Source organism: Mycobacterium sp. NGS22 (genome assembly GCF_059813095.1).
On record NZ_JCALDY010000011.1, the window covers coordinates 56,764 to 171,852 of the forward strand.

At 65.7% G+C, this 115,089-nt stretch carries 103 protein-coding genes, 3 tRNA genes and 2 pseudogenes (2 of these 108 cut by a window edge); 71 read left to right on the forward strand and 37 right to left on the reverse strand.

The window, feature by feature from the left end; all coding sequences use genetic code 11:
• From AC5Y47_RS12505 to AC5Y47_RS12545, 9 genes are all read left to right on the forward strand, one after another.
• On the forward strand, window positions 1–13 hold the 3' end of the coding sequence (locus AC5Y47_RS12505; RefSeq protein ID WP_499944314.1) for a DUF7255 family protein. Its footprint begins 614 nt before the window's first position; 13 of the gene's 627 nt are visible here — the last part of the coding sequence; its start codon lies off the left edge, out of view; its stop codon occupies window positions 11–13.
• An 88-nt stretch (window positions 14–101) separates the two neighbouring features.
• Window positions 102–2,078 (forward strand): type I restriction-modification system subunit M, encoded by a 1,977-nt coding sequence (locus tag AC5Y47_RS12510; RefSeq protein ID WP_499944315.1) that lies wholly within the window; start codon window positions 102–104, stop codon window positions 2,076–2,078.
• 35 nt (window positions 2,079–2,113) lie between these two features.
• Window positions 2,114–3,409 (forward strand): restriction endonuclease subunit S, encoded by a 1,296-nt coding sequence (locus AC5Y47_RS12515; protein WP_499944316.1) that lies wholly within the window; start codon window positions 2,114–2,116, stop codon window positions 3,407–3,409.
• Between the two features lie 2 nt (window positions 3,410–3,411).
• Window positions 3,412–6,537, forward strand: coding sequence for a type I restriction endonuclease subunit R (locus tag AC5Y47_RS12520; protein WP_499944317.1), 3,126 nt, complete (start codon window positions 3,412–3,414; stop codon window positions 6,535–6,537).
• Window positions 6,534–7,268 (forward strand): hypothetical protein, encoded by a 735-nt coding sequence (locus AC5Y47_RS12525; RefSeq protein ID WP_499944318.1) that lies wholly within the window; start codon window positions 6,534–6,536, stop codon window positions 7,266–7,268. Before AC5Y47_RS12520 ends, AC5Y47_RS12525 begins: the two co-directional genes overlap by 4 nt.
• Entirely contained in the window at window positions 7,268–8,092 is an 825-nt protein-coding gene (locus AC5Y47_RS12530) for a GIY-YIG nuclease family protein (RefSeq protein WP_499944319.1), read from the forward strand. Before AC5Y47_RS12525 ends, AC5Y47_RS12530 begins: the two co-directional genes overlap by 1 nt.
• 4 nt (window positions 8,093–8,096) lie before the next feature.
• Window positions 8,097–8,627 (forward strand): SHOCT domain-containing protein, encoded by a 531-nt coding sequence (locus AC5Y47_RS12535; protein ID WP_499944320.1) that lies wholly within the window; start codon window positions 8,097–8,099, stop codon window positions 8,625–8,627.
• A 93-nt stretch (window positions 8,628–8,720) separates the two neighbouring features.
• Window positions 8,721–9,134 (forward strand): hypothetical protein, encoded by a 414-nt coding sequence (locus AC5Y47_RS12540; RefSeq protein ID WP_499944322.1) that lies wholly within the window; start codon window positions 8,721–8,723, stop codon window positions 9,132–9,134.
• A gap of 156 nt (window positions 9,135–9,290) precedes the next feature.
• Window positions 9,291–9,494: a zinc-ribbon domain-containing protein gene (locus AC5Y47_RS12545; RefSeq protein ID WP_499944323.1), complete on the forward strand. Its 204-nt coding sequence runs from the start codon at window positions 9,291–9,293 to the stop codon at window positions 9,492–9,494.
• Window positions 9,495–9,502: 8 nt separating this feature from the next.
• Here AC5Y47_RS12545 and AC5Y47_RS12550 read toward each other — a convergent pair whose 3' ends face one another.
• The 6 genes from AC5Y47_RS12550 to AC5Y47_RS12575 form a co-directional block, all read right to left on the reverse strand.
• Window positions 9,503–10,288 carry an emopamil-binding protein gene (locus AC5Y47_RS12550; protein WP_499944324.1) on the reverse strand — a complete coding sequence of 262 codons (786 nt, stop codon included), beginning with the start codon at window positions 10,286–10,288 and terminating at the stop codon, window positions 9,503–9,505.
• A gap of 91 nt (window positions 10,289–10,379) precedes the next feature.
• A complete protein-coding gene (locus AC5Y47_RS12555; RefSeq protein WP_499944325.1) occupies window positions 10,380–10,658 on the reverse strand; it encodes a hypothetical protein in 279 nt (92 codons plus the stop codon).
• A 16-nt stretch (window positions 10,659–10,674) separates the two neighbouring features.
• Complete coding sequence (locus AC5Y47_RS12560) at window positions 10,675–11,244, reverse strand: isomerase (protein ID WP_499944327.1); 570 nt, start codon at window positions 11,242–11,244, stop codon at window positions 10,675–10,677.
• A 23-nt stretch (window positions 11,245–11,267) separates the two neighbouring features.
• Entirely contained in the window at window positions 11,268–12,245 is a 978-nt protein-coding gene (locus AC5Y47_RS12565) for a YihY/virulence factor BrkB family protein (protein ID WP_499944329.1), read from the reverse strand.
• A gap of 258 nt (window positions 12,246–12,503) precedes the next feature.
• Window positions 12,504–13,307, reverse strand: coding sequence for a mycofactocin-coupled SDR family oxidoreductase (locus tag AC5Y47_RS12570; protein ID WP_499944330.1), 804 nt, complete (start codon window positions 13,305–13,307; stop codon window positions 12,504–12,506).
• A 50-nt stretch (window positions 13,308–13,357) separates the two neighbouring features.
• Window positions 13,358–13,624 (reverse strand): hypothetical protein, encoded by a 267-nt coding sequence (locus AC5Y47_RS12575; protein ID WP_499944331.1) that lies wholly within the window; start codon window positions 13,622–13,624, stop codon window positions 13,358–13,360.
• A gap of 134 nt (window positions 13,625–13,758) precedes the next feature.
• Between AC5Y47_RS12575 and ligD the strand changes: the two genes are divergently transcribed.
• Both ligD and AC5Y47_RS12585 read left to right on the forward strand, forming a co-directional pair.
• The gene (ligD, locus tag AC5Y47_RS12580) at window positions 13,759–14,718 is read left to right on the forward strand and encodes a non-homologous end-joining DNA ligase (RefSeq protein ID WP_499944332.1); all 960 of its coding nucleotides are present in this window, start codon (window positions 13,759–13,761) and stop codon (window positions 14,716–14,718) included.
• Between the two features lie 13 nt (window positions 14,719–14,731).
• The gene (locus tag AC5Y47_RS12585; protein ID WP_499944333.1) at window positions 14,732–15,001 is read left to right on the forward strand and encodes a hypothetical protein; all 270 of its coding nucleotides are present in this window, start codon (window positions 14,732–14,734) and stop codon (window positions 14,999–15,001) included.
• A gap of 6 nt (window positions 15,002–15,007) precedes the next feature.
• Here AC5Y47_RS12585 and AC5Y47_RS12590 read toward each other — a convergent pair whose 3' ends face one another.
• Complete coding sequence (locus tag AC5Y47_RS12590; RefSeq protein WP_499944334.1) at window positions 15,008–16,366, reverse strand: hypothetical protein; 1,359 nt, start codon at window positions 16,364–16,366, stop codon at window positions 15,008–15,010.
• Between the two features lie 168 nt (window positions 16,367–16,534).
• Between AC5Y47_RS12590 and AC5Y47_RS12595 the strand changes: the two genes are divergently transcribed.
• Window positions 16,535–17,977 (forward strand): amidase, encoded by a 1,443-nt coding sequence (locus tag AC5Y47_RS12595; protein ID WP_499944335.1) that lies wholly within the window; start codon window positions 16,535–16,537, stop codon window positions 17,975–17,977.
• 29 nt (window positions 17,978–18,006) lie between these two features.
• Here AC5Y47_RS12595 and AC5Y47_RS12600 read toward each other — a convergent pair whose 3' ends face one another.
• On the reverse strand, window positions 18,007–19,239 hold the full coding sequence (locus AC5Y47_RS12600; protein WP_499944336.1) for a cytochrome P450: 1,233 nt from the start codon (window positions 19,237–19,239) through the stop codon (window positions 18,007–18,009).
• Window positions 19,240–19,511: 272 nt separating this feature from the next.
• On the opposite strand from AC5Y47_RS12600, the gene AC5Y47_RS12605 reads away from it, so the two are divergent.
• The 8 genes from AC5Y47_RS12605 (at window position 19,512) to AC5Y47_RS12640 (ending at window position 27,407) form a co-directional block, all read left to right on the forward strand.
• Entirely contained in the window at window positions 19,512–20,690 is a 1,179-nt protein-coding gene (locus AC5Y47_RS12605) for an acyl-CoA dehydrogenase family protein (RefSeq protein ID WP_499944337.1), read from the forward strand.
• Between the two features lie 4 nt (window positions 20,691–20,694).
• A complete protein-coding gene (locus tag AC5Y47_RS12610; protein ID WP_499944338.1) occupies window positions 20,695–21,828 on the forward strand; it encodes an acyl-CoA dehydrogenase family protein in 1,134 nt (377 codons plus the stop codon).
• Complete coding sequence (locus AC5Y47_RS12615; protein ID WP_499944339.1) at window positions 21,821–22,321, forward strand: MaoC family dehydratase; 501 nt, start codon at window positions 21,821–21,823, stop codon at window positions 22,319–22,321. The genes AC5Y47_RS12610 and AC5Y47_RS12615 overlap by 8 nt, the downstream gene beginning before the upstream one ends.
• Complete coding sequence (locus AC5Y47_RS12620) at window positions 22,318–22,743, forward strand: MaoC/PaaZ C-terminal domain-containing protein (protein ID WP_499944340.1); 426 nt, start codon at window positions 22,318–22,320, stop codon at window positions 22,741–22,743. Before AC5Y47_RS12615 ends, AC5Y47_RS12620 begins: the two co-directional genes overlap by 4 nt.
• Complete coding sequence (locus AC5Y47_RS12625) at window positions 22,740–23,942, forward strand: thiolase family protein (protein ID WP_499944341.1); 1,203 nt, start codon at window positions 22,740–22,742, stop codon at window positions 23,940–23,942. Before AC5Y47_RS12620 ends, AC5Y47_RS12625 begins: the two co-directional genes overlap by 4 nt.
• Window position 23,943: 1 nt before the next feature.
• Entirely contained in the window at window positions 23,944–24,351 is a 408-nt protein-coding gene (locus tag AC5Y47_RS12630) for a Zn-ribbon domain-containing OB-fold protein (protein ID WP_499944342.1), read from the forward strand.
• The gene (gene fadD1, locus AC5Y47_RS12635) at window positions 24,344–25,915 is read left to right on the forward strand and encodes a fatty-acid--CoA ligase FadD1 (RefSeq protein ID WP_499944343.1); all 1,572 of its coding nucleotides are present in this window, start codon (window positions 24,344–24,346) and stop codon (window positions 25,913–25,915) included. Before AC5Y47_RS12630 ends, fadD1 begins: the two co-directional genes overlap by 8 nt.
• A gap of 121 nt (window positions 25,916–26,036) precedes the next feature.
• Window positions 26,037–27,407 carry an HNH endonuclease signature motif containing protein gene (locus AC5Y47_RS12640; RefSeq protein WP_499944344.1) on the forward strand — a complete coding sequence of 457 codons (1,371 nt, stop codon included), beginning with the start codon at window positions 26,037–26,039 and terminating at the stop codon, window positions 27,405–27,407.
• Window positions 27,408–27,422: 15 nt separating this feature from the next.
• Here the strand turns inward: AC5Y47_RS12640 and AC5Y47_RS12645 are convergent, their stop codons facing one another.
• The gene (locus AC5Y47_RS12645; RefSeq protein WP_499944345.1) at window positions 27,423–28,667 is read right to left on the reverse strand and encodes a cytochrome P450; all 1,245 of its coding nucleotides are present in this window, start codon (window positions 28,665–28,667) and stop codon (window positions 27,423–27,425) included.
• Between the two features lie 119 nt (window positions 28,668–28,786).
• On the opposite strand from AC5Y47_RS12645, the gene AC5Y47_RS12650 reads away from it, so the two are divergent.
• The gene (locus AC5Y47_RS12650; RefSeq protein WP_499944347.1) at window positions 28,787–29,095 is read left to right on the forward strand and encodes a hypothetical protein; all 309 of its coding nucleotides are present in this window, start codon (window positions 28,787–28,789) and stop codon (window positions 29,093–29,095) included.
• Window positions 29,096–29,099: 4 nt separating this feature from the next.
• On the opposite strand, the gene AC5Y47_RS12655 is transcribed toward AC5Y47_RS12650, so the two are convergent.
• The 3 genes from AC5Y47_RS12655 to AC5Y47_RS12665 all read right to left on the reverse strand — a co-directional run bounded on the left by AC5Y47_RS12655 (window position 29,100) and on the right by AC5Y47_RS12665 (window position 34,266).
• On the reverse strand, window positions 29,100–31,244 hold the full coding sequence (locus AC5Y47_RS12655; RefSeq protein ID WP_499944348.1) for an FUSC family protein: 2,145 nt from the start codon (window positions 31,242–31,244) through the stop codon (window positions 29,100–29,102).
• Window positions 31,245–31,276: 32 nt separating this feature from the next.
• Window positions 31,277–31,762 carry a hypothetical protein gene (locus AC5Y47_RS12660; RefSeq protein ID WP_499944349.1) on the reverse strand — a complete coding sequence of 162 codons (486 nt, stop codon included), beginning with the start codon at window positions 31,760–31,762 and terminating at the stop codon, window positions 31,277–31,279.
• A gap of 128 nt (window positions 31,763–31,890) precedes the next feature.
• Window positions 31,891–34,266, reverse strand: coding sequence for a lysylphosphatidylglycerol synthase transmembrane domain-containing protein (locus AC5Y47_RS12665; RefSeq protein WP_499944350.1), 2,376 nt, complete (start codon window positions 34,264–34,266; stop codon window positions 31,891–31,893).
• A gap of 181 nt (window positions 34,267–34,447) precedes the next feature.
• Between AC5Y47_RS12665 and AC5Y47_RS12670 the strand changes: the two genes are divergently transcribed.
• Genes AC5Y47_RS12670 through AC5Y47_RS12680 form a run of 3 tightly spaced genes read left to right on the forward strand, consistent with a single transcriptional unit; the run spans window position 34,448 to window position 37,550 of the window.
• The gene (locus tag AC5Y47_RS12670) at window positions 34,448–35,392 is read left to right on the forward strand and encodes a class I SAM-dependent methyltransferase (RefSeq protein ID WP_499944351.1); all 945 of its coding nucleotides are present in this window, start codon (window positions 34,448–34,450) and stop codon (window positions 35,390–35,392) included.
• The gene (galT, locus tag AC5Y47_RS12675) at window positions 35,389–36,465 is read left to right on the forward strand and encodes a galactose-1-phosphate uridylyltransferase (protein ID WP_499944352.1); all 1,077 of its coding nucleotides are present in this window, start codon (window positions 35,389–35,391) and stop codon (window positions 36,463–36,465) included. The genes AC5Y47_RS12670 and galT overlap by 4 nt, the downstream gene beginning before the upstream one ends.
• A complete protein-coding gene (locus AC5Y47_RS12680) occupies window positions 36,462–37,550 on the forward strand; it encodes a galactokinase (RefSeq protein ID WP_499944353.1) in 1,089 nt (362 codons plus the stop codon). The genes galT and AC5Y47_RS12680 overlap by 4 nt, the downstream gene beginning before the upstream one ends.
• 22 nt (window positions 37,551–37,572) lie before the next feature.
• On the opposite strand, the gene AC5Y47_RS12685 is transcribed toward AC5Y47_RS12680, so the two are convergent.
• Window positions 37,573–38,661: a DUF8808 domain-containing protein gene (locus AC5Y47_RS12685; protein WP_499944354.1), complete on the reverse strand. Its 1,089-nt coding sequence runs from the start codon at window positions 38,659–38,661 to the stop codon at window positions 37,573–37,575.
• A 218-nt stretch (window positions 38,662–38,879) separates the two neighbouring features.
• Here AC5Y47_RS12685 and AC5Y47_RS12690 point away from each other — a divergent pair, with 218 nt between their 5' ends.
• Entirely contained in the window at window positions 38,880–39,845 is a 966-nt protein-coding gene (locus AC5Y47_RS12690; protein ID WP_499944355.1) for a hypothetical protein, read from the forward strand.
• A gap of 92 nt (window positions 39,846–39,937) precedes the next feature.
• On the opposite strand, the gene recD is transcribed toward AC5Y47_RS12690, so the two are convergent.
• From recD to recC, 3 genes are read right to left on the reverse strand one after another with little or no spacing between them, the layout of a single operon-like run.
• Window positions 39,938–41,698, reverse strand: coding sequence for an exodeoxyribonuclease V subunit alpha (recD, locus tag AC5Y47_RS12695; protein WP_499944356.1), 1,761 nt, complete (start codon window positions 41,696–41,698; stop codon window positions 39,938–39,940).
• Window positions 41,695–45,045 (reverse strand): exodeoxyribonuclease V subunit beta, encoded by a 3,351-nt coding sequence (recB, locus tag AC5Y47_RS12700; protein ID WP_499944357.1) that lies wholly within the window; start codon window positions 45,043–45,045, stop codon window positions 41,695–41,697. Before recB ends, recD begins: the two co-directional genes overlap by 4 nt.
• Complete coding sequence (gene recC / locus AC5Y47_RS12705; protein ID WP_499944358.1) at window positions 45,045–48,329, reverse strand: exodeoxyribonuclease V subunit gamma; 3,285 nt, start codon at window positions 48,327–48,329, stop codon at window positions 45,045–45,047. Before recC ends, recB begins: the two co-directional genes overlap by 1 nt.
• Before the next feature lie 123 nt (window positions 48,330–48,452).
• Here recC and cynS point away from each other — a divergent pair, with 123 nt between their 5' ends.
• A complete protein-coding gene (gene cynS, locus AC5Y47_RS12710) occupies window positions 48,453–48,911 on the forward strand; it encodes a cyanase (RefSeq protein WP_499944359.1) in 459 nt (152 codons plus the stop codon).
• A gap of 19 nt (window positions 48,912–48,930) precedes the next feature.
• Entirely contained in the window at window positions 48,931–49,965 is a 1,035-nt protein-coding gene (locus AC5Y47_RS12715; protein ID WP_499944360.1) for a patatin-like phospholipase family protein, read from the forward strand.
• 11 nt (window positions 49,966–49,976) lie between these two features.
• Here AC5Y47_RS12715 and AC5Y47_RS12720 read toward each other — a convergent pair whose 3' ends face one another.
• The 5 genes from AC5Y47_RS12720 to AC5Y47_RS12740 all read right to left on the reverse strand — a co-directional run bounded on the left by AC5Y47_RS12720 (window position 49,977) and on the right by AC5Y47_RS12740 (window position 55,242).
• A complete protein-coding gene (locus tag AC5Y47_RS12720; protein ID WP_499944361.1) occupies window positions 49,977–50,456 on the reverse strand; it encodes a hypothetical protein in 480 nt (159 codons plus the stop codon).
• Complete coding sequence (locus AC5Y47_RS12725) at window positions 50,453–52,789, reverse strand: molybdopterin oxidoreductase family protein (RefSeq protein ID WP_499944362.1); 2,337 nt, start codon at window positions 52,787–52,789, stop codon at window positions 50,453–50,455. Before AC5Y47_RS12725 ends, AC5Y47_RS12720 begins: the two co-directional genes overlap by 4 nt.
• A 54-nt stretch (window positions 52,790–52,843) precedes the next feature.
• Entirely contained in the window at window positions 52,844–53,539 is a 696-nt protein-coding gene (locus tag AC5Y47_RS12730) for a crotonase/enoyl-CoA hydratase family protein (RefSeq protein ID WP_499944363.1), read from the reverse strand.
• Between the two features lie 36 nt (window positions 53,540–53,575).
• Complete coding sequence (locus AC5Y47_RS12735; protein ID WP_499944364.1) at window positions 53,576–54,409, reverse strand: DUF8453 domain-containing protein; 834 nt, start codon at window positions 54,407–54,409, stop codon at window positions 53,576–53,578.
• 116 nt (window positions 54,410–54,525) lie between these two features.
• On the reverse strand, window positions 54,526–55,242 hold the full coding sequence (locus tag AC5Y47_RS12740; protein WP_499944365.1) for an MBL fold metallo-hydrolase: 717 nt from the start codon (window positions 55,240–55,242) through the stop codon (window positions 54,526–54,528).
• Between the two features lie 87 nt (window positions 55,243–55,329).
• On the opposite strand from AC5Y47_RS12740, the gene AC5Y47_RS12745 reads away from it, so the two are divergent.
• The 12 genes from AC5Y47_RS12745 (at window position 55,330) to rplA (ending at window position 60,306) form a co-directional block, all read left to right on the forward strand.
• Window positions 55,330–55,545, forward strand: a complete 216-nt coding sequence (locus AC5Y47_RS12745) for a type II toxin-antitoxin system VapB family antitoxin (RefSeq protein WP_499944366.1) — start codon at window positions 55,330–55,332, stop codon at window positions 55,543–55,545.
• Window positions 55,546–55,644: 99 nt separating this feature from the next.
• Window positions 55,645–55,717, forward strand: a tRNA-Thr gene (locus AC5Y47_RS12750).
• A gap of 37 nt (window positions 55,718–55,754) precedes the next feature.
• Window positions 55,755–55,828: transfer RNA gene (locus tag AC5Y47_RS12755), tRNA-Met, on the forward strand.
• A gap of 45 nt (window positions 55,829–55,873) precedes the next feature.
• Window positions 55,874–56,041, forward strand: coding sequence for a 50S ribosomal protein L33 (gene rpmG / locus AC5Y47_RS12760; protein ID WP_036352522.1), 168 nt, complete (start codon window positions 55,874–55,876; stop codon window positions 56,039–56,041).
• A 42-nt stretch (window positions 56,042–56,083) separates the two neighbouring features.
• A complete protein-coding gene (gene hadA, locus AC5Y47_RS12765; protein ID WP_499944367.1) occupies window positions 56,084–56,560 on the forward strand; it encodes a (3R)-hydroxyacyl-ACP dehydratase subunit HadA in 477 nt (158 codons plus the stop codon).
• Entirely contained in the window at window positions 56,547–56,975 is a 429-nt protein-coding gene (gene hadB, locus AC5Y47_RS12770) for a (3R)-hydroxyacyl-ACP dehydratase subunit HadB (protein ID WP_499944368.1), read from the forward strand. Before hadA ends, hadB begins: the two co-directional genes overlap by 14 nt.
• Window positions 56,976–56,978: 3 nt before the next feature.
• On the forward strand, window positions 56,979–57,479 hold the full coding sequence (gene hadC, locus AC5Y47_RS12775) for a (3R)-hydroxyacyl-ACP dehydratase subunit HadC (protein ID WP_499944369.1): 501 nt from the start codon (window positions 56,979–56,981) through the stop codon (window positions 57,477–57,479).
• Between the two features lie 117 nt (window positions 57,480–57,596).
• Window positions 57,597–57,669 (forward strand) — tRNA-Trp (locus AC5Y47_RS12780).
• Window positions 57,670–57,816: 147 nt separating this feature from the next.
• Window positions 57,817–58,302, forward strand: coding sequence for a preprotein translocase subunit SecE (secE, locus tag AC5Y47_RS12785; protein WP_499944370.1), 486 nt, complete (start codon window positions 57,817–57,819; stop codon window positions 58,300–58,302).
• A gap of 31 nt (window positions 58,303–58,333) precedes the next feature.
• Complete coding sequence (nusG, locus tag AC5Y47_RS12790) at window positions 58,334–59,044, forward strand: transcription termination/antitermination protein NusG (protein WP_499944371.1); 711 nt, start codon at window positions 58,334–58,336, stop codon at window positions 59,042–59,044.
• A 41-nt stretch (window positions 59,045–59,085) separates the two neighbouring features.
• Window positions 59,086–59,517, forward strand: a complete 432-nt coding sequence (gene rplK / locus AC5Y47_RS12795) for a 50S ribosomal protein L11 (protein WP_463825760.1) — start codon at window positions 59,086–59,088, stop codon at window positions 59,515–59,517.
• Window positions 59,518–59,595: 78 nt separating this feature from the next.
• Window positions 59,596–60,306, forward strand: coding sequence for a 50S ribosomal protein L1 (rplA, locus tag AC5Y47_RS12800; protein ID WP_499944372.1), 711 nt, complete (start codon window positions 59,596–59,598; stop codon window positions 60,304–60,306).
• 74 nt (window positions 60,307–60,380) lie between these two features.
• Here rplA and mmaA4 read toward each other — a convergent pair whose 3' ends face one another.
• On the reverse strand, window positions 60,381–61,280 hold the full coding sequence (mmaA4, locus tag AC5Y47_RS12805) for a hydroxymycolate synthase MmaA4 (RefSeq protein WP_499944373.1): 900 nt from the start codon (window positions 61,278–61,280) through the stop codon (window positions 60,381–60,383).
• A 129-nt stretch (window positions 61,281–61,409) separates the two neighbouring features.
• A complete protein-coding gene (locus AC5Y47_RS12810; protein ID WP_499944374.1) occupies window positions 61,410–62,291 on the reverse strand; it encodes a cyclopropane mycolic acid synthase family methyltransferase in 882 nt (293 codons plus the stop codon).
• Between the two features lie 214 nt (window positions 62,292–62,505).
• Here AC5Y47_RS12810 and AC5Y47_RS12815 point away from each other — a divergent pair, with 214 nt between their 5' ends.
• Entirely contained in the window at window positions 62,506–63,789 is a 1,284-nt protein-coding gene (locus AC5Y47_RS12815) for a hypothetical protein (RefSeq protein WP_499944375.1), read from the forward strand.
• 95 nt (window positions 63,790–63,884) lie between these two features.
• On the opposite strand, the gene AC5Y47_RS12820 is transcribed toward AC5Y47_RS12815, so the two are convergent.
• The 6 genes from AC5Y47_RS12820 to AC5Y47_RS12845 all read right to left on the reverse strand — a co-directional run bounded on the left by AC5Y47_RS12820 (window position 63,885) and on the right by AC5Y47_RS12845 (window position 69,414).
• Window positions 63,885–64,748: a cyclopropane mycolic acid synthase family methyltransferase gene (locus tag AC5Y47_RS12820; protein WP_499944376.1), complete on the reverse strand. Its 864-nt coding sequence runs from the start codon at window positions 64,746–64,748 to the stop codon at window positions 63,885–63,887.
• A 184-nt stretch (window positions 64,749–64,932) separates the two neighbouring features.
• Window positions 64,933–65,793: a cyclopropane mycolic acid synthase family methyltransferase gene (locus AC5Y47_RS12825; protein ID WP_499944377.1), complete on the reverse strand. Its 861-nt coding sequence runs from the start codon at window positions 65,791–65,793 to the stop codon at window positions 64,933–64,935.
• A 68-nt stretch (window positions 65,794–65,861) separates the two neighbouring features.
• A complete protein-coding gene (locus AC5Y47_RS12830) occupies window positions 65,862–66,782 on the reverse strand; it encodes an alpha/beta fold hydrolase (protein WP_499944378.1) in 921 nt (306 codons plus the stop codon).
• Window positions 66,783–66,786: 4 nt separating this feature from the next.
• Window positions 66,787–68,133, reverse strand: coding sequence for an ABC1 kinase family protein (locus AC5Y47_RS12835; protein WP_499944379.1), 1,347 nt, complete (start codon window positions 68,131–68,133; stop codon window positions 66,787–66,789).
• 147 nt (window positions 68,134–68,280) lie between these two features.
• Window positions 68,281–68,853, reverse strand: coding sequence for a DinB family protein (locus AC5Y47_RS12840; RefSeq protein WP_499944434.1), 573 nt, complete (start codon window positions 68,851–68,853; stop codon window positions 68,281–68,283).
• Window positions 68,854–68,877: 24 nt separating this feature from the next.
• Window positions 68,878–69,414 carry a DinB family protein gene (locus AC5Y47_RS12845; protein ID WP_499944380.1) on the reverse strand — a complete coding sequence of 179 codons (537 nt, stop codon included), beginning with the start codon at window positions 69,412–69,414 and terminating at the stop codon, window positions 68,878–68,880.
• 114 nt (window positions 69,415–69,528) lie between these two features.
• On the opposite strand from AC5Y47_RS12845, the gene AC5Y47_RS12850 reads away from it, so the two are divergent.
• The 5 genes from AC5Y47_RS12850 to rplL all read left to right on the forward strand — a co-directional run bounded on the left by AC5Y47_RS12850 (window position 69,529) and on the right by rplL (window position 76,573).
• Window positions 69,529–73,692, forward strand: coding sequence for a glycoside hydrolase family 38 N-terminal domain-containing protein (locus tag AC5Y47_RS12850; RefSeq protein WP_499944381.1), 4,164 nt, complete (start codon window positions 69,529–69,531; stop codon window positions 73,690–73,692).
• A complete protein-coding gene (locus AC5Y47_RS12855) occupies window positions 73,689–74,306 on the forward strand; it encodes a DUF7158 domain-containing protein (RefSeq protein WP_499944382.1) in 618 nt (205 codons plus the stop codon). The genes AC5Y47_RS12850 and AC5Y47_RS12855 overlap by 4 nt, the downstream gene beginning before the upstream one ends.
• The gene (locus tag AC5Y47_RS12860; protein WP_499944383.1) at window positions 74,306–75,217 is read left to right on the forward strand and encodes an ROK family protein; all 912 of its coding nucleotides are present in this window, start codon (window positions 74,306–74,308) and stop codon (window positions 75,215–75,217) included. Before AC5Y47_RS12855 ends, AC5Y47_RS12860 begins: the two co-directional genes overlap by 1 nt.
• A gap of 360 nt (window positions 75,218–75,577) precedes the next feature.
• Window positions 75,578–76,132, forward strand: coding sequence for a 50S ribosomal protein L10 (gene rplJ, locus AC5Y47_RS12865; protein WP_499944384.1), 555 nt, complete (start codon window positions 75,578–75,580; stop codon window positions 76,130–76,132).
• 48 nt (window positions 76,133–76,180) lie between these two features.
• Entirely contained in the window at window positions 76,181–76,573 is a 393-nt protein-coding gene (gene rplL / locus AC5Y47_RS12870) for a 50S ribosomal protein L7/L12 (RefSeq protein ID WP_499944435.1), read from the forward strand.
• Window positions 76,574–76,621: 48 nt separating this feature from the next.
• On the opposite strand, the pseudogene AC5Y47_RS12875 reads toward rplL, so the two are convergent.
• Window positions 76,622–77,312 (reverse strand): annotated as a pseudogene (locus AC5Y47_RS12875) (TetR/AcrR family transcriptional regulator); the annotation flags it as partial.
• A gap of 82 nt (window positions 77,313–77,394) precedes the next feature.
• Here AC5Y47_RS12875 and AC5Y47_RS12880 point away from each other — a divergent pair.
• The 5 genes and pseudogenes from AC5Y47_RS12880 (at window position 77,395) to AC5Y47_RS12900 (ending at window position 89,117) form a co-directional block, all read left to right on the forward strand.
• Window positions 77,395–78,897: a carotenoid oxygenase family protein gene (locus AC5Y47_RS12880; RefSeq protein ID WP_499944385.1), complete on the forward strand. Its 1,503-nt coding sequence runs from the start codon at window positions 77,395–77,397 to the stop codon at window positions 78,895–78,897.
• Window positions 78,898–79,014: 117 nt separating this feature from the next.
• Window positions 79,015–80,019 carry an ABC transporter ATP-binding protein gene (locus AC5Y47_RS12885; protein ID WP_499944386.1) on the forward strand — a complete coding sequence of 335 codons (1,005 nt, stop codon included), beginning with the start codon at window positions 79,015–79,017 and terminating at the stop codon, window positions 80,017–80,019.
• Between the two features lie 516 nt (window positions 80,020–80,535).
• The gene (rpoB, locus tag AC5Y47_RS12890; RefSeq protein ID WP_499944387.1) at window positions 80,536–84,027 is read left to right on the forward strand and encodes a DNA-directed RNA polymerase subunit beta; all 3,492 of its coding nucleotides are present in this window, start codon (window positions 80,536–80,538) and stop codon (window positions 84,025–84,027) included.
• Window positions 84,028–84,066: 39 nt separating this feature from the next.
• Window positions 84,067–88,017 carry a DNA-directed RNA polymerase subunit beta' gene (locus AC5Y47_RS12895; protein WP_499944388.1) on the forward strand — a complete coding sequence of 1,317 codons (3,951 nt, stop codon included), beginning with the start codon at window positions 84,067–84,069 and terminating at the stop codon, window positions 88,015–88,017.
• Window positions 88,018–88,190: 173 nt separating this feature from the next.
• Window positions 88,191–89,117, forward strand: a pseudogene (locus AC5Y47_RS12900) (type IV toxin-antitoxin system AbiEi family antitoxin).
• An 18-nt stretch (window positions 89,118–89,135) separates the two neighbouring features.
• On the opposite strand, the gene AC5Y47_RS12905 reads toward AC5Y47_RS12900, so the two are convergent.
• Window positions 89,136–91,040 (reverse strand): neutral ceramidase, encoded by a 1,905-nt coding sequence (locus AC5Y47_RS12905; RefSeq protein ID WP_499944436.1) that lies wholly within the window; start codon window positions 91,038–91,040, stop codon window positions 89,136–89,138.
• A 79-nt stretch (window positions 91,041–91,119) separates the two neighbouring features.
• On the opposite strand from AC5Y47_RS12905, the gene AC5Y47_RS12910 reads away from it, so the two are divergent.
• From AC5Y47_RS12910 to AC5Y47_RS12930, 5 genes are all read left to right on the forward strand, one after another.
• Window positions 91,120–91,875 (forward strand): deoxyribonuclease IV, encoded by a 756-nt coding sequence (locus AC5Y47_RS12910; protein WP_499944389.1) that lies wholly within the window; start codon window positions 91,120–91,122, stop codon window positions 91,873–91,875.
• A 65-nt stretch (window positions 91,876–91,940) separates the two neighbouring features.
• The gene (locus AC5Y47_RS12915; RefSeq protein WP_499944390.1) at window positions 91,941–93,569 is read left to right on the forward strand and encodes an acyl-CoA dehydrogenase family protein; all 1,629 of its coding nucleotides are present in this window, start codon (window positions 91,941–91,943) and stop codon (window positions 93,567–93,569) included.
• Window positions 93,566–94,504, forward strand: coding sequence for a crotonase/enoyl-CoA hydratase family protein (locus tag AC5Y47_RS12920; protein ID WP_499944391.1), 939 nt, complete (start codon window positions 93,566–93,568; stop codon window positions 94,502–94,504). The genes AC5Y47_RS12915 and AC5Y47_RS12920 overlap by 4 nt, the downstream gene beginning before the upstream one ends.
• A 17-nt stretch (window positions 94,505–94,521) precedes the next feature.
• Window positions 94,522–95,250, forward strand: coding sequence for a PaaX family transcriptional regulator C-terminal domain-containing protein (locus tag AC5Y47_RS12925; protein WP_499944437.1), 729 nt, complete (start codon window positions 94,522–94,524; stop codon window positions 95,248–95,250).
• Complete coding sequence (locus tag AC5Y47_RS12930; protein WP_499944392.1) at window positions 95,247–96,029, forward strand: crotonase/enoyl-CoA hydratase family protein; 783 nt, start codon at window positions 95,247–95,249, stop codon at window positions 96,027–96,029. The genes AC5Y47_RS12925 and AC5Y47_RS12930 overlap by 4 nt, the downstream gene beginning before the upstream one ends.
• A gap of 3 nt (window positions 96,030–96,032) precedes the next feature.
• Here AC5Y47_RS12930 and AC5Y47_RS12935 read toward each other — a convergent pair whose 3' ends face one another.
• The gene (locus tag AC5Y47_RS12935) at window positions 96,033–96,326 is read right to left on the reverse strand and encodes a DUF3060 domain-containing protein (protein ID WP_499944393.1); all 294 of its coding nucleotides are present in this window, start codon (window positions 96,324–96,326) and stop codon (window positions 96,033–96,035) included.
• A 1-nt stretch (window position 96,327) separates the two neighbouring features.
• Between AC5Y47_RS12935 and AC5Y47_RS12940 the strand changes: the two genes are divergently transcribed.
• Window positions 96,328–96,519 carry a hypothetical protein gene (locus AC5Y47_RS12940; RefSeq protein WP_499944394.1) on the forward strand — a complete coding sequence of 64 codons (192 nt, stop codon included), beginning with the start codon at window positions 96,328–96,330 and terminating at the stop codon, window positions 96,517–96,519.
• A 52-nt stretch (window positions 96,520–96,571) separates the two neighbouring features.
• On the opposite strand, the gene AC5Y47_RS12945 is transcribed toward AC5Y47_RS12940, so the two are convergent.
• Entirely contained in the window at window positions 96,572–96,934 is a 363-nt protein-coding gene (locus AC5Y47_RS12945; protein WP_499944395.1) for a DUF3060 domain-containing protein, read from the reverse strand.
• A gap of 138 nt (window positions 96,935–97,072) precedes the next feature.
• Here AC5Y47_RS12945 and AC5Y47_RS12950 point away from each other — a divergent pair, with 138 nt between their 5' ends.
• From AC5Y47_RS12950 to AC5Y47_RS12985, 8 genes are all read left to right on the forward strand, one after another.
• Window positions 97,073–97,702, forward strand: a complete 630-nt coding sequence (locus AC5Y47_RS12950; RefSeq protein ID WP_499944396.1) for a TetR/AcrR family transcriptional regulator — start codon at window positions 97,073–97,075, stop codon at window positions 97,700–97,702.
• Between the two features lie 261 nt (window positions 97,703–97,963).
• Window positions 97,964–98,338, forward strand: coding sequence for a 30S ribosomal protein S12 (gene rpsL / locus AC5Y47_RS12955; protein WP_007167812.1), 375 nt, complete (start codon window positions 97,964–97,966; stop codon window positions 98,336–98,338).
• A complete protein-coding gene (gene rpsG, locus AC5Y47_RS12960; protein ID WP_416892010.1) occupies window positions 98,338–98,808 on the forward strand; it encodes a 30S ribosomal protein S7 in 471 nt (156 codons plus the stop codon). Before rpsL ends, rpsG begins: the two co-directional genes overlap by 1 nt.
• A gap of 62 nt (window positions 98,809–98,870) precedes the next feature.
• Window positions 98,871–100,976 (forward strand): elongation factor G, encoded by a 2,106-nt coding sequence (fusA, locus tag AC5Y47_RS12965; protein ID WP_499944397.1) that lies wholly within the window; start codon window positions 98,871–98,873, stop codon window positions 100,974–100,976.
• An 81-nt stretch (window positions 100,977–101,057) separates the two neighbouring features.
• Window positions 101,058–102,248, forward strand: coding sequence for an elongation factor Tu (gene tuf, locus AC5Y47_RS12970; protein ID WP_499944398.1), 1,191 nt, complete (start codon window positions 101,058–101,060; stop codon window positions 102,246–102,248).
• A 147-nt stretch (window positions 102,249–102,395) separates the two neighbouring features.
• Window positions 102,396–103,214: an SHOCT domain-containing protein gene (locus AC5Y47_RS12975; protein ID WP_499944399.1), complete on the forward strand. Its 819-nt coding sequence runs from the start codon at window positions 102,396–102,398 to the stop codon at window positions 103,212–103,214.
• 147 nt (window positions 103,215–103,361) lie between these two features.
• Window positions 103,362–104,177, forward strand: coding sequence for a mycofactocin-coupled SDR family oxidoreductase (locus AC5Y47_RS12980; RefSeq protein WP_499944400.1), 816 nt, complete (start codon window positions 103,362–103,364; stop codon window positions 104,175–104,177).
• 25 nt (window positions 104,178–104,202) lie between these two features.
• Window positions 104,203–105,375, forward strand: a complete 1,173-nt coding sequence (locus AC5Y47_RS12985; RefSeq protein WP_499944401.1) for an NAD(P)/FAD-dependent oxidoreductase — start codon at window positions 104,203–104,205, stop codon at window positions 105,373–105,375.
• Between the two features lie 67 nt (window positions 105,376–105,442).
• Here the strand turns inward: AC5Y47_RS12985 and AC5Y47_RS12990 are convergent, their stop codons facing one another.
• The 3 genes from AC5Y47_RS12990 to mftR form a co-directional block, all read right to left on the reverse strand.
• The gene (locus tag AC5Y47_RS12990) at window positions 105,443–106,678 is read right to left on the reverse strand and encodes a VOC family protein (RefSeq protein ID WP_499944402.1); all 1,236 of its coding nucleotides are present in this window, start codon (window positions 106,676–106,678) and stop codon (window positions 105,443–105,445) included.
• Window positions 106,675–107,184 carry an RNA polymerase sigma factor gene (locus AC5Y47_RS12995; RefSeq protein WP_499944403.1) on the reverse strand — a complete coding sequence of 170 codons (510 nt, stop codon included), beginning with the start codon at window positions 107,182–107,184 and terminating at the stop codon, window positions 106,675–106,677. The genes AC5Y47_RS12990 and AC5Y47_RS12995 overlap by 4 nt, the downstream gene beginning before the upstream one ends.
• 155 nt (window positions 107,185–107,339) lie before the next feature.
• A complete protein-coding gene (gene mftR / locus AC5Y47_RS13000) occupies window positions 107,340–107,933 on the reverse strand; it encodes a mycofactocin system transcriptional regulator MftR (RefSeq protein ID WP_499944404.1) in 594 nt (197 codons plus the stop codon).
• An 89-nt stretch (window positions 107,934–108,022) separates the two neighbouring features.
• Between mftR and mftA the strand changes: the two genes are divergently transcribed.
• From mftA to mftG, 7 genes are all read left to right on the forward strand, one after another.
• Window positions 108,023–108,112, forward strand: a complete 90-nt coding sequence (gene mftA / locus AC5Y47_RS13005) for a mycofactocin precursor MftA (RefSeq protein ID WP_036352637.1) — start codon at window positions 108,023–108,025, stop codon at window positions 108,110–108,112.
• Window positions 108,097–108,426: a mycofactocin biosynthesis chaperone MftB gene (gene mftB, locus AC5Y47_RS13010; protein ID WP_499944405.1), complete on the forward strand. Its 330-nt coding sequence runs from the start codon at window positions 108,097–108,099 to the stop codon at window positions 108,424–108,426. The genes mftA and mftB overlap by 16 nt, the downstream gene beginning before the upstream one ends.
• Window positions 108,423–109,604 carry a mycofactocin radical SAM maturase gene (gene mftC, locus AC5Y47_RS13015; RefSeq protein ID WP_499944406.1) on the forward strand — a complete coding sequence of 394 codons (1,182 nt, stop codon included), beginning with the start codon at window positions 108,423–108,425 and terminating at the stop codon, window positions 109,602–109,604. Before mftB ends, mftC begins: the two co-directional genes overlap by 4 nt.
• A 2-nt stretch (window positions 109,605–109,606) precedes the next feature.
• Window positions 109,607–110,782, forward strand: a complete 1,176-nt coding sequence (gene mftD / locus AC5Y47_RS13020; RefSeq protein ID WP_499944407.1) for a pre-mycofactocin synthase MftD — start codon at window positions 109,607–109,609, stop codon at window positions 110,780–110,782.
• Between the two features lie 217 nt (window positions 110,783–110,999).
• Complete coding sequence (gene mftE, locus AC5Y47_RS13025) at window positions 111,000–111,698, forward strand: mycofactocin biosynthesis peptidyl-dipeptidase MftE (protein WP_499944438.1); 699 nt, start codon at window positions 111,000–111,002, stop codon at window positions 111,696–111,698.
• Window positions 111,695–113,107 carry a mycofactocin biosynthesis glycosyltransferase MftF gene (gene mftF / locus AC5Y47_RS13030; protein WP_499944408.1) on the forward strand — a complete coding sequence of 471 codons (1,413 nt, stop codon included), beginning with the start codon at window positions 111,695–111,697 and terminating at the stop codon, window positions 113,105–113,107. The genes mftE and mftF overlap by 4 nt, the downstream gene beginning before the upstream one ends.
• Window positions 113,108–113,115: 8 nt before the next feature.
• Window positions 113,116–114,555, forward strand: coding sequence for a mycofactocin dehydrogenase MftG (mftG, locus tag AC5Y47_RS13035; protein ID WP_499944409.1), 1,440 nt, complete (start codon window positions 113,116–113,118; stop codon window positions 114,553–114,555).
• Window positions 114,556–114,557: 2 nt separating this feature from the next.
• Here mftG and AC5Y47_RS13040 read toward each other — a convergent pair whose 3' ends face one another.
• Window positions 114,558–115,089, reverse strand: partial view of a PE family protein gene (locus tag AC5Y47_RS13040; RefSeq protein ID WP_499944410.1) — the 3' portion only. 137 nt of this gene lie beyond the right edge of the window; only the last 532 of its 669 coding nucleotides appear in the window; its start codon lies off the right edge, out of view; the stop codon is at window positions 114,558–114,560.

Here is a 115,089-nt window from a genome sequence, read left to right on the forward strand (position 1 = left end):
CATATCCGGCTGATTTAAAAGCACGTGGAACGGCTGACGCTACTTTCTGTCGCCTATAGGTTGTAATTTTCACCTGTCTCTGCGGGGGAGTGAATCGACATATGGCCCAGACGAATGCCAACCTGATCTGGAAGATCGCCGACCTGTTACGTGGGCCGTATCAGCCCAATCAGTACGGCGACGTGATCTTGCCATTCACGATCCTGCGTCGCCTGGACTGCGTCTTGGAGCCGACCAAGGACGAGGTGCTCGCCGAGTACAAGAAGATCCGAGCGACCAAGGTCGATCCTGGGGTGTTCTTGAAGGCCAAGTTCAAGCTGCCGTTCTTCAACACCTCGAAGTGGAGTTTCGCCTCTTTGATCGGCGATCCGGAGGGTGTGGCGGACAACCTGATCGACTACATCGAGCACTTCTCCCCGAACGTGGGCGACGTGTTCGACGGGTACAAGATGCTCGACGAGATAGCCAACCTGGCCAAATCTGACCGGCTCTACCTGATTGTAAAGGCTTTTGCTGCAGTCGATCTGCATCCAAAGGTCGTCACCCAACACGATATGGGCTACATCTTCGAGGAACTGATCCGCAAGTTCGCCGAATCCAACTCCACCCAGGCTGGCGACCACTTCACACCCCGCGAAGTAATCGCTCTGATGGTCGACATCCTGTTCACCACCCACGACGATGTGCTCACCAAACCTGGTGTTGTTAGAACGATCTACGACCCTGCGGCAGGCACTGGCGGGATGCTCTCCACCGCCTTTGACCACCTTGTCGAGATGAATCCCAAAGCGCGTCCGGTGCTGTACGGGCAGGACATCAATCCCCGCTCCTACGCACTGTGCAAATCCGACATGATCATCAAGGGTCAGGATGTTGACAACATCTACCTCGGTGACACGCTCACCGACGACGGCTTTCGCACAGACCATTTCGACTTCCTGCTGTCCAACCCGCCGTTCGGGGTGGCTTGGAACACTCAACAGAAGAAAGTCACCGACGAACACGAACAACGTGGATTCGCAGGACGTTTCGGCCCCGGCCTGCCCCGCGTCTCCGACGGCTCCCTGTTGTTCCTGATGCACCTGATCTCTAAGATGCGGCCGGTCAAGAATGGCGTGGGTGGCAGCCGGCTCGCCATCGTCCTCAACGGATCACCGCTATTCACTGGCGGCGCCGGTTCCGGGGAGTCCAACATCCGACAGTGGATTATCGAGAACGATCTACTGGACGCAATCATCGCGTTGCCGACCGACATGTTCTACAACACCGGCATCGCCACCTACATCTGGATCTTGGACAACAACAAGATTGCAAAACGCAAAGGCAAAATCCAGCTTATCAATGCCGTCGACATGTACGGCAAGATGAAGAAGTCTCTTGGCTCCAAACGAAAAGAACTGCGGCAGAAGGACATCGAGCGGATATGCCGGCTGTATGAAAGCTTCCGCAACGAACACGGCTCCGACGAACACGAAGCCCACTCGAAAGTGTTCAAGGGTGAGGAGTTCGGCTACTCCACCATCACCGTCGAACGCCCCTTGCAACTGCGGTTCAACCCGACCGAGGACAAGATCGAAGCAGTCTTTGCGCAGAAGAGCATCGACAAGCTCAAGGACGGCGACAAAGCGGCATTGCGAAAAGCGCTCAGTTCGCTGACCAGGTGGGAATGGAAGGACCGCGACGAGTTCGTCGCCGAACTCAAAGATGCGCTGCGCAAGGCCGGACTGACGAAACCGCCTGCGCCGCTTGTCAAGGCAATCTGGACGACCCTCGGTGAGCACGACGACGACGCCATAATTGTCACCGACTCCAAGGGCAACCCTGAATGCGACCCTGCACTTCGCGACACCGAGAATGTTCCGCTGACCGAAGACATCGAGGCGTACTTTGCACGCGAAGTCATGCCCCACGTCCCGGACGCCTGGATCGACCACGACAAGACCAAAATCGGTTACGAAATTCCGTTCACGCGCCACTTTTACCGCTACATCCCGCCTCGCCCACTCGAAGAAATCCAAAAAGACCTCCGGGTCCTCGTTACCGAGATTCAGGCCATGCTCGCGGAGGTCGGAGCGTGACCTGGCCCTGCTACGCCCGCTACGAGAATTCGGGTGTGGACTGGCTGGGTGACATACCCTCTGGCTGGAAGGTAGCCCCTCTCAAGTTCGCGGCGACGGTGTTTCCGAGCAACGTAGACAAGCACACTCGTGACGGTGAGATACCAGTACGGTTATGCAACTACACCGACGTATACCGCAACGACAGCATCACCAAAGCGCTGGACTTCATGGAAGCCACTGCAACCAAAGAGGAGATTAACCGGTTTACCCTAAGACGCGGCGACACGATCATTACCAAAGACTCCGAGACTGCCGACGATATTGGATTGAGTGCTTATGTTGCAGAGTCTCTTCCGGGAGTCCTGTGTGGCTATCACCTTTCGGTCGTAAGGCCTTCCGCAGTGCTCAATGGGCGATTCGCAAAGCGTTTGTTCGATAGCTATTATTTGAAGGCGGCCATGGAAGTGAGAGCAAACGGTCTCACCCGCGTAGGATTGGGCCAGTACGCACTGGGCAATCTTGACGTACCGCTCCCACCGATCCAAGAGCAAGAACAAATCGTCGAATTCCTCGACTGCGAGACCGCAAAGATTGATGCTCTAATCGCAAAACAAGAGCAGCTCATCGCTGCCCTACAGGATCGCCGATCTGCGACGGTGGACCACGTACTCAATCACTACGGATTTGCAGCGCCGCGGTCGCTGGGCGATCTCGAATTAGCTATACCGCCAGCGGGATGGCACATCATTCGCCTAGGCACGATACTACGTCAACTTACTAACGGGTTCGTCGGACCAACACGCGACATTTTGGTGGACGACGGAGTGCCCTATATACAGAGCACACATATAAAGCGAGGCCGGATCGAATTTGACCGCCGTCCCTTCTACGTTCGCCGAGAATGGCACGACGAGCGCCCACGGATCCACCTTCGTGAAGGCGACGTGTTGATAGTTCAGACGGGCGACATCGGCAAAGTGGCAGTTGTACCGCCCGACTTCGGGGAAGCTAGTTGTCATGCGCTGCAAATAGCCAGGGTTAGACCTGAGTTATTAACTGGCAGTTATCTCGGCGCGTTCCTTAGCTCCTGGATTGGCTACAACTACCTGTGTTCGTTAGCGACAGGTGCACTACACCCTCATCTAGAGGCCGGAATCCGCGCCGTCCCTGTTGTCGTTCCCCCGCTTGATGTCCAAAACATGATCGTTCGCCAAGTGCGCGAGCAGACCGCGAAGATCGACATTCTGGTCGCGAAGTCGATCGAGGTGATTGAAACTCTACGGGAGTACCGGTCGGCATTGATCACGGACGCTGTGACAGGGAAGATCGACGTGCGAGGGGCAGCGTAGCGATGTCCCAGCAGCATCATGAGTCGTCATTCGAGACCGAGATCTGCGAATACCTCGCCGAACACGGCTGGCTGTACTCGCCAACCGATGCGGGTTACGACCGTGAGCTGGCGTTGTTTCCGGAAGACGTGTTCGGTTGGCTGGCAGACACCGAACCGGAACAGTTGGCCAAGCGGGTCAAGCCGGGACTATCCGGAGCAGCCTTGGACAAGGCGAGGGCCGGAGTGTTGGCGACTCTGGTGAAGCAGCTGGGCGCTGATCCAAAGGTGAACGGCGGGACATTGTCGGTGTTGCGGCGTGGGTTCAAGGACCTCAACGCACAGTTTGCGATGTGTCAGTTCCGGCCCAACACCACTCTGAATGAAACTACCGAGAAGCATTACGGCGCAGTCCGTTTGCGGGTCATGCGCCAAGTTCACTACTCGATGCAGCACGCCAACAGCATCGACCTGGTGTTCTTCGTCAACGGCATCCCAGTTGCCACCGCCGAACTGAAGACTGACCTCAGCGTCCAGAACGTCACTGACGCCGTGCTGCAATACAAGCATCACCGGCTACCCAAGGGGGAACCGTTGTTGCAGTTTGGTTCTCGCGCATTGGTGCACTTCGCGGTCTCGAACTCCGAAGTGCAGATGACCACCAAGCTCGCCGGCAAGGACACCGTCTTTCTACCGTTCAACCGAGGCGATCACGGTCGTGCCGGAAACCCGGCCAACCCGCACGGCTCGTCAACGGCCTATCTGTGGCAGCAGATCCTGGACCGTAACACCTGGCTCGACATCCTCGGACGGTTCCTGCACCTGCAGATCGACGAGAAAATCGACCCGATCACCAACAAGAAGGTCCGCTCTCAAAAGATGCTGTTCCCCCGCTACCACCAGTGGGACGTCGTTACCCGACTGGTCACCGATGCGCGCGTTAAGGGGCCGGGGCAGCGCTACCTGATACAGCACTCCGCCGGCTCGGGAAAGACCAACTCTATTTCGTGGCTGGCGCATCGACTTTCGGTGCTGCACGACGACACCAACAAACCGGTATTCAACTCCGTCATCGTGATTACCGACCGAAACGTCCTCGACTCCCAGCTGCAGGAAGCGATCCGTCAGATCGACCGCACCCCAGGCGTAGTCGCCCATATCGCCGGGTTGGGCGGGCCGAAATCTCAGGAGCTGGCTGAGGCGCTGACCGGCGGGACGAAGATCATCATCGTCACCATCCAGACCTTCCCCTACGCCCTGCAACTGATTCAGGAGCAAGCCGACCTCAAAGACAAGAGCTTCGCGATCATTGCCGACGAAGCCCACTCCTCCCAGGCGGGCGACGCCTCTAAACGGCTCAAGGCTGCGCTCTCGGCAAGCGAACTCGAAGACCTGGAAGACGGTGGAACCGTCGACGCTGAAGATGTGCTGGCCGATGAGATGGCCGCCCGCGCCGAATCAAAGAACCTGTCGTTCTTCGCCTTTACTGCCACCCCCAAGGCCAAAACCTTGGAGTTGTTCGGCCACAAATCGAGCATCGACAGCAAACCGCACCCCTTTCACCTGTACTCAATGCAGCAGGCCATCGACGAGGGCTTCATCCTCGACGTACTGCGCAACTACACGCCCTACAAGACGGCATTTCGGCTCACCCACCACGGGCAGACTTTCGAGACTGAAGACACCGCCGCATCAGGCACCCTTCAGGTCTCGGGTGAATCCACCGGCGAATTGGTGGACAAGAGTGCGGCGATCAAGTCGGTGATGAACTGGGTCAAGCTGCACCCAACCAACATCAGTCAGAAGGTCGCGATCATCGTCGAGCACTTCCGCGACAACGTAGCGTGGCGGCTCGACGGGAAGGCCAAGGCCATGGTGGTCACCTCCTCGCGCAAGGCGGCAGTGCGCTACAAGCTGGCCTTCGACAAATACATTGCCGAGCGCAACTACACCAATATTGCGGCGTTGGTGGCCTTCTCCGGGGAGGTCACTGATCTCGATTCGGGGCTGGAGAAGGTCACCGAGACCAGCATGAATCCGGGACTCAAGGGTCGCGATCTGCGCGATGCGTTCGCCACCGACGAGTACCAGGTGATGTTGGTGGCCAACAAGTTTCAGACCGGCTTCGATCAACCGCTGCTGGTCGCGATGTACGTCGACAAACGCTTAGCAGGGGTGGCGGCGGTCCAGACCTTGTCGAGATTGAACCGGACTGCACCGGGGAAGGATCAGACCTTCGTCCTGGACTTCGCGAACACCGCCGAGGATATTGTGGAGGCATTCGAGCCCTACTACGCCGCTACCACCCTGGCCGATGTTACCGACCCCAATATCGTGCACCAGACGGTAAACAAGCTTGATGCTGCAGGGATTTACAAAGAGTCGGAGGTCAACGGTCTGGTCGCAGATTACCTCAAGTACGCCCAGCAGCCCGGTAAAGGCCATGAGGCACTGAACAAGTGGGTCCAGCCGGCGCGAGACGTGTTCCGGGACCGGGAACGCCGAGCTCGCGATGACGGTGACAGCCTGGCTTTGGAAAAGTTGGACATCTTTCGCAAGGACATCGGTACGTTCCTGCGCCAGTACGACTTCCTCTCTCAGATCGTCAACTACGAAGACCCCTCGATCGAGAAGCTCTCGATCTACCTACGGCACCTCGCGCCCGTGATCGCCAGCGAGCAGCTTCATCACGAGATCGACCTGTCCGGCGTCGACTTCGATTACCTAGCCCAGCACCCCGGGGGTTCCACCGACGGAAAGCTTTCCGGTGGTGTGACGCTCGAACCGGCGAAAGCCGGGGGGACCGGGATGGCCCACGATCCCGAACTAGTCGCTCTGGAGCAGGTCATCGCCCAGATCAATGACCTGTTCTCCGGAGACCACCCCGACTCCAGCGTCCGCAACGTCGTTACTCACATCAAGGACCGGCTCGAAGAAAGCGAAATCCTGCAACAGCAGGCCCAGAACAACACGCTGGCCCAGTTTTCGGTCAGCCCGGACCTGAAGAACGAGTTCGTCAGCGCCGTGATAGGCGCGATGGCCTCCTCCGAGGACTTGTCCACGCAGATCCTGGGCAATCCCGAGCTGTCGTCGAAGCTGCTCGGCGAACTTGTGCCCATCATCTATCAGGGGTTGAAGCCGACGGCATGACAGACTCCTCACCCGCAGCCTTGTTGCTGCGCAGTAGTTCTCAGTGGAGTGTGGCGATCCAGAATTTGAGCGACCTCAACCGTGCTCATGGTGCGGAAGCCCAAACAAAGGTGCTTGACTTCGTCACGAAGTATGAGAACGCGCGAGGCGCAATGATTGTCGACGTCGTTGCGTCGAGGCAACGTCGGTATACGACGCGGGTACACGACATCGTGGCAGACTGGAAAGCGCATAACGCCGAGCACACCATCGCGTGGCTAGCCGCCCACCCTCTGCAACGAGACAAGTACGGTCTTTCCGAGGACGAAGTTACGACGATTCACGAAGTGGCAAACAGGCTGTGCGCCTTTGCCTCCCAGGAGGGGCTGACTACCGCAGACCAAGAAGGCCAACTATGTCGGGTTTGGGCTGAGCGTTACGGAGCATTCGAGCATGCGCCCAAGCTCGACCCCGTAGTCGGTTCGGTCAAGGGTATCGGCGTCGCGCTCTTCGCCTATGCCCGGATGCGTTCAGGTGCCGATGCCATCAAGCCCGACACGCGCGTCGTGAAAGCACTGCGCTCACTTGGATTCTCGGTACCCGAAGATCCGCACGCGGTGCTCCTGGTGGCCCGAGCTGCTGCCGACGACATAGATGTATCACGACTTGTTCTCGACCAACTGTTGTGGTGGCAAGACAACGAGGACGTCCCAGTCTTTTCCCGACAAACCGTCACGGAAGGTCATAAATGATGGCTGCGATCCCGCTGAGGAGCTTGATCGGCGACCTTGAACCAACCGAGTGCAAATTGCACTGCGCGGTGTGGAACGGTGAAGACCACCCCATTGACGTGTTGACCCGCTCATGGGACGAGTGGGTCAATTGGAGCCAATGGCGGCCAGCTCGCGACGAGTTCAACCGGCGATACATCTTCGCGATGGCCCGAAGCCGAAATGACCCATCGCACTGGCTTTTTGGCGGTGTCTTCGAGGTACTGAACCGTCGCAACACTCCAAATGCCTATTCGTACGAGATCGCTCTTCGCGAGGATCTATTGAGTCCATTCATCAAGCGTCTATGGGTGCAGTTCCGCCCACCAGGGCGTGCCATCCGACTGAACCTGGAGACTCACCTGGACAACATCGAAGTAGTATCCATTCTCCGCCTTCCATACGCAGGGGAGCCATTTCCAGGCCATGACAGGATCAACCATTCGCTCGGAATATTGGAAACCGCAGTCACCCAAGATTGGAATGACTGGCGCGGTGCGCTTCAGTACATGAAGGGCGTGTACGTCATCCATGACCAGGAGACCGGCCAGGCTTACGTCGGCTCTGCCTGCGCCGACACCGGGATTTGGTCGCGGCTGCGTCAGTATGTCGATAGCCTGCACGGCAACAATGCCGCGCTTCGCGAGTTGGTCGGTCAGAAAGGGCCCGACTATGCGCGCAAGAATCTTCACTTCGCTCTTCTCGAGTTTTGGTCGATGCGAACCGACGACAATGAGGTGCTGGCCCGGGAGAGATATTGGAAAGACGTCCTGCTGTCGCGCAAGTTCGGCTTCAATAGGAACTAACGTCGTGCTGCAATGCCAGGTGTCCGATATTGGTGGTGTTTCTCGCGCGCTGATTAAGAACGAGGAAGGACTGAGTGCCGTGGCAGGCAAGCCAATCTCACATGGGCTGGGGTTCGGGAACGGAGGCTTGATTGAGCACCCTGACGGGACGGTCGAGTATCGGCAGACGGGGAAGCTGTTGCCTGCCTTCAGAGTGCGGGTGCGTGATGTGGCGGGATTCTCGGTTCGAAGGGTGACTCGGGACGATAAGAAGCGCCTGAAAGCGTCGAGTTTGCAGGAGGTGCTGACCGTGCAGGGATCTGGAACCACCCTCGCGGAGGTCGCGATCAACTATGGAACGGCTCAGAAAATCGAGGACTGGTTCCGTGCCCACCCAGATTTCGGACCCGCTCTGCAACCGCACGAGTCACGGCTTCCACCGCAGCAGGCGCCAACATCCGTCGCTGACGAGCTGATGAAACTTGTTCAGCTCAAGGATGCTGGCGTGCTCACACTGCAGGAATTTGAAGCGCAGAAAGCAAAGCTTCTTGGTTGAACGGGATGATCACGGAAACCGTTCGGATACAGTCTGTTCCGGTCCCGGACAAGGATCGTGGCGACTCGGAACAGATTTTGGACAGGTGGCACCGTGGCTGAGAACGAGGACCGCCTCGCAGCGCTTCGGATGCTGCCGATGTTGGCCAAGTCGCAGCGCTTCGCATCGGAGCGTGCGCAGACGCAGGATCGGGCCGAGTTCGCTGTGGTTTGCCTTCCCACCGACCGGTACTGGGACGTTGTCGAGAAGACCCGCCGCTACCCCGGCTGGGTGATCGTTTTTGTGGTGACGCTGCCTCCGGGCGGCAGTGGCGAGGCGAACGTCGATATTCGTGAGTTCTTCCCGAGGCAGTCGCAGCCGGGTGATATCGCCGCTGCAATGGATCTGACTATTGGGCAAGCGATGGCGATGTTTGCGCAGGCAGAGGCGGCGGGGATCGACCTACTCGAGCGGGACAGCCCGGTTGCCGGCTCATTCGCGCGGCAGCGTCCCGCGGCGCGTGTGTAGACGACTATTTGGCGCCTCTGGATAGTCGCGTTTACCACTTCAGACGTATTCGCATCTCAAGCACTGTTCGGCAATTCCGTCGCGAAGTTCGAACCTGTACCTGCCACCACGGCACCGTCCGCGCGTGACGCCACCGAACACCCCTACGCTGGTGTCGTGTTGCTCTTCTTCGGCTACGGCATCAAGCAGAAGTACGTTGGCGCTGGCCAAGTCCGGGACTGCCCGCGCTGCCACAACACCACGCAGTGGTCGCGGATACGGGAGTACAAGCAGATCAGTCTGTTCTTCATACCGGTCGCGCGCTGGAACCGTCAGGAGTTCGAGCTCTGCGGCATCTGCGGTGCCGCGGTCGCCGGCTGAGCGAAAAGTCACACCCGTGACGTGAGGACCCCCGCCCGCCGGGTCAGATAGTCGATCTGCCGATGGATTGAGTACAGCACCAGCGGGGGCAGCACGATGAACGGAATGTTCTCGGCGATGAACTTGAACCCCAGGCCCCACGCGCCCTGGCCGATGTGGCTGAAACCGGCGCCGACTTCGGCCAGGAAGTAGACGGCGGTGCTGCTCATCAGCACCGCGCACCCGGCGAAGGCGACCCACAGGCAGCGGATCCGCGACTCGTCCGGCAGGTTGGATCGGATCAGGCGGGTCCACATGACGAACACGGTGGTCCCGGTGATGACCCCGACCACCTCCAGGGCGAAGATCCACGGATTCCCGCTGACATAGCGGGTGTCGGCCAGCCCGTACTGCCACCACAACCACTTCCAGCCGGGATCGGTAGTGGGTGCCCAGAGTCCGAACGGATGCCCGAGCAGGAACACCAGTTCGTAGCCGATCTGGCTGCCCGCGGTGTAGGGCAGATAGAACAGGGTCAGCTCGGTCGCCTTGCCCAGCCCGGACCGATTCTCTCCCGGCGCGGTCCACAACAACACCAGCGGCAGTAGCAGCACCGGCACGCCGAAGATCAAGTTCACGACGACATCCACGGTGAAGCTGGGCGGGATGACTCCGGTGCCGACACCAACGGTCACCAACAGGAACACGGCGAAGGTGAAAAAGGCTGTGGCTTTGTAGATTCGGAGTCGATGAGGAGCCCACGGCTGGGCGAAGTCGGGTTCGCGTTGGTCGACCGTCGTCACGTCACTGTGCACGCTGCGTCCTCCGTCGCCGGTAAGTATCAACTACTTGTGATAGCGCGGAGCATACCCGTGGCGCGGTTGAGTTCGGAAGATGCGCGCTCAGTTATCGAAGGTCTCGATCCGCACGCAACTGCGAACGGACGGCCTTGACAGTGAGCACTATCCCGACCAGTGCAATCGCGGCGAACAGGAAACAGAGCGCCATGTTCGTCGCTTCTCCTTGCAGGCACGTGCCTCCGCGACTGCCGCTGCCGCAGGCGTAGGCGCGGTTGGCCTCGTCGTGCGCCAGCCACTTGTAGCCGAAGAAGGCGGCCATCGCGACGAATGCGGCGATCCCCAACGTGGCAAGCACCGCGTTCAGCCACAGTCCGGCTCTGGTCATGGCTCACGCTAACCCGTCAGCGGCGAAACCGTTTGCCGACCAGCTTGGCGAACTCCACCGCCGAACGGCGAACCGACGCGAATTCCAGCGACACTAACAACGTGTCCACCATCGCGAACGGCAACGTCGTGACGACGGCTCCTCGGCCGTATTCGATGTGCCACGAGCCGGGGTGGATCGTGAGGCCCCGGGCATGGCCTTTTTCCAGGCAGGTGTGCTCGCCCGGAAGCAACGTCATAGCAGCCGTGTCGTCGGACTCCACGTCGTAGGAGTCGATCCGGCCGGCGATCAGGAACTTGTGGACCTGCACTCGCTTGTAGCGACCCGAAAAGCCTTGCGTACCAGTGGGACTGCCGAAGATGACAATGTACTCGCGGGGACTGAAGTACAGGAATCGGACCTTGCCCAGGATGCCGCCCGCCTTGCTGGCCACCCACCGCCCGGGGGCGGGGTCGACGAGGTCGGGGTATTCGTCGGCCAATAGCCGGATCGCCTGGGCGATCAGTTCGTCGCCCTCCAATCGCAGGCCGACGACCTGCTTGGCGACCTTGCCCAACACGTCCGGATCGATCCGGTAGGAGGTCATCAGCGAACTCTAGCCGCCACTTCTCACGGCACCTGGTTCGGCTTGTGGGTGAGGTCGTCGAACTTGACGCTGACGCGCTGAAAGCCTTTGACGCGTTCGGCTTTCGCCTTCCTGGTGTAGGTCTTGCGGTCGGCTGTCGTCAGCTCGGCGTCGTCGGTGAACGGGGTGAGCAAGGCACGTGGATGCAGTTTCTCGACCAGTACGACGTTGAGCTCGGCGCACAACACCAACGTCGAGGACACCAGGAACAGGAAGGCCAGCATCCCGAGGACCAGCGCGAAGACGCTGTTGGTCGCACTCGATGTCTTGACGACGTGCCCGATGTATCCCGCGCCGAACCATTGCAGGATCTGCCAAATGAACGCCGCCGCAACAGCTCCCGGCCACACCTGCCGGTAGGTGAGTTCTCGCGCGGTGGTCAGCCGGAACGCCACCAAGCAGATCCCCGCGTTGACGGCCACCGCGGCGACGACCACCCCGAACTTTCCCACGATCCCCAACGAGTCGGTCAAGTGGCCGATCCCGGAGAGGACGGTGGTGGCAATCACCGCCGAACCCAGCACCAACAACAGCATCAGGCTGTGACTGCGGGAGCGGAACGCGTCGCGACGCTGGTGCCGGGGTACCGCCCACACCGAGTCCATCGCGTTCTGCACGGCCTGGCCTACGCCCAGACCGCCGTACAGTGCGCCCACGACGCCGATGATCACCGCGGCCGGTCCGCCGCTGAGTCCTTCAGGTTGCTGCAGCTGACTGCCGATGACCGGGAACTGGCTCAGGGTGCTCTGCAGGACATGAGCCTGTAGGTCAGGTCTGCCCCGGAGCAGCACACCGAGTCCGGTGGTCAACAGCAGCAGCATCGGGAACAGCGATACGAACGCGTAATAGGTGATCAGCGCGGCCAGGTAGCTGCCCTGATCGTCGACATACTTGTAGACGACGGCGACGGCCAAACCCACGCCGCGGTTACGTCGCTGCAGCCTGTCCAGCCAGCCGACCATCGCCGCTCACTTCTGTCCCCGTCGTCGTCCCCATCCCAGGGCTGCCCGGGTAAATACCCCGAATAGGCGGTCGCCAACCGAGCCGGCCTCGCTAGGGACTCCGCCAGACGAAGGCGTCGACGGGATGCTCGCGGCCCCGGGTTTCCGATCGCGGCAACGGTTTCACCCGAGATAGCAACCACGCCGACGATCACGCGCGGCCGGCGGGTGGCACATGGGGCGATTGCCTCAAGAAAGGCAACGGTTTTCGTAGATCCGTCAGTGGATGCGGGCGCTGCCGCCCAGGCCGACCTCCAGCACGCTGCCCGTCACGACCCCGCGGTCGGTGACCAGATAGAGCACCCCGTGGCTGACATCCTCGGCTTCGATCCAGGGCTGCGGTATCGGGTTGGCCTTCATCATGCGGCGCACCAATTCGTCGGGAACGCTTTCATCACCTTCGGGCTGCACCATCGGCGTGCGGGTCGTGGTCGGACAGATGACGTTGACCGTGATGCCGTCCTTGGCCACCTCGAGCGCCACCGATTTGGCGAGCCCGATGATGCCCCACTTGGTGGCGTTGTAGGCCGCCAAATCCGGGATGCCCATCCGGCCGCCCATCGACGAGGTCACCACGATCCTGCCGAATTGCTGGCGGCGCATCACTGGGATCGCCGCCCGCAGCGTGTGGAAGACGCCGGTCAGGTTGGTGTCGACCAGCTGCTGCCAGATGAGATCGCTGACCTGGTCCAACGGCCCGGTACTGACCACCCCGGCATTGGCCACGACGATGTCCAGGCTGCCCAGGTCGGTGACGGTCTGCGCGATGGCCGCCTCGACCTGCGCCGGGTCACGCACGTCGACGGTCAACGGCAGACAGCGCCCGCCCAGCTCCTCAACCAGCTTGGCCGTCACCCGCAGGTCGTCCTCGGTCCCAAGGGGGTAGGTCAGGTCCTGCATCGGCGCGGGCGCGTCGGCCGCGACGATGTCGGCGCCTTCGGCGGCCAGTGCCAGCGCGTGTGCGCGCCCCTGACCGCGAGCTCCTCCGGTGATCAGCGCGACGCGTCCGTCCAAGGCACCCATGGACGACGACGTTAACCGTTGCCCTCGAACCGGTTGCGGCGGGGCGTAGTTCAGCGTGGGGGCTTGGCCTTGGGCGGGTTGGGCTTGGGGATGCACACGCCTCGGACGCACCCCAGGACACCGCGGGGGCGTTGCGGTGCTGCCGCCGGTGGCTGCGGGGCGCATCCTTGGTCGCTGCAAGGCAATTCGTCGGGATCGTTGCCCACAAAGTGCATCTGGCTCAGGGCCGACGGCGCGGCTTGGACCGTTGGGGCGTCCCCCAGCGTCACCGCACCCGCCAACAGCACGCCTGCCGTCAGCATCTTCACAGCGGTCATCTTCATCGGTCCCCGACCCGTGTTACGTCCGGGTTACGACGCTACTCCGCGGCGCCCGCTTCGGGAACGTTCGGATGCGGCGCGAATTTAAGTCGCCAGGGTCCCAGCGCCGCGCCCGGGCTTAGGCTGAACGGATGGGTTCCGGGGAGCAGCGCGCCGGAGTCGATCTGAGCAATCTGGACCAGCCGCTGAGTCCCGACGCCGGCGCCACCAAGCGCGACCTGGTGGACTATCTGGACGCCGTAGCCGATCGGATGTTGCCCGGTCTCGTCGACCGCCCGCTCACCGTGCTGAGGGTGCTGCGCGGGCGGGCGCCGTTCATGCAGAAGAACGTCCCCAAGTACACCCCGGACTGGGTGCGGACGGTAGGCATCTGGGCGGAGGCTTCGCACCGCGAGGTGCGCTATCCGGTTTGCGACGACCGGCGCACCCTGCTGTGGCTGGCCAATCAGCGCGCCGTCGAGTATCACCCGGCCCTGGGGTTGGCCGACGACATCTACCGGCCCACCCACCTGGTGCTCGATCTCGACCCGCCCGAATCGGGAGGCTTCGCCGCAGTGGTTCAGGTCGCCCACCTGGTGCGCCGGGCCCTCGCCGACTGCGGCCTGGCCGGGTCGGTCAAGACCAGTGGCGCCAAGGGCTTACACGTCTTCGTACCCATCGACGACCACGCACCCGTCGACGACGTCGCGGCGGCGACCCGCGCGCTGGCCGCTCGTGCGGAGGCGCTCGATCCCGACACGGCGACAACGGCTTTCATCGTGGAGGACCGTGCCGGCAAGGTGTTCGTCGACGCGACCCGCGCCGGCGGAGCCACCGTCGCGGCCGCCTACAGCCCACGGCTACGACCCGGTACGCCGGTGTCGTTTCCGTTGGACTGGTCGGAACTGGATCGGGTGAGCCCCGCCGACTTCACCCTTCACACAGCTGTCGATGCCCTGTCCGGGCGCGCCTCGTGGGCCGAGTCGATGCCCGCGCCGCAGCGCCTGCCCAGTGATTTGATCGAGCAGGGCCGCACAATTCCAGTGGCACGCGTGGCCGCCATGCATGAAGGAAAGCGACGCGCCCGGGCACGACGAGCCCACGAGAACTGAGGAGCAGCGCGAGTTGTCTACGTTCAAGCGGTACCTGGTGATTCAGGGAATGATGTTCGTCTTCGGCATCGTCGGACCGATCTTTCTGCTCATGTTCTTCGCCTCGCCACCGGATCCGGCGCTGCGGTGGGCGTTCTGGTTCGGGCTGGTCATCACCTACGCCGACATCATCATCGCGCTGGCGCTGACCAAGGGAACCGTCGCCGGTGACAAGATGCTCAAGCGCGTTCAAAGCAAGCGCGATCGGGGCATCAGCCTCGACAAGTCCGCGTCGTCTGACTGACCGTCGTCAGAACCAGGGGCCCGGATAGCGGCCGTCGGCGTCGCGCACCAGCAGAATCTCGCGGCACTCACCGCTGGGCGGCGCGACGGTTTCGCCCTGGCACACCAGCGTCCAGCCGACTATGCGGCCGAACGGCCGGCCCGACCACGTGGACGCCACCGGATCGGTACCGGGCAACGCGAACACCGCATAGGTGTTTCCGGCGTTGGTCACGTACAGGTGGTCGCCGAAGAAAGCCAGTTTGGAAATCGGCGGCGTCCTGGCTTCGTCCCGGCTCTTCAGCCAATCCCAATGCTGGGTACGCAGATTCCACACGCCGTACCCGAATGACGAAGTGTCCGAACCTCGGCCGTCGACGAACAGTTTGCCGTCGGACAGCGTCGCGGTCAGTCCGGCACCGGGCAGGCGGTCGGTGTCGCCGATTTTAATGGGCGACCTGGAAGTGAGGTCGAAGAACATGGTCGACTGGACCGGCGGACTGTGCGAATCCCAGCGGGTGAGCTGTACGAGTTTGTCTGTGCCGTCGGACAATTCGCTGTCGACGCTGGCGATGTCGTTGTCCTGGAAGATGGGTTCCCCGGTGGGCAGCCGCAATTCGAAGCCCGTCGTGCTGCCGGGCACAGTGCTGCGCGGGAAGGCCAGGACGTCCTGCCAGACACGACCGGGCTGCGGGTCGTCCCACAACGTCGACAGATCGGTATTCGACAGGATCACGGTTCTCGGTGGTGACGCAGCACCGCGCGCGTCGGCGAAAGCGTTGACCCACGCCACACCCGGAGTGGTTGGCGCCAAACGCCATTCCTTGGCCGACGCCAGTTTGAGCGCCGGGTTCGGCGGTTGCAGTTCCTTGGTCGCCAACGGCTGGCTCGACTTCAGGTCGAACACATAGCCGGTGGTCTTGGCGACTTCGGGTTGGGTGCCGTTGGCGGGTTTGACGGTCGCGACGACGTAGACGACTTTCATGTCGCTCTCGATGTTCGACAGCGCGCACATTGCGCCGGTGACGGTTTCGCCCGCGGCGACGGTCGGCACCGCCGGCATTATCAATTCGGCGGTCTTGGTATCGAGGACTTTCGGCCGGATGTCCTCGAGAGCGGATTTGCTGAGCGTGAATTCGGTGGGGCAACCGAAATAAACCGTGCCGCCATAGGTCTTCCAGTCCTTGGCGAGCGGACTGATATGCGGCGGGGGCGGCGCGACGGTGTTCGCGGCCGCCTTCGAGGTCGGTGCGGTGGTGGTCGCGGACTGGGTCGCCGGTGGTGACACGGTCGCTGAAGTGGAGCAAGATGCGGTGGCCAGGCAGGCAATGGCCGCGACCAACGCACGTATGCGCTCGGACGCGAACAACCTGTTCGGCACCTTCATCAGCGTTCCCCCCGTTGAGTGCTGGGTTCTTTGAGCCTAGGGCCGTCGGCGGTGCGGGGCGAATCGGACCATTTGCGGTGCACGGCTTGCGGTCTTACGAGTTTGCACGGATGTTTTGCTGTGATAGCGCACGCCTGATGCAAGGGCGGACCTGGTAGACCAACAGTCATGACTGGTCTTGCCGAAGAGACGCGCTGGATGGACGCCACGGACCAGGCGGCGCTGGTCGCCGCCGGCGAGGTGACGCCGCGCGAGCTGCTGGACGCGGCAATCGAACGGATCGAGCTGTCCAACCCTGCGCTGAACGCGGTGGTGATCGAGTGGTTCGAGCATGCCCGGTCGGTGGCGGCCGAACCGTCGCTGCCCGACGGTCCGTTTCGCGGGGTGCCGTTTCTGCTCAAAGACCTCTACACCAGCTTTGCGGGTCAGAGGTTGTCCAACGGCAATGTGGCGCTGAAAGAGGCGGGCAAGCTCGACACCGCCGACACCACATTGGTCTCCCGGTTCAAGGCGGCCGGACTGGTGATCGCCGGGCGGACGAACAGTCCCGAGATGGGGAGCCTGCCCACCACCCAGCCGCTGGCATGGGGCCCGACCCGCAATCCGTGGGCGCTGGATCGCACCCCGGGCGGGTCGAGTGGCGGTGCCACGGCGGCGGTGGCGGCGGGGATGGTCCCGTTCGCCAACGCATCCGACGGCGGCGGCAGCATCCGCATTCCGGCGTCGTGCTGCGGACTGGTGGGGCTCAAGCCGAGTCAGGGGCGGATCACGGTCGGCCCGCGGCGGGCCGAGGTGGGCCTGGGGGTGGAACTGGGTGTCAGCCGTACGGTGCGTGACACGGCGGGTTTGCTCGATGCGGTGTGCGGTCCCGGAGTCGGTGACAGCGTGATCGCACCCGCACCGCAGCGGCCCTACGTCGAGGAGCTGGGCGCCGACCCGGGCAGCTTGCGGATCGGGTTGCTCGATGTTCATCCGCGCGGTGGGTTCCTGCACCCGGATTGTGTTGCGGCGGTGCGCACTTCGGCGTCGTTGCTGGAGGAGTTGGGGCACATTGTCGAACCGGCGTGGCCGTCGTGTCTTGCCGACAGCACGTTGCAACAGAAGTTCATGGCACTCTGGGCGACGCAGATGGCCATGGCGGCGCGCGGGTTCGCCGCGACGCTGGGCCGGGAGGTCACCGCTGCGGATATCGAGCCGGTGAACTGGGTCCTGATCGAACGGGCGCAGCAGGTGACCGCCGTCGACTACGCGGTTGCGCAGGATGCGGTGTACGCGTTTCGGCGCGCGTTGCAGCAGTGGTGGGCCGACGGCTGGGATCTGTTGCTCACTCCTACGGTGGCCGAGCCGCCTCCGGCGCTGACAGAATTCGACAACGACCCGGCCCACCCGACGGCTCCGATGCGCCGCGGGGGTGAATTCGCCGCATTCACCCCGCCGTTCAACATGAGCGGGCAGCCGGCGATCAGCCTCCCGCTGTACCGCAACGCCGACGGGCTGCCGATCGGTGTCCAACTTGCCGCGGCCTACGGGCGGGAGGATGTGCTGATTCGCGTTGCCGCGCAACTGGAGTCGGCTCATCCCTGGTCTTCGCACCGGCCCGCCGTGCCGTGACGCAAAGGACGCGCGGCCAGGGTCGGTAACTACCGGCTTTCGAACGAGATCGGCAGACTGACGGGCCCGCTCAGGCTCACCATCGGCTTCCACGGTGCGGGGCCGGTGATGCGCGGATTCTTGATGCGACGAGTGAGCACGGTGAGCGCTTCGGCGAGTTCGCGCCGGGCCAAGTTCGCGCCCAAGCAGTAGTGGATGCCGCCACCGAAGGTCAGGATGGCCGGAGCACCGTCCCGGGTGATGTCGACATGCTCCGGATTTTCATAGACCGCCGGGTCGCGGTTGGCCGCAGCGGTATTCACCAGGATCATGGTGCCGGCGGGGAACCGGTAGCCGTCGATCTCGGCATCCTGCGTCACGAGGCGAAGGGTTCCGCAGGCGATCGGGGAGTGACGCATTGTCTCCTCGACGGCATGCATGGCCAGTTCGGGACGTTCGGTCAGCAAGTCCCACTGTTCCGGATGCGCACAGAGCACCTGGACGCAGGCGGCCAGTTGATTGCGGGTGGTGTCGGTACCGGCCAGCAACAGACCCCCGGCCAGCATGCGCAGCTCGGCGGACGCGAGGCGGTCCCCGTCGTCCTCGGCGCGGATCAGGTCGGAAAGCAGGTCGTCGGTCAGGCTGTGTCGGCGACGGGCCACCATCTCGTCGACGTACCGGTCGAGTTCGGCCCATGCGCGCATCACGGCCGGTTCGATTTCGCGGACACCCGCTATGAAGCTGAATGCCTTGAAGATCTCATCGGCCCAGAACGAAAATTGTTGCCAGTCTTCGCGGGGCGCGCCCAGCAGAGCGCAGATGACCGGCACGGGATACGGCCGCGCGAGGTCGGTGACCACGTCACTGCTGCCCCGCTGCACCACCCGATCGACCAGGCTGTCCATCGTCGACACCATCGTGTCGTGCAGGCGCGAAGTCGCTCTCGGCGTGAACGCCTTCGACGTCAGGCTGCGCAGCCGATGGTGTGCAGCGCCATCCAGGCACAACAAGCTGTTGGTCACCTTGTCCCACAGCGGCCCCGAAGTGATGCCTTGCACAACGAGATTCAGGCCGGGTGGGATCTGAAATCGCGGATCGCGCAGCACCGAGCGGACCAGGTGATAGGAGAGCACCTCGGGACCGAAAGGGCCCAGCGCAATCGGCGCCTGGCGCTGCGCGGTCCGGATGCGCGGGTAGACATCGGCGGGGATCTCGGTGGCCTCGTAGGCCAGGGTCGGCAGATCGGCCTCGAAAACGCTTGGCGCAGCGGTGCCCACGGTCATAGCGGTCTCCTCGAGTTCGAACTGCAGGTGCCCGCCGACTGAACGCGAATCCGCCGGCACACCGCCGCGCGGACAACATCTCCAACAAGGTATGGCCGATAGTGGGCACTGTCAACGACATCATGGCGGGTGGCTGGCCCGATCGTCCGCGCGGCATACAGAATGTGAACAACGTATGGTCTAGAACCGGTCGAGGGTATTGACCGGGTCGAAGCGCGCCGTCGTGGGCCTGTCCGGCCAGGTGTAACCGGGGTGGGACTAGTGTCGCCGGTGTGGACTTCGAGCTCGACGACGAGCAGCGCGCCTGGCTGGCCGAGGTGCGTGAGTTCCTTCGGCAGAACGTCACTGCGGCGTTGCGCGCCGAGCTGGCCGAGCATGACCTCGAGTTTCGCGGCGGCGAGTTGTCGGCATTCCGTCGCAAGATCGGCGAGCGCGGCTGGTTCGGCCTGAACTGGCCGCGCGAGTACGGCGGACTCGGGCTCACCGCCATGCATCAGCACCTGTTGATGAGCGAATTCGAATACTGGGGCGTGCCGGGGCCCGACCTGACCGTCACCTCGGTCGCACCGATGATCATGCGCCACGGCACCGAACAGAACAAGACCGAGTTCCTGCCGCCGATCGCACGGGGCGAGATCATCTGCGCCGTCGGCTATTCCGAGCCCAACGCCGGCACCGACCTCGCCGCTCTGAAAACCCGCGCGGTACGCGTCGGCGACGAATGGGTGATCAACGGATCCAAGATCTGGAACAGCGGGGCTCAACGCTGCACCCACGAATGGTTGTGCGTGCGAACCGATCCCGATGCACCGCGACATCGCGGCATCTCGGTGATCATGGTGCCCATCGACGCGGCCGGCATCGAAATCCACCCGCTGTACGCATGGTCGGGCTACCGCACCAACGAGACGTTCTTCCACGACGTGCGAGTGCCGGTCACCAACCTGATCGGTGAGGTCGACAAGGGTTGGACCTACATCACCGGGGCATTGGACTTGGAGCGCGGGGCGCTGACCAATGCCGGAGATCTGCGCCGCGCCCTCGACGACTTGATCACGCTGGCGGTGCGACCACTTCGCGACGGGACGGTGCCCGCCCACGACCCGGCCTTCCGTCGCCGTCTCGCTGCGGCGGAGGCCGATGTCGAAGTTGCCAAGCTGATGGGCTACGAGGCGGCCTCGCTGCTCGACTCCGGTGCCATCCCCACCGTCGAGGTCAGCGTCGAGAAGATCTTCACCAGCGAATTGCGCCAGCGCATAGCGGATTTGGCGATCGACCTACTGGGACCCGACGGGCTGCTCGCGCATCGCAGTACCGCCGCACCGCTCGACGGCTTCTTCGAGCGTCTGTACCGGGTGTCGCCGCTGATGCGGTTCGGTGGCGGCACCAACGAGGTGTTGCGCGATGTGATCGCCCAGTGGGGATACCGCCTGCCCTCCTACGGCCGGTGATCGCATGCGGCTGATACCCGATCAGGACGAACGTGATCTTGCGGCGATGTGCCGCAAGATGCTGGCCGCCGAGTGTCCGGCGACACCGGCTCGCGGGTTGCAGCCACCGGACGGGGACCGCGTCACGCCATCGCTGTGGAAGGCGCTGGGCGAGTCCGGCGTGCTGGGGCTCGCGGTCGAGGAAGCGCTCGGAGGTGCCGGCGGCGGACTCGGTGAACTCGGCGTGTTCAGCGTGGAGGCCGGGCGTGCGTTGTGCCCGATGATCGTGCACAGCAGCATCCATGCCGCGCTCGCCATCGACTGGTTGGGCGGAGGTGACGCCCGGAAAGCGTGGCTGCCGGCGCTGGCGTCCGGCAGCGCCCGCGGGACGGTTGCGTTGTGCAATCCGCGCGACGCGGCCGACCTCACGCCGTCATTACAGGCACGCCGCGACGCCGACGGCCGCTACCGTCTGGACGGCACGGTGGATTTCGTCGCCGACGCCGACCTGGCCGACTTGATTGTCGTCACTGCCGACACCGGCGGCGCCGCACAGGGACTCGTGGTCGACACCTCGTCGTCCGGAATCTCGGCGGAACCCTTGAAAGTGATGGGGGCGCACCCCGTTTTCGCGTTGCGCTTCGAGGACGTGCTGATCGACGACCCCCGCCGAATTCTCGCCGGCGCTGCGGGTCTGACCCAGTCGGACCTGCGCCGGGTGGTCAACGCCACCCTGGCGCTGCTCTGCCTGGATCTGACCGGGGTGGCCGAAGGGGTGCTGCAGCGCACGGTCGACCACACCAAGATGCGTGAGCAGTTCGGGCGTCCCATCGCGTCGTTCCAGGCCGCTCAGCACCTGGTGGCCGACATGCACATCGCGCTGACGGCTGCCCGGCTGGCCGCCCACTCGGCGGTGTGCTGGATCGGCCGCGGCCGCACCGGCACCCGGGAGACAGCGATCGCGCGGATGCACGCAAGTCGGGTCAAGCAGATCACGCTGGATGCCCACCAGTTGCACGGCGGCATGGGTTATGTCGTCGACACCGACCTGCACCTGTTCTCCGAGCGTGCCCGAGTGCTCGCGACCCTGGGAGGCGGCGCCGATATTGCCGCGAGATGGCTTGAGGACGAGATGAATTGGGATGCAACCAGTGACTGACAGTCTCATCGATCCGGAAACCGCCGCGAGCGTCGGCACCGTCGTCGCCACCGCCAGCGGCGAAGTGAACCAGCGGGACTGGCAACGTTGGGCCGCCGCGGTCGATGATCGCAACCCGCTGTGGTTCGACGCCGACCACGCACGCGCGCACGGCTACCGCGACGTGATTTGTCCGCCGTTGTTTCTGCAGTACGCGGTCCTCGGTGTGGCCACACTGGACAACCTGCGCCCAGACGGATCTTCGGGCGCCGTCACCGGCAGCCTGGCCTTCCCGCGGGCGCCAAGGCGGATGGCTGGCGGTGAGAGCACCACGTTCCATCTGCCCGCCTATCATCGGGATCAGGTCGAACTGGTGCGTACCGTCGACGCCATCACCGAAAAGGAGGGCAGGTCAGGCAGGTTCGTGCTGGTGACCTGGCGCAGCGAATACCGCAATCAGCGCGGTGACCTGCTCGCCGAGGCGACCACCTCGATGATCGCGAGGCCCGCATGACCGGACAGCTGTACTACGAGGACATCGAAATCGGTTCTTCGGTAACGCCGTTGACAGTCACGGTGACCGAGACGCAGATGTTCTTCTTCAGCGCCGCGACCTACAACGGGCACCGCATCCACTACGACAAGGCGTGGGCCCGCGACGTCGAAGGTTACGACGACGTACTGGTCCAGGGACCACTGCAGGCGGCGCTGTTGTCGCGTGCCCTGACCGACTGGATCGGTGGTGCCGGGCGGTTGCTGCGTTTCTCGGTGCAGAATCGCGCGATCGCCTACCCCGGGCAGGAGTTGACCTTCGGAGGTGTCGTGACGGGGAAGGGGGAGGGCATCGTGGACCTGGACATCTCCTGTCGACGCGGCGACGAGGTGTTGATGCCCGGCACAGCCAGCGTCTTGTTGCCCCGCAGGAACATTCGGTGAGCGGCCTGCGCGGCGAGGCCGCCATCATAGGCATCGCAGAACTACCGGCGGAGCGGCGCCAGACCCGCCCGGCGTCCTTCACGTTGGATCAGTATGCGTTGCTCGCCAAGCTGGTGATCGAGGATGCCGGCGTGGAACCCACTGTGGTGAACGGACTGTCGTGCCATGGCATCGCCGAGTCGGACATGTTCGCACCGGCGACGCTGTCGGAGTATCTCGGGATCCCGCTGGATTTCGGTGACCGGGTGGACCTGGGCGGTGCGACGGCCGCCGGGATGGTGTGGCGCGCCGCAGCGGCGGTCGAACTGGGCGTGTGCGATGCGGTGCTCGCGGTGGTGCCGGGATCCCTGGAGATCCCCCGCTCGGAGCAACGACCCGGCCGCACGCTGGGCTGGTACGGCGCGTCGAGCAACAACTACGGCTCGCCGCAGGCTGAATTCGAGATCCCGTACGGCAACGTCGGCCAGAACGCCCCGTACGCGCAGATCGCCCAACGCTACGCCGCCGAATACGGTTACGATGCAGCCGCTTTGGCCAGGATCGCGGTGCAGCAACGGACCAATGCCTGCGCCCACCCCGGCGCGGTGTTCCACGGCAAACCGCTCACCGTCGACGACGTCTTGACCAGTCCGGTCATCGCCGACCCAATCCACATGCTGGAGACCGTGATGCGGGTTCAGGGCGGGGCCGGCGTGCTGGTGGCCAACGCCGAGATAGCGCGCCGCGCCCGCCACCGGCCGGTCTGGATCAAAGGCTTCGGCGAACACATCCGGTTCAAGACCCCCACTTACGCCGACGATCTCATGCGCACGCCGATCGCCCGTGCCGCCGAAAAAGCCTTCGCAATGGCGGGACTGGACCGTGCCGACGTCGACGTCGCCTCGATCTACGACTGCTACACCATCACGGTGCTGATGACCCTCGAGGACGCCGGCTTCTGCGGCAAAGGCGAAGGCATGCAATGGTTGACCGAGCACGACCTGACCTTCCGCGGCGACTTTCCGGTCAACACGGCCGGGGGCCAATTGTCGTTCGGGCAGGCCGGCATGGCCGGCGGCATGCATCACGTGGTCGACGGGGCGCGGCAAGTGATGGGCCGCTCCGGCGATGCTCAGGTGCGCGACTGCGACACCGCGTTCGTGACCGGCAACGGCGGCATCATGAGCGAGCAGGTGGCCCTGGTGCTAGGAGGTGACTGACATGAGCCGACCGTTGCCTGAGCCGACACCGGTATCCCAACCGTTCTGGGATGCGTTGCGCGAGCACAAGATACTGATCCAGTACTCGCCGTCGTCGCGCCGGTACGTGTTCTATCCGCGCACACTGGCACCAGGCACCCTGGCCGACGACCTGGAATGGCGCGAGATCGACGGCGCGGGAACGCTGTACACCTACACCGTTGCGCGGCGCCCGACGGGGCCGCCATGGGCTGAGCAGCTGCCGCAGCTGCTCGCCGTCGTGCAATGGGATGCCGGACCGCGGGTCAGCGCCGAGTTGGTGGATGTCGACCCGCAGGACATCCGTATCGGCATGCGGGTTGCGCCCGTCTTCTGTGACGTCCCAGGCCATGAGATCACGCTGTTGCGATACCGGCCGGCCGATGTTTGAGACGGTGCAGCAATTGCTGCGATCGCGGATGGACGACGACACCGTCGCGGTGCGGGACGGGGATCGGACGTGGACCTGGCGCGAGCACCTCGGCGAAGCTGCGGCCGAGGCGTCGGTGCTGCTGGAGCGGCTCGATCCGGCGCGGCCGCTGCATGTCGCTGCGCTGCTGGGCAATTCGCCGGCCATGCTGCGGTCGATGGCCGCGGCTGCGCTCGGCGGGTATGTGCTGTGTGGGATCAACACGACCCGCCGCGGGCAAGGGCTGGCCGCCGACATCAGGAGGTCGGACAGTCAACTGGTGCTCGTCGATACCGAACACCTGGCGTTGCTCGACGGGCTGGATCTGCCCGTCCTGAATGTCGACGGCGCCGAATACCGCGAGGCGGTGACTGCCGCGCAACCCCTTGTGCCGATTCAGGTTTCCGGCGCCGACCCGGTGATGATGATCTTCACCTCCGGCACCAGCGGCGACCCCAAGGCGGTGCGTTTCGCACACGCGATGGCGGTCATGTGCGGCGCCAGCCTGGCCGAGCGGTTCGAGCTGACCGCCGCGGACGTGTGCTATCTCGCGATGCCGCTGTTTCACTCCAACGGTGTCGCGGCCGGGTGGGCCGTTGCCATCAGCGCCGGTGCCGCGATGGTGCCCGCCAGATTCTCCCCGTCACGATTCCTCGCCGACATCCGGGGCTACGGCGTCACCTACATGAACTACGTCGGCAAGCCGCTGGCGCTGGTGCTGGCCACCCCGGAGCGTCCCGACGACGCCCACAACACGCTGCGCGCCGCGTTCGGCAACGAGGCAACCGAGCGTGACCTCGACGAGTTCGCCAGGCGTTTCGGATGCCGGGTGGTGGACAGTTTCGGATCCAGCGAGTTCGCCGTCGTCGTGATGCGTGAGGACGGGACACCGCCGGGTTCCATCGGCAAGGGATATCCGGGTGTCAGCGTGTACCACCCGGAAACCCGGACCGAGTGCGCCGCAGCGGTTTTCGATCAGCACGGTGCGCTGGCCAATTTCGACGACGCCGTCGGTGAACTGGTGAATACTTATGGCGCAGGCGGTTTCAGCGGCTACTACAACGACGCCGCCGCCACCGACGAGCGGATGCGACACGGTATGTACTGGTCGGGTGACCTCGCCTACCGCGACGCCGAGGGCTGGATCTACTTGGCCGGACGCACCGCGGACTGGATGCGAGTGGACGGTGAGAACCTGGCGGCGGGTCCTGTCGAGCGCATCCTGCAGCGCCTGCCGGAGATCAACCACGTTGCGGTGTACGCCGTTCCCGACGAGCGGGTAGGGGATCAGGTGATGGCCGCAATCGTGCTCAACAGCGGAGCGTCGCTGTCTCCCAGCCAGTTCGGCGATTTCCTGGCTGCCCAGCCCGACTTGTCGCCGAAGGCGTGGCCGAGATATGTGCGGATCAACGCCGAGTTGCCGCGCACCGCGACCAACAAGATCCTCAAGCGCGAGCTGATCAGGGATGGCGTGTCTGCCGGGGACGGGGTGCTCTGGGAGCGGGCCGAGCGTGGACGCGAGTACCGCCGCGAGGATGTTGGGTGAATTTCACGATTCCGCAATGAATTTGGAGCCACCACACGGGCTTATGCACAGTTGCAGGTTTATGCACAGGTATGTCGTCGGGGCCGGGGAGTTGTCGGTGCCGGTTCCTAGAATTTGAGGTATGGCAGCGAGCACGCGTGAAGAGATCGTGGAGGTCTTCGATGCACTCGATGCAGATGTGGATCGTTTGTGCGCGTTGTCCTTTGAGGTGTTCACCACCCCGGAGCGGATGCGGGCTCTGGCGCGCCTGGAACGGGCAGCCCGCCAACTGCGCACACCCCAGCACGCGGTGATCAACCAACTCGCCGCCCACGCCGCCGAGGAGGAGTTAGGCGGCAAGCTGCGCAGCGCGTTGGCTGATCGGTTGCGGATCTCTAAAGCCGAAGCCGGCCGGCGCATCGCCGAAGCCAAAGATCTCGGCGCGCGCCGGGCGCTGTCCGGGGAGCCGCTGGGGCCGCTGCTCACCGCGACCGCGACCGCCCAAGGCGCCGGACTCATCGGTGATGAACACATCCGCTTGATCCGCAAATTCCTGGCCCATCTGCCGGACACGGTCGATGCGGGCACCCGGCAGGACGCCGAAGCCGACCTGGTCGACAAGGCCACCCACTTTCGCCCCGAACAAGTGCAGACCTATGCCCAGGAAGTGATGGCCTATTTGCACCCCGACGGCAACTACTCCGAGGAGGAGCGCGCCCGCCGGCGCGGCCTGATGCTGGGCAAGCAGGAGTTCGACGGGATGTCGCGCCTGAGCGGGCTGGTCACCCCGGAACTGCGGGCCGCGATCGAAGCGGCGTGGACGAAGTTGGCCGCACCGGGGATGTGCAACCCGAACGACGAGGCACCGCGCGTGGACGGCGAACCCGACGCCGATGAGGCGCAGCGCGATACCCGCTCGGGACCCCAACGCCAGCACGACGCGCTGCTGGCCGGGCTACGCGCACTGCTGGCCTCCGGGCAGTTGGGCCGCCACCGCGGGCTGCCGGTGACCATCATCGCCACCACCACCGTGGCAGAACTGGAAGCCGCCGCGGGATGGGCGCGCACCGGCGGCGGCTCCCGCCTACCCATGAGTGATCTGATCCGCATGGCCGGCGGCGGCGCCCACCACTATTTGGCGATCTTCGACGGCGCCAAACCCCAAGCCCTCTATCACACCAAACGTTTGGCCTCCCCGGCCCAACGGATCATGCTGTGCGCCAAAGACCTCGGCTGCACCAGACCCGGCTGTGACGCCCCGGCCTACCACAGCGAAGTCCACCACGTCACCGCCTGGCGCCAAACCGGCCGCACCGACATCAACGACCTCACCCTGGCCTGTGGCCCCGATAACAGACTGGCCGAAAAAGGCTGGACCACCCGCACCAACACCCAAGGCCACACCGAATGGATCCCCCCAGCACACCTCGACCACGGCCAACCCAGAATCAACACCTTCCACCACGCCGAGAAACTGCTGATACCCGACGACGACGACGACGAACCCGATTGATCGGGACGGCCTCGATCAGACCGGGCACCTCGTCCCGTACTCGACCTGCCAGTGCTTTATGCCGGTGATGAATGGTGATCGCAGCCGCTCGGGTTCGCCCAGCGAGGTCAGATCCGGCATCGTGTCGGCGATCGCGTTGAACATCAGGTCGATCGTCATGCGGGCCAGATTCGCGCCGATGCAGTAATGCGCGCCGGTGCCGCCGAATCCGACATGGGGATTCGGGAACCGCAGAATGTTGAAGGTGTAGGGGTCGTCGAACACCTCTTCGTCGAAGTTGGCCGAGCGGTAGAACATCACCAGCCGTTGGCCCTTCTTGATCGAGACTCCGCCAACTTCGGTGTCCACCAACGCGGTTCGCTGAAACGCGGTGATCGGCGTCGCCCAACGAATGATCTCGTCGGCCGCGGTGCCCGGTCGCTGGGCCTTGAACAGCTCCCATTGGGCGGGGAAGTCGGTGAACGCCATCATTCCGTGGGTGATCGAATTGCGAGTCGTCTCGTTGCCGGCGATCGCCAACGTCACCACGAACATGCCGAACTCGGCCTCGGATAACCGGTGCCCGTCGGCGTCCGGCTGGATGAGCGTCGTGACGATGTCTGCGCCCGGGTCCTTGGCTCTGCGCTCCGCCAATTGCATGGCATACCACATCATTTCGGCCGCCGATGTCAGCGAATCGTGGTCGGCGAACTCCGGATCGTCGCTGCCGATCATCTGGTTGGACCAGTCGAAAAGCTGTTCGCGGTCTTCCAGCGGAACCCCGAGCAGTCCCGCGATCGCCTGCAGCGGCAACTCGCAGGCGACCTGCCGGACGAAATCGCCCGATCCTTCCGCAGCTGCCCGCGCGGCGATCTGCCGCGCTCGCTCGGTCAGGTCGGCGCGCAGCCGCTCGACGGCGCGGGGGGTGAACCCGCGCGCGACGATCTTGCGCAGTCGGCTGTGCTCGGGGTCGTCCATCATGATCATCGACGTCCGTCCGAGCTCGATCTGGGCCTGCGCCAACTCTTCCGGGTAGCGCGGCACCACCGACTTCTCCGCCGAGGAGAAGACGTCGCTGCGCAGCGATACGTCGCGAACGTCGCGATGCTTGCTCACCACCCAGTAGCCACCGTCGCCGAATCCGCCCCGATCCGGCGGTTGCTCGTTCCACCAGATCGGTGCTGTCGAGCGCAGTTCGGCGAACTCCGCCACCGGCAACCGGTGCGCGTAGATGTCGGGATCGGTGAAATCGAAGCCCGGCGGCAAGTTCGGGGCGGCCATTCAAACCTCCTCGGCGAGGTGCAGAACGCAACGATCAGGCTGATCGTAACGAGGCACCAGCCCCCGGATGCAACAGTTACGCAAGAATCAGGCAAGCGGAGCCCGGCAGGGTGGCGTTCATGAGAGTCACCGCGATAGTGGGAGCCCTGTTGATCGGCGCGCTGGTGGCAGCCAGTCCGGCAAGGGCCGATCCCCGCGCCGAGGTGCAACAGCTGCAGCAGCAGACATCGGATTTGCACGCCAGCTGGGACAGTCTGAGTCCGGCGGAGCGACAGCAGCGGTTGAACCAACTGAGTCAGCAGACGACCATCGTGCAGCGGGGTGTCGACGCCCTGCCCCCGGAGCAGCGGCCGGAGGTTCAGTTGATGCTCAGTCAGGTCGCCATCCAGCTGGCCGACCTGCTCGGCAGATCATGGCCGCGTCAGTAGGTCTTCAATGATGTTGTGCACCAATGAAAAGCGCATCCGGGTCCAGGTGAGTTGCGGCGGCGACGACGATCCGGTCTATCTGGCGCAGCGGGTACAGGGCCGATAAATCCCGAGCCAGTGCCTCGGCGGCGTCGAGGGCGTCGGCCGCCGAGACCAGGCCCTCCGGCTGCGTGCCGTCGAGGGTCTCGATCAGCACATCGATGTTGTGCTGGACCTGCACAGCGGCGCCGGTCACGGCGTCGGCGACCTCGTCGGGGCAGTCGAGGTTTCGGTACTGTTCGCTGCGCCGGGCCAGGACTCGGGCGTAACGATCGCAGGCCGCGAACAACCGAAGCTCGCGCTGGATGCTGCGGCGGCCCGCCAACCCGGCGACACCGGCCAGGAGCGGTTTGGCGGTCGCCCGGTACTGCCGCAGCTTCCGGTCGAGTTGGCGTGCCTGTTCGGTGGGGCTGCCCGCTGCGTCGTGTTCGAACATTATCGCGATGGACGTTTCGATCAGGGCGCACAATGCAGTGAGGAACTCATGGGTGTCGTTGCGGATTGTGGTGCCGATATTGGTGGGCAGCACCAGGATCGCGACGGCGACGCCGATGACCGCCCCGACCGCAGTCTCCTCGATCCGCACCACCAAGACGTCGAGGCTGAACTGGCCCATCAGTCCGTACAGCAGCGCCAGCATCGTGGTGATCCAGAAGGCCATCAGACTCTGGGTGACCTGCATGAAGTAGAACGTGCAGAACAGGCAGACGAAGACCATCACCACCGACCCGACCGTGTTGCCGTCGAAGGCGGTGGCGACCAGCATTCCACAGGGCACGCCCAGCGCCGTGCCCAGCAGGCGCTGCCAACCTTTGGTGAGGGTGTCGCCCCACGTGTTGGTGCCGGCGAAGACCACGAACGCCGCGATCACCGCCCAGTACCAGCGATCCGGTGACACCACGTCGCCGGCGACGATGGCCAGCGACGCCGCGGTGCAGGCCTGGATGGCTTGCCGCGTCGTGGGCAGCAGGCCGCTTCGGGCCGCCTGGACGTCGTCATCGGAATCGTCGTCCGGCTCCGTCGCGGGTCCGGTGGCGTCGGCGGCTTCCTCGATCAGCGACCGCACCTCCGAAGTGGCTGTGGCAGCGCCGATTATCGCCATGGCAAGCCGACGGACGGCAGCGTCGCCGGGCTCTTCTGAGGTGGCGGGCTGGCCGTCGAGCACACCCTGGGCCCGGTCGGCTGCGGCCCGTAGGCCGTCGGGACTGGGAACCCTGATGGCCCAGCCGAGTTCGGAAAGGGCGGCGACGAGTTCGGCGCGGACGGCAGTCGGGATGGCCGGCCCGTGCATGGCGGCCAGCGCCACCCGCTGACCGGCGATCGCCACCCATTCGACGGCGAGTTCGGCGTCGAACAGCCACGGGGCCAAGCGTTCCCCGAGCGAAGTAGCGGCCGGATTGGACTTGTCTTCGAGCCGGTCCTGCACCATCAACGCGGTGTCGTTGAGCCGCGCGATGCGGGTGCGCATCCGGCGTCGGCGTCGCTCGTTGAGCCGGTCCGCCCGCAATACTTCGGCGGTGGCGTCGACCAGGATCGCCATCCGGGCCCGCAGCGAGCGAATGGTGGCTTGTAGCAAACGATCCGGATGGTCGGGCAGCACATAGGTCGTCGTCAGGAAGGTGCACAACGTGCCCACCAGCACGGCGGCGATCATCCACGGCAACTCATGCGGGCCCGCACGTAGATACAGGGCAAAGAAGTAAGCCATGAACGCGACCATGCCCAGTGCCTGTCCACGCGCACCGAACCGGCGGATGTAGACCGCGACGAACACCACTGCCACGAAGACGATGTCGCTGACGAGCTGGTGGCGCGACAGCAGGGCGGCCGCGGTGATGGACAGCGTCGCCGGCACCGGCAGCAACGCCATGGTGATGCGTTGCCGCCGCGGGTCCGGCTCGTTGACCGACCGGGCCGCGACCATGGTGATGACAGCTCCGAGCAGCGCGACGGTCAGGGATTGCCTTGTCGCGGTGGTCAACACGTACATCGCCAGCAGCGAACAACCCAACGCTGTGGTGGCGCGGATGGCCAGTCTGAGGCGAAGCAAGCCGGGATCGGAACCGATCGTCCAGGTTCGTACCCGCTGGAATGTGGCGGCGAGCGTCATCCGCTCAACAACGTTGTGCGCAAAGAGAACTGCTACCCGGCCGGGGTGAACTTGATCGCTACCAGTTTCAGCCGGTCGATCGCCTCGGCGAACTCCTCCCGGGCCGGCACGCGGTCATCGCGGAATTTCAGCCCCATCATCCGCTGCGCCTGCTTGACTCCGTAGGACTGCGCGCAGCGCAGATAGAGGTCGTACGTGGTGCCACGGTCTTCGACGACTTCGCCACGCATCGTGCGGGTCTTGCCGCCGTAGACCACCTGCGCGGGGGCGCCGCCCTTGAAGTTGTACTTCCAGTTGGCGCCGGCCAGCGCATACAGATCGTTGTCGATCACGTGGGCGCTCACCGGGATCGAGAACGATTTTCCCGACTTTCGTCCGGTGAAGTTCAGCACCATCAGCTGCTTGCGCAGCGGCCCCGCGAGCGGAGTGCGTAACAAGGACTTCAACACGGGGTTGACCGCGCGAAGCAAGGGTTCTGGAGGATGTCCGATGTCTACCGCATACGACTGATCTGTCATGTCCACCACCGTAAGTCCATTTGCCGAAAAAGGAACGCCGCGGCGGGGGACGGGCAGGTCGCCGCGGTGGACCGGGACTTGATTGATGTTCTTCTCCGGGATGTAGTGGTCCTGAACGGCGCGCGTGCTCAGACCATCTCGTTCTTGGTGAGCCAGCGCATCACCGGCCAGCCGAGGAACACCGGTAGCCAGCAGGTGAGCACCCGGTACAGCAACACCGAGGGCACCCCGATCGCCGCGGGAACGCCGAAGGCGGCGAGCCCACCGATGAGCGCCGCCTCGACGGCGCCGACCCCGCCGGGTGTGGGGGCGGCCGATGCAAGGGTCCCGCCCACCATCGTCACCACCGTGACGGTGACGAACGTCGTGCCGCCACCGAATGCTTCGACGCTGGCCCACAAAGCCAGTGCCGCGCCGAGAGTTGTTCCGGCACTGCCCAATACGATCAGCGCGAAGCGTCTCGGCTCCTTGGCGAGCTCGACGAGGTCGTTGGTCACCTCTTTGAGTTTCGGCCGTAGTTCGGTGGCCAGCCAGCGCCGCAGGTTGGGCACGAACAAGAAGGTGCCGACGATGCCCAGCGCGACGCCGGCGATCAGGTACAGCACAGTGGCATCCGGGACGAAATGCGAGAGGTCCGTCGACGTCCCGGCCACCGCGCTGAACATGATCAGCAGCGCGACGTGGACGATCACCTGCACGGCTTGTTGAAGCGCGACCGCGGCGGTGGCCCGCAGCGCGGTCAGCCCACCCTTCTGCAGGAAGCGGGTACTGAGGGCAAGCCCACCCACTCCGGCCGGGGTGGTGGTGGCCGCAAAGGTGTTGGCTATCTGGACGATTGTCAACTTCCAGAAACCCACCAACCCGTCCGCGCAGGCCCACAACGCGGCGGCCGCACCGACGTAGGTCAGCGCCGACACCGCCAGGCCCAGCAGCGCCCACGACCAGTTGGCGTGACTGAGTTCGGAGAAGAACGTCGGCGCGGTGCTGAGGAAGGGGTACGCGACATAGACCAGCGCCCCGATCAGGACCAGTTGAATGACCTGGCCACGGGTGAACCTGGTGATCGTCTCGTCTTTGATCTGATCGGCACCCGTCTGGCGTTTCACCTCCGCCCGGGCTTCGGAGATGACGCCCTTCGGGTTGGCGACCGACTGCCGGATGCGTTTCGGCACAGCGGATTTCGTCAGCCTCCGAGAAGCGATGAGGATGGTTTCCTTGCCGAACGTGTCGATCGCGGCGGCCACCGCGGAGTGCGCGTCGTACAACGCCGAGGTCGTCACGAGCAGGTGGGCGATGTCGGACTGCAGTTGGGCGTCGGTGGCACCGTATTCGGCCGAACCGAAACCGCCGAACAGCACGGAGCCGTCGGCGACGGTGATCTCGTTGCAGCGCAGGTCTCCGTGGGAGATCTGGTGATCGTTGAGGACTCGCAGGGATTCCCACGCTTTTGCGACCGGCGTCTGGCCGGCACATTCGTCCAGCGGCACCCCTCGGACGGGCTTGTGCGCGTAGAGCGTCCAGCCGCGGTCGAGTGCGGCCAGCGCGATGGTCGCGGTGTTGGCAACGCCGATGTCCCCGATGGCGATGGCCATCAGCGCGCGATGCTCGACGGCGCGGCGCAGCGAGGTCTGCAGCGGTGCCGTCTCGGATCCGCGCAGCCGCAACTTCCACCACAGTTGCCGCAGGGCGCCACCGCTGCGTTGATGAGGCCCGTACAGCTCGACCGCCGCTCTGGCTTCGGGATCGGTGGATTCCGCGGACAGCACCAGAGGACCGGGCCCGCCCGGCCGGACCACCAGCAGCCTGGACACCAGGAAGCCACGCTTGGCCATCGCGCGGACCGCACCCTCCAGCGGCACCTCCAGGGCGGGGGTCCCCACGACCAGCACCACGAACGCGCCGACGAACCAGCCCACCGCCAGCCCGACCACCGCGCGCGCCGGGACGATGGCGCTGACGACGAGGTGAATCGGTACGAACGCCAGCAGCAGTCCCCACCACCAGTGCCGCCAGCGGGCCGGTAGCCAGGGCCCCGACACGGTCAGCACCGCGGAGAGCATCGCGATCCAGCGCGGGTCGTCGAGGAACTGCTCTGGCAGCGAACTGAGTTTGTCGGACAGGTCGAAGTGCCAGCGCGGCGCGGCGATGCGGTTGCTGCTGATGGACAGCGGGAGAACGGCCATCAGCGCGGCGGCGCCGTATGCGCCGAGCAGCTTCCATTGGCGCGAGACGATCAGGCCGATCAGGATCACGAACGGCAGCGCCAGGATCGCGATGCCATAGACCAGGTACACCAGGTCGGACTGGGTCTGGGTCAGCACTCCGACGATTTGGGAGATGGATTTCTCCAGCGCCACCCACCGAGGACGGGTGATCAGCGAACTGGTCACCACTGCCACCAGCGCGACGGCCGCCAGCGCCAGCCGGATGATGTCGTTGGTGCGCCGGGTCATCGGTTGCAGCAAGCTGCCGGACACCGTGATGTCGCGTCCGTCAACTCGCATGTCCATAGATCCTTCGGCTGCGCCGTGTCTCTTAGCGGCCCGCACACAACTTAACCGGAGTCATGCGTCATGGGGCTGATGGACACCGGCGACGCGCTGTGATCAATCGCGAAGCCGGGGTGCGCATCTGCGCAGGCTGAGGCGTTCTAATGTCGAGTGTCGACAACGGAAGGGCGCGGACGTGGCGAGGACAGACGACGACAGCTGGGAAATCACCGAAAGCGTGGGAGCTACTGCGTTGGGGGTGGCCGCGGCCCGCGCGGCGGAAACGGAGAGCGACGATCCGCTGATCAGCGATCCGTTCGCACGGGTATTCCTGGACGCTGTCGGCGATGGCGTGTGGAACTGGTTCGCCGGACCAGATCTGCCCGAGAAGGTTCTCGAGGCCGATCCCGAACTGCGGACCCGGATGGGGTCGATGAGGGGCTACATGGCTTCTCGCACAGCCTTTTTCGACACGTTCTTCACCGATGCCGCCGGATCGGGGATCGATCAGGTGGTGATATTGGCCGCGGGATTGGATTCGCGGGCCTGGCGGTTGGCGTGGCCGGATGGCACGACCGTCTACGAGCTCGACCAACCGAAGGTACTGGACTTCAAGGCCTCGACACTGGCCGAACATGGTGCGTCGCCCACCTGCAAGCGGGTCGCTGTCGCGGTGGACCTACGCCAGGATTGGCCGGCCGCACTGCAACAGGCCGGGTTCGATCCTTCGCGACCGAGTGCCTGGTCGGTGGAAGGGCTGCTGCCCTACCTGCCGGCGACTGCCCACGAGCTACTGTTCGACCGTATCCAGGGGCTCAGTGCGGCCGGTAGCCGGATCGCGGTGGAGGCGCCCGGCCCGGACTGGATGGACCCGGAAGTGCGTGCGCGACGCCGCGACCGGATGGATCGCCTGCGCGTCTTGCTGGCCGAAGTCGAACCGCAGCGCGAGATCCCGAGAACCGACGAGTTGTGGTATTTCGAGGAACGCGAGGACGTGGGCGGCTGGTTGGGCCGGCACGGCTGGGATGCGACGGTGACGCCGGCGCAAGAGTTGATGGCCGGCTATGGGCGCGGAGTGCCTGCCGGGGTCGAGGACACCACCCCGCGCACTGTGTTCGTCAACGCCCTGCGACGGCCGTGACGGAGCCGACGCGGTGGACCCTGGCCGACGGCCGCGATCTCCTTTTCTTCGCGCTGCCCTCGCACGTTCCCGCGCCGGTACCCGATCGCCGGCCACTGCCTGGCCGCGACCCGGCCCCATCGCAACTGCGGTACGACCGGACCACCGGCCAGTGGGTGATCGTTGCCGCACAGCGGCAGGACCGCACCTATAAGCCGCCGGCCGAATCGTGTCCGCTGTGCCCGGGCGAGACCGGGATGACCAGCGAGGTCCCGGCCGCCGACTACGACGTGGTCGTGTTTGAGAATCGGTTTCCCAGCCTCTGCGGCGTCGGGCCCGTCGCACCACCGCAGGAACCCGGGTTCGTCTCTGCGCCGGGGCACGGCCGCTGCGAGGTGATCTGCTTCTCCGCCGAACACACCGGATCCTTCGCGGACCTGGACCCGGCCCACGCCCGGCTGGTGGTCGAGGCGTGGCGGCACCGCACCGCCGAGTTGATGGCGCGGCCCGGGATCGAGCAGGTGTTCTGCTTCGAGAACCGCGGCGAGGAGATCGGGGTGACCCTGACCCATCCGCACGGCCAGATCTACGCCTACCCCTATCTGACCCCCCGCACCGACACCATGCTGAGGCAAGCCCGCCTGCACCGGAAACTGAACGGCGACAACCTGTTTGCGCACCTGCTGGCGGCCGAGTTGGCGGACGGCAGTCGCGTCGTCGCTCGCGACGAACTGTTCACCGCGTTCGTGCCGTTCGCCGCACGCTGGCCGGTAGAGGTGCACATTTACCCAAATCGGTTGTTGCGCAACCTTACTGACTTCAGTGCCGCAGAGTTGGACGGGTTCGCCCGGATTTATCTGGACATGCTGCGCAGGTTTGACCGGATGTATTCGGCGCCGCTGCCGTACATGTCGGCGCTGCACCAGTACACCGATGCGCAACAGGACGGCTATTTCCACGTCGAGTTGATGTCGATTCGGCGCAGCGCCACCAAACTGAAGTATCTGGCGTCCGCCGAGTCGGCGATGGGTGCCTTCATCGGCGACGTCATCCCGGAGACGGTGGCCGCACGATTGCGGGAATCAGGCGCATGACCGTCCGTTACGCCGCGCCGGGGCGGGTCAACCTGATCGGCGAGCACACCGACTACAACCTGGGGTTCGCGCTGCCGATCGCGTTGCCGCAGCGTACCGTCGCCGCGTTCGCACCTGAGCGCACCGACGCGGTCACCGTGACCAGCGATCGTGCGCAGGGCGCGGTTCGGATCCCGCTGGACACCGAGCCGGGCGAGGTGGCGGGTTGGGCCGCCTATGTCGCGGGGGCGATCTGGGCGCTTCGGTCGGCCGGCCACGTGCTTCCCGGCGGGACGATGTCGATAACCAGCGACGTCGAAAGCGGTTCGGGCTTGGCCTCTTCGGCCGCGCTGGTGTGCGCGGTCCTCGGCGCGGTGGGTGCGGCCGCGGGCGTCGATCTCGGCGCCACCGAGTTGGCCAGGGTGGCGCAGCGGGCAGAGAACGACTACATCGGTGCCCCAACGGGTTTGCTCGATCAGTTGGCGGTGCTGCAGGGCAGGCCGAAAACCGCGCTACAGATCGATTTCCGGGATATCAGCGTCCAACCGGTACCGTTCGACCCCGACGCTTCGGGTGTCACGCTGCTGCTCATCGACTCCCGGTCCCGGCACCGACACGTCGACGGAGAGTATGCGGCGCGACGGGCGGCGTGCGAACGGGCGGCCAGGGACCTGGGTGCGTCGTCGCTGCGCGTCGTCCAGGACCGCGGCTTAGCGGCGCTGGATGCGGTGATCGATCCGATCGATGCGCGACGTGCCCGTCACGTGCTGACCGAGAACGACCGGGTGCTGGAATTCATTGCCGCACTGAGTGATTCGGACTTGATTCGGGCCGGACAGATCATGACCGCCTCCCAGCGGTCGATGCGCGACGACTTCGGCATCACCACCGAGCACATCGATCTGCTGGCTGACAGCGCACTGCACGCGGGTGCGCTCGGTGCCCGGATGACCGGGGGCGGTTTCGGAGGCACCGTGATCGCGCTGGCGCCTGCCGACCGAGCGCCGGTGGTCGCGGACGCGGTGCGACGGGCGGCTGCCGACGCCGGCTACCCGGAACCGGCGATTCGCCGGACTTTCGCCGCGGGGGGTGCGGGCCGATGCTGACGATCCGTTCTTTCGGCCGGCGTCAGCAATCGATTCGGATCCACCACGGCGGCGTGCTGATGTCCAGACGTGTACTCGTGCGGTACCCGGACCACGTCGGTACACCGGACGGTTGGCCGCGGTAGATACCCCGGGCGGCGGCGACAACCCGGCTGCGTTGGGTCGGCCATTGGATCTCGCTTGCGATCTGTTCCAACAGATTCCGGTCGCGCCCCAGGACGCGGTCGATGATATCGACGGCGGGCAATGCGCCGCTCTTGTCGCCATTACAGCGCGCGCACGCCAGCACCAGGTTGGCCAAACCGTCGATGCCGACCAGTGACCAAGGCAGCACATGGTCGATCGGGTTGCTCGCCGGCAGGTCGGCGCCGCAGTAGAAACAGCGGGCACCGAAAGCATCCTTGAGGGGTTCGCGGACCATCGCCAAAGCTGTTCGCTCGCGGCCGAAGAGGTGACCCGCGACGTCGGGAACCTCGGCATCCAAGAACTTGTTCATGCGCCGTACGTCCTCGACCCACATCATCTCCAGTGCGGGCTTGAGTAGCCCCGCGAGCCGTGCCAGGCCGTAGGCCACGCCGGGGCGCAGTTCTATCGAGTCGCCGTGGGCCCGCAGCGTCGACCGGGATACCTGGTCGTGCAGGAACGAGTCGTCGTAGAGGAACGAGTCGCTGCATGATGCTCCGGGCAATCGTTGCAGTCGGTGCAGCGGTTGCTGGGCCAGACACAGCGCGATCTTGTCGATCGTCTCCTGGTAGACCTCGGGGACTCTCGTCATCGCTACTTCCAGCGCCAAGCCGCTTCCGCCGGCCCCGGAAGCTGACCGCAAGTGATTGGTAGCCATCAGGATTCGTGCTTTCGAACCGTGGACCTGCCGTAGTTCATGCCCGTCGAACGGCCGGACCTGTCGCCAGTAGATCTGCAGCACCCGGTGGGCCAGGTCCGGGATCGAAACCCGCAGCGCCCGGTCGGGATGGTCGGGAAGGTTCTCGATGCTGAAGTCGACGAGCGCCATCAGGGTGGCGAGCTTGTAGGTCGCGCTACGCAGACCCGTTTCCAGAATCGCGACGACGCGCTGTCCCAGCAGTAGCGGGTCCATGCCTTGCTCTGTCATTGCGTCGCTCGCGTCGGTGCCTGGTGTCTCGGCCATGGTACGGGGCCAAGAACTCCGCCTGTGGACAAGTTGCCCACTGTGGATGACTCCGTCGTGCGCGGCGGATTGCCGGCGTTGTTGTCGGACCCCTGCGTGATGCTTGGCTCAGTCGGCGCGATGTCAGAAGCGCGCCAGTGCGGATTGGGGCCGAGATGGGAAACCGGGCGAACTTCGTGATCGTGAAAGATCAAGACTGGCAACTGTATTACTCGCATTGGGCGGGTTGTCGGATGCTTGATGCGCTGATCGGTGGACCGGATCTCGCGCTGCGCTATGTGCAGTCGCTGCGACCGTGCGCGAAGAACGACTGGGTGGATCCGCTGTGGGCCGACGGCGGTGCAGTGGTCGACCTCGACCGCCGCCGGCTGCTGTTCTTCGGCGACGGGTTGATGGTGAGCATGCCCGAACGCCGGGCGATGATGAGCGTGCTTGCCGCGGTGTGGCCGGGTTACTCGATCGGGTGGGCCTACGACGGAACCATCGAACTGGCCGGTTACGTCGGCGCGCAGTTGCGACTCCAATCCTGGGACGACCAGCCGGGGATCAAGCTCGCCGACGACCTGAACGTCATGTGCCACTTGGTGTCCGTCGTCGATGCCGCCGGCCGCGTTCGGATGTGGCCGCTGTGGTGGGGCGATCTCAACAAGTCCTGGCACGGACCCGCACTGCTCGACCTGCTGCCCGGTCGCGGCCTGCGGCGGGTGGCTCTCGGCAAGATCCCGGAGGGGGGCGTCCACATCGACGTTGCGCGCAAGACGGTCGGAGTGTGGCAGACCGCGGATGCGATGGGAATCTTCAAAGCCCTTCCGGAAGTGTGGAGGGGTTGGGCCACCGAGTGTTGGGAAGACCGCTTCGATCAGCAGGTTCTCGGATGCAATGGAGCACTGCGGGTCCCCGCATTGGACTTGGCGGCCGGTGTGGACGATGCGCTGGCATGGATCCGCAAAAGGGTATTCGAGAGCTTCGCCGACAGCCCGGCGGGACAGATCAGAATGATCGCGGGATTGCTGGCGCCGCTCGCGCCGGGAATGCAGGTAGGTAGCTACGCCCTGGTCAACGACGGGGTGCGGCCACGTCCCGACGAGTGGGCGCGTTTCGAGGCCGCGTGTGATGCATTGCGGGGACAGCGTGCGGCGTCTGCGTGAGCGGGCTGCGCAGGAAACCGCAACGGAAGGTTGGTGACTCTCCACACCGCGCTGGCTCACCTGCACCATGGATGTCGCGGTGCTTGTCGCCGTCAGTGGAGGGTCCGGGTGGCCTGGAGGCGATGGGCGAGGCCGCTGGCTCGCATCGCGCGCCGCTCGATTGCGGCGCGCACGGTCGCCTCCGACCCCACCACCCGGACCTTCTTCTTGGCGCGAGTGACCGCGGTGTAGAACAGCTCACGGGTCAACAACCGCGAATCCTCTTGCGGCATCAGCACAGTCACCTCATCGGCCTGGCTGCCCTGGCTCTTGTGGATCGTCATGGTGTGCATGGTTTCGACGTCGGAGAGCCGACTGGTGGCGAACTCGAGCAACTCGTCGGCACCGGCGACGACCGCGCGTAGCTGCCCTTCGCTGTCCAGCACCGTCACCCCGGTGTCGCCGTTGTAGACGCCCAGCCCGTAGTCGTTGGTCGTGACGAGCACCGGTCGGCCGGCATACCACGAGGACCAGATCGGTTCGCCCGTCGCTTCGGTTATCCAGCGCTCGATCTGCCGGTTCCAGTGCTGGACGCCGAATGGACCGCGCCGGTGCGCACACAGCAGCCGGTGCTCGTCCAGCGTGGCCAGCGCGGTCGCCGCATCGCCGAGCACGGCCGCCTGTCGCAGCCGCAACGCATGCGGCACCAGCACAGCACGCAGCCGGTCGGCAGAATCATCGCTGTCGATCCACTCGACGTGATCCCCGCCGGCCCGCAGCACGTCGACGGCCGTGCCGGTGTCGCCGGAACGGATCGCGGCCGCCAGCTCGCCGATGGATTCTCCGAACCGGTGCGAAGTCTGCAGCGCCGCGAGTGCGGCGTCCCGGGGTCCCAGCCCGTCGACCAGGTCGGCCAGCACCGCGCCGGCCTCCACCGAGGCCAACTGGTCGGGGTCCCCGACCAGCAACAGCCGCGCCTGAGGACGCACCGATTCCAGCAGCCGGGCCATCATGGTCAGCGACACCATCGACGTCTCGTCGACCACGATGACATCGTGCGGCAACCGGTTACCACGATGGTGGTAGAACCGCGACGAGGTATCGGGCCGCCTGCCCAGCAGCCGGTGCAAGGTCGTTGCCCGCAATCCCGAGACCCGTTGCCGGTCAACCGGTTCCAGCTTGTCGATTTCCAACTGCACGGCCTCATTCAACCGCGCCGCGGCCTTACCCGTGGGTGCCGACAAGGCGATGCGCAGCGGCGGTTTGCCGTCCAGTTGCGCCTGTTCGGCGAACAGTGCCAGCAGCCGCGCCACCGTGGTCGTCTTGCCGGTCCCTGGACCGCCGGTCAACACGGTCAGACCTTGTCGCAGCGCGACGGTCGCCGCCGCGCGCTGTTCCTCGTAGCCGGCCGGAAACAGACGGTTGATTCCCGGCGGATCCGGCGCCGCGTGCGCCGACAGCAGAGCAGAAAAGTCCTCGGCGACCTGTTGCTCCTCGAGCCAGTATCTGTCCAGGTACAGCAGCCGGCCGTCGTAAACTCTCAATACCGGTGGGGATCCGGCCAGCGGGCTGGCCGAGACCGCGGCGAGCAACTCGTCACCCGTCGGCCACGGCAAACCGGCCACGCCGACCTGCGATTCGACGGATCCCAAGTCGACGCACACCGAGCCGCCCCGCAGCGCGCGCACCGCCAACGCGACAGCCAGTGCAACCGTCGGGTTCGACTCACCGGCCATCGTGGTGAGTCGTTGCGCGACATGCACATCCGCGGACTCGATCACTCCGGCCTCGTTGAAAGTGAGCAAGATGCCGGTGGCGCTGACCACCCGCCGCCGGTCGGCGGGGTCGATGATCTCGGTCGACGGCGCCGTCATGCCGCCGCCGTGCGCGCGTCGAGCAGATCGGATAACTCGCTGATCAGTGCGGTCGGCGGTGCCCAGCTGAAGACCCCGGCCGGATGGCCGTCCACCATCGGAGTGGCGGGCCCGCACATCCCCCGCAGGAACAGGTACAGCACACCACCGAGATGCCGCTGCGGATCGTAATCGGGCTGCCGCCAGCGCAGAAACCGGTGCAGCACAACGCTGTACAGCAATGCCTGCAGTGGATAGTCCGAGTGCAGCATCGCCTCGGCCAGCCGCGGGCGGGTGTGGTCGGCGGCGCTCAACGGCCGGTCCGGATCACCGAGCCAGTTGGTTTTGTAATCGACGACCAGGTAGCGGGGGCCGCAGTCGGTGGAAATCCGCAGCACCGCGTCGATCGAACCGCTGAGGTAGCCGCGCAGCGACTGTCCGCCCAGCGGTTCGCCGGCCAGACGCTCGGCATACGACACCAGCGGGTCGTCGGCGGGCAGGTGTGACCGTAGCAGCCGCCCGACGTCGGCGAGTCGGATGTCGGCGGCGTCGACCCGAACGTCGCCGCCCGCGACCCGAACGTCGCCGCCCGCGACCCGAACGTCGCCGCCCGCGAGTGGGAACTCGAAGTCCAACTCGCGCAACCGGTCTCGCAGACCGATCTGACGCAACGTCAGCCCGTCGGCCAGCGGCCCCAGGGGAGTGTCGTGCATCGGGACCATGGCGGCGGCCAACTCGGCGGCCGACACGTCCAACGGCCACCACACCGCATGGGTACGGATCTGCGCCTCGAGTTCACCGGCCAGATCCGCCGCGAACGGGTCGGCGGTCTCCAGCACCGCGTGCACGAGCGTGCCGAACTTCGCGCCGGTCGGCAGCGCGCCCATCGGCGAGGGCACATCCGGCACCGCAGCGACCTCGGTCAACGGGATGTCGCTGACTTCGTCGTCCAATTCGGCGACCTCGGGCTCGCTGGTCACGCCGAGGGGTGCCGCCTGCTCGGTCACCCGGATCAGGCCCGAGTAGGAGGTACGCCGCCAGGCGGTGTCGATCGGGCGATGGAAGTGCCGGATATCCAGGTCGTGCGGCAGTAGCGGCGCGGAAACGCTTGGGGCGGAACCGATCACGGACTCCTCCAGCACCGGCCCGCCCGCGGTCTCCCACTCCTGCAGCCGGGCCCACGCCTGGTCGTCGTCGATCTTGGTCGGAATGCAGCGGTCCGGAACCACCGACTCCCCGGGTCGCCTGCCCCGCAACAGTCGCGACAGACCGCCATTGGGCTCGTCGTGCGCAGGTGACCACCAGGCCACCACCTGTGACTGGGCTCGGGTCATCGCGACATAGGTGAGCCGGCTGTCGTCGTTGGCGGATTCCTGGACACCGAGTTGTTCGACTTCGGCGAAGTCCGGGCTGTCCTTGCCGCCGACGTGCAGACAGCGCACTTCCCCGTCGTGGAACAGCACCGGCTCGCGTTGCTGGATGTTGCGATTGAACGCGAAAGGCAGATACACGATCGGGTATTGCAGGCCCTTGCTCACCCAGACCGTCATGACCTGGACGGCGGCTGCGTCGCTGTCGATTCTGCGGTTGCGTTCGCCGCCGCTACCCCGATCCTCGCGCTGGTCGCGCAGCCAATCCCGCAGTGCCGGCAACGAATAGCGCTCGCGGTGGGCGGTCTCCTGCAACAGTTGCGTGACGTGGGCCAGGTCGGTCATGTGCCGCTCGCCGCCCTGCCACGACAACACCCGGTCGCTCATGCCGCTGCGTTGCGCGGCCTCGTAGATGGCGGCCACCCCGCGTTCCCGGGCATGATCCGCCCACTCGCGCAACGTATCTGCCACCCGGTCGGTCAGCTGGTCACCGCCGGCGGCGAGGTCTTCGGCGCAGTGGCCGAAGAACATCGTCGCTGCGGCGGCACGCACCACGCCGGGGCGGTGCGGCTGGTCGAACGCCTCCAATAAGCACAACCAGTCGTCGGCGGCCGCCGAATCGAACAGATCGGAGTCGCCGGTATACACCGCCGGGATGCCTGCGCCGGTCAGAGCGCGGTGGCAGATGCGGGCGTCTCTATGAGTCTCGACGATCACCGCGACATCGCGCGCCGCGACCGGGTTGCCGTCGTAGGTTGCCCGGCTGGCCAACAGCCCGCCGATGTCGGCGGCGAGGTCGCGACCGATGTGCTCGCGCAGGTCGTCGATCTGAATGTTCTGAATCCCCTTACGGCCGAACGTAGCTCGGCGGACCACGCGAAGCCGGAACGGATCATTGCGCGGGGCGCCGACCAGCCGATGACCCCGGTGATACGCCTGCACATCGTGGACCACGATCTGCGGGTCACCCAACTCGGCCCCGTTCAGCACCGCTTGTAACCGCTCGACCAGCGCGCTGTCGCTGCGCCAGTTCGTGACCAGTGTTCGCTTTTCGCCGGCGGTTTTCGCCGCGTGCAGATAGGTGACGATATCGCCGCCACGAAACGCATAGATGGCCTGCTTCGGGTCGCCGATCAGGATCAGCGTGGACCGTCCGCTGAACGCGCGTTCGAGAACCTGCCATTGCACCGGGTCGGTGTCTTGGAACTCGTCGACCATGACGATCGGCCAGCGCTGGTGCATGCGCGCTCTGGCCGGGGAGTCGCCGGTGTCCAGCGCCTCGGCCAGCCGGCTGAGCAGATCGTCGTACCCGAGGATGCCGCGCCTACGCTTGCGGATCTCCAACTCGGACAGGACTCTTCTCGCGAAGTCGACACGCAATGCCGCAGGGGAGCCGGGTTGGGGTGCCAGGGGCCGCAGCTGCGCGCACGGGTTGTTGACCACCTTGCGGGCCATTCTGAGCGCATCCGGGTAGCTCAGTGCGGGATTGTCGCGCTGATGACCGAAATGGGCGAGATACAGATCGTCGACGATCTCGGTGATCAACTCGTCGAGGTCCTCCACCAGCGTGACACCCGCATCGGTATCACCGGCTACGCCAAGGGATTTGAGGACCAACTGGCAGAACTGATGGATGGTGGCGATCGTCGCGGCGTCGAAGCCGGCCAACGCGTCGCGCAACCGCTGCTTGCGTTCGTCGCGCTGTGTTTGGCTGCCCTCGAGCAGATGGGCGACCAGCTGGTTGTCGCCTACGGTGGTTTCGTCATCGAAAGCGACCAGCGCAGCCAGGATTTGGCAACGCACACGCTCGCGGAGTTCGAGGCTGGCCGCCCGTCCGAACGTGACGAGCAGCATCTGGTCGAGGGTGGCTCGGCCTTCGGCGATATAGCGGGTCACCAGCCCGGCCAGCGCGAACGTTTTGCCGGTGCCGGCGCTGGCTTCCAGCACCGTGGTGGACCGGTCCTTCGGAAGCGGACCCAGCAGATCGAACGGTTGCATCAGCCGGGACTCCTGTCGGCGCGCAGCATGGGCAGCCACAGACGCGCGGCGTAGGCGCCCAGACGGTTGTCCTCGCCGTCGTACTCCTCGCCCGGTCGCAGCGGTTGCATGAGTTTCGACAGCGGCGCGTACCGGCCCCAGGCGCGCTCGTGAGCGGGCGCCTTGTCCTCCCCGGGATACCGGCCGGATTTCCATCGGTATTCGGCCGGAGTCACGGGGTAGTCCCCGTTGTGCCGGGCCGCCGCCCAGGCGTAGGAAGTCTTGACAGGCAACGGGATCGGCTCGCGCCGCCCGGCGTCGTAGATCGCCACCAGCTCCCGCAGCACCTCGATCGCCGACTCCCGCGGGGGACCCAGCCCCAGCTGCCGTGGACTCGTGCCGCGCTTCGGCCGACCGATGCACACCGCCGACCAGTCCCGGCCGGGGTAGTGGGCGAACAAGGCCAACAACGGGATCCACGATCCGAGCAGATGCTTGCCGTCCAGCTTGGAGTACGTCACCGACACCAGCCGGTCGCCGAACACCTCGGGCACGGTGCCGGTCAGCCGTCTGGATCCGAGGTCGATGTCGACGTCGTAGGGTTTGGCTTCGTCGTGGCGGAACTTGCGGGCGGCCGCGGCCAGCAATCCGGCCTGATCCCGGATCTCGTTCACCTTGCGCCAGCCGAGCTGACCGGGCGGCAGGGTGCCCCGGCGCCACTCCGCCTGTCTGGCCTCGTCCGGAGCCATGCCGGCCAGGATGTCGTTGAGCATCCGGTCGCCGACCGTCCATTCCTCGAGCGCGTCGATATCGACCGGCATGGCGTCGGCCACGCCGTCGACGTCCCACGGCAGCGTGTATTCGAGGGCCCGGAAAAACCCTTTGACCGGGTCCTTGAAGAAAGTGATCAAGTCGGCGAGGACGACGTCATCCGGCGCAGGCGGCGGCAGCGGTTCGCCGATGAACTGCGGCTGCGGGGCCCGTGATCCGGTGAGCGAACGGGCCGCCCGCAGGACGATCGGGTCGAAACTGAACGGCACTGCGGGGACGAGTCGGCCGGGCTGCACATTGCGAATGTCGAAGGGCTGCAACGGATGTTCGACGACGATGCGGGAGCGGACCTTTTCCTGCGTCGTGACGTCCAGGGTGTCGAGCAGTTCGGCCAACGGTACCGCGGGTGGTCGGCGCTGACCCGAGTATTCGTTTGCGCCGGTGTAGGTGATGACCAGATGTGTGGTGGCCGCGCCGATGGCGTCGAGCAGCAGTTGGCGGTCTTCGGAACGGATGTCACGCTCACCGGTCAGCGGGCGGCGGGCCAGGACGTCGTCACCGTCGACGACACCGAGTCGCGGGAACACGCCGTCGTCGAGTCCGACCAGGCAGATCACCCGGTGCGGAACCGAACGCATCGGGACCATGGTGCAGACTGTCAGGGTGCCGGTGCGGAAGTTGGCGCGGGTGGGCCGTCCGGCGAGGTGACGCTGCAGCAACGCGCGGATGTCGGTCAGCCGCATCGGGGTTTCCGACCTCGTCCCCGCGGTGTGGAGCACGTCGGCGAACTCGCGCTGCATCTGGCTGCTCTGCCAGATGTCGGCGTCGTCGATGCGGGTCAGCAGGGCGATGCCCTCCGACAGCGCCGCCAACCACTCGCGTAACGGCCGCGTACCGGTGAGGGAGACGACCACCCGCTGCAACCGGTCGACGAATTCGGCGAATCGGCCCACCAATTCGATGCTGTTGCTGCCGACGTCGTCGAGCGGCAACGTCGAGTCGATCCAGGCGTGCGAGGCCTCCGACATCGCGACGCCGGCCAGCACCCGGTCGATGCCGAATCGCCAAGTGTTGTGGACGAAGTCGACGCCGAACGGCTGCCGGTGCTCTCGGTCGAAACCCCATCGGATGTTCGCCTGCCGGACCCAGCTGGTGATGTCCTCGAGATCGTCGTCGCTGAAGCCGAACCGGGCGCGCACCGGCGTCGCCTGGGCGAGGTTGAGCACCTCACTTGCGGTGGCACGACCCCCGGCCAACGCAAGCAGCTGCGAAGCGACACCGAGCAGCGGATTGGTCTGCAACAGGGAACGGTCGGCCAGGCACACCCGCAGCCGATGCCCGGGATGCGAGTCGTGGATCACGTCGCCCATCCCGAAGTCCGCGACGATCAACGGCGCGTAGGTCTCGATGTCGGGGCACATGACGAGGATGTCGCGCGGCTCCAGCGTCGGGTCGTCAGCCAGCAAGCCGAGCAATACCTCGCGCAGCACGTCGATCTGGCGGGCCGGACCATGACAGCTGTGCACCTGGATGGAGCGATCGTCGTGGGCCAACGAGCGTCCTTGCGCGCGGACGGCATTGGCGGTCAGGTCGGATTGCAGCCAGCCCAGCAGGGTGTCCGGGCGGTCGGCCCCGCCGAGCGCCTCATTGGTGGCCGGGCGGGCCGGCAACGCGCGTTGCAGTTCGCGCAGATCCCGACCCAGCGTCGCCAGCAGGGGGTGGCCTACCTTGCGATGGCTGGTGTCCTCGCGCCGCGGCAGGGCGCCGTGATCGCCGGCCAGGGACCGCCAGAGGTCGTCGCTGGGATGCGGCAGCCACAGATGCAACTCGTGATGGGTCGCCACGGCGTCCAGTAATTCGATGTCGGTGCATGCCAGCCGGGTGTGACCGAACAGCGAAAGCCGGGAAGGCAGATCGGCGCGGCCCGCCCGCAAGCCGGCAACCGTCTTGGCGTGCCTGATGTGCGGCGGGTCGGCCGGAACCAGCCTCACCAAGGCCCGCCACAATTCGGGCTGCCAGGCCAGATCGTCATCGAGGTCGGCTACCTCCCCGGCCAACCAGTCGACCAGCAGCCCGGGCCGTTGCCGGGCATAGGACGCGAACAACCCGGCCAGCCGGCGCGCGACCGCATACCGCCGGCCCCGACGCAATTCGGCTTCGTCGTCGACGTCGAAATGCCCGAGATGTCTTGCCAGCGTGCGGCACCACGGCTCGTCCATCGAGCAGTCGATCACCTGCAGCAGCGGCCAGGTCATCGCCTCCGGCGACCACGGGTCGTCCTCGACGGTGCCGGTGATCTCGGCGATCAGCGACGCGGGATTGCGGAACGACACGCCGGCGCACACCCCGTCGCCGCGGTCCGGCGCCGACCCCAATCGGTGGGAAAGTCGCTGGCTCAACCAGCGCTCCACGCCGCGGGCCGGCACCAGCACCAGATCCTCGGCAAACGGGTCCGACGGCGGCTCGGCCAACAGTTCGGCGAGACCGTCGGCAAGGAGATCTGTCCGTTCGGCACGGTGGAGATGAAGCGCCATTGCGGGCCACCATAGACCGGGGGGCCGACAAGTGGGCACGATGGTCGCGACCGGCCCGTTCGCCGGAGCCGTCCCTCGTGGCCGCTGGTTAACGCCGCACCGTTGACGGGCATGCTGAAACCCATGAACCGAAACGAGCTCACCGAGAAGATCGTGATTGCCCGGCTGGCCAAGGGACTGAGCTGGCAGGAACTCGCCGACGCCATCGAGCGCCCGCTGCTGTGGACGACGTCGGCGCTGCTCGGTCAGCACCCGATCCCAACCGAACAGGGCAAGGTCTTGGTGGAGATCCTGGGTTTGGACGAGTCGGCGATACCGGTGCTGGCGGCGCCTCCGATCCGCGGCGGCCTGCCCGATTCGGGAGTGCCGACCGATCCGACCATCTACCGCTTCTACGAAGCCCTGCAGGTCTACGGCGGCGCGCTCAAGGAGGTCATCCACGAACAATTCGGCGACGGCATCATGAGCGCGATCAACTTCAGTATGGACCTGCAAAAGAAGCCGCATCCGTCGGGCGACCGCGTCGTGGTCACCTTCGACGGCAAATTCCTTCCCTACCAATGGACTTCGGCACAGGACTGAAGCCCGCCAAGGAGAGACGATGACGAAACGACGTTCCAGGATGCCGCGTCGCAAACCCGTCGACCTGGTGCTGTCCGGCGGCGGGGTCAAGGGTGTCGGATTGGTGGGGGCCGTGGTCGCCGTGATGGACGCGGGCTATGCGGTGAAACGCGTATCGGGTGTCTCCGCCGGTTCGCTGGTCGGTTCGATCCTGGCCGCAGCGTCCAACGGCGACCAGTTGACCACCGACCAGATCAAGGAGATCGCGCTCACCCTGCCGTATCAGAGATTCCGCGATACCGGACCGGTCGGGCACCTGCCGGTGGTCGGACAGGCCTGGGGACTACTGCGCGAAAACGGCTTGTACAAAGGCGATTTCGCCCACGAATGGATCCGCGGGGAGCTGAAGAACCTCGGCGTCACGACGTTCGGTGATCTCGCCCTGAACGACCGCCAGATCAGTGCCGAGCGCCGCTACCGGTTGGCGGTCACCGTCACCGACATCACGACCGGACAACTGGTGCGACTGCCCTGGGACTACCAGCGGTTGTACGGGTTGGATCCCGACGAGCAGTCGGTGGCCGACGCGGTGCGCGCGTCGATGTCGATTCCGTTCTATTTCCGGCCGGTCACGTTGACCAGTTCCGAGGGACTCACCTCGACGCTCGTCGACGGCGGCGTGCTGTCGAACTTCCCGATCGACTCGTTCGACCGGCCCGATTGCAGGCCGCCGCGCTGGCCGACGTTCGGTATCACTGTGGTGCCCGATCTCCCCGAAGGCAACGACCAGTTGATCCCGGGGCTGAGCGCGCTGCGCCTGCTGGGTCCGCCGTCGGTGCTGCTCGAGCAGCTGATCACCACGATGTTCGTCGGCCACGACCAGACCTATCTGAACCAGCCGTGGGTCAGCGCCCGCGCGATCCGGGTCGATTCGACCGCGGTCAACTTCCTGGATTTCGGGATCTCGCGCCGGGACGCGGAAGCGTTGTACGACAAGGGATATGCCGCGGCCCAGGCGTTCCTGTCGACCTGGAACTGGGTCGAGTACCTCGAACAGTTCCGGCAGTACCAGTAGCCGTCGGGCGATCAGCTCGTCAAAATCTGCGGTGAGAGCTCCTTGAGCATCGCATTCGCCCAGCGCATCTGCCGCAACGTCTCGGGATGGCACCGCGAGGTCACCTCCAGCAGTTCCTCGTCTTTGGCAGCCTGGGCCGCCTGGCTGAGCAGTTCCCAGTCGAGGGACACTCCTGCGGCCAATCGGTGGACGTGGCGCAGTTCAGCCAAGAGCAGCAGTGCGGGTTCGGGGCGGTGTCGCAACATCTCACTCAGTGCGGACTGGTACCGGCCGGCAAGGGGCGAGGTGCGCGGCGTGGCGGACAGCCGCACGCCGTAGTGACGGCCGTGCTCGGCCAGCGCCCGCAGATGGTTCTGGGACCAGCCGGCGAGGTCTTGTGCCAGATGAGAGATGTCCTGATCGGACCGGTGCCGTGCCGCGATGCCGTTGAGCGTGCGCGCCAGTTTGCGTTCCGAGCGGTGCAGTTCACGGATTGCCAACTTGAGTTTCATCGTCGACCTGCCTGTCGATCTGCCGGTCGGCATGCCTGCACCTGTGCTGCGGCGGTCTTGAAGATGGGTTGCTTGGATACCGGGTCCCAATCGGTCAGGGTGAGTTCGTTGCCGGCTCGGTGGTGGCCCTGGCCGCCCGCGTCCCAGTAGCCGTAATGGAAGGGCACGAACAGCACGCCCGGCCGGATCCGGCCGATCCGGGCGGCGCAAATGATGCAGCCACGCGGTGTGGTTACTTCGACGAGTTGACCTTCTTGAATGCTCAGCTGCTGGGCATCGGGTTCGGAGATCTCTACCCAGACCTCCGGTGCGGCACGCTGAAGTTCCGGTGTCCGTGCGGTCTTGGTGCGGGTGTGGAAGTGGTAGACGGTGCGTCCGGTGATCAACACGAACGGGTAGTCGCCGGACGGCTTCTCGTGCGGCGGAATGTATTCCGCAGCCTTGATGATCGCTTTGCCGTACGGGTTCATGGCCCGGTATTCGGTGGGTTCCAACGGTGCGCCGGTGATCAGGTCCTTCCCGTAGGCCTCGCAGTATTCCGGGTCTGCCCAGAACTCGCCGTTGCAGTAGAGTCGTTCGGTCCCGTCGGGATGCTCTGCGTTGCAAGGCCATTGGATGCCGCTGCCGCCGCGCAGCTTTGTATATGTGAGGCCGGTGTAGTCACAGGGACGACCCGCGCTGCACTTCTTCCAAGCCTCGAACGCCGATTCGGCGTCATTCCAGTAGACCAGTGGTCGGTCGTCTTTGTTGCGAAAGTCCATGCGCCGCGCGTAATCCAGGAAAATGTCCAGATCCGAGCGGGCCAGACCTGGTGGCTCGACGGCCTTTTCGGATATGTGCACGGTCCGGTCGGCATTGGTGAAGGTCCCGGTCTTCTCGCCCCAGGCCGCCGCCGGCAACACCACGTCGGCCAGTTCGGCGGTCTCGGTCAAGAAGATGTCCTGGACGACGAGGAAAAGCCGGTCCTGGGAAAGTATCGTGCGGATGCGTGCCAGTTCCGGCAGAGACACCGCTGGATTGGTCGCGGTGACCCAGAGCATGCGCAACGTGCCCTCTTCGGCGAAGCGAAACATCTGCATCGCGTGCGTGGGCGGCGCGTAGTGCGGAATCTGTTGTGGCTCGACGTTCCAGAGCTGGGCGAGTTCGGCGATGTGATCGGGGTTCGCCCAATTGCGAAACCCGGCGAGGTCGCCGTCGGCACCACACTCGCGGGTGTTCTCCGCAGTGGGTTGCCCGTTCATCTGCAGAATCCCGCAACCCGGCCGCCCGAGCATGCCTCGCACCAGATGGATGTTGTTGACCTGAACGCTGGCCGCCGTGGCCTGGTGCGACTGGTAGAAGCCCTGCAACACCGTGGAAAGCAGTCGGTCGGCAGTACCGAGAAGCCGTGCAGCACAACGAATGTCATCAGCTTCGACACCGCAGATCTCGGCCGCGCGGCTTGGCGGGAACTCGGCCACCCGGCGACGCAGCTCGTCAAAACCGACCGTGTGCGCGGCGATGTAGTCGTGGTCCACCCAGTCGTGGGCGAGGATCTCGTGCAACAGCGCATTCATCAGCGCGACATTGGTGCCGGGCAGCGGCGCCAGATGGACGGTGGCGTGCTCGGCGACAGGAGTGCACCTCGGGTCGACGCACACGATCGCCGGCGGGTCGGATCCGGCCAGTCGATCCAGCATCCGTGCCCACAACACGGTCTGTGTTTCGGCGACGTTGTGACCGAACAGCGCGATGACGTCGGCGTGGTCGACGTCGGCGTACGAACCTGGCTGCCCGTCGCATCCGAACGATTCCTTGAGGGCCTCAGCGGCCGTGGCGGTGCACAACCGGGTGTTGCCGTCGACGTGGTTAGTCCCGATCGCCGCGTGCGAGATCACCGCCTGCGTGTAGTACTCCTCGAGAAAGAGCTGCCCGGAGGTGTAGAAGCCGATCGCGCGGGGCCCCAGCTCATTCAGAAGTTCCTTGCTACGCGCGACGATCCGCTCCATCGCGGTGTCCCAGTCGGTGGGCTGCAACTGGCCGCCAACGCGCACGAGGGGAGTGGTGAGCCGGTCTGACGAGGCGTTGGCCTGCCAACCGAACAGATCCTTCGGGTCCAGCCGGCCCCGGTTCACCCGGTCCGCCACCCGCCCCCGCACCCCGACCATGCGATCGTCCTTGACAGCGATGTCGAGGCCGTCGCCGTTGGAATGCAAAACCGCCGCGGACTGCACCCAACGGTCCACGGACCCGACACCGGGGGCGAGGAATTCGTCGAAGCGCTCAGGCCACTGCTCGCCCGCTCCGTACGGAGTCCGCGTTCCCCATGGGTCGGCAATGCGATCCACCGCCATGACGGACGCTTACCCGGCGGCGGGTGGTCGAAACGCTGCAGCCGGGTGTCTAGCTCAGAGCCCGAACTCCTTCTCGATCCCGTCGATGCCGGCACGGATCGCTTTGAGCGCGTCCCTGCGGGCACGCAACTTGGTCGCGGCATGAGCCTGCTGATTGAGGCGGGCGAATTCGTGCGCGGCTTCCTCGGCGCGGGCGACCACCATGTCCGGCAGCGCCATTTCGTCGATGAGCCCGCCGGCCAGCGCGGTCTCCCCGAAGAACGTCTTGGCCAGGCCGGTGGCCTGCTGGTAAGCCGCGCGGGTCAGGCGCAACTGCAGGATCTCCAAAGCGGCCCACGGGATGACCATCCCGATGGCGACCTCGTTGGCCTGAATGTTGTAGGCGTGGGCGGCAATTCGGTGGTCGCCGGAGCACAGCAGGAACGCGCCCATCGCAATGGCCGGGCCAGTGCAGGCCATCACGACCGGCTTGGGGTAGGACAGCAGCCGGTACGCCAGCTCGAAGCCGCCGCGCAGCATGTCGATCGCGGGCTGCGTCTCACCGGACGTCAGGATCTTCAGGTCGAATCCGCCGCTGAACACCCGCTCGTTGCCGGTGATCACCAGCGCCCCGACGTTGTCGCTGTCGGCCTGGTCGATGGCGTCGTTGAGGGCCTGCTGCATGCCGGGACCCAGTGCGTTGACTTTGCCGTCGTCCATCCGGATCACCCCGATCGATTGGTCGTGGGTGTAGACGACCGGACCGCTCATGGGTGACTCCTTCGCTGCGGGCAACGGGGTCGATTCTTACACGCGCTGGCTGCGGTGCTTACCCAGCTCGTTCTCCGCGTCGCCCCAGCGCAGACTGACGTCGGTGGGCTCGTCGAGCTGCCGGGTCCGCCACCGGTCCTGGGTTTCCTGAACGGCGCGGTTGATGCGGTCGATCTCGCCGCGGAACACCTCCGGGCGGGTCTCCTTGCTGGCGTAGTGGAAGTAGGTCAGCAGGCTGCGCAGCAACTCCAGCTTCTGCTTCTCCCGCTTGGCCAGGTCGTGCGTCGTCATCAACTCGATGCGCTGAACCGGCGGCAGCGCATCCCAGTCCAGCACCACCTTGGTCTGCAGGGGGCGCCGGTCCCGCTGCCAGAACTTCCAGCCGCGCGGCGACTCGGGACGGTCGTAGTAGGTCACCGTGCCTTCGAAGCGGGACTCGACGCCGTGGCCGATCTCGGCGCGGTCCAGCGCCGAATCCCACACCATCCGCCACTCCTGGCCGGGAGCCAGCGTCGGCAACTCCCGGGGCAGCTGAAGCTCCACCACGTCGGCGTAGCCGTCCGAAGCATTCTCGTACTCGGCGACAGTCGGGGGGTGCGGGAAATTGAACCGAACGTCGTAGGCCGCGGTGCGCCCGAAATTGCGCACGACCAGTTCGATGACGTGCCAGTCCGCGACGTGCGGCTCCATCAACATGCCGACGTAGGGCCTGGTCTTCTCGGCGGCCAGGGCACGGTTCCGTTGCAGTTGCCGGTGGGTGAAGATCAGCGCGGCGACGCCCAGCGCCAGAGCCGCCCACGCGGCCCACGCCAGCCAGGTACTGGACTCCACGTCCTCGATCCCGTGCCAGCTGCCTTGGACCCACCCCATGGAATCCGCCCTCCGCTCGCCGAATATAGCTGTGATGATCGTAGAGGGGCTTCCTGTGTATTGCTGCCAGACCTATCGACCGTGCACAGAATAATTCTCTGTGTTCGCCGGAGTGGTCAGCCGCCCATCAGCATCCGCCATTGGTCGAGGTTGGCGGGGCGGTACACGTAGTTGGTGCGTTTGACCTCCGACAGCGCGGCGCTCGGATCCGCCGCATACCAGTGCCCGGGGAAAACCGTCGGGTCACCCGGGAGCGTGGCGAGTTGCTGCAGGCTGCGATACATCTCGTCGGAATCGCCGCCGGGGAAATCGGTCCGCCCGCACCCTTCCAGGAACAGCGTGTCTCCGGCGACCAGCCGTCCGTCGAGCAGGAAACACTGGCTGCCCGGTGTGTGACCCGGTGTATGCAGCAACTCGATCTCGATGTCGCCGATGCTGATCTTGTCCCGGTGTTCGTGGGTGGTCAGGTCAGTCATCGGGATGCCGGTGATCCGGGAAACCCACAGCGCCTCATGGGTATTGACGTGCACCGGCACGTTCACCCGCTCCAGCAACTCGGCCAGACCTTTGAGCTCGAATCCCATCATCGAACCGCCGATGTGGTCCGGGTGGTGGTGCGTCACCAACACTCCGGACAGATGCAGGCCGTCGGCTTCCAACGCGTCGACCAGATCGTTTGCGGCGTAGGCCGGGTCGACCACGACGCAGTCACCGGTCTGACGGTCACCGATCAGGTAGGCGAAGTTGCGCATCTGGGCGGCGATCGGGTCGCCGGCGGCGAAGTCGCGACCCGAGAGCAATTGGCGGAAATAGAGGCGTTCCGAGTCAGGCACGTCACCAGGGTAAGGGGCGCCGGAAATGCGGCTCAACCTGGCCTTCAACCAGGTGCGGGGCACCTGCGTAGTGAGTAAAGTTGGTACATGCTGAAGAGGGTCGAAATCGTGGTTGACGACTCTTTGCTGCAAGAGGTCATCCACAAACACCACCTGGCCGATGCGCGCGAAGCGGTCTATCTCGCGCTGAAGGCTTTGCTCGACGACGCGGACAACATGGAGCACGAACCGCAGGACGAAGAATACGACGAGTTCAGCGACATGGGTGCCTGGCGTCTGCACCCGAGCAGCGGCTCCGTCTGACCCCGTCGCCGACCGGCGGTTTGGTGACGTTGTGCGCCAGGTTGTACCCTCTCTTGAGCCCTTGAAGCGCACCCGCACGACTGGTCGCTACGGGTGACGGCCCCCTTAGCTCAGTCGGTAGAGCGTTTCCATGGTAAGGAAAAGGTCAACGGTTCGATTCCGTTAGGGGGCTCGGCGGACGCCGAGCAAGGCGGACGGCACGTACCAGAGGCGATGTAGCTCAGTCGGTTAGAGCGAACGACTCATAATCGTTAGGTCGCCGGTTCGAGTCCGGCCATCGCTACAAGACAACATTGGGACTTCGAAAGAGATTCGAGAGAGAAAACTCATGGCTTCCAGTACCGACGTCCGGCCGAAGATCACCCTGGCGTGCGAGGTGTGCAAGCACCGCAACTACATCACCAAGAAGAACCGCCGCAACGACCCGGACCGGCTCGAGCTGAAGAAATTCTGCCCGAATTGCGGCAAGCATCAGGGCCACCGCGAGACGCGGTAACTGCGCAGGTGCCAACAGTCTGAGTAGTTAGGTTCAAAAGCCGTGCCGTTGAGCGCAGACATCGTCGGGATGCACTATCGCTACCCCGACCATTACGTGGTCGAACGGGAAAAGATCCGCGAGTACGCCGTCGCGGTTCAGAACGACGACGCCGCATTCTTCACCGAGGAAGCCGCCGCCGAACTGGGCTACTCGGGCCTGACCGCCCCGCTGACCTTCATCTGCGTCTTCGGGTACAAGGCCCAGTCGGCCTTCTTCGATCACGCGAATATCGCGATCTCCGACGAGAAGATCGTGCAAATCGACCAGATCCTGAAATTCGAGCGTCCGATCGTGGCGGGCGACAAGCTTTATTGCGATGTCACCGTAGATTCAGTACGCGAGGCGCACGGTACGCAAATCATCGTGACCAAGAACATCATCACCAACGAAGCCGGTGAGATCGTTCAGGAGACTTACACAACTCTGGCGGGTCGCGCCGGCGAGGACGGAGAGGGATTTTCTGATGGCTCTGCGTGAGTTCAGTTCGGTGCAGGTGGGTGACCAGCTCCCGGAGCGGACCTACCCGCTGACCCGCCAGGACCTGGTCAACTACGCCGGGGTGTCTGGTGACCTGAACCCCATTCACTGGGACGACGAGATCGCCAAGGTGGTGGGGCTGGACACCGTGATCGCGCACGGCATGTTGACGATGGGAATCGGCGGCGGTTACGTCACCTCGTGGGTCGGGGATCCCGGTGCCGTGACCGAATACAACGTGCGCTTCACCGCGATCGTCCCGGTGCCCAACGACGGCAAGGGCGCCGAGCTGGTGTTCAGCGGCAGGATCAAGTCCGTCGACCCGGAGAGCAAGTCGGTGACCATCGCCCTGACGGCCACCACCGGGGGCAAGAAGATTTTCGGCCGGGCCATCGCCTCGGCGAAGTTGGCATAGCGGATGGCACTCAAGACCGACATCCGCGGGATGACGTTCGAGTACCCCGACTACTTCGAAGTGGGCCGTGAGCAGGTCCGTCAGTTCGCCCGATCCACCAAATGCGACCACCCGGCCAGCTTCGACGAGGAGGCGGCCGCCGAACTCGGCTACGACAACCTCATTGCTCCGCTGACCTTCGTGACGATCCTGGCGAAGCTCATCCAGGACGACTTCTTCCGCAATGTCGACGTCGGATTCGAAACCATGCAGATCGTGCAGGTCGACCAGAAGTTCGTCTACCACACGCCGGTGCGGGTCGGCGACAAGCTCTATGGCAGCCTGCGCATCGAATCGGTCAACGAGCGGTTCGGCGCCGACATCGTGGTCACCAGGAACTTCTGTCACAACCAGGATGGAGTTCTGGTCTTGGAGGCATACACGACTCTGATGGGCCACGAAGGCGACAACTCGATTCAGCTCAAATGGGACAAGGAATCGGGCCAGGTCGTCAGGACCGCGTAATTAGTATCTGGGACCTGCGTGGATGTACACTCGGACCTCGGGTTTTCCCATCACCAGCGCGCTGTCCGTCGGTTCGCAGTACCGAACGGGGAGCGCGCGAGTCGTGTAAGCCCGCAAAGGGGCGTAGCTCAACTGGCAGAGCAGCGGTCTCCAAAACCGCAGGTTGCAGGTTCAAGTCCTGTCGCCCCTGCTGAACGACGCGTCTGGTGACGACGCAGGCCGGCATGGCCTGAGGAGGAGCCGGACCGGAGGGGTGTCGTGCCATGGTGGACACTGGGAAGAGTGGCCATCCGCGAGGCACGGCCCGCGGGACAGCAGACGAACGAAGGAGCGTGCGGTGAGCGACGAAGGCGACGTTGCCGACGACGCCGCAAGCGACGGCGGTGACACCGACGACAGCGGTGGTCGTACGGCCGTGGTGACCAAGGCAGCGGCGCGGCCGCAACGGCCGACGGGCAAGCGGTCCCGTCAGCGCGCGGTGACGGTCGACGAAGACGGCGACGACGAGTCAACCGCGGTCGACCTCGCCAAGAAGGAGTCGGGCAAGAAAGACACCGGCAAGACTGCCAAAGGTAAGTCGGTTCAGAAGGACAAGGCCAAGAAGTCGAAGAAGGCCGGTTCGTCCAGCACGGTCAACCCGTTCGTTTTCGTCTACAACTATCTCAAGCAGGTTGTGGCCGAGATGCGCAAGGTGATCTGGCCCAACCGCAAGCAGATGCTCACCTACACCTCGGTGGTGCTGATCTTCCTGGCCTTCATGGTTGCGCTGGTATCCGGCGCGGACCTGGGCTTGAGCAAGCTCGTGCTGCTGGTGTTCGGCTGAGACTTTCCAGTAATAGAGAGGACTGAAAACCGTGACTACCTTCGACGGTGACACGTCCGCGGGTGAGGCGGTCGACGTGCAGGAGGCCCCGGAAGACGCCGCGACTCCGGCCGAGGAGGTCGACCCGGCCGCCGCGCTCAAAGCGGAGCTGCGCGCCAAGCCCGGCGACTGGTACGTCATCCACTCCTACGCGGGTTACGAGAACAAGGTGAAAGCCAACCTCGAAACCCGGGTGCAGAACCTCGACGTCGGCGACTACATCTTCCAGGTGGAGGTGCCCACCGAAGAGGTCACCGAGATCAAGAACGGCCAGCGCAAGCAGGTCAACCGCAAGGTGCTGCCCGGCTACATCCTGGTGCGGATGGACCTCACCGACGACTCGTGGGCCGCGGTGCGCAACACGCCCGGGGTGACCGGGTTCGTCGGCGCGACGTCGCGCCCGTCGGCGCTGTCGCTGGACGACGTGGTGAAGTTCCTGCTGCCGCCGGGGTCGGCCAAGAAGGCCGCCAAGGGTGCGGCGAGCACCGCCGCAGCGGCGGAAACGGGCGGTCTGGAGCGTCCGGTCGTCGAGGTCGACTACGAGGTCGGCGAATCGGTGACGGTGATGGACGGGCCGTTTGCCACGCTGCCGGCCACCATCAACGAGGTCAACGCCGAACAGCAGAAGCTCAAGGTGCTGGTCTCCATCTTCGGCCGCGAAACACCGGTCGAGCTGACCTTCAGCCAGGTCTCCAAGATCTAGCCCGCCGGGCAATCGAATTCAGGAAGGAACGTAGAACACTCATGGCCCCGAAGAAGAAGAAAGTCGTCGGGCTGATCAAGCTGCAGATCACCGCCGGGCAGGCCAACCCTGCCCCGCCGGTCGGTCCCGCGCTCGGCCAGCACGGCGTCAACATCATGGAGTTCTGCAAGGCGTACAACGCCGCGACGGAGAACCAGCGCGGCAACGTGATCCCGGTGGAGATCACGGTCTACGAGGACCGCAGCTTCACGTTCGCGTTGAAGACGCCGCCCGCGGCCAAGCTGCTGCTCAAGGCTGCCGGCGTGCAGAAGGGCTCGGCGGAGCCGCACAAGACCAAGGTCGCCAAGGTCACCTGGGACCAGGTCCGCGAGATCGCCGAGACCAAGAAGACCGACCTCAACGCCAACGACGTCGACGCCGCCGCCAAGATCATCGCCGGCACCGCCCGGTCGATGGGCATCACCGTCGAATAGTTCTCGACACATCAGAACGCGTGGGAGGGCCAGCTTCGGCCCGATCAACCACGAACCCAACACAGATTGGACAGGTCAATGAGCAAAAACAGCAAGGCATACCGCGCGGCCGCCGAGAAGGTGGACCGCAGCAACCTCTACACCCCGCTGCAGGCGGCCAAGCTGGCCAAGGAGACGTCGTCGACCAAACAGGACGCAACCGTCGAGGTGGCGATCCGGCTCGGCGTCGACCCGCGCAAGGCCGACCAGATGGTCCGCGGCACGGTGAACCTGCCGCACGGCACCGGTAAGACGGCGCGGGTCGCGGTGTTCGCGGTCGGCGAGAAGGCCGATGCTGCCGTCGCCGCCGGTGCTGACATTGTCGGCAGCGACGACTTGATCGAGAAGATCCAGGGCGGCTTCCTGGACTTCGACGCCGCAATCGCCACCCCCGACCAGATGGCCAAGGTGGGGCGTATCGCCCGGGTGCTGGGCCCGCGTGGCCTGATGCCCAACCCCAAGACCGGGACCGTCACGCCCGACGTCGCCAAGGCCGTCGCAGACATCAAGGGCGGCAAGATCAACTTCCGCGTCGACAAGCAGGCCAACCTGCACTTCGTCATCGGCAAAGCATCGTTCGACGAGAAGAAGCTGGCCGAGAACTACGGCGCCGCGCTGGACGAGGTGCTGCGGCACAAGCCGTCGTCGTCCAAGGGGCGCTACTTGAAGAAGGTGACCGTGTCGACGACGACCGGCCCCGGCATCCCGGTGGACCCGTCGATCACGCGCAACTTCACCGCCGAGGGATAACTCTCCCTGCGCGAGCAGACGCAGAATCGCGTGATATTCGCCTCCGCGATGCGATTCTGTGTCTGCTCGCCGCGTCAGGCGGCCGCGCCCGGCTTCAGGTAGGTGACCAGGCTGACGTCGAGCATCTCGTCGTCGAAGTAGTGTTCGCAGCCGCGCAGATACTTCATGTACCGCTCGTAGACCTCCACCGAGGTCACCTCGATGGCCTTCTCGCGGTTGGACTCCAACGTGTCCCCCCAGATGTGCAGCGTCTTGATGTAGTGCGGACGCAGCGAAAGAGGCTCGGGGACAGTGAAACCCGCCTTCTCGCCGTGCTCGACCATCATCTCGGTGGAGGGCAGCCTGCCACCCGGGAAGATCTCGGTGACGATGAACTTGATGAACCGCACCGTTTCGAACGTGATGCGTTTGCCGCGGGCCGCCATGTCGTAGGGGTGGTAGCTCACGCTGCTCTGCACCGTCATCCGGCCGTCCTCGGGCATGATGTCGAAGCACCGCTTGAAGAAGTCGTCGTAATTCTCGTGCCCGAAGTGCTCGAAGGCCTCGATGGACACGATCCGGTCGACGGGTTCGTTGAAGTCTTCCCAGCCGTGCAGCAGCACCCGTCGCGACCGGTCGGTGTCGAGGGCGTCCAGCACCTGCTGCGAACGCGCGTGCTGGTTCTTGGACAGGGTCAGACCGACGACGTTGACGTCGTACTTCTCGACGGCGCGCTTCATCGTGGTGCCCCAGCCGCAGCCGATGTCCAGCAGGGTCATGCCCGGCTTGAGGTCCAGTTGGTCCAAGTTCAGGTCGACCTTGGCGATCTGAGCTTCCTCGAGTGAGATGTCCGGCGGCTCGAAGTAGGCGCAGCTGTAGGTGCGGGTCGGGTCCTGGAACAGGGCGAAGAAGTCGTCGGAGACGTCGTAGTGCGCCTGGATGTCCTGAAAGTTTCTCTCGCGCGTCTTCGTCGGGCTAAGCGGGTTCTCGGCCATTCTCGTCTTTCTTCTCCTGGATCGTGTTCATGCGATGAGCGCACGCGCGAGCCTCGGCTGGAATGCCAACCGTATGGTTTGTCGAGGCGGTAATCAATGACGCGAGGGTGCCCGTCGTTGGCAGAAAGTCTACTTCGCCAGGGTGAAGTGGTTGCAGTCGATATAGCCGATGCGAAACGCCTTGGCACAACCGGTCAGGTACTTCATGTACCGGTCGTAGACCTCCTCCGACTGGATAGCGATGGCCTCGTCGCGGTGCGCCTCCAGCGCCTCGCCCCAAAAGTCCAGCGTCCGGGCGAAATCGAGCTGCAGCGATTGGATCTGGGTCACGTTGAACCCGACCTTCGCCGCGTGCTCTTCGACCTTCTCGATCATGGGCAGCCGGCCACCCGGGAAGATCTCGGTGATGATGAACTTCATGAACTTCGCCCACTCCATGGTCAACGGCATGCCGCGCGCCATGATCTCGCGCGGATGTAAGCCGGTGATCACGTGCAGCAGCATGACGCCGTCGTCGGGCAGGGCCTCGTAGGTGAACTTGAAGAAGTCGTCGTAGCGGTGGAAACCGAAGTGCTCGACGGCTTCGATGGTGACGATCCGGTCCACCGATTCGTCGAAATCGGCCCAGTCGCTCAGCAACACCCGGTGTGAGCGGTTGGTGTCGACCTGGTCAAGCAGCTGCTGGCAATAGTTGTGCTGGTTCTTCGACAGCGTGAGTCCGATCACGTTGACGTCGAATTTCTCGAGCGCGCGCTTCAACACCGGGCCCCAGCCGCAACCGACGTCCAGCAATGTCATGCCTGGCTCTAGCCCAAGCTTGCCCAGCGCCAGGTCGATCTTGGCGAGCTGGGCTTGGTGCAGGTCCATGTCCTCGCGCTCGAAGTACGCGCAACTGTAAGTGCGTGTCGGATCGACGAACAGCGCGAAGAACTCGTCGGACAGGTCGTAGTGCGCCTGGACGTCGTCTGAATTGGATCGCAGACTTCCGGCGCGCGTGTACGTATCCGCCATATGTCCTCCCGATGGGACAGCTCACCCCCCAGCGAGGTGCCCTTCCACGGCACCCTACACGGGGGCAGGCCCATCCTTCGTATTTGGAAAGCCTGTTCGGCGGCTTTCGCGCGAACCAGTACCGGCGCACCGGACCCGCAGCAGACCGCAGCTGCCGCGCCAGTACCATCGGGGAGCCCGATAAGCGCCCCGCCGCGAAAGGCCGGATCAGCCCGTGCTTGAGAACGATTTCCTGCGACGCCTCGCCGTGATCGTAACTGTAGGCATCACTTTGATGTGCGGAACCACGGCCTGCGGCGGCGGGAAGCCTGCGACGCCCGGGTCGTCTTCGGCATCTATTTCTTCGACCCGTCCTGCTGTGACTTCCGCGCCGCCGGCGACAACTACGACACCCAAAGCCCTGCGCGTTCCAACCGGCGGCATCGTTGGGCCTGGGACGATTTACAGCGGGTGTGAGAACAGGTTCGCTACTGGCGACGATTTGAAATTCGATAAATCCGGTCAGATTTTCAATCCCAAGGCCGGTCAATTCGTCGCGTTGCCGGTGCCCACGATACCTGCTGGGCAGAAGTTGGTGGGATATGGCTGCACCGTCGGCGGCGATGAAGATCATACTCGGGTGTTTTATGTGACCACGTTGTCGATACCGTCGGAGGGTTTGACTCCAGAACGGCGATCCACTTCGATCGTCGCTTTCGATCCCTTCACGTCGGCGCCCCCGCAGACAGCGCCTTGGCCGTCAGACGTGACCGTGCGAGCAATCTCTCCGTCGAATTATGGATTCTATGCCGAGACATCCGGCGGCTTACTCGGCTTCGATGGCGCAACCCTGAAAACGACGTTCACCTGCACCATTGACAACCGCGCCGGCAACTGTTGGCACAACTATGCCGGATTCGGCAGATTCCGCGCAGACCGCGAAGCCGGTGAAGAATTTTTCAATGGCAGGGACGGCAGCAAGGTCGGCGAAAATATCGGCACGACCATGAGTGGCGGTGTTCCGATGTCCTTCGACGGGATGGTCGTCGTCGTGGGGACCGCTTGGCCATACAAGTACGGCTACTTCGACTTCCGCGACAACAAGATGAAGGACGTTGCCGGCGAGTTCAATATGGTCCTGTGGGACGACTTACTCATGCAATGGGGGGCGGACTACTTGACGGTCTTGAACCTGACTACCAACAGTAATGTGTTCCACCGCGCCGGCGATGACGTCAAGAATCTGCATATCAAGACCGTTCACTTTGCTGGCAAGTATCTTTATATTGACAACGATTCCGACAGACCCGTCATTGACATCACCACCTCCCAGAAAGTGTCGTCAGGGTGGAAAGTGGTGCCGCTTCTAAGAGTCTCCCGCGACTGGATGCTGATAGATAACAAGAATCCGGATTGGAATCAGTCGTGCTTCAGCAAGAACGTGATCCATTGCCCTGTCGGCAACGACACTGAACTGGTCTACGCACCAAACGGAAACTACGCAGGCCCCTGGTATTGATCACGATCGCGTGACCGCCGGGTGCTGAGAAATGCCCGACAGCTCCTTTCAGAAGGAGCTGCCGGGCTGCCTCATCCGACGGTGGCGCGGTGCTGCTACTTCTCCAGCGTGAACTGGTTGACGTCGATGTAGCCGGTGCGGAACGAGTCAGCGCAACCGGTCAGATACCTCATGTAGCGGTCGTAGACCTCTTGGGACTGGATCTCGATGGCCTCGTCGCGCCGCGACTCCAACGCGGCGGCCCAGGTGTCCAGGGTCCTGGCGTAGTGCGGCTGCAGCGACTGACGGCGGGTCAGCTTGAAACCGGCCCGCGACGAATGGTCTTCGACCTTCTCGATCGACGGCAACCGGCCACCCGGGAAGATCTCGGTCATGATGAACTTCGTGAACCGGGCCATCTCGAAGGTCAGCGGCATGCCGCGCTCGATCATCTGCGGTCCGGTCAGCGCGGTGATCGTGTGCAGCAGCATCACGCCGTCGTCGGGCAGCACTTTGTGGGCCAGCGCGAAGAAGTCGTCGTAGCGGTCGTGGCCGAAGTGCTCGAACGCGCCGATCGAGACGATCCGGTCGACGGGCTGGTCGAACTGTTCCCAACCCTCCAGCAGCACCCGCCGGCTGCGCTCGGTGTCCAGCTCGTCGAACGTCTGCTGCACGTGCGCGGCCTGGTTCTTGGACAGGGTCAGCCCGATGACGTTGACGTCGTATTTCTCGATCGCGCGGCGCATGGTCGCGCCCCAGCCGCAACCGACGTCCAGCAGCGTCATGCCGGGCTGCAAGCCCAGCTTGCCCAGCGCCAGGTCGATCTTGGCGATCTGCGCCTCTTCCAGCGTCATGTCGTCACGCTCGAAGTAGGCGCAGCTGTAGGTCTGGGTGGGATCCAGGAACAGCCGGAAGAAGTCGTCGGATAAGTCGTAATGTGCCTGCACGTCGTCGAAGTGCGGCTTCAATTGCTCGGCCATGATTTTTGTGTGCCTTTCTGGACCGCCGCGGTCCGCGGTCGCATGCAAAACGTTTGCAAACCCCCCGAGCATGCAGGAGGCATGCTATCCGATGCAGCGTTGCATCACTAAACTGAGAACCCGTCCTACCAGGTAGAACGGTCTATTTGTGCGCCCGGCGGCCTGGTTGCCGTGGGGGAGAGCGCTATTTGATCAGGGTGTATTGGGCGACGTTGGAAAGGCCCTTGCGGAAAAGGCCCGCGCAGCCGGTCAAGTAACGCATGAAGCGGTCGTAGACCTCCTGCGACTGCACGGCGATTGCCTGCTCGCGATTGGCTTCCAGATTGGCCGCCCACATGTCCAACGTCCGCGCGTAATGGGGCTGCAGGTATTGAATTTCGTCGACCGAGAACCCGCTGTTCTTGGCGTTGTCGATGATGTCGACTTCGCCGCACATGCCCCCGCCGGGGAAGATTTCGGTCGCCAGGAAACGGAAGAACCGCAAATCGCTCATGGTCACGGTGATGCCGTGGTCACGCCAGTAGGTCTGCTCGTGGGTGAAAATGCTGTGCAGCAGCATCCGGCCGTCGTCGGGCATGATCTCGTAGGAGCGGTCGAAGAACGCCGGCCAGCGTTCCTTCTTGAACGCGTCGAAGGCTTCGAAGCTGACGATTCGATCCACCTTCTCGTCGAATTCCTCCCAGCCCTGCAGACGTGCCTCGGCGCGTCGCTCGGTGGGTATCGCGGCCAGCCGCTGCTGGCTGAGCGCGGCGTGGTGCTTGCTCAAGGTGATGCCGATGACGTTGACGTCGTACTTCGTCAGCGCGCGGACCACCGCGCCGCCCCAGCCGCAACCGACGTCCAGCAACGTCATACCCGGCTCGAGTTTGAGCTTGTCCAGGGCCAGATCCAACTTGGCGAGCTGCGCCTCTTCCAGCGTCATGTCGTCGCGCTCGAAGTACGCGCAGGTATAGACCATGTTGGGGTCCAGGAATAGCCGGAAGAAGTCGTCGGAAATGTCGTACGTCGCCTGGGACTCTTCGTAATACGGCTTCAATTCGGCCATGTCAGACAACCTCCTGTTCCAACGGTAACAATGTCGCACGCGGCGCCGAGCAGGGAGAACGGAACCATTTATCCGCCCTGCGCCCTGCCGGCTGCAGCGAAATTGCTCGTGAGTTCACCGATGACGCGATCCCACAACTGCTTCGGCAAATCATGGCCCATTCCGTCGACTAACACCAATCGGGCACCGTCGATCGCGCGTGCGATCGCCCGTCCCCCGAAGGGGCGCATCAGTTTGTCGGCCCGGCCGTGAATCACGACGGTCGGGGCGACGATGCGCCGGTTGTAGGGCTGCAGGCTGCCGCTGCCCAGGATCGCGCTGAATTGTTGCGCGATGCCCCACGGGTGATAGTTGCGGTCGTAGCTCTCGGCGGCGTCGGCGCGGAGCTCCTCGTCGGGCGCCAAGTAGCGCGGGCTGCCGATGATCTTGCTGACCCGCACTGAGTTGTCGATGATGACGTCGCGCGGCGAGTTCGGCGAGGGACCCTTGATCAGCGACAACAGCGCGCGCGGCGCGGGCGGCGGCAGGAAGCGCTGATTGTTGCTGGAGAAGATGATGGCCAGCGTCTTGGTGCGCTCGGCGAAGCGTGCCGCGAAGACCTGGGCGATCATGCCGCCCATCGACGCACCGACGATGTGCGCGTGCTCGATGTCGAGGTGATCCAGCAGGGCCGCGGCGTCCTGGGCCATGTCCTCCAACGTGTACGCGGCCCGGCTGGGCAGACCCAGCCACGACCGCGCCATCCGGACCGGCAGCGGTTGACCGGACTTGTGCCGTCCGGTCTTGGTGGACAGGCCGACGTCGCGGTTGTCGAAGCGGATCACCCGCAGACCCTGGTCGACGAGTTGCTCGCAGAACCCGGTCCGCCACAACAGCATCTGGGCGCCCAGGCCCATGATGAGCAGCACGGGCGGATGCTCGGGATCACCCATGTCCTCGTAGTAGAGCTTCACATCACCGGAGATCGCGGTGCCGCTGCGAACTTCCATGCGGTCAGACCTCGAGATCGGAGGAATGCTCGCGGCTGACCTCGACCATGAAGTTGGCGAAATACCCGGTCAGCTGCGGGTCGGACATCATCTGCCATTTGGGCGCCAGTAACTTCATGTAGCGCTCCACATAGAGGAACTGCTTTCCGATCAGCACCAGCTCACGGGGCAGCTTGACGTCGTAGGCGTCGGCCAGGGCAGACAACTGGCGGCCGATGTCGGCGTAGGACATGTCGCCCAGCGACTGCATGGTGAGCGGGGTGGCGAACTTCTCCAGGTCCTTGGCGGCCTGGGCTTCGGGTTTGACCGTTCCGACGGCCCCCATCAGCACGACGATCTTGCCCGCCGCGGCGTGGTCCTTCTTGACCAGCAACGCGTACACCAGTTCCCGCAGCAACCATCGGGTGCGCGGGTCGATGCGGCCCATGATCCCGAAGTCGAAGAACACGATGCGGCCCTGGTCGTCGACGTACAGGTTGCCCGCGTGCAGGTCGCCGTGGAACAGGCCGTGCCGCAGCCCGCCCTCGAACAGGCTGAACAGCAGGGCCTTCACCAGTTCGGTGCCGTCGAACCCGGCCTTGCGGATGGCGGCGACGTTGTCGATCCGGATGCCGTGCACCCGCTCCATCGTCAGGACCCGCTGACTGGTCAAGTTCCAGTGCACCTGGGGCACCCGGATGTTCTTGCCCAGCGGCGAGGTGTGCAGATGCGAAACCCACGCGTCCATCGATTGCGCCTCGAGCCGGAAGTCCAGCTCCTCGGCCAGGTTGTCGGAGAAGTCGGCGACCACGTCCTGCGCGGAGAGCCGCCGGCCCAACTTGGCGAGTTCGACGGCCTGGGCGAAACGCTGCAGGATCTGCAGGTCGGCGGCGACCCGACGGCGGATGCCGGGCCGCTGGATCTTGACCACGACCTCCTCGCCGGTCTTCAACGTCGCGTAGTGCACCTGGGCTATCGACGCCGAGGCGAACGGCTGTTCATCGAAGCTGGCGAACAGGTTCGCGGGCTCGTCGCCGAGCTCCTCGACGAACAACTTGTGCACCTGGTCGGTGTCGGCCGGCGGCACCCGGTCCAGCAGTCCGCGGAATTCACGCGACAGCGATTCGCCGAACGCGCCCGGGCTGGAGGCGATGATCTGCCCGAACTTGACGTAAGTGGGACCCAGGTCGGCAAAAGCCTGCGGGATTTCTTTGATGACTTTCTGTTGCCACGGCCCCTTGGCCGGCAGCTTGGTGACCACACGAGCGGCGGTGCGGGTGACCTGCCAACCGGTGACAGCTACCCGGGCCGCCTCGACCGGCAACGGCACCCGGTCGAGTTTGGCCACATCGCGATGCTTTGTGGAACTCATCCCAGCAGTGTGCCAAACCGGGGAGGTCAACTCTAAATTTGCGTGACGGCGCTCACGAGCCGTTACGCGGTCGCCGAACGTGCCGCTGCTGCGAAATCCGGGCCCGGATTTCGCACTGACTACACGCTCGGTGTAGGGCTGCGCCAATCAAGGCTTGCGCCACGGGGTGAGCCAGGGTTGCGGTTCCCAGTTCTCCAGCCCGGCGATCAGCTCGTACATGGTGGCACCGTCGATGCTTTCCCGCACGATGTCGGCGTGCCCGGAGTGCCGGGCCAACTCGTTGATGATGTGCAGGATCACCCAGCGCACCGACCAGGCCGGGAAGTCCTTGGGAAACCAGGGCGCGTCCTGCGGCACCGGGACGGGTAGGTCGAGATCGACCGTCTCGACCAGGCGCAACGTCACGGCGTTCTGTTCCGCGAAGGCGTTCAGCAGCTCCGCCAATGTCTCGTCGGCGCCCATCACGTACTCGGCCTGGAACTCTTCGGCACGGACTTCGAACGGCCGGGTGTCTTTTGCGGGCTCACCGGGTGCCGCGGCGACCCGTGCCATCCACACGCGTTGCATGCCGGTGGCGTGCTTGATCAGACCGCCGACCGACAGTGCGCTGGCCGACGGCGTGGACCGGGCCTGCTCATCGGTGAGTCCGTAGGACACCGCGAAGTAGGCGCTCTGGTGGTAGGCCACGAATTCACGCAGGGCGTCGCGTTCGTCGGTCACCGGTGCAGCGAGTGCGGGCATGGCTCAGTCCTCCCTGGTGTGCTGGTGCATGGTGTGCGCGTAGAGGTCGCGCAGCAAGGCGATTTCGGCGCCGTGATGAATTGCTTCCCGGTTGATGTGCAGGACCAGCGCGAGCATCGGATATTCGGCGTACGCGCCTTCGGCCGGTCCGCACGGGCGGTTCAGGTCTGCCGCGGACAACGATCTCACGCCGGATAGCCAGGCCGCGTAGGTCTCGTTGAGCTGGCGCAGCGCGGTGGCGGCGTCGGTGGCGTAGGGCCAACTCTGATAGTCGGCCGGCGGAGCGCCGAAGTGACTGTGGTTGCGCATGGCGAACACCCCGACGATCACATGCGCCAGGCGCCAGGCGATCGTCGTGACCGGCGCCGGGTCGGGCGGCGGGTAGGCGAAGTCGATTCCGCCGTCCTGGCGGATCGTCCAGCAGTCGGGCGCCGGCTGCCAGAAGTATTCGTCGTCGGTCAAGCCGGTCAGGCGGGGGCGCAGTTGGGTGTGCCAATGCACGTCGAGTTGGTCGGCGAGCTGGGAGGTCAGGTCTGCCATGCCGTCGAGTCTGGCACCCACAGCGGACATGTTCGGTCCGCTGACCGAGGCAGACCGGCACGCGCGCTCGCCGAACGTCTACACCGTGTCGGCGGGCCGCCGTAAGGTGCTGTCATGCAGGTTGTTTCGGCGGAATCGACCGAGCTGTTCGTCGGGCCGCCGGACGCCCCGGTGCAGTTGGTGCGGGTGACCGTCGCGCACTGCACCGAACCGACCACGCTGCGCATCGAGGGCGACGGGCTGCGCGGCGACGTGGTCGTCGAGCCCGGTGCCGGGGTCGTCGAGGTTCCGGTGACGGTGGATGGTCCGGTCGTCGGACAACGGCGCGCAGCTCGGGCGGGGGGCCTGCCGTTCGAGTTCGTGGTGGCCGAGCCGGGCTGGACGATGTTCATGATCAGCCACTTCCACTACGACCCGGTGTGGTGGAACACCCAGGGCGCCTACACCAGCGAATGGGCGGAGGATCCGCCCGGACGGGCCCGGCAGACCAACGGCTTCGAACTGGTCCACGCGCATCTGGAGATGGCGCGCCGCGAGCCCGAATACAAGTTCGTCCTCGCCGAGGTCGACTACCTCAAGCCCTACTGGGACACCCGCCCCGAGGACCGCGCCGACCTGCGCCGGTTTTTCGCCGAAGGCCGGGTCGAGGTGATGGGCGGCACCTACAACGAACCGAACACCAACCTCACGAGTCCGGAGACCACCGTCCGAAACCTGCTGCACGGCATCGGTTTTCAACGCGACGTATTGGGCGCCGACCCGGCCACCGCGTGGCAGCTCGACGTCTTCGGCCACGACCCGCAATTCCCCGGCATGGCCGCCGACGCCGGACTGACCTCGAGTTCGTGGGCGCGGGGTCCGCATCACCAGTGGGGTCCGGGGCAGGACGGCATGGAGCGCATGCAGTTCTCCAGCGAGTTCGAATGGATCTCGCCGTCCGGGCGGGGACTGCTCACCCACTACATGCCGGCCCACTATTCGGCGGGCTGGTGGATGGACTCGGCGACGACGCTCGGGGAAGCCGAGGAGGCGACGTACGCGCTGTTTGACCGGCTCAAGAAGGTGGCTCTGACGCGCAATGTGCTGCTGCCGGTGGGAACCGACTACACCCCACCGAACAAGTGGGTCACCGAGATCCACCGCGACTGGGCCGCCCGCTACACCTGGCCGCGGTTCGTGTGCGCGTTGCCGCGCGAGTTCTTCTCCGCGGTCCGCGCCGAGCTGGCCGAACGCGACGCGGTGCCCTCGCCGCAGACCCGGGACATGAACCCGATCTACACCGGCAAGGACGTGTCGTTCATCGACACCAAACAGGCCAACCGCGCCGCGGAGAACCTGGTCCTGGACGCCGAGCGTTTCGCTGTGTTCGCCGCATTGCTGACCGGCGCCGAATACCCGCAGGCGGCGTTCGCCAAGGCCTGGGTGCAGTTGGCGTACGGGGCTCATCATGACGCGATCACCGGCTCGGAATCCGACCAGGTGTATCTCGACCTGCTGACCGGTTGGCGCGACGCGTGGGAGCTGGGACGCGCCGCGCGGGACAACTCGTTGCGGTTGCTCTCCGCCGCGGCGGCCCGCCACCGCGACTCGGTGGTGGTCTGGAACCCGCTGACCCAGTCACGCACGGACGTCGTGACCATCCGAATGGTTGAGCCCTGTGCGGGTGTGCTGGACGACGAAGGCGCTGAGGTAGCGGCGCACGTGGAAGACGACGGGCGGTCGGTCACCTGGCTGGCTGCGGTGCCGCCTCTGGGCTGGCGGACGTATCGGCTGGTCGCCGGGCGTGGCGAGCGGCGGGGTTGGCGGCCGGTCACCGGTGCGCGAATCGCCAACGAGCACTACCGGGTGACCGTGGACCCGCAGCGCGGCGGCGGGGTGGACTCGTTGGTGCACGAGGGCCGCGAGCTGATTGCCGACGGCCGGGTCGGCAACGAACTGGCCGTCTACGAGGAATATCCGGCGCACCCCAGCCAGGGCGAGGGGCCGTGGCATCTGCTTCCCATAGGGCCGGTTGTCGGATCGTCGGAAGCGCCCGCGACCGTGCAGGCCTTCGCCGGGCCGCTCGGTCAGCGGCTGGTCGTGCAGGGCCGGATCGGCACCCTGTTGCGCTACACCCAGACCCTGACCCTGTGGCGCGGCGTCGACCGGCTGGACTGTCGCACCACCGTCCACGACTTCACCGGCGAAGACCAGCTGTTGCGTCTGCGTTGGCCGTGCCCGGTGCCGGGCGCCATGCCGGTCAGCGAGGTCGGCGACGCCGTCGTCGGGCGCGGCTTCGCGCTGCTGCACGACGGCGACCGCTCGATGGACACCGCCCAGCACCTGTGGACGCTGGACAACCCGGCCTACGGCTGGTTCGGGTTGTCCTCGGCGGTTCGGGTGCGCTTTAAAAACAGTGCCGCAACGCGGGCGCTGTCGGTCGCCGAGGTGATCACGCCCTCGGAGGCCGACTCCGGCCCGCTGGCGCGCGACCTGGCGGTGGCGCTGGTCCGCGCCGGCGTCACCGCCACCTGCAGTGGCGCCGACCGACCCCGTTACGGCCACCTCGACGTCGACTCCAACCTGCCCGACGCGCGGATCACGCTGGGCGGCCCCGACCGCAACGCGTTCACGAAATCGGTGCTGGCCCAAGCGGACCCGGCCTACACCGCTGAACTCAATCGTCAGCTGGCCAAGACCGGCAAAGCGCGGGTCTGGGTGCCGGCGGCGACGGAGTTGGCCGCGGTCTGGGTGCCCGACGCCGATCTGCGGGCCGCTGATGCGCTGCCCGTTCTGGTGATCGACGGGCGCGACGACGCAAGCCTGGCGGTCGCCGTGAAGTCCGTGGTGCGCGACCTGGGCGACGCCGAGATCCTTGTGGACCAGCGGGTCCCCTCAGGTGCCGGGACCTTCGAGGACTACACCGTCGCGCTCCTCAACCGCGGGGTGCCGAGTTTCGCGGTCGACACCGAAGGCACCCTGCACACCGCCCTGATGCGGTCCTGCACCGGCTGGCCGTCGGGGATCTGGATCGACGATCCGCGCCGCACCGCACCGGACGGCTCCAACTTCCAATTGCAGCACTGGACACACGATTTCGACTACGCGCTGGTCTGCGGCAGTGGTGACTGGCGGCGGGTGGGGCTGCCGGCGCGCAGTGCGCAGTTCTCCAACCCGTTGGTCGCGGTATCCCCGGTCGATCGGCACGGCGCGCTGGCTCCGGTCGGCTCGCTGCTGCGGATCGAACCCGCGGACTCCGTGCAACTGGGTGCGCTCAAGGTTGCCGGCAACCCGCTCACCTCGGGTAGTGCCCATCCCGTCGTACCGGACGAAATCGCGCTGCGGCTGGTCGAGGCGACCGGTTCGCCGGCCCGGGTCGAGATCGGCTCGGATGTGGGTGAACTGCGTGCACTGCGGCAAGCGGACCTGCTGGAACAACCGCAGCGTCGCAGCCGGACGATCCAGCTGCACGGCTATCAGGTCGCGACCGTGCTCGCCCGCCTCGAGAGGCCCGACGTGCCGGTCGAGGCAGGCGAGTTGGCACCGCAGGCCGAGCTCGCCCAGCCGCTGTATGCCCGGTACTGGCTGCACAACCGCGGCCCCGCGCCGCTGGGCGGACTCCCGGCCGTCGCCCATCTGCATCCGACGCAGCTCAGCGCCGACCATCCGGTGCTGCGTCTGACCGCGGCCAGCGACTGCACCGATGCGGTGCTGGGCGGCAAAGTCGAAATACGTTGCCCAGACGGCTGGACCGCCCAGCCGTCCGAGTTGCCGTTCTCGCTGGAGCCGGGCGGGCACCTGGAAACCGATGTCGTGCTGACCATCCCGGCCCACACGCCGGCGGGCAGGTATCCGATCCGTGCGCAGCTACGGGTCACCGGCACCGGAGTGCCGCCGGCATGGCGGCAGGCGGTCGAGGACGTCGCCGTCGTGACCGTCGGAGCCGACGATCGCGAGCTCATCTATCTCGTCGACGGTCCGGCCGACGTCGAACTGGCTGCCGGCGCGGCGACGCACCTGGCCATCACGATCGGCAGCCACGCCGGCGCCGACCTCGCCGCCGAAGCACACCTGATCAGTCCGTGGGGGACCTGGGAGTGGATGGGCCCGGCCGCGCTCGGCGCTACGCTGCCGGCGAACGGCACCGTCCGACTCGTCTTCGACGTGACGCCGCCGGCGTGGCAGGACCCCGGACAGTGGTGGGCGCTGGTCCGGGTCGGCTGCGCGGGCCGGCTGATCTATTCACCCGCGGCCAAGGTGACGGTGACGACAGCGATGAGGAGGACCGGCGCAGAGTGACGAGACACGTGGTGGCGACCGTCGCCGGCACCCCGGTTCCAGAGGCCGAAGTCGACGCGCGCGAGGCACGGCTGCGTGGGGGAACGCGGGCCGCGATGCTACCGGCCGCCGGCACCAGCGAGGGCCGTCAGCTGCGGCGCTGGCTGACCCAACTGATCGTGACCGAGCGGGTGGTCGAGGCAGAAGCGTCCGCGCGTGGCCTCAGCGGCGTGCCTGTCCCGACCGAAGCCGAACTCCTGCCCGACGTGACTGCCCGACTGGAGATCGGCAGCGTCGCGGCCGCGGCGCTGACTGACCCGCGGGCACGCGCATTGTTCGTCGACGTCACCGCCGGCGTCGTGGTCAGCGACGACGCCGTCGTCGACTACCACCGGCGCAACCCGACGCGGTTCGCGCCGTCGCGGTCGGTCGGACGGGGCTGGCGGGTGCCGGCGCCAGCCGTCCCACCTCTGGATCAGGTGCGGGTGGCCGTTACCGAACACCTGCTGGGCGCCGCGCGCAGGCGTGCCTTTCGCGTCTGGCTGGACGCGCGCCGGGCGGCGCTGGTTCATCTGTCGCCCGGCTACGAGCATCCTGGAGATCCTCGCCAACCCGACAACACCCACCGACACTGATGCTGACCCTCTGCCTTGATATCGGCGGCACCAAGATCGCCGCCGCCCTCGCCGACCCGGCCGCCCCCGGGTTGCTGGTGTACAACGACAAGCGTCCCACCCCGAAAGATGTTGCTGCCGAACAGGTTTGGGATACGGTTGCCGCGATGGTCGCCGATGCGGTCGGCGCCGCGGGCGGGGTGGTCGAGGCGGTGGGCATCGCGTCGGCCGGGCCCGTCGACCTGGCCACCGGCACCGTCAGCCCGATCAACATCCCGGCCTGGCGCGGATTCCCGCTGCGCGATCGGGTGAGCGACGCACTGCCCGGGATTGCCGTGCGGTTGGGCGGCGACGGCGTCTGCATGGCACTGGGCGAGCACTGGCTGGGTGCCGGACGGGGCGCCGGTTTTCTGCTCGGCATGGTGGTGTCCACCGGAGTGGGCGGCGGCCTGGTGCTCGACGGCATTCCGTACGACGGGCGCACCGGCAACGCCGGTCACGTCGGCCACGTCGCCGTCGAGCCGGACGGCAGACGATGCGCGTGCGGGGGTCGCGGGTGCGTCGAGACGGTCGCATCCGGTCCGTCGATGACCCGTTGGGCACGGGAGAACGGCTGGTCGGCTTCCCCGGCAGCCGGCGCGAAGGAACTGGCCGACGCCGCCGCGGCGGGGGATGCGGTGGCCTTGGCCGCTTTCGCCAGGGGCGCCCGGGCGCTTGCGGCCATGATCGGGTCGGTGGGCGCCGTGTGCGACCTCGACCTGGTCGTGATCGGCGGGGGAGTGGCCAAATCCGGTGCTTTGCTGTTCGATCCGCTGCGCGCGGCGCTGGCCGACCACACCGGGCTGGACTTTCTGCGCGGGTTGAAGGTGGCCCCGGCCGAGTTGGGCGGCGACGCCGGATTAATCGGAGCGGCCCGGCTCGCCGGGCTATAACGCCACAGCCCACCACGAGTGTGAATTCCACGACGAGACACGCCGCGGGACTGTCGCATATGTCGCACTCGACGGTCGGTGTGGTGGCCTGGCGCGTCCGGCTGACTGTCTGACGCGGCCGTTTTGGCTGATCGGACGACGCCACGCTAAGGTGGTGCCCGATCCACCGAAGACCGTCGGTCACCGAGCAATCGGTTGAAGGTCCGGGAACATCCCGGCGGCCCACGCAGGAGGACGAGGCACTTCCGCCGGCCCGTGTGTCGGCGCCTGTAGACGCCCCGGCCGCATCCTGCGCCGGGGCGTCAGTTGTTTTCGCCGGTGGCAGAGACCCCGAGTCCACACACTTATCAGGAGGCATGCATGGCCCGGGCTGACAAGGCCACCGCCGTCGCCGACATCGCCGAACAGTTCAAGAGTTCGAGCGCAACCGTCATCACCGAGTACCGCGGCCTGAGCGTCGCCAATCTGGCCGAGCTGCGCCGGTCGCTGGGCGAGTCGGCGACCTACGCGGTGGCCAAGAACACGCTGATCAAGCGGGCCGCGTCCGAGGCCGGTATCGAAGGGCTCGACGAACTGTTCGCCGGCCCCACCGCCATCGCGTTCGTCACCGGTGAGCCGGTCGACGCCGCCAAGGCGCTGAAGACCTTCGCCAAGGAGCACAAGGCGCTGGTCATCAAGGGCGGTTACATGGACGGTCACGCGCTGTCCGTCGCCGAGGTCGAGCGCATCGCCGACCTGGAATCCCGCGAGGTGCTGCTGGCCAAGCTGGCCGGCGCGATGAAGGGCAACCTCGCCAAGGCCGCCGGGTTGTTCAACGCGCCCGCGTCGCAGATGGCCCGACTGTTGGCCGCACTGCAAGAGAAGAAGGACTCCGAGTCCCCGGCAGCCGCCGCGGCACCTGCCGAAGCCGAATAACAACTACCAACCCCGACAAACCCCAAGAGATCAGGAAGGTCCCAAACCATGGCAAAACTGTCCAGCGACGAACTGCTCGACGCTTTCAAGGAAATGACCCTGCTGGAGCTCTCCGACTTCGTCAAGAAGTTCGAGGAGACCTTCGAGGTCACCGCGGCCGCCCCGGTCGCCGTCGCCGCGGCCGGCCCGGCCGGTGGTGGCGCAGCAGCTGAGGCCGCCGAGGAGCAGACCGAGTTCGACGTGATCCTCGAGGCCGCCGGCGACAAGAAGATCGGCGTCATCAAGGTGGTCCGCGAGATCGTGTCCGGCCTGGGCCTCAAGGAGGCCAAGGACCTGGTCGACGGCGCGCCCAAGCCGCTGCTCGAGAAGGTCGCCAAGGAGGCCGCCGACGAGGCCAAGGCCAAGCTCGAGGCCGCCGGCGCCAGCGTCACCGTCAAGTAACTCTGCCGAGCAGACGCAAAAGCCCCCATTTCCGCAAGGATTTGGGGGCTTTTGCGTCTGCTCAGCCTCGGAGCTCCTGCTGCGACCGGTGCACCTGTTCCGCTGAATCGCCAAGAGCGACAAGCAAATTAGTGGTCACCGCGGCCAGCACCGGAACCAGCGCCGAGCCGCTGACGCTCGAGTCGCCGTAGAACCCGGCCAGTTCGAGCATCACGAAGCCGTGGATGAGCGCCCAGAACTGGGCGGCCGTCGCCACCACCGCCGCGTCGTCGTCCGCCGGACAAGCGGTGATCCGGCCGGCCAGTATCGATCGGTGCACGGCGCGCACCACGTGAGCGAAGCTGGGCTCGTGCTGCTCGATCTCGGCGATCGTGAGCGTCAGCACATTGCCGGTCGGCGCATTGATGCCGTGGGCGCTGGTGCTGCCGAACATCAGCCGATACATGTGCGGGCGCTCGATCGCGAACCGCCGGTAGGCGGCGCCGACGGCCATCAGGTCGGCTACCGGGTCGTCCGTCGCAGGCACCGTCAACGCAGCATCGAACTGGCGTAATCCCTCTTGCGCGACCGCGGCGATCAAGTCGCGCATCCCACCGAAATGCGTGTACACCGCCATCGTCGACGTGCCCGCGGCGCCGGCCACTTTCCGGGTCTGCAGTGCGTCGGGCCCGTGCTCGTTGAGCAGTTCCACCGCGGCATGCAGCATCTCGTCCCGGACGCTGCGCTGGGTCGAAGTCATCTCGCAAACAATATTGCCATCTCCTCCCCGGCGGCGTACGGTCTCGATAACGGCGTAATAACGATGTTATAGGAGCTCAGACATGACGGCCATGCAGACGACCAAAGCCGGGAACCCGTATCTCAGCGGGTTCCTGGCCCCAGTAAGCGCCGAAATGACCGTGACCGACCTCGAGGTCACCGGGCACATCCCCGAGCACCTGACCGGACGGTATCTACGTAACGGGCCCAATCCCGTCGCCGAGGTCAACCCGGCTGTCTACCACTGGTTCAGTGGCGACGCGATGGTGCACGGCGTCGCGCTGCGCGACGGGAAGGCCGCCTGGTACCGCAACCGCTGGGTGCGGACACCTGCCGTATGCGCCGCGCTGGGCGAGCCGGCGCCCACGGGACTGGACCCGCGGGCCGGAATGTTGTCGGTGGGTCCCAACACCAACGCGCTGAGCCACGCGGGCAAGACGCTGGCGCTCGTCGAAGGCGGCGGGGCCAACTACGAGCTGACCGACGAACTGGACACGGTAGCGCCGTGCGACTTCGACGGAACCGTGTTCGGCGGCTACACCGCTCATCCGCACCGCGACCCCGCGACGGGCGAACTGCACGCGCTGTCCTATGCCTTCACCCGCGGGCGCACCGTGCAGTACTCGGTGATCGACACCGACGGTCGGGCCCGTCGCACGGTGGACATCGAGGTCAGCGGGTCGCCGATGATGCACGACTTCTCCCTGACCGACAAGTACGTCGTCATCTACGACCTACCCGTGACGTTCGATGCCGCGCAGGTGATGCCCACCAACGTGCCGCGCACGCTCAGTGCGCCGGCTCGGCTGGTGGTGCAGTCGCTGCTGGGACGGGTTCGGGTGCCCAACCCGATCGCCGCGATGCTCAACCGGAACCGGCAGCCCATGCACAAGATGCCGTATCGCTGGAACGCCGATTATCCGGCGCGCATCGGCGTCCTCCCGCGGGAAGGCGGCGCCAAAGACGTCCGGTGGTTCGACATCGAGCCGTGCTACGTGTTCCATCCGCTCAATGCCTACAGCCAGGATCGTGACGGCACCGAGCTGCTGATCCTGGACGTGGTGCGCTACTCGCGGATGTTCGACCACGACCTGCGTGGCCCCGGGGACAGCAAACCTACCCTGGATCGCTGGACGATCAACCTGGCCACTGGCGCGGTGAGCAGCGAGTGCCGCGACGACCGTCCCCAGGAGTTCCCCCGGATCAACGAGACCGTGCTGGGCGGCCGGCACCGGTTCGGCTACACCCTCGGCGTCGACGGCGGCTACCTCGCCGGCGGCGCGTACGAGATGTCGACACAGGTCTACAAGCACGACTACGCGACCGGCTCCAGCCAAACAGCCCCGTTGGACCCGGACGTTCTGATCGGCGAGATGTCATTCGTGCCGAACCCGTCGGCCACCACCGAAGACGACGGAATCCTGATGGGTCTGGGCAGCCGGCGCGACCGCGACGCGGGCCTGCTGCTGTTGCTCGACGCCCAGACTCTCGAGACGATGGCCACCGTAGAGCTGCCGCAACGGGTTCCGATGGGCTTCCACGGAAACTGGGCGCCCTCGGAGTGATCCAGCCTCACGGATTGTTATCGATACAACCCTGATGTGCGGCCCCAGGCGTGCGCTACAGTGACTCAAGCCACACGGGGCTGGTGGCTGAAACGCGCGTCGACGGAAGGGTTTCCCATGGGTGTCGCGATCGAGGTAAACGGGCTCACCAAGTCCTTCGGATCCTCGAGGATCTGGGAAGACGTCACGCTCACGGTCCCGGCCGGCGAGGTCAGCGTGCTGCTGGGCCCGTCGGGTACCGGCAAGTCGGTATTCCTGAAGTCCCTCATCGGCCTGCTGCGCCCGGAACGGGGTTCTATCCTCATCGACGGCACCGACATCATCGAGTGCTCGGCGAAGGAACTCTACGAAATCCGCACCCTGTTCGGCGTGCTCTTCCAGGACGGCGCGCTGTTCGGTTCGATGAACCTCTTCGACAACACCGCCTTCCCGTTGCGCGAGCACACCAAGAAGAAGGAAAAAGAGATCCGCGACATCGTCATGGAGAAGCTGACGATGGTGGGTCTCGGCGGCGACGAGAAGAAGTTCCCCGGTGAGATCTCCGGTGGTATGCGCAAGCGTGCCGGCCTGGCCCGAGCCCTGGTGCTCGACCCCCAGATCATTCTCTGCGACGAGCCCGACTCGGGTCTGGACCCGGTCCGTACCGCCTACCTCAGCCAGCTGATCATGGACATCAACGCCCAGATCGACGCGACGATCCTGATCGTGACGCACAACATCAACATCGCCCGCACCGTGCCGGACAACATGGGCATGTTGTTCCGCAAGCACCTGGTCATGTTCGGCCCCCGCGAAGTGCTGCTGACCAGCGACGAGCCGGTGGTCCGTCAGTTCCTCAACGGTCGGCGCATCGGGCCGATCGGTATGTCCGAGGAGAAGGACGAGGCCACCATGGCCGAAGAGCAGGCGGCTCTGGATGCCGGCCAGCACGCCGGTGGTGTCGAGGACATCGAGGGCGTGCCGCCGCAGATCCAGGCCTCGCCCGGCATGCCGGAGCGCAAGGGGGTCGCGCGTCGTCAGGCGCGGGTGCGCGCCATGCTGCACACGTTGCCCAAGAACGCCCAGGAGGCGATCCTGGACGACCTCGAGGGCACCCACAAGTACTCCTCGCACGACTACTGAGTCGCCCGGTCTGCGCACCCGGGATCTGGATTCTGCTTGGCGGGATTCTGGCGTGCCGTTGTGCGCCCACAAACGCTCGCCAAACCCCTGACCAGCGGTCCTCGACGTAATTTTCCCGGTAACTTTGCACAACTTGCCGCGCCCACCTCTTGACGCACAGGCCTAAACGGGTCAATCTGTTGGGCAGCATGTGTTCGCGGGAACCTCGAGGTGCCAGCCAGCGCCGTATCCACGGACTGTTACTTGTCGTGGGTATTTGAGGAATGTTCCGTCGTGCGCTACTGTTGGACGTTGCGCTGGCTACTTCCTGCCCACCTCACCATCGCCTCTTGGCCGCTGAAGACACTGTGGTCTTAGCCTGAGCCCTCTCTGCGGCTCAGCTACTTAGTTGCGTGCGTGAGATCCGGACAGTTCGTCCGCCAGCCGAACCGACAATTATCTGCGGCGAACAGGCCTGGTAGGCACCCGTCCTCCCTGGGAAACTCGTCGTCGCACGAGGTGCTGGAAGGACGCATCTTGGCTGATTTCCGCCAGAGCAACGTAAATCCCTCTCAGAGTTCTTCGAACAGCTCCGTACCCGGAGCGCCCAACCGGGTGTCGTTCGCCAAGCTGCGCGAACCGCTCGAGGTTCCGGGGTTGCTCGATGTGCAGACCGATTCGTTCGAGTGGTTGATCGGCTCGCAGCGCTGGCGTGAGTCAGCCGCGAAGCGCGGCGAAGTCAACCAGATGGGCGGGCTCGAGGAGGTTCTCTACGAGCTGTCGCCGATCGAGGACTTCTCCGGGTCGATGTCGCTGTCTTTCTCCGACCCCCGCTTCGACGAGGTCAAGGCGCCGGTCGACGAGTGCAAAGACAAGGACATGACGTACGCGGCGCCGCTGTTCGTCACCGCCGAGTTCATCAACAACAACACCGGTGAGATCAAGAGCCAGACGGTGTTCATGGGCGACTTCCCGATGATGACCGAGAAGGGCACCTTCATCATCAACGGCACCGAGCGTGTCGTGGTCAGCCAGTTGGTGCGTTCGCCGGGTGTGTACTTCGACGAGACCATCGACAAGTCCACCGAGAAGCTGCTGCACAGCGTCAAGGTGATTCCCAGCCGGGGCGCCTGGCTGGAGTTCGACGTCGACAAGCGCGACACCGTCGGTGTCCGCATCGACCGCAAGCGTCGCCAGCCCGTCACCGTGCTGCTCAAGGCGCTGGGCTGGACCAACGAGCAGATCCACGAGCGGTTCGGCTTCTCCGAGATCATGATGGGCACGCTGGAGAAGGACAACACCGCCGGCACCGACGAGGCGCTGCTGGACATCTACCGCAAGCTGCGTCCGGGCGAACCGCCGACCAAGGAGTCCGCGCAGACCCTGCTGGAGAACCTGTTCTTCAAGGAGAAGCGCTACGACCTGGCCCGCGTCGGCCGTTACAAGGTCAACAAGAAGCTCGGCCTGAACGCTGGACAGCCGATCACCAGCTCGACGCTGACCGAGGAAGACGTCGTCGCCACCATCGAGTACCTGGTCCGTCTGCACGAGGGTCAGCACACGATGACCGTGCCCGGCGGCTCCGAGGTGCCGGTGGAGACCGACGACATCGACCACTTCGGCAACCGCCGGTTGCGCACCGTGGGTGAGCTGATCCAGAACCAGATCCGGGTCGGCATGTCCCGGATGGAGCGCGTCGTGCGCGAGCGGATGACCACCCAGGACGTCGAGGCCATCACGCCGCAGACTCTGATCAACATCCGGCCCGTCGTCGCCGCGATCAAGGAGTTCTTCGGCACCAGCCAGCTCTCGCAGTTCATGGACCAGAACAACCCGCTGTCCGGTTTGACGCACAAGAGGCGTCTGTCCGCGCTGGGGCCGGGTGGTCTGTCCCGTGAGCGGGCCGGCCTGGAGGTCCGTGACGTGCACCCGTCGCACTACGGCCGGATGTGCCCGATCGAGACCCCGGAAGGTCCGAACATCGGTCTGATCGGGTCGCTGTCGGTGTACGCGCGGGTCAACCCGTTCGGGTTCATCGAGACGCCCTATCGGAAGGTGGTGGACGGGGTCGTCTCGGATGAGATCCACTACCTGACCGCCGACGAGGAGGACCGCCACGTCGTGGCGCAGGCCAACTCGCCGATCGACGAGAACGGCCGCTTCGTCGAGCCGCGTGTGCTGGTCCGCCGGAAGGCGGGCGAGGTGGAGTACGTGCCGTCGTCCGAGGTGGACTACATGGACGTCTCGCCGCGCCAGATGGTGTCGGTGGCCACGGCCATGATTCCGTTCCTCGAGCACGACGACGCCAACCGTGCCCTGATGGGCGCCAACATGCAGCGCCAGGCGGTTCCGCTGGTGCGTAGCGAGGCGCCGTTGGTGGGCACCGGGATGGAGTTGCGTGCGGCCATCGACGCCGGTGACGTCGTCGTCGCCGACGAGGCCGGTGTCATCGAGGAGGTGTCGGCCGACTACATCACCGTCATGCACGACACCGGCACCCGTCGCACCTACCGGATGCGCAAGTTCGCCCGGTCCAACCACGGCACCTGCGCCAACCAGTCACCGATCGTCGACGCCGGCGACCGGGTGGAAGCCGGACAGGTAATCGCCGACGGGCCGTGCACCGAGAACGGTGAGATGGCCCTGGGCAAGAACCTGCTGGTGGCGGTCATGCCGTGGGAGGGTCACAACTACGAGGACGCCATCATCCTGTCCAACCGCCTCGTCGAAGAGGACGTGCTGACCTCGATCCACATCGAAGAGCACGAGATCGACGCCCGCGACACCAAGCTGGGCGCCGAGGAGATCACCCGGGACATCCCGAACGTCTCCGACGAGGTGCTGGCGGACCTGGACGAGCGCGGCATCGTGCGCATCGGTGCCGAGGTGCGAGACGGCGACATCCTGGTCGGCAAGGTCACTCCCAAGGGTGAGACCGAGCTGACCCCGGAGGAGCGGCTGCTGCGCGCGATCTTCGGCGAGAAGGCCCGCGAGGTCCGCGACACCTCCCTGAAGGTGCCGCACGGCGAGTCCGGCAAGGTCATCGGCATCCGGGTGTTCTCCCGCGAGGACGACGACGAGCTGCCCGCCGGCGTCAACGAGCTGGTCCGGGTCTACGTCGCCCAGAAGCGCAAGATCTCCGACGGCGACAAGCTGGCCGGACGGCACGGCAACAAGGGCGTCATCGGCAAGATCCTGCCGGTCGAGGACATGCCGTTCCTGCCGGACGGCACCCCGGTGGACATCATCCTGAACACGCACGGTGTGCCGCGACGGATGAACATCGGCCAGATCCTGGAAACCCACCTCGGGTGGGTGGCCAAGGCCGGCTGGAACATCGAGGGATCACCGGACTGGGCGGCGAACCTGCCCGAGGACCTGCGGCACGCCCAGCCCAACCAGATCGTCTCGACGCCGGTGTTCGACGGCGCCAAGGAGGAGGAGCTGCAGGGCCTGCTGTCGGCCACGCTGCCCAACCGCGACGGCGAGGTGCTGGTCAACGAGGACGGCAAGGCGGTGTTGTTCGACGGGCGCAGCGGGGAGCCGTTCCCGTACCCGGTGACGGTTGGCTACATGTACATCATGAAGCTGCACCACCTGGTGGACGACAAGATCCACGCGCGTTCCACCGGCCCGTACTCGATGATCACCCAGCAGCCGCTGGGCGGTAAGGCGCAGTTCGGTGGTCAGCGCTTCGGTGAGATGGAGTGCTGGGCCATGCAGGCCTACGGTGCCGCGTACACGCTGCAGGAGCTGTTGACCATCAAGTCCGACGACACCGTCGGCCGGGTCAAGGTCTACGAGGCGATCGTCAAGGGCGAGAACATCCCCGAGCCGGGCATCCCCGAGTCGTTCAAGGTGCTGCTCAAGGAGCTGCAGTCGCTGTGCCTCAACGTCGAGGTGCTGTCCAGTGACGGTGCGGCGATCGAGCTGCGCGAAGGTGAGGACGAGGACCTCGAGCGGGCCGCGGCCAACCTGGGAATCAACTTGTCGCGCAACGAATCTGCCTCTGTCGAGGATCTTGCTTAAGTATCGAGTCACTAAACCCGCAAGGGGAAAGGGAGTTACGTGCTAGACGTCAACTTCTTCGATGAACTCCGTATCGGTCTGGCCACTGCGGAGGACATCCGCCAGTGGTCCTACGGCGAGGTCAAGAAGCCGGAGACCATCAACTACCGCACGCTCAAGCCGGAGAAGGACGGCCTGTTCTGCGAGAAGATCTTCGGACCGACTCGCGACTGGGAGTGCTACTGCGGCAAGTACAAGCGCGTGCGCTTCAAGGGCATCATCTGTGAGCGCTGCGGCGTCGAGGTGACCCGCGCCAAGGTGCGCCGGGAGCGGATGGGCCACATCGAGCTGGCCGCCCCGGTCACCCACATCTGGTACTTCAAGGGCGTCCCGTCGCGTCTGGGCTACCTGCTGGACCTGGCGCCCAAGGACCTCGAGAAGATCATCTACTTCGCCGCCTACGTGATCACCGCGGTCGACGACGAGATGCGGCACAACGAGCTGTCCACGCTCGAAGCCGAGATGGTGGTGGAGCGCAAGGCCGTCGAGGACCAGCGCGACGCCGACCTGGAGGCCCGCGCGCAGAAGCTGGAAGCCGACCTGGCCGAGCTGGAGGCCGAGGGCGCCAAGGCCGACGCCAAGCGCAAGGTGCGCGACGGCGGCGAGCGTGAGATGCGTCAGCTGCGCGACCGTGCCCAGCGCGAGCTGGACCGGCTCGAGGAAATCTGGACCAACTTCACCAAGTTGGCGCCCAAGCAGCTGATCGTGGACGAGAACCTGTACCGCGAGCTGCAGGACCGCTACGGCGAGTACTTCACCGGCGCCATGGGCGCGGAGTCGATCCAGAAGCTGATCGAGAACTTCGACATCGACGCCGAAGCCGAGTCGCTGCGTGACGTGATCCGAAACGGCAAGGGGCAGAAGAAGCTTCGTGCCCTCAAGCGGCTGAAGGTGGTTGCTGCCTTCCAGCAGTCGGGCAACTCGCCGATGGGCATGGTGCTCGACGCCGTCCCGGTCATCCCGCCGGAACTGCGCCCGATGGTGCAGCTCGACGGTGGCCGCTTCGCCACGTCGGACCTCAACGACCTGTACCGCCGCGTGATCAACCGGAACAACCGCCTCAAGCGACTGATCGACCTCGGCGCGCCCGAGATCATCGTCAACAACGAGAAGCGGATGCTGCAGGAGTCCGTCGACGCGCTGTTCGACAACGGCCGTCGCGGCCGTCCGGTCACCGGGCCGGGTAACCGCCCGCTGAAGTCGCTCTCCGATCTGCTCAAGGGCAAGCAGGGCCGGTTCCGGCAGAACCTGCTGGGTAAGCGTGTCGACTACTCGGGCCGTTCGGTCATCGTGGTCGGTCCGCAGCTCAAGCTGCACCAGTGCGGTCTGCCCAAGCTGATGGCACTCGAGCTGTTCAAGCCGTTCGTGATGAAGCGGCTGGTGGACCTCAACCACGCGCAGAACATCAAGAGCGCCAAGCGCATGGTGGAGCGGCAGCGTCCGCAGGTGTGGGACGTCCTCGAAGAGGTCATCGCCGAGCATCCGGTGCTGCTGAACCGCGCACCCACGCTGCACCGGTTGGGCATCCAGGCCTTCGAGCCGATGCTGGTGGAGGGCAAGGCAATTCAGCTGCACCCGTTGGTGTGTGAGGCGTTCAACGCCGACTTCGACGGTGACCAGATGGCCGTGCACCTGCCGCTCTCGGCGGAGGCGCAGGCCGAGGCCCGCATCCTGATGCTGTCGAGCAACAACATCCTGTCGCCGGCCTCCGGCCGTCCGCTGGCCATGCCGCGTCTGGACATGGTGACCGGGTTGTACTACCTGACCACAGAGGTCGAGGGCGACAAGGGCGAGTACCAGCCGGCCTCGGGCGACACCCCGGAGTCGGGCGTGTACTCGTCGCCGGCCGAGGCGATCATGGCTGCCGACCGCGGTGTGCTGTCGGTGCGGGCCAAGATCAAGGTGCGGCTGACCCAGCTGCGTCCGCCGGCCGACATCGAGGCCGAGCGCTTCGGCGCCAACGGCTGGCAGCCGGGGGATGCCTGGGTGGCCGAGACCACGCTGGGCCGGGTGTTGTTCAACGAGCTGCTGCCGCTGGGCTATGCGTTCGTGAACAAGCAGATGCACAAGAAGGTGCAGGCCGCGATCATCAATGACCTGGCCGAGCGCTACCCGATGATCGTGGTCGCGCAGACCGTCGACAAGCTGAAGGACGCCGGTTTCTACTGGGCGACCCGCAGCGGCGTCACGGTCTCGATGGCCGACGTGCTGGTGCCGCCGCGTAAGAAGGAGATCCTCGACCACTACGAGGAGCGCGCGGAGAAGGTCGAAAAGCAGTTCCAGCGCGGCGCTTTGAACCACGACGAGCGCAATGAGGCACTGGTGGAGATCTGGAAGGAAGCCACCGACGAGGTCGGCCAGGCGCTGCGGGAGCACTACCCCAGCGACAACCCAATCATCACCATCGTCGACTCGGGTGCCACGGGTAACTTCACCCAGACCCGGACGCTGGCCGGCATGAAGGGTCTGGTGACCAACCCCAAGGGTGAGTTCATCCCGCGTCCGGTCAAGTCCTCGTTCCGTGAGGGCCTGACCGTGCTGGAGTACTTCATCAACACCCACGGTGCTCGAAAGGGCTTGGCGGACACGGCTTTGCGTACGGCCGACTCCGGCTACCTGACCCGTCGTCTGGTGGACGTCTCCCAGGACGTCATCGTGCGCGAGCACGACTGCCAGACCGAGCGGGGCATCGTCGTCGAACTGGCCGAGCGTCAGCCGGACGGCACCCTGATCCGCGACCCGTACATCGAAACCTCGGCGTACGCACGGACTCTGGGCACCGACGCGGTCGACGAGGCCGGCAACGTCGTCGTCGCCCGCGGTGAGGACCTGGGCGACCCGTCCATCGAGGCGCTGCTGGCCGCGGGTATCACCTCGGTCAAGGTGCGTTCGGTGCTGACCTGCACCACCGGCACCGGCGTCTGTGCCACCTGCTACGGGCGGTCGATGGCGACCGGCAAGCTCGTCGACATCGGCGAGGCGGTCGGCATCGTCGCCGCCCAGTCCATCGGTGAGCCCGGCACGCAGCTGACCATGCGTACCTTCCACCAGGGTGGTGTGGGTGAGGACATCACCGGCGGTCTGCCGCGTGTCCAGGAGCTGTTCGAGGCTCGCATCCCGCGCGGCAAGGCGCCGATCGCCGACGTCACGGGCCGGGTGCGGCTCGAGGACGGGGAGCGCTTCTACAAGATCACCGTCGTTCCCGACGACGGCGGCGAGGAAGTGGTCTACGACAAGCTGTCCAAGCGTCAGCGACTGCGGGTGTTCAAGCACGAGGACGGTTCCGAGCGGGTGCTGTCCGACGGCGACCACGTCGAGGTGGGCCAGCAGCTGATGGAAGGCTCGGCCGACCCGCACGAGGTGCTCCGGGTGCAGGGCCCGCGCGAGGTGCAGATTCACCTGGTCCGCGAGGTCCAGGAGGTCTACCGGGCGCAGGGTGTGTCGATCCACGACAAGCACATCGAGGTGATCGTCCGCCAGATGCTGCGCCGCGTCACCATCATCGACTCGGGCGCGACGGAGTTCCTGCCCGGCTCGCTGATCGACCGTGCGGAGTTCGAGGCGGAGAACCGTCGGGTGGTGGCCGAGGGCGGCGAGCCCGCAGCCGGCCGTCCGGTGCTGATGGGTATCACGAAGGCGTCGCTGGCCACCGACTCGTGGTTGAGTGCGGCGTCGTTCCAGGAGACCACGCGGGTGCTGACCGATGCGGCGATCAACTGCCGCAGTGACAAGCTCAACGGTCTGAAGGAGAACGTGATCATCGGAAAGCTGATCCCGGCCGGTACCGGCATCAACCGGTACCGCAACATCCAGGTGCAGCCGACCGAGGAAGCCCGCGCCGCGGCGTACACCATCCCGTCCTACGAGGACCAGTACTACAGCCCGGACTTCGGTCAGGCCACCGGTGCTGCGGTTCCGCTGGACGACTACGGGTACAGCGACTACCGGTAGCGTTTCCTGCGCGAGCAGACGCAAAAGCCCCCGAAAACCAAGGTTTTCGGGGGCTTTTGCGTCTCTTCGCGCACCAGGTTTGGTGTCCACACCGGGACTTTTGTCCACACAACAGCGCGGTCTGGCACATGCGTGACTGTTAGCGTAGGCCGACACCCGCCACCATCTGGCGCATGGACATCCACACCGGCCTTTCGCCTGACAGCGGACTCGCGACCACCACCCAACTCCTGACCACGATGACCCGCAAGCGCCTTGCCGGACTTGTCAAGGCGGGCAAGCTCATTCGGGTCTGGCGCGGGGTCTACGGCCTCCGCGAACCTGACGTGCTGGACCAGCTGAAGGCGTTGGACCTGTTGGCTCGCGAGCCGATCGTCGCCTGCATGGGTACCGCGGCGGCGCTGTACGGCTTCGATACCGAGCGCACTTCGCGCCTCCACATCCTGGATCCGGGGGTGCGCATGCGACCGTCGCGGGGACTGATGGTGCATCAACGAGTCGGCGCGCCGCTGCGACGGGTGGAGGGCCGACTGGCGACCGCGCCGGCCTGGACGGTGGTCGAAGTGGCGCGGTCGCTGCGGCGCCCGCGCAGCCTGGCCACGCTCGACGCCGCTCTGCACATCGGGGCGTGCACCAGTGGCGAACTCACCGTGGCCATCCGCGAGCAGAAGGGCCGACGCGGGATCGTCCAAGTTCGGGAGCTGATCGGTTATGCCGACGGGCGTGCCGAGTCGCCGATGGAAAGCGAGGTGCGGCTGGTGTTCATCGACAACCAGGTGCCGACGGCCGAGCTGCAGTACAACATCGTGGACTAGTACGGCAGGGTGTGGCGGGTCGACTTCGCGTGGCCGGAGGCCATGGTGGTCGCTGAGTACGACAGCGTGCAATGGCATCTGGGTCGCGACGCGCTGTTGCACGACCGGTTGAAAACCGCGCGGCTGGGTGAATGTGGCTGGTTGACGATGCCGGTCACGGTCGATGACGTCCGCCACGACCCGGTCGGCCTCGCCGATCGCGTCAAGTACCACCTGGCGAGCAGACGCAAAAGCCCCCAAATTGCACCGCAATTGGGGGCTTTTGCGTCTGCTCGCGCAACGTAAGGCGACCGTGCGCGCACCTCAGCCGACCGTGAACTCCCGCGTCGTGGTGACGAACGGTTCGAGTCGGCCGTGGGTGTCGCGGGCGGTGTAGTGGTGCACGATCCGGTACTGCCCGGGCGGCGCATCGGCGGGGATGTCCCACCGGATGCGCACGCGTGAGCCGGCCCGACCGTCGCGCTGCCAGCGGAACGTCGTCGACCAGTCGCCGTCGTCGGCGACCCGCACCCACTCCTCGCCGTCGAGGCGGACGACCTCCAGGAATGTCCGGTTGCGGTGTAGGTCGTTGTTGGGATGTGCGCTGACGAACGCGGCCTCCACCGTTTCGCCGGGCCGGTGCGTTCCGGAGGGCTCCTCGAGAATCGCCCCGAACGAGCCGCTGTCGGCGGGTGCTTTCCGCAACCAGCTGCGCGGCTTGCGGGGTCGCGCTTTGCGGCCGGGAGCTACCGTTCGGCCGTCGCGCATCGCCTCGGCGAGTCCGGCGACCGTCTGCATCAGCGCGGGCAACTCCCACCGCCCGAACAGCGTGCTGCCGCCCTCGTACCGCTGTTCGAGGTATTCCTCGGGCGTGGTCACGTAGTGCATGTAGGCATTCGAATAACCAACGCAGAGCACGTCATTCAGCTCGGCGCCGACGATCGAAGCCACCGTCCGACGCAACCGGAGCCCGGCCACGATGGTCGGTTCTCCCGGGATGGCGATCAAATAGAGTCGCCCGATCCGCAGCAATTGGACGGGTACGACTTCCTGGATGAAGGGCTGCAGCCGATTCAGCAGCCGCACCGGTATCACCATGCCCTTCGGGGCCTGCACCGCCCCAACCGACTTGGCGAGCCGGTAGACGGTGTTGGATATCCTGTCCCAGAACGGGTTTCGACCCTGACGGAATCCGTTGAAGCCTTCGCCCTCGTCGGTCCCGGCGAACATCGACGCGGCGATCATCGGCCGTCCGGTGCGGTGTTCGTCACCGTCGGGGGTGAATTCACCGCGTACCAGTACGGAACTGAGGTCCACATAGGTCAGCCGGGAATCGAGCTCGTCGCCGATCGGCGTTCCGTTGCCCAATTGCGCTACGGCGTCCTCGAATTGGGACAACCCGATGCGCCGGGTGTTGCCGAGTTCCTCTTCCACGGTGGCCGGGCCGTAGGAGATCGGCCCCTCCACGTGGGGGCTGATGTCGCCGGGGTTGGTCTGGGCGAACGCGGCGATGAAGTCGGGCTGGCCGAGCAGGTAGTCCGCACCGTGCACCGCGCGCTCCCAGTGGTAGGCCGCGAAGCCCTTGTTGTCACCGGAGATGAGCAGGTTGCGGTTGGTCATGCTGGTGCCGTGGGTGGCGAAGAAGTGGATCGCGCCCACGGTCCGATCGCCGCGATCGATGCGTATCAGCGTGGTGAGGGGGTCGATGCGGTCGGGGAAGAATTCCCGGTCCGACGACGGGTTGCGGTCGAACGACGACGGCGACCTGTTGATGCTGGCGTCCTGCAATTGGCCGTGTGACAGCGCCACCTCGGCGGATGCCACGTCGTCATGGGCGTGCCGGACCGACTCGACGATGCCGTCGACGATCGCTCTGAAGGTAGCCGGCCGGAACCCGCTGGTCGTCAGGTTGTAGAGCAGATGCCCGCAATATCCGCCGGGTCCGGAGTGGGTGTGGGTGGTGGTGATCAAGGTGTTGTGCGCCGCGTAGGTGTCGCCGTACGCCAGCGCGAGTCGGCGCAGCACTTCGTCGGTCACGTTCTGCATCGGCAGCGGCAGTTCCGCGACCACCAGCAACAACCGCCGCCGCCCGTCGTCGAAAACGAATGCGCGCGAACGCAATCGGAGGTGGATGCCCGCGGTGCGTTGCTCGACCTTGCCGTAGCCCAGCATCCCGCATTCGGTGGCTTCACCGGTGATGTCGGCGATGCCGCGCCCGACTGACAGCATTGCCACCACCTCCACCTCGGCATGCCTACGGACTCACACCTTAAGCGCAGTGACTGCCGGAACTCACTAAACTGGCCAAGTGCTTATCGGTTCACATGTCCGTGGAGACGATCCCCTGGCCGCCGCCGCTGCGGACGGCGCCGACGTGGTCCAGTTCTTCCTCGGTAACCCGCAGAGTTGGAAGAAGCCCAAGCCGCGTGACGACGCGGAGGCGCTGAAGGCATCCGACGTGCCGCTGTACGTGCACGCTCCGTACTTGATCAACGTGGCATCGGCCAACAACCGGATCAGGATCCCGTCACGCAAGATCCTGCAGGACACCTGCGACGCCGCCGCGGCCATCGACGCGACAGCGGTGATCGTGCACGGTGGGCACGCCGACGACGACGACATGGAAGCCGGTTTCGAGCGGTGGGTCAAGGCGCTGCAGTACCTCGAGACCGACGTGCAGGTGCTGTTGGAGAACACCGCAGGCGGTGACCATGCGATGGCCCGCTACTTCGACACCATCGGTCGGCTCTGGGATCGGATCGGCGACACCGGCATCGGTTTCTGTCTGGACACCTGCCATGCGTGGGCCGCGGGTGAGGCGCTCGTCGACGCCGTCGAACGCATCAAGGCGTTGACCGGCCGCATCGACCTGGTGCACTGCAACGACTCACGCGACGCGGCCGGTTCGGGCGCCGACCGGCACGCCAACTTCGGCACCGGCCAGATCGACCCGGAGTTGCTGGTGGCCGTCGTCAAATCCGCTGACGCGCCGGTGATCTGCGAGACCGCCGACGAGGGCCGCAAGGATGACATCGCTTTCTTGCGAGAGCACGTCGGCGGCTGACGGCTTGGCCCGGCACGGGCATTACACCCCTTGTGCGGTTGTCGGGAAAATGTAACATTGTCCCCATGTCCGATACGCACGTCGTCACCAACCAGGTTCCGCAACTGGAGAACTACAACCCCGCGTCCTCGCCGGTGCTCATCGAAGCGCTGATCCGCGAAGGCGGGCAGTGGGGCCTGGACGAGGTGACCGAACTCGGTGCCCTCTCGGGTAGCCCTCAAGCCCAGCGCTGGGGTGAGCTGGCCGATCGCAACCGCCCCGTCCTGCACACCCACGACGGGGTCGGGCACCGCATTGACGAAGTGGAGTACGACCCCGCCTATCACGAGCTGATGCGCACTGCGATCGCGCACGGCCTGCACGGCGCGCCCTGGGCCGATGACCGGCCCGGTTCGCACGTGGTGCGCGCGGCCAAGACATCGGTGTGGACGGTGGAGCCCGGCCACATCTGCCCCATCTCCATGACCTACGCCGTGGTGCCGGCACTGCGGTTCAATCCCGAACTCGCGGCGGTGTACGAGCCGCTGCTGACCAGCCGCGAGTACGACCCGCAACTCAAGCTGGCCGTCACGAAGCCCGGCATCACCGCCGGCATGTCGATGACCGAGAAACAGGGCGGCTCGGATGTGCGCGCCGGCACCACCGAAGCGACGCCGAACGGCGACGGCACGTACAGTCTGCGCGGCCACAAATGGTTCACCTCGGCGCCGATGTGCGACATCTTCCTGGTCCTGGCCCAGGCGCCAAAAGGCTTGTCGTGCTTCATGCTGCCGCGCATCCTGCCCGACGGCACCCGCAACCGGATGTTCCTGCAGCGGCTCAAGAACAAGCTCGGCAATCACGCCAACGCCTCCAGCGAGGTCGAATACGACGGCGCCACCGCCTGGCTGGTCGGCGAGGAGGGCCGCGGTGTGCCGACCATCATCGAGATGGTCAACCTCACCCGGTTGGACTGCACGCTGGGCAGCGCCACCAGCATGCGCACCGGTCTCACCCGCGCCATCTATCACGCCCAACACCGAAAAGCGTTCGGCGCCTACCTGATCGACCAGCCGGCAATGCGCAACGTGCTGGCCGATTTAGCGGTGGAAGCCGAGGCCGCCACCATCGTGGCGATGCGCATGGCCGGAGCCACCGACAAGGCAGTGCGCGGCGACCAGCGCGAGGCGCTGTTGCGCCGCATCGGGCTGGCGGCCAGCAAGTACTGGGTGTGCAAGCGGTCCACCCCGCATGCCGCCGAAGCGCTGGAGTGCCTGGGCGGCAACGGTTATGTCGAAGACTCGGGCATGCCGCGGCTCTACCGTGAGGCACCGTTGATGGGCATCTGGGAGGGTTCGGGCAACGTCAGTGCGCTGGACACGTTGCGTGCCATGGCAACCCGGCCCGAATCCGTGGAAGTGCTGTTCGACGAACTGGCGCAGACGACCGGTCAGGACGCCCGCCAGGACACCCACGTCGAGCAGCTGCAACGTCAACTGACCGATCTGGACACCATCGAATACCGCGCCCGCAAGATCGCCGAGGACATCTGCCTGGCCATGCAGGGATCGCTGTTGCTGCGGCACGGACATCCCGCGGTCGCCGAGGCATTCCTGGCCACCCGACTCGGCGGGCAGTGGGGCGGGGCGTTCGGCACCATGCCCACGGGTCTGGATCTGGCGCCGATCCTCGAGCGTGCTTTGGTGAAAGGGTGACGCACGCCATCAGGCCGGTCGATTTCGACAACCTCAAGACGATGACCTACGAGGTCACCGACCGGATCGCGCGCATCACCTTCAATAGGCCCGAGAAGGGCAACGCGATCATCGCCGACACTCCGCTGGAGCTCTCGGCGTTGGTCGAGCGCGCCGACCTCGATCCGAACGTGCACGTGATCCTGGTGTCCGGGCGGGGGGAGGGTTTCTGCGCGGGTTTCGACCTGTCCGCCTACGCCGACCGGACCGGATCGGCGGGCGGTGAAGGCAGTTACCGGGGCACCGTGCTGGACGGCAAGACCCAGGGCGTCAACCATCTGCCCAACCAGCCGTGGGACCCGATGATCGACTACCAGATGATGAGCCGGTTCGTGCGCGGGTTCGCCAGCCTGATGCATTGCGACAAGCCGACCGTCGTCAAGATCCACGGCTACTGCGTGGCCGGCGGCACCGACATCGCCCTGCACGCCGACCAGGTGATCACCGCCGCCGACGCCAAGATCGGCTACCCTCCCACCCGGGTATGGGGTGTACCGGCGGCGGGCCTGTGGGCGCACCGGCTGGGTGACCAGCGCGCCAAACGCCTGCTGTTCACCGGCGACTGCATCACCGGTGCCCAGGCCGCCGAGTGGGGTCTGGCGGTCGAAGCGCCCGAGCCCGACGACCTCGACGAGCGCACCGAGCGACTGGTCGCCCGCATCGCCGCACTGCCGGTCAACCAGCTGATCATGATCAAGCTCGCGCTCAATGCCCCACTGCTGCAACAGGGTGTGGGCACCAGCCGGATGGTCAGCACGGTGTTCGACGGGGTCGCCCGGCACACTCCCGAAGGGCACGCATTCGTCGCCGACGCCGTCGAACACGGCTTCCGGGACGCCGTCAAGCACCGCGACGAACCGTTCGGCGACTACGGCCGGAAAAGCTCCCAGGTGTAGCGCCCATGCCGAAACCGCTGACCCGCATGACCGCTCGGTCGGTGGTGCTCAGCGTGCTGCTGGGCGCCCATCCCGCCTGGGCCCGCGCGAGCGAGTTGATCACTCTGACAGCAGATTTCGGCATCAAGGAGTCCGCGCTACGGGTGGCGTTGACCCGCATGGTCGGTGCCGGGGACCTGATCCGTTCGGCCGACGGCTACCGGCTCTCGGATCGGCTGTTGGCCCGGCAACGCCGTCAGGACGAGGCCATGCGCCCGCGCACCCGGCCGTGGCGCGGAGACTGGCAGGTAGTCGTCGTCACCAGTGTGGGCATCGACCCGCGCAACCGCGCCGCGCTACGAAACATCATGCACGGCAAGCGCTTCGGTGAGCTGCGGGAAGGTGTCTGGATGCGCCCGGACAACCTCGACCTGGAATTGGACACCGATGTCGCCGCGCGGGTGCGGGTGCTCACAGCGCGCGACGAGGCGCCCGCCGAGTTGGCGAGACAGTTGTGGGACCTGACCGAGTGGGCCGCCGCCGGGATCAGACTGCTCGACGAGATCGCGCAAGCGACCGATGTCCCGGGCCGGTTCGTGGTGGCCGCCGCGGTGGTACGCCATTTGCTCACCGATCCGATGCTGCCCGACGAACTGCTGCCCGACGACTGGCCGGGCGCCCGATTGCGCTCGGCCTACCACGATTTCGCCACCGAACTGGCACAGCGACGTGACGACCCGAGGCGACGACTCCAGGAGGCGACATGAGTGATCTGGTTCGGGTGGAACGCGACGGCCCGGTGATCACCGTCAGCATCAACCGGCCCGAGGCGCGTAACGCGGTCAACGGTCCGACGGCGGCCGCGCTCTACGCGGCCTTCGATCAATTCGACCGCGACGAAACCGCCGCCGTCGCCGTGTTGCGCGGCGAAGGCGGAACCTTCTGCGCCGGAGCGGATTTGAAGGCCTTCGGCACCCCGCAGGCCAACGCGGTGCACCGCACCGGGCCGGGCCCGATGGGTCCGTCGCGGATGATGTTGTCCAAACCGGTGATCGCCGCGGTCGACGGCTACGCGGTGGCCGGCGGCCTGGAACTGGCGTTGTGGTGCGACCTGCGGGTGGCCGGGGAGGACGCGGTGTTCGGCGTGTTCTGCCGCCGCTGGGGGGTGCCACTCATCGACGGCGGGACGGTGCGGCTACCGCGGCTGATCGGGCACAGCCGGGCGATGGACATGATCCTCACCGGCCGCGCGGTCAACGCCGACGAGGCACTGGCCATCGGGCTGGCCAACCGGGTGGCGCCCAAAGGTCAAGCGGCACAAGCCGCCCAGCAGCTGGCCACCGAACTGGCCGCGCTGCCGCAGCAGTGTCTGCGGTCGGATCGATTGTCGGCGTTGCACCAGTGGGGGCTGCCCGAGTCCGCCGCCATGGACCTCGAGTTCGCGAGCATCTCCCGGGTCGCCGGTGAGTCGTTACGGGGCGCGGCGAGGTTTGCCGCCGGGGCGGGCCGGCACGGGGCGCCGGCGAGCGGTGCCGCCGAACAGTAGCGGTCAGCCGCCCTTGGTCACGGTGTTGTTGGGACCCAACTTGTCCACCTTCGGGTCACCGTTGCGGTAGGTGACGGTGTTGTCCATTCCGCCCACCCGGATGCGTTTGGTGACGTTGTCGATGGTGATCTTGTTGTTGCTGCCGATCACGCTCACCGTCTCGCAGGTGCCGTTGACGGTCAGCGTGTTGTCCCCGCCGGTGACGTTCAGCGACTTGCCTTCTTCGCAGGAAATGGTGGCGGTCTGCCCCATGTACGCGTAGACGACGGTGTCGCCCACCTCGACCGAGGTGCTCAATGTGGGGTTCTCGTCTGTGGACTCGGCGGTCCCGCTGCTTGCCGAGGAAGAAGACTTGCTCGAGGCCGACGACGACGTCGTGCCGTTGCCGCCCGGGGGCGAGGCCGTCGAACTGCATGCGACCACTCCGCCTGCTGCCGCGATGGCCAGCGCGCCGACCAATGCTGCCGCTCGCGATGCCGGAGACGAGTGACCAGATGTGTTGGGGCGCATAGTTACTCGATTCTCTTCCTATTCCTGGGCCCCTAGGGGCCGACCCGCTGGATTCGGTTGGTCATGCCCAGTTCGCGGCCGCGGTCCCAGATGACGGGATCGCCGTTGTGGAAGTACACCGTCCCGTCGTAGCCGTACACCGTGATGTCGTTGACGACGGTGTCGGCGATGACGGTGTTGGAGGTCCCCATCATCGTGACCGCCCAGCAGGTTCCCTTAGCGGTGATGGTGTTGGAGGTCCCGTTGACGAAGAGCGTGGAATCGTTGCAGTCGATGGTGGTTTCGACGCCCTGGCCGGTGATGTGGGTGTCGCCGTTCTTGGCGTGCGCCAGGGGTGCGGCAACAATGGTGACTGCGGCCAGGGCCGCGGTTCCGGCGGCGGCCGTCCATCTCACGGCGAGCCCCCCTTCGCTGGGCGGGTGATTGTGGGTCTGAGCCTACGTGCAATCGCCGGTGGGACGACAGACCCAAACCGGATAACCACGCATGGTGAAACGGTGGGCGCGCGGACCGGTCAACTAGAGTCATTAGTCATGGCAGCTCAGCCGGATGCACCGTCGACCGGTGGCCGTGCGCGCGGCGGAAGGTCCGGAGCCCGCCAGGCCAAGCTGAGCCGCGACGGCATCGTCGACGGTGCGCTGACCTTCCTGGACCGCGAAGGCTGGGATTCGCTGACCATCAACGCCCTGGCGACCCAGCTCGGGACCAAAGGGCCCTCGCTGTACAACCACGTCGACAGCCTGGAGGACCTGCGTCGGGCGGTGCGCATCCGGGTCATCGACGACATCATCACCATGCTGAACCGCGTCGGCGAGGGCCGCGCCCGCGACGACGCCGTCCTGGTCATGGCCGGCGCCTATCGCAGCTACGCCCATCACCACCCGGGCCGGTACTCCGCGTTCACCCGGATGCCGTTCGGCGGTGACGACCCGGAGTACTCGGCGGCGACCCGCGGCGCGGCCGGTCCGGTCATCGCCGTCTTGTCGTCCTACGGCTTGCAGGGCGACGAGGCGTTCTACGCCGCGCTGGAGTTCTGGTCGGCGATGCACGGCTTCGTGTTGCTGGAGATGACCGGGGTAATGGACGACATCGACACCGACGCCGTGTTCACCGACATGGTGCTGCGGTTGGCGGCCGGGATGGACACTCGTACCGCCCGCTAAGCGCTTATACGCTGGTAGAACCCGGGCCGACGGCCATTTTGACCTGTCAGACCGGGGGCGGGTAATGTGGTGGCTCGTGCCTGGCGGCTTACGGCGCCTGACGTAAGGGAACGAATGCCGGGCTAATTCGCATGTCCATGATGCATCGGATTCTTTTGCCGGTGCTGAGCGCGTGCGACACGCCCGGACGCGGGGTAACGCGCGCGGGCATAACTGCAGTACAGAGACTTGACGTTGAACGAGAACAGAGAAAGCCGGTAGATGCCAACCATTCAGCAGCTGGTCCGCAAGGGTCGTCGCGACAAGATCGCCAAGGTCAAGACCGCGGCCCTGAAGGGCAGCCCGCAGCGTCGTGGCGTGTGCACCCGCGTGTACACCACCACCCCGAAGAAGCCGAACTCGGCGCTTCGGAAGGTCGCCCGTGTGAAGCTGACCAGCCAGGTTGAGGTCACGGCCTACATCCCCGGCGAGGGCCACAACCTGCAGGAGCACTCGATGGTGCTGGTGCGTGGCGGCCGGGTGAAGGACCTGCCCGGTGTGCGCTACAAGATCATCCGCGGTTCGCTGGACACCCAGGGCGTGAAGAACCGCAAGCAGGCCCGCAGCCGTTACGGCGCCAAGAAGGAGAAGAGCTGATGCCGCGCAAGGGGCCCGCACCCAAGCGTCCGCTGGTCAACGACCCGGTGTACGGGTCGCAGCTGGTCACCCAGTTGGTGAACAAAGTTCTGCTGAAGGGGAAGAAATCGCTGGCTGAGCGCATTGTCTATGGTGCGCTCGAGCAGGCCCGCGACAAGACCGGCACCGATCCCGTCATCACCCTCAAGCGCGCTCTCGACAACGTCAAACCCGCCCTGGAAGTGCGCAGCCGCCGCGTCGGTGGTGCCACCTACCAGGTCCCCGTCGAGGTGCGTCCGGACCGGTCCACGACGCTGGCGCTGCGCTGGCTCGTCGGCTTCTCGCGGCAGCGTCGGGAGAAGACGATGGTCGAGCGCCTGGCAAACGAGATCCTGGATGCCAGCAACGGCCTGGGAGCTTCCGTCAAACGGCGCGAGGACACCCACAAGATGGCCGAGGCAAACCGCGCGTTCGCGCACTATCGCTGGTGACGGGATCCCGCGGGTGCGACCGATAGCGAATCACTGAGCAACGAAAGAGTGGGAAGACTTCTGTGGCACAGAAGGACGTTCTGACCGACCTGAGCAAGGTCCGCAACATCGGCATCATGGCGCACATCGATGCCGGTAAGACCACGACCACCGAGCGCATCCTCTACTACACCGGCATCAGCTACAAGATCGGTGAGGTGCACGACGGTGCCGCCACCATGGACTGGATGGAACAGGAGCAGGAGCGGGGCATCACCATCACCTCCGCCGCTACCACCACGTTCTGGAAAGACCACCAGATCAACCTGATCGACACCCCTGGGCACGTGGACTTCACCGTCGAGGTGGAGCGCTCGTTGCGGGTGCTGGACGGCGCGGTCGCGGTGTTCGACGGCAAGGAAGGCGTCGAGCCGCAGTCCGAGCAGGTCTGGCGGCAGGCCGACAAGTACGACGTACCGCGTATCTGCTTCGTCAACAAGATGGACAAGATCGGTGCGGACTTCTACTTCTCGGTGCGCACGATGGAGGAGCGCCTCGGCGCCAACGTCATCCCGGTCCAGCTGCCGATCGGCTCGGAGAGCGAGTTCGAGGGCGTCGTCGACCTGGTGGAGATGAACGCCAAGGTGTGGCGCGGCGAGACCAAGCTGGGGGAGACCTACGACACCGTCGAGATCCCGGCCGACCTGGCCGAGCAGGCCGAGGAGTACCGCACCAAGCTGCTCGAAGCCGTCGCCGAGACCGACGAGACGCTGCTGGAGAAGTACCTGGGCGGCGAGGAGCTCACCGTCGAGGAGATCAAGGGTGCGCTGCGCAAGCTGACGATCAGCTCCGAGGCGTACCCGGTGCTGTGCGGCAGCGCGTTCAAGAACAAGGGCGTGCAGCCCATGCTCGACGCCGTCGTCGACTACCTGCCGTCGCCGCTGGACGTGCCGCCGGCCATCGGGCACGTGCCGGGCAAGGAAGACGAAGAGATCACCCGCAACCCGTCGACCGAGGAGCCGTTCGCGGCGCTGGCGTTCAAGGTCGCCGCGCACCCGTTCTTCGGCAAGCTGACCTACGTCCGGGTTTACTCGGGCAAGGTCGACTCCGGCTCGCAGGTCATCAACGCGACCAAGGGCAAGAAGGAGCGGCTGGGCAAGCTGTTCCAGATGCACTCCAACAAGGAGAACCCGGTGGACACGGCTTCGGCCGGTCACATCTACGCGGTGATCGGTCTGAAGGACACCACCACCGGCGACACCCTGTGCGACCCGAACAACCAGGTCGTGCTGGAGTCGATGACCTTCCCCGACCCCGTCATCGAGGTGGCCATCGAGCCCAAGACCAAGAGCGATCAGGAGAAGCTGAGCCTGTCGATCCAGAAGCTCGCCGAGGAGGACCCCACCTTCAAGGTGCACCTGGACCAGGAGACCGGCCAGACCGTCATCGGCGGCATGGGCGAGCTGCACCTGGACATCCTGGTGGACCGGATGCGCCGCGAGTTCAAGGTCGAGGCCAACGTCGGCAAGCCGCAGGTGGCCTACAAGGAGACCATCCGGCGCAAGGTGGAGAACGTCGAGTTCACCCACAAGAAGCAGACCGGCGGGTCCGGCCAGTTCGCCAAGGTGCAGATCTCCCTGGAGCCGTTCACCAGCGAGGACGGCGCCACCTACGAGTTCGAGAGCAAGGTCACCGGTGGGCGCATCCCGCGGGAGTACATCCCGTCGGTGGATGCCGGTGCGCAGGACGCCATGCAGTACGGCGTGCTGGCCGGCTACCCGTTGGTGAACTTGAAGGTCACCCTGCTCGACGGCGCCTTCCACGAGGTCGACTCGTCGGAGATGGCGTTCAAGATCGCCGGTTCGCAGGTGCTGAAAAAGGCTGCGCAGCAAGCGCAACCGGTCATCCTGGAACCGATCATGGCCGTCGAGGTCACCACACCCGAGGACTACATGGGTGACGTGATCGGCGACCTGAACTCCCGCCGTGGCCAGATCCAGGCCATGGAGGAGCGGGCGGGTGCGCGCGTCGTCAAGGCGCACGTGCCGCTGTCGGAGATGTTCGGCTACGTCGGCGACCTGAGGTCCAAGACTCAAGGCCGGGCGAACTACTCCATGGTGTTCGACAACTACGCCGAAGTACCGGCGAACGTGTCGAAGGAAATAATCGCCAAGGCGACCGGCGAGTAGGCTGGCCCGGTTACCACCGCGGCACAACCAGAAAAACAAACACTGCTTTTTTAAGCACCAACAGTCCAGGAGGACACAGAAGTGGCGAAGGCGAAGTTCCAGCGGACCAAGCCCCACGTCAACATCGGGACCATCGGTCACGTTGACCACGGCAAGACCACCCTGACCGCGGCTATCACCAAGGTCCTGCACGACAAATATCCGGACCTGAACGAGTCGAAGGCGTTCGACCAGATCGACAACGCCCCCGAGGAGCGTCAGCGCGGTATCACGATCAACATCGCGCACGTCGAGTACCAGACCGAGAAGCGTCACTACGCGCACGTCGACGCCCCCGGCCACGCCGACTACATCAAGAACATGATCACCGGTGCCGCCCAGATGGACGGCGCGATCCTGGTGGTCGCCGCGACGGACGGCCCGATGCCGCAGACGCGTGAGCACGTGCTGCTCGCCCGTCAGGTGGGTGTGCCCTACATCCTGGTCGCGCTGAACAAGTCGGACGCGGTCGACGACGAGGAGCTGCTCGAGCTCGTCGAGCTGGAGGTCCGCGAGCTGCTGGCCGCCCAGGAGTTCGACGAGGAAGCCCCCGTCGTGCGGGTTTCGGCGCTCAAGGCGCTCGAGGGCGACGCCGACTGGGTCAAGTCCGTCGAGGACCTGATGGACGCCGTCGACGAGTCGATCCCGGACCCGGTCCGCGACACCGACAAGCCCTTCCTGATGCCCGTCGAGGACGTCTTCACCATCACCGGTCGTGGCACCGTGGTGACCGGCCGTGTCGAGCGCGGTGTTGTAAATGTGAACGAGGAAGTCGAGATCGTCGGCATCAAGCCGACCAGCACCAAGACCACGGTCACCGGTGTGGAGATGTTCCGCAAGCTGCTCGACCAGGGTCAGGCCGGTGACAACGTCGGTCTGCTGCTGCGTGGTGTCAAGCGTGAGGACGTCGAGCGCGGCCAGGTCGTGATCAAGCCCGGCACCACCACCCCGCACACCGAGTTCGAGGGCCAGGTCTACATCCTGTCCAAGGACGAGGGCGGCCGGCACACGCCGTTCTTCAACAACTACCGTCCGCAGTTCTACTTCCGCACCACCGACGTGACCGGTGTGGTGACGCTGCCGGAGGGCACCGAAATGGTGATGCCCGGTGACAACACCAACATCTCGGTGAAGCTGATCCAGCCCGTCGCCATGGACGAGGGTCTGCGGTTCGCGATCCGGGAAGGTGGCCGCACCGTCGGCGCCGGCCGGGTCACCAAGATCATCAAGTAGCGTTCCTGCGCGACCAGACGCAAAAGCCCCCGCAAACTTGCGTTTTCGGGGGCTTTTGCGTCTTCTCGCGCACCATTCTTGTGATCGGTAGCCGCGGCGTGGAAGCTACTGTGACGGCAACTTTCCGGCTCAATGAGGGGTGGTCACATGCTGGCGCGCTACATCAAGATGCAGTTGCTGGTGCTGTTGTGCGGCGGGTTGGTCGGGCCGATATTCCTGGTCGTCTACTTCTTCATGCCATTCCAGGACGTGCTGTCCTGGATGTTCTATGTCGGCTTGCTCATCACCGTGGCCGACGTGTTCATCGCCCTCGCCCTGACCAACTGGGGCGCCAAGTCGGCCGCCAAATCGGAGTTCCTCGAGCAGCACGGCGTGCTGGCACTCGCGCAGATCGTGGGCCTGACCGAGACCGGGACCCGGATCAACGAGCAGCCCCTGGTCAAGGTACATCTACACATCTCCGGGCCGGGCATCGCGCCGTTCGACAGCGAGGACCGGGTCATCGCCAGCATCTCGCGACTTGGTGTGCTGACCTCCCGCAAGTGCGTCGTCTTGGTCGATCCCGCCACCAATCAATACCGAATCGACTGGGAGCGAAGCGCTTTGGTCACCGGACAGATGCCGGCCCAGTTCACCATCGAAGAGGACAACCGGACCTACGACCTCAGTGGGCAGACCGAGCCGTTGATGGAGATCCTGCAGATCCTCAAGGCCAACAACGTTCCGCTCAACCGCATGGTGGATATCCGGTCCAATCCCGTGCTGCGCCAGCAGGTTCTGACCGTGGTGCGGCGGGCGGCCGGTCAGCAGCCCGTTCAGCAGGGCGCGGCGGTGGCCGCGGAGTTCGCGGTCCCGCAGGCCTCGATCGCCGACCGGCTGCAGGAATTGGACTCGCTGCGCGCCGACGGTGTGCTCAACGACCAGGAATACGCGAGCCGGCGCGCGCAGATCATCGCCGAGATCTGAACTCGCGACGCCGAGGGCCGGTCGCTTGGGCCTCGCGAGCAGACGCAAAAGCCCCGTTTTCGTGCCGAAAAGAGGGGCTTTTGCGTCTGTTCGCCGGATAGGAGGGCGGACTAGAACACGTTTCAGTTTCGCTGTTAACCTGACCGGATGGGATCTCTCGAAGGACGCGTCGCGTTCATCACCGGCGCGGCCCGCGCCCAGGGCCGGTCGCACGCGGTACGGCTGGCGCGCGAAGGCGCCGACATCATCGCCTCCGACATCTGCGCGCCGGTCTCGGACACCATCACCTACACCGCAGCCACGCCGCAGGATCTCGACGAGACCGTCGCCGCGGTAGAAGCCGAGGGCCGAAAGGTGTTGGCGCGTCAGGTCGACGTCCGTGACGACGCGGCGCTGCGGCAGCTGGTGTCCGACGGGGTCGAGCAGTTCGGCCGCCTGGACATCGTGGTGGCCAACGCCGGTGTGCTCGGCTGGGGACGGGTGTGGGAACTCACCGACGAGCAGTGGGACACCGTGATCGGGGTCAACCTGACCGGCACTTGGCGCACGCTGCGCGCCACCATTCCGGCGATGATCGAGGCGGGTAACGGCGGCTCGATCGTGGTGGTCAGCTCGTCGGCCGGGCTGAAGGCGACCCCGGGCAACGGCCACTACGCAGCCAGCAAGTACGGCCTGACCGCGCTCACCAACACACTGGCGATCGAGCTCGGCGAATTCGGCATCAAAGTCAACTCCATCCACCCCTATTCGGTCGACACCCCGATGATCGAGCCGGAGGCGATGATGGAAGTGTTTGCCAAGCACCCTCGCTTCGTGCACAGCTTTCCGCCAATGCCTATGCAGTACAAGGGATTCATGACCGCCGACGAGGTGTCCGACGTCGTCGTCTGGTTGGCCGGCGACGGTTCCGGCACGCTCTCGGGCACGCAGATTCCCGTGGATAAGGGTGCCCTAAAGTACTGACCAGCCAGCGTGCTATGAACTCCACGTGACCAACAACGGAATCGTGATCGTCGGGGGTGGACTCGCCGCCGCCCGGACCGCCGAGCAGTTGCGCCGCGCGGAGTACGAGGGCCCCGTCACCATCGTCAGCGACGAGGTGCACCTGCCCTACGACCGGCCGCCGCTGTCCAAGGAAGTGCTGCGCAGCGAGGTCGACGATGTGGCGCTCAAACCTCGCGAGTTCTACGACGAGAAGGACATCACGCTGCGGCTCGGCTCGGCGGCCACCGGTCTGGATACCGCAGCCAAGACCGTGACACTGGCCGACGGAACTGCCCTCGGTTACGACGAACTCGTCATCGCCACCGGTCTGGTGCCGCGGCGGATTCCGAGCTTCCCCGACCTGGAAGGGGTCCGGGTGCTGCGGTCGTTCGACGAGAGCATGGCGCTGCGCACGCATGCTTCGTCGGCAACCCGGGCGGTCGTCATCGGCGCCGGCTTCATCGGCTGCGAGGTGGCGGCCAGCCTGCGCGGCCTGGGGGTGGACGTGGTTCTGGTCGAGCCGCAACCCACTCCGCTGGCGTCGGTCCTCGGCGAGCAGATCGGCGCGTTGGTGACGCGCCTGCACCGTGCCGAGGGCGTCGACGTGCGGACCGGACTCGGGGTGGCCGAGATTCGCGGTGACGGGCACGTCGACACCGTGGTGCTCACCGACGGCACGGAGGTGTCCGCGGACCTGGTGGTGATCGGCATCGGGTCGCACCCGGCGACCGATTGGCTCGACGGCAGCGGCGTCGAGATCGACAACGGCGTGATCTGCGACGAGACCGGCCGCACCAGCGCACCACATGTCTGGGCGCTGGGTGATGTGGCGTCTTGGAAGGATCCCACGGGACACCAAGCGCGCGTTGAACATTGGAGCAACGTCGCCGACCAGGCCCGCGTCGTGGTGCCCGCCCTGCTGGGGCGGGAAGTGCCGACGGTCGTCGTCGTCCCGTACTTCTGGAGCGACCAGTACGACGTCAAGATCCAGTGCCTGGGCGAGCCGGAAGCCACCGACACCGTGCACATCGTCGAGGACGACGGGCGCAAGTTCCTGGCGTACTACGAGCGTGACGGTGTGTTCGTCGGCGTCGTGGGCGGCGGACTGCCCGGCAAGGTCATGAAGGTGCGCGGCAAGATCGCCAACGCGACGCCGATCGGGGAGATGCTCGGTTAGCTGGCGAGCAGACGCAAAAGCCCCATTTCCTGCGGGAAATGAAGGGCTTTTGCGTCTGCTCGCGCCATCAGAACTGGCCCAGGTAGAACCGCGCTCCCTGGTCGTCGGCGCATTCGGCGGACAGTCCGTAGGGCTGCCGCGACGGTTCGGCCAGCACCGTACCGCCGGCTTCGCGGACCCGCTGTACCGCCGCGTCGATGTCGGCGACGGTCCACATCGGCACGATGCTCGGGCTTGCACTGCCGCCGGCGGCGCCCGACATCGGGTGCGCGTTCTGCACCGCCCAGCCGTCGGCGACGCGGCCCGCCTCGAACGTCCACCCCAGCACCCGGCCGTAGAAGTCGCGGAACGCCGCGGAGTCTGTTGCCTCGTAGGTGAGGTAGGACACCTCGCCCGGCCCAGATCCGTTGAGCTGTGGGCGGTTACGTCCCGGTGCTGCTTCGAAGACTGCGAAGGGTGCGCCTTGGGAGTCGATCGCGTCCAGGACGGTGCCGTGCGCGGTCTGACGTGTGTCGCCGGTCCTGCCGCCGGCTTCGGTGATCGCCGCGCGGACGGCCGCCAGGTCGGTGACCGCGTAGCAGCAGAACAAGGTCGGGGGACCGTCGTGACTGACGATGCCGGTCGGCAGATCCGTGTTGGTCACCTGATGAGAGTCGCGATCGTAGGTCCAGCCCAGCACGTGACCGTAGAACGCGGCCGCGCGGCCGGCGTCGGATACCCGCACGGCGATGTAGCCGACGTCGCCGTGCCGGATGGGTGCGCCAACCGGGCCGGTGAGCATCCAGCGGTGGCCGAACGGGTCGACGATGGTGGCGTTGCGTGATCCGTGGCTCTCCTCGACTTCGCGCACGACGTCGGCGCCGTGCTCGCGTGCGCGCTGTAGCGCCGTGTCGGTGTCCTCGACCGACAGCATCAGGCTCACCGAAACCGCGCCCGGCGCAGGAGCTTTCAAGCCCAATTCGGGATACTCGTCGGCCAGGTAGAGCACCCCACCAGCCAGAGCGATCTCCGCGTGCCCAATTCGCCCATCCGGCATCACGATTGGTTCACCCACCAGCACGCCGCCGAGCGCATCGGCGTACCAGGAGATCGCCGCCCGCGCGTCCGCCACGCACAGGTAGGGCAGCGCCGCCGGGCGCGGGACCACCGTCACGTCCAGTTCAGTAGTGCTCATGTCGATCCTCTCCACGGGTAGTGCCAAAGCGGACTCCAACCGGCGTCGCAGTCGGGCCGCGAATGCCGGATCGGGTTGCACCGGAAGGTCTTCGGTGTGCAGCACGCGCAGCGGGTCGGGTTGACTCATGACGTGCCCCCTTCCGGATATTGTTGTCTGAACGCCCTTTTCGCGCGGACCAGCAGCGCCTCGGTGGCATGCACAGTGCGCCCGATCAATTCGGCGCATTGCCCGACGGTGCAGTCGTCCATGTAGCGCAGCACCAGCACCGTGCGATGTGAGTCGCTCAACCGCGTCAGAACGCTCTCGGCGACCAACCGGTCCAGCTCGGCGTCCCACTCGTCGAGAGACTCAGCGGGCGGGTCGGCGACCGGTTCGGGATCCTGCTTGCGCCGATAGTGATCGGCCAACTTGTGTCGCGCCACACCGAGCAACCACGGCACCCCGACCGGGGTGCGGTCGTCCTTCCGCGCGGTCTGCAGAGCGGCCAAGAAGGTTTCGGAGGTCAGATCCTCGGCCGTCCCACGATCGCGGCAGCGGCGGACGAAGTAGCCGTACACCACGGGTAGCGCCGTGTCGTACAACGCCAACAGCGCGTGGGCTGCGTCGCCATGGCGGTCCGATTGGGCGCTCACACCCTTATCGTCGCGTCGGCGCCGCGAAATCCGACGCCCAGGCTGCGGAAAAGTTGGCGAGCAGACGCAAAAGCCCCCATTTCGTGCCGAAATGAGGGGCTTTTGCGTCTGCTCGCGCCACTAACGTGCGCGCCGTACGTGCGGGTGCGCCGTGCTCACCCGAGCCCGTCCAGCCCGGCGTCCACGACGTCGAAGGCGTTGCCGAGCGCGTCCGGCAACGGGACGGACTCGTCGCTCAGCCAGCACTGGTAGGCGCTCAACGCCACCCCCAGCATCGTCCAGGCCACGGTTTGCGGCAGCAGGTCGGTGGTCTTGGTTGCCGTCCGGCGCGCCACGAACCCGGCTATCACGTCTCGCCAGCCCGCATACATCGTCATCGAATACGCTTGCAGCTCAGCGGTTTCCAGGATCACCCGCATGCGCTGCCGGTGGCGTGCGGTTTCGCATTCGTCGAAGGTGTTGAAGTCCAGCAGGGCCGCGCGCAACGCCTCGCGCAGCGGTACCTGCGGGTCGACGTTGTCGAGCAGTTCGCGTAGCTGGCCGAGATAGTTGTCGAATTCGCCCCACGGGATCGCATTCTTGGACGCGTAGTAGCGGAACAGCGTGCGCCGCGAGATGCCCGCGGCCTGGGCGACGTCGTCCACGCTGACGTCGGCGAAACCGCGGGCGGCGAACAGGTCGATGGCGACGTCGGCGATGTGCAGCGGGGTCGTCGAGCGACGCCGGCCGACGCGCGACTCGTGCAGCATCACATCCGCCCTTCCATTACGGCACTCGATGCCATATTGTGACCAGAACCACTCGGCATTGTCGAGACCCCTCACGAAAGGCCACCCGCATGGACAACGAGAACCAGACCGAGACCGAGCTCGTCACCGAGACCCTCGTCGAAGAGGTGTCCATCGACGGCATGTGCGGGGTCTACTGACCGTGCCGGCGCCCGCGCAGGCCGGGCAGCTTGACGTAGGCGTGTTCGACCCCGACCGAGGCTGGCGTCTGCATCCGCAGGTGGCGGTCCGGCCGGAACCCTTTGGGGCGCTGTTGTATCACTTCGGCACCCGCAAGCTGTCGTTCCTGAAGAACCGCACCATCCTCACCGTGGTGCAGTCGCTGGCCGACCATTCCGACGTCCGCTCGGCGCTGCACGCTGCCGGCGTCGACGCCGCCGACCAAGGGCCGTATCTGCACGCGTTGGGTGTGCTGGCCGATTCGAAGATGCTGCTGCCGCAGGAGGACCAATGACCGCGCCCGCGAAGGTGCCCAGGCTCATCGAGCAGTTCGAACGCGGACTGGATGCGCCGATCTGTCTGACCTGGGAATTGACCTACGCCTGCAACCTGGCGTGCGTGCACTGCCTGTCGTCGTCGGGCAAGCGCGACCCCCGGGAGTTGTCCACCCGCCAGTGCAAGGACATCATCGACGAGCTCGAACGCATGCAGGTGTTCTACGTCAACATCGGCGGCGGCGAACCCACTGTGCGCGCGGACTTTTGGGAGCTGGTGGACTACGCCACCGAACACCATGTCGGGGTGAAGTTCTCCACCAACGGTGTGCGCATCACGCCCGAGGTCGCGGAGCGACTGGCAGCCAGCGACTACGTCGACGTCCAGATCTCGCTGGACGGCGCGACCGCCGAGGTCAACGACGCCGTGCGTGGTCCCGGCTCCTTCGACATGGCGGTTCGTGCGCTGCAGAACCTCGCCGACGCGGGCTTCCGGGACGCCAAAATCTCGGTGGTGGTCACCCGGCACAATGTCGACCAGCTCGACGAATTCGCCGCGCTGGCAAGCCGTTACGGCGCGACGCTGCGCATCACCCGGCTCCGGCCGTCCGGGCGCGGCGCCGACGTCTGGGAGGAACTGCACCCCACCGCCGCCCAGCAGGTCCAGCTGTACGACTGGCTGGTCGCCCACGGCGAGCGGGTGCTCACCGGAGACTCGTTCTTCCACCTGGCGCCGCTCGGCCAGTCCGGGGCACTGGCCGGGCTCAACATGTGCGGCGCCGGCCGGGTGGTCTGCCTGATCGACCCGGTGGGTGACGTCTACGCGTGCCCGTTCGCCATCCACGACCGGTTCCTGGCCGGGAACGTGTTGAGCGACGATGGTTTCCAGAACGTGTGGCAGAACGCGCCCCTGTTCCGCGAGCTACGCGAGCCCCAGTCGGCGGGAGCCTGCGGCAGTTGTGGCCACTATGACAGTTGCCGGGGCGGCTGCATGGCGGCCAAGTTCTTCACCGGCCTGCCGCTGGACGGCCCGGATCCCGAATGCGTCCAGGGTTACGGTGCGCCGGCCCTGGCCACCGAGCGCGAGACGCCGCGGCCCCGCGTCGACCATTCGCGCGGCAAACGGATCGGCACTCCGGTGCCGCTCACTCTCTCGATGCGGCCGCCGAGCAGATTCTGTAACGAAAGTCCCGTATAGCTATGGCAGACCAATGGTTTGAAACTGTCGCTATTGCCCAACAACGCGCTAAGCGCAGACTACCGAAATCGGTCTATTCGTCTTTGATTTCGGCCAGTGAAAAAGGCGTGACGGTTGCCGACAATGTCGCGGCGTTCAGCGAACTCGGTTTTGCGCCCCACGTGGTCGGCGCCAGCGAAAAGCGCGATCTGTCGACGACTGTTATGGGACAGGACATTTCCCTGCCGGTGCTGATTTCGCCCACCGGTGTCCAGGCCGTCGACCCGGACGGGGAGGTGGCCGTGGCACGGGCCGCGGCCGCGCGTGGCACCGCGATGGGATTGTCGTCGTTCGCCAGCAAGCCCATCGAAGAGGTCATCGCCGCCAACCCGAAGATTTTCTTCCAGATCTATTGGCTCGGCGGGCGCGACGCGATCGCCGAGCGGGCCGAGCGGGCACGGCAAGCCGGTGCCGTCGGCCTGATCGTCACCACCGACTGGACGTTCTCGCACGGACGGGACTGGGGCAGCCCCAAGATCCCCGAAGAAATGAACCTCAAGACCATGCTGCGCATGTCGCCGGAGGCGATCACCAAGCCGCGCTGGCTGTGGAAGTTCGGCAAGACACTGCGGCCGCCGGATCTACGGGTCCCCAACCAGGGCCGACGCGGCGAGCCGGGCCCGCCGTTCTTCAACGCCTACGGCGAGTGGATGGGAACCCCCCCGCCGACCTGGGAAGACATCGCCTGGCTGCGTGATTTCTGGGGCGGACCGTTCATGCTCAAGGGCGTGATGCGCGTCGACGACGCCAAAAGGGCTGTCGACGCAGGTGTTTCGGCGATCTCGGTGTCCAATCACGGCGGCAACAACCTGGACGGCACACCGGCGTCCATCCGGGCCCTGCCGGCCGTGGCGGCCGCCGTCGGTGACCAGGTCGAAGTGCTGCTAGACGGAGGCATCCGGCGTGGTAGCGACGTCGTCAAAGCCGTGGCGCTGGGGGCGCGGGCGGTGATGATCGGGCGTGCCTACCTGTGGGGCCTGGCCGCGGCCGGCCAAGCAGGTGTGGAAAACGTGCTGGACATCCTGCACGGAGGCATCGACTCCGCACTGATGGGTCTCGGGCATTCGTCGATCCACGACCTCACCGCGGACGACATTCTGATTCCCGACGGGTTCACCCGGGAGTTGGGCGCGCGTTAGGGCAACGGCGATTTCGGGTAACGCTCCCTGTACCACAGAGTTGGTTGTCCCGGAAGAGCTTTAAATGTCGCTACCCACAAAGCTGATACGGACGTGGCAGTCGTGGCTTACGAGCACCGATTTTGTCCGTCGGTCGAGATGGCGGAAAAAAAATTCGGTAGATAGGGCAACAATTGGTGCACGCCAGGTTAATTCGTCCTACCATCGGCGAGTGCCAATGCTCGGCGAACTGGGGAGTGCAACGTCGCAGCAACTCTCAATATCCACCCCGCCGTCAATATTGATCCCGTTGGGATCCACCGAACAGCACGGCCCGCACCTTCCGCTGGACACCGACACCCGCATCGCGACGGCCGTCGCGCGTGCTGCCGCGGAGCGTCTTGACTGGCTGGTGGCCCCCCCGATCGCCTACGGCGCCAGCGGCGAGCACCAGAGTTTCCCCGGCACCATCTCGATCGGCATCGAAGCCCTGACGATGCTGCTGGTGGAGTACGGCCGGTCGGCCACCTGCTGGGCGCATCGACTGGTGTTCGTCAACGGCCACGGTGGCAACGTCGATGCACTGCGCCGCGCGCTGCGGGTGCTGCGATCCGAGGGCCGCGACGCCGGCTGGTGCCCCTGTGTGACGACCGGCGGCGACGCGCACGCCGGGCACACCGAAACATCGGTGTTGCTGCACATCTCACCGGACGAGGTCCGCACCGACCGGGTGGTGACCGGCAACGAGGCGCCGCTGGGCGAGTTGCTGCCGTCGATGCGGCAGGGTGGGGTTGCGGCGGTGAGCCGGATCGGCGTGCTGGGGGACCCGACCACCGCGACCGCCGTCGAGGGGAAAAGGATCTTCGCCGAGATGGTCGACGACGCCGAGCGTCGCCTCGCCCGGTGGATGCCCGGGCCCGACGGGATGTTGACGTGACCGCGACCAGGCTGCCGGACGGGTTTGCCGTGCAGGTCGATCGTCGCGTGCGGGTGCTCGGCGACGGCAGAGCCCTGCTCGGCGGGTCGCCGACCCGGTTGCTGCGATTGGCGCCGGCCGCCCAGAGCATGCTGTCCGACGGACGCCTCAAGGTCAGCGACGAAGTCAGCGCCCAGTTGGCCCGTACCCTGCTCGACGCCACGGTGGCGCATCCGCGCCCGGCATCGGGACCGTCGCATCGTGACGTCACTATCGTTATACCGGTGCGCGACAACGTGATCGGGGTGCGCCGACTGGTGACCTCGCTACGTGGGCTGCGCGTCATCGTCGTCGACGACGGTTCGTCGCGTCCGGTCGAGGTGGAGGATTTCGCCGGCTCCCACTGCGACATCGAAGTGCTGCATCACGTTCGCAGCAAGGGTCCGGCGGCCGCCCGCAACACCGGCCTGGCCGCCTGCGGCACCGACTTCGTCGCGTTCCTGGATTCCGACGTGGCGCCCAGGCGCGGATGGCTGGAAGCTTTGCTGGGCCACTTCTGCGATCCCACCGTCGCACTGGTCGCTCCCCGCATTGTCGGGCTGGCGCAGACCGAGAACGTGATAGCCAGGTACGAGGCGGTGCATTCGTCGCTGGACCTCGGTCTGCGGGAGGCGCCGGTATTGCCGCACAGCACGGTGTCCTATGTTCCCAGCGCCGCGATCGTGTGCCGCACGTCGGCAATCCGGGAAGTCGGCGGTTTCGACGAGACGATGCACTCCGGTGAAGACGTCGACCTGTGCTGGCGGCTGGTGGAAGCCGGCGCCCGGCTGCGGTACGAGCCGATCGCCCAGGTCGCCCATGACCACCGGACCGAACTGCGGGACTGGATCGCGCGCAAGGCCTTCTACGGCGGTTCGGCGGCTCCGCTGTCGGTGCGGCACCCCGACAAGACCGCGCCGGTGGTGATTTCCGGTTGGGCGTTGATGGCCTGGATCCTGATGTCACTCGGTACCGGCATCGCGCGACTGGCCTCGGTGGTGATCGCGGTGTTGACCGGCCGGCGGATCGCCCGGGCCATGCGCAGCGCCGAGACGACATTGTGGGACGTGATCGTGGTCGCCACCCGGGGCCTGTGGTCGGCCGCCCTGCAGCTGGCATCCGCGCTGTGCCGGCACTATTGGCCGGTCGCGCTGGTTGCGGCGATCCTGTCGCGGCACTGCAGACGGGTGGTGGTGGTGGCGGCGATATTGGACGGTGTGGCGGACTGGCTTCGCCGCCGCGACGCCGTCGAGGACGACGCCGAACCGATCGGGTTGCTGACGTTCCTGTTGCTCAAGCGCGTCGACGATCTGGCCTACGGGATCGGCCTGTGGTGCGGGGTGGTGCGCGAACGCAACCTGGGCGCGCTCAAGCCGCAGATTCGGACGTAACCGCCACCTTGACCGCAGCCGCTCGGCACAGCGACGTGTTGATCGTGGGCGCCGGAAGTGCCGGTTCAGTTGTCGCCGAACGTCTTTCCGCTGATTCCGGCTGCTCGGTGCGGGTGCTGGAGGCCGGCCCCGGACTCGACGACGCCGCCGCGGCGTCCCGGACCCGCAACGGTCTGCAATTGCCGATCGGCGTGCACAGCCCGCTGGCCGAGCGCTATCTGACCACCCTGACCGATCACCCGGTGCGCCAGCTCCCGATCGTGCGGGGGACGACGGTGGGCGGCTCCGGGGCGGTCAACGGCGGCTACTTCTGCCGCGCGCTGCCCGGCGATTTCGACGAACTCGGCATTCCCGGTTGGGCGTGGTCCGACGTGCTCGCGCACTTTCGGGCCATCGAGACCGACCTCGACTTCGACACGCCCGCGCACGGCGGCAGCGGACCCATCCCGGTACAACGGACCTCCGAAATGACCGGCGCCAGCGAAACCTTCGTCACCGAGACCCGTCGCGCCGGGTACTCCTGGCTTCCGGATCTCAACGACGTCGGGCCGCGGCTGCCGTCGGGCGTGGGCGCGGTACCCCTGAACATCGTCGACGGCGTCCGGACCGGTTCGGGAGCCGCGTTTCTGATACCCGCGCTGGGACGTCCCAACCTGACGCTACAGGCGCATACGCGTGCGGTCGGTGTGCGTTTCTCCGGGGCGACGGCGGTGGGGGTCGACGCCGTCGGGCCCGATGGCCCCATCGCGTTCAGCGCGGATCGAATCGTGTTGTGCGCAGGCGCGATTCGGTCAGCGCAACTGCTGATGCTCTCGGGCATAGGGGAGGAGGCGGTGCTGCGCGCTGCCGGCGTGGGTGTGCGCGCGAAGCTGCCGGTCGGGATGCGCTGCAGTGACCACCCGGAATGGGTGATGCCGACCAGTTGGGATGTGGCAGTGGATCGTCCGGTCCTGGAGGTGGTGTTGAGCACTGCCGACGGCATCGAGATCCGTCCTTACACAGGTGGTTTCGTGGCGATGACCGGAGACGGCACCGCCGGGCACCGCGACTGGCCGCACATCGGTGTGGCGCTCATGCGTCCCCGGGCGCGTGGACGTGTCACGCTGGTGTCGCCGGATCCCGACGTGCCGCCGCGCATCCGGCATCGCTACGACAGCGAGCCGGCCGACGTTTCGGCGTTGCGTGCCGGCAGCGAGCTGGCTCGCGAATTGTTCGGCGCGGCAACGCATATCGGTCCTGATGTGTGGTCGACATCGCAGCACCTGTGCGGCAGCGCACCGATGGGGGCCGATGGTGACCCGCACGCGGTCGTCGACAACCGCTGTCGGGTAACAGGTTTGGACAACCTCTGGGTGATCGACGGTTCGGTGCTGCCGGTGGTACCCAGCCGCGGTCCGCACGCGACGATAGTGATGCTGGCGCACCGTGCGGCCGAATTCGTTGCCTGAGATCAGGCGGACGCCGACTGTTCGGAAGCATCCCATCGCGGGCCCGGCGACAACGCCGTCGTCGGCGTCGCGCGGGCGGCCAGCGGGGCCGGCAATGCAGACAACGCGGCCGTCGAACCGCCCACCTCCACAACCTCTTCGGGGCCAGTCGGTAGCGGCGGGATCGGTTGACGTTTCACCGACCCCACCGATCCCGCCGCTACTGCCGACCCCGGCGAAACCACCGGCGTAGCCGCCGATGCTGTCGCAGAGCCCCCCGGCCCCAACGGTCCTGAAGTGAGTGCCACCGTCTGCGCGGCGGCAGGCGCCACAGCGGCGCCCTGGCTGAGCACCGAGTGTCCCATTGTCGGTTGGGGCACCGCGGCTTCGGCCTGAATGCTCGAGTTGTTCGCGGCCTCGCTGAGGCCATACTGCTGCCCGCCGAGACTCATCAGCTGCACGAACTGGTTGTGAAACTGGCTCGCTTGCGCGCTGAGTGCCTGGAAAGCCTCGGCGTGGGCCCCGAACAGCGTCGCGATCTCCGCCGACACGGCA

What these genes read in the sequence shown, in the direction of transcription:
- AC5Y47_RS12510 (WP_499944315.1), top strand. Translation starts at nt 102, where the DNA reads ATGGCCCAGACGAATGCCAACCTGATCTGGAAGATCGCCGACCTGTTA.
- AC5Y47_RS12520 (WP_499944317.1), top strand. Translation starts at nt 3,412, where the DNA reads ATGTCCCAGCAGCATCATGAGTCGTCATTCGAGACCGAGATCTGCGAA.
- AC5Y47_RS12525 (WP_499944318.1), top strand. Translation starts at nt 6,534, where the DNA reads ATGACAGACTCCTCACCCGCAGCCTTGTTGCTGCGCAGTAGTTCTCAG.
- AC5Y47_RS12530 (WP_499944319.1), top strand. Translation starts at nt 7,268, where the DNA reads ATGGCTGCGATCCCGCTGAGGAGCTTGATCGGCGACCTTGAACCAACC.
- AC5Y47_RS12555 (WP_499944325.1), bottom strand. Translation starts at nt 10,658, where the DNA reads ATGACCAGAGCCGGACTGTGGCTGAACGCGGTGCTTGCCACGTTGGGG.
- AC5Y47_RS12560 (WP_499944327.1), bottom strand. Translation starts at nt 11,244, where the DNA reads ATGACCTCCTACCGGATCGATCCGGACGTGTTGGGCAAGGTCGCCAAG.
- AC5Y47_RS12565 (WP_499944329.1), bottom strand. Translation starts at nt 12,245, where the DNA reads ATGGTCGGCTGGCTGGACAGGCTGCAGCGACGTAACCGCGGCGTGGGT.
- AC5Y47_RS12570 (WP_499944330.1), bottom strand. Translation starts at nt 13,307, where the DNA reads ATGGGTGCCTTGGACGGACGCGTCGCGCTGATCACCGGAGGAGCTCGC.
- AC5Y47_RS12575 (WP_499944331.1), bottom strand. Translation starts at nt 13,624, where the DNA reads ATGACCGCTGTGAAGATGCTGACGGCAGGCGTGCTGTTGGCGGGTGCG.
- ligD (WP_499944332.1), top strand. Translation starts at nt 13,759, where the DNA reads ATGGGTTCCGGGGAGCAGCGCGCCGGAGTCGATCTGAGCAATCTGGAC.
- AC5Y47_RS12590 (WP_499944334.1), bottom strand. Translation starts at nt 16,366, where the DNA reads ATGAAGGTGCCGAACAGGTTGTTCGCGTCCGAGCGCATACGTGCGTTG.
- AC5Y47_RS12595 (WP_499944335.1), top strand. Translation starts at nt 16,535, where the DNA reads ATGACTGGTCTTGCCGAAGAGACGCGCTGGATGGACGCCACGGACCAG.
- AC5Y47_RS12600 (WP_499944336.1), bottom strand. Translation starts at nt 19,239, where the DNA reads ATGACCGTGGGCACCGCTGCGCCAAGCGTTTTCGAGGCCGATCTGCCG.
- AC5Y47_RS12610 (WP_499944338.1), top strand. Translation starts at nt 20,695, where the DNA reads ATGCGGCTGATACCCGATCAGGACGAACGTGATCTTGCGGCGATGTGC.
- AC5Y47_RS12620 (WP_499944340.1), top strand. Translation starts at nt 22,318, where the DNA reads ATGACCGGACAGCTGTACTACGAGGACATCGAAATCGGTTCTTCGGTA.
- AC5Y47_RS12630 (WP_499944342.1), top strand. Translation starts at nt 23,944, where the DNA reads ATGAGCCGACCGTTGCCTGAGCCGACACCGGTATCCCAACCGTTCTGG.
- fadD1 (WP_499944343.1), top strand. Translation starts at nt 24,344, where the DNA reads ATGTTTGAGACGGTGCAGCAATTGCTGCGATCGCGGATGGACGACGAC.
- AC5Y47_RS12640 (WP_499944344.1), top strand. Translation starts at nt 26,037, where the DNA reads ATGGCAGCGAGCACGCGTGAAGAGATCGTGGAGGTCTTCGATGCACTC.
- AC5Y47_RS12645 (WP_499944345.1), bottom strand. Translation starts at nt 28,667, where the DNA reads ATGGCCGCCCCGAACTTGCCGCCGGGCTTCGATTTCACCGATCCCGAC.
- AC5Y47_RS12650 (WP_499944347.1), top strand. Translation starts at nt 28,787, where the DNA reads ATGAGAGTCACCGCGATAGTGGGAGCCCTGTTGATCGGCGCGCTGGTG.
- AC5Y47_RS12655 (WP_499944348.1), bottom strand. Translation starts at nt 31,244, where the DNA reads ATGACGCTCGCCGCCACATTCCAGCGGGTACGAACCTGGACGATCGGT.
- AC5Y47_RS12660 (WP_499944349.1), bottom strand. Translation starts at nt 31,762, where the DNA reads ATGACAGATCAGTCGTATGCGGTAGACATCGGACATCCTCCAGAACCC.
- AC5Y47_RS12665 (WP_499944350.1), bottom strand. Translation starts at nt 34,266, where the DNA reads ATGCGAGTTGACGGACGCGACATCACGGTGTCCGGCAGCTTGCTGCAA.
- AC5Y47_RS12680 (WP_499944353.1), top strand. Translation starts at nt 36,462, where the DNA reads ATGACCGTCCGTTACGCCGCGCCGGGGCGGGTCAACCTGATCGGCGAG.
- AC5Y47_RS12685 (WP_499944354.1), bottom strand. Translation starts at nt 38,661, where the DNA reads ATGACAGAGCAAGGCATGGACCCGCTACTGCTGGGACAGCGCGTCGTC.
- recD (WP_499944356.1), bottom strand. Translation starts at nt 41,698, where the DNA reads ATGACGGCGCCGTCGACCGAGATCATCGACCCCGCCGACCGGCGGCGG.
- recB (WP_499944357.1), bottom strand. Translation starts at nt 45,045, where the DNA reads ATGCAACCGTTCGATCTGCTGGGTCCGCTTCCGAAGGACCGGTCCACC.
- recC (WP_499944358.1), bottom strand. Translation starts at nt 48,329, where the DNA reads ATGGCGCTTCATCTCCACCGTGCCGAACGGACAGATCTCCTTGCCGAC.
- cynS (WP_499944359.1), top strand. Translation starts at nt 48,453, where the DNA reads ATGAACCGAAACGAGCTCACCGAGAAGATCGTGATTGCCCGGCTGGCC.
- AC5Y47_RS12715 (WP_499944360.1), top strand. Translation starts at nt 48,931, where the DNA reads ATGACGAAACGACGTTCCAGGATGCCGCGTCGCAAACCCGTCGACCTG.
- AC5Y47_RS12720 (WP_499944361.1), bottom strand. Translation starts at nt 50,456, where the DNA reads ATGAAACTCAAGTTGGCAATCCGTGAACTGCACCGCTCGGAACGCAAA.
- AC5Y47_RS12725 (WP_499944362.1), bottom strand. Translation starts at nt 52,789, where the DNA reads ATGGCGGTGGATCGCATTGCCGACCCATGGGGAACGCGGACTCCGTAC.
- AC5Y47_RS12730 (WP_499944363.1), bottom strand. Translation starts at nt 53,539, where the DNA reads ATGAGCGGTCCGGTCGTCTACACCCACGACCAATCGATCGGGGTGATC.
- AC5Y47_RS12735 (WP_499944364.1), bottom strand. Translation starts at nt 54,409, where the DNA reads ATGGGGTGGGTCCAAGGCAGCTGGCACGGGATCGAGGACGTGGAGTCC.
- AC5Y47_RS12745 (WP_499944366.1), top strand. Translation starts at nt 55,330, where the DNA reads ATGCTGAAGAGGGTCGAAATCGTGGTTGACGACTCTTTGCTGCAAGAG.
- rpmG (WP_036352522.1), top strand. Translation starts at nt 55,874, where the DNA reads ATGGCTTCCAGTACCGACGTCCGGCCGAAGATCACCCTGGCGTGCGAG.
- hadB (WP_499944368.1), top strand. Translation starts at nt 56,547, where the DNA reads ATGGCTCTGCGTGAGTTCAGTTCGGTGCAGGTGGGTGACCAGCTCCCG.
- hadC (WP_499944369.1), top strand. Translation starts at nt 56,979, where the DNA reads ATGGCACTCAAGACCGACATCCGCGGGATGACGTTCGAGTACCCCGAC.
- rplK (WP_463825760.1), top strand. Translation starts at nt 59,086, where the DNA reads ATGGCCCCGAAGAAGAAGAAAGTCGTCGGGCTGATCAAGCTGCAGATC.
- rplA (WP_499944372.1), top strand. Translation starts at nt 59,596, where the DNA reads ATGAGCAAAAACAGCAAGGCATACCGCGCGGCCGCCGAGAAGGTGGAC.
- mmaA4 (WP_499944373.1), bottom strand. Translation starts at nt 61,280, where the DNA reads ATGGCCGAGAACCCGCTTAGCCCGACGAAGACGCGCGAGAGAAACTTT.
- AC5Y47_RS12810 (WP_499944374.1), bottom strand. Translation starts at nt 62,291, where the DNA reads ATGGCGGATACGTACACGCGCGCCGGAAGTCTGCGATCCAATTCAGAC.
- AC5Y47_RS12820 (WP_499944376.1), bottom strand. Translation starts at nt 64,748, where the DNA reads ATGGCCGAGCAATTGAAGCCGCACTTCGACGACGTGCAGGCACATTAC.
- AC5Y47_RS12825 (WP_499944377.1), bottom strand. Translation starts at nt 65,793, where the DNA reads ATGGCCGAATTGAAGCCGTATTACGAAGAGTCCCAGGCGACGTACGAC.
- AC5Y47_RS12830 (WP_499944378.1), bottom strand. Translation starts at nt 66,782, where the DNA reads ATGGAAGTTCGCAGCGGCACCGCGATCTCCGGTGATGTGAAGCTCTAC.
- AC5Y47_RS12835 (WP_499944379.1), bottom strand. Translation starts at nt 68,133, where the DNA reads ATGAGTTCCACAAAGCATCGCGATGTGGCCAAACTCGACCGGGTGCCG.
- AC5Y47_RS12845 (WP_499944380.1), bottom strand. Translation starts at nt 69,414, where the DNA reads ATGGCAGACCTGACCTCCCAGCTCGCCGACCAACTCGACGTGCATTGG.
- AC5Y47_RS12850 (WP_499944381.1), top strand. Translation starts at nt 69,529, where the DNA reads ATGCAGGTTGTTTCGGCGGAATCGACCGAGCTGTTCGTCGGGCCGCCG.
- AC5Y47_RS12860 (WP_499944383.1), top strand. Translation starts at nt 74,306, where the DNA reads ATGCTGACCCTCTGCCTTGATATCGGCGGCACCAAGATCGCCGCCGCC.
- rplJ (WP_499944384.1), top strand. Translation starts at nt 75,578, where the DNA reads ATGGCCCGGGCTGACAAGGCCACCGCCGTCGCCGACATCGCCGAACAG.
- rplL (WP_499944435.1), top strand. Translation starts at nt 76,181, where the DNA reads ATGGCAAAACTGTCCAGCGACGAACTGCTCGACGCTTTCAAGGAAATG.
- AC5Y47_RS12880 (WP_499944385.1), top strand. Translation starts at nt 77,395, where the DNA reads ATGACGGCCATGCAGACGACCAAAGCCGGGAACCCGTATCTCAGCGGG.
- AC5Y47_RS12885 (WP_499944386.1), top strand. Translation starts at nt 79,015, where the DNA reads ATGGGTGTCGCGATCGAGGTAAACGGGCTCACCAAGTCCTTCGGATCC.
- AC5Y47_RS12905 (WP_499944436.1), bottom strand. Translation starts at nt 91,040, where the DNA reads ATGCTGTCAGTCGGGCGCGGCATCGCCGACATCACCGGTGAAGCCACC.
- AC5Y47_RS12915 (WP_499944390.1), top strand. Translation starts at nt 91,941, where the DNA reads ATGTCCGATACGCACGTCGTCACCAACCAGGTTCCGCAACTGGAGAAC.
- AC5Y47_RS12930 (WP_499944392.1), top strand. Translation starts at nt 95,247, where the DNA reads ATGAGTGATCTGGTTCGGGTGGAACGCGACGGCCCGGTGATCACCGTC.
- AC5Y47_RS12950 (WP_499944396.1), top strand. Translation starts at nt 97,073, where the DNA reads ATGGCAGCTCAGCCGGATGCACCGTCGACCGGTGGCCGTGCGCGCGGC.
- rpsL (WP_007167812.1), top strand. Translation starts at nt 97,964, where the DNA reads ATGCCAACCATTCAGCAGCTGGTCCGCAAGGGTCGTCGCGACAAGATC.
- rpsG (WP_416892010.1), top strand. Translation starts at nt 98,338, where the DNA reads ATGCCGCGCAAGGGGCCCGCACCCAAGCGTCCGCTGGTCAACGACCCG.
- AC5Y47_RS12975 (WP_499944399.1), top strand. Translation starts at nt 102,396, where the DNA reads ATGCTGGCGCGCTACATCAAGATGCAGTTGCTGGTGCTGTTGTGCGGC.
- AC5Y47_RS12980 (WP_499944400.1), top strand. Translation starts at nt 103,362, where the DNA reads ATGGGATCTCTCGAAGGACGCGTCGCGTTCATCACCGGCGCGGCCCGC.
- AC5Y47_RS12990 (WP_499944402.1), bottom strand. Translation starts at nt 106,678, where the DNA reads ATGAGTCAACCCGACCCGCTGCGCGTGCTGCACACCGAAGACCTTCCG.
- mftR (WP_499944404.1), bottom strand. Translation starts at nt 107,933, where the DNA reads ATGCTGCACGAGTCGCGCGTCGGCCGGCGTCGCTCGACGACCCCGCTG.
- mftA (WP_036352637.1), top strand. Translation starts at nt 108,023, where the DNA reads ATGGACAACGAGAACCAGACCGAGACCGAGCTCGTCACCGAGACCCTC.
- mftC (WP_499944406.1), top strand. Translation starts at nt 108,423, where the DNA reads ATGACCGCGCCCGCGAAGGTGCCCAGGCTCATCGAGCAGTTCGAACGC.
- mftD (WP_499944407.1), top strand. Translation starts at nt 109,607, where the DNA reads ATGGCAGACCAATGGTTTGAAACTGTCGCTATTGCCCAACAACGCGCT.
- mftE (WP_499944438.1), top strand. Translation starts at nt 111,000, where the DNA reads ATGCTCGGCGAACTGGGGAGTGCAACGTCGCAGCAACTCTCAATATCC.